Source organism: Streptomyces olindensis, assembly GCF_040645895.1.
Lineage (GTDB): Bacteria > Actinomycetota > Actinomycetes > Streptomycetales > Streptomycetaceae > Streptomyces > Streptomyces olindensis.
Map to the genome: position 1 here is coordinate 1 of NZ_JBEYZD010000019.1, position 113,519 is coordinate 113,519.

The 113,519-nt window shown below is 71.8% G+C and carries 105 protein-coding genes (1 of these 105 running past the window's edge); 49 read left to right on the forward strand and 56 right to left on the reverse strand.

What is annotated here, in order from left to right:
- Positions 1-194 precede the first annotated feature (194 nt).
- The 5 genes from ABZ948_RS14515 (at position 195) to ABZ948_RS14535 (ending at position 7,449) form a co-directional block, all read left to right on the forward strand.
- A complete protein-coding gene (locus ABZ948_RS14515; protein ID WP_359759402.1) occupies positions 195-2,759 on the forward strand; it encodes an MFS transporter in 2,565 nt (854 codons plus the stop codon).
- Positions 2,760-2,860: 101 nt separating this feature from the next.
- On the forward strand, positions 2,861-3,706 hold the full coding sequence (locus ABZ948_RS14520; protein ID WP_359759404.1) for a maleylpyruvate isomerase family mycothiol-dependent enzyme: 846 nt from the start codon (positions 2,861-2,863) through the stop codon (positions 3,704-3,706).
- Between the two features lie 167 nt (positions 3,707-3,873).
- Complete coding sequence (locus ABZ948_RS14525) at positions 3,874-4,812, forward strand: SMP-30/gluconolactonase/LRE family protein (protein ID WP_359759406.1); 939 nt, start codon at positions 3,874-3,876, stop codon at positions 4,810-4,812.
- 115 nt (positions 4,813-4,927) lie between these two features.
- The gene (locus tag ABZ948_RS14530) at positions 4,928-5,965 is read left to right on the forward strand and encodes a methyltransferase (RefSeq protein ID WP_359759408.1); all 1,038 of its coding nucleotides are present in this window, start codon (positions 4,928-4,930) and stop codon (positions 5,963-5,965) included.
- Between the two features lie 563 nt (positions 5,966-6,528).
- Complete coding sequence (locus tag ABZ948_RS14535) at positions 6,529-7,449, forward strand: ParB/RepB/Spo0J family partition protein (RefSeq protein WP_359759608.1); 921 nt, start codon at positions 6,529-6,531, stop codon at positions 7,447-7,449.
- Positions 7,450-7,654: 205 nt separating this feature from the next.
- Here the strand turns inward: ABZ948_RS14535 and ABZ948_RS14540 are convergent, their stop codons facing one another.
- The 3 genes from ABZ948_RS14540 to ABZ948_RS14550 form a co-directional block, all read right to left on the reverse strand.
- Positions 7,655-8,647: a phosphotransferase gene (locus ABZ948_RS14540; RefSeq protein ID WP_359759410.1), complete on the reverse strand. Its 993-nt coding sequence runs from the start codon at positions 8,645-8,647 to the stop codon at positions 7,655-7,657.
- Positions 8,648-8,656: 9 nt separating this feature from the next.
- Positions 8,657-9,961, reverse strand: a complete 1,305-nt coding sequence (locus ABZ948_RS14545) for an MFS transporter (RefSeq protein WP_359759411.1) — start codon at positions 9,959-9,961, stop codon at positions 8,657-8,659.
- A gap of 92 nt (positions 9,962-10,053) precedes the next feature.
- Positions 10,054-10,851: an inositol monophosphatase family protein gene (locus ABZ948_RS14550; protein WP_359759413.1), complete on the reverse strand. Its 798-nt coding sequence runs from the start codon at positions 10,849-10,851 to the stop codon at positions 10,054-10,056.
- Between the two features lie 126 nt (positions 10,852-10,977).
- On the opposite strand from ABZ948_RS14550, the gene ABZ948_RS14555 reads away from it, so the two are divergent.
- The 8 genes from ABZ948_RS14555 (at position 10,978) to ABZ948_RS14590 (ending at position 19,474) form a co-directional block, all read left to right on the forward strand.
- Entirely contained in the window at positions 10,978-12,108 is a 1,131-nt protein-coding gene (locus tag ABZ948_RS14555) for a Gfo/Idh/MocA family protein (RefSeq protein ID WP_359759415.1), read from the forward strand.
- Positions 12,109-12,134: 26 nt separating this feature from the next.
- Positions 12,135-13,460 (forward strand): aspartate aminotransferase family protein, encoded by a 1,326-nt coding sequence (locus ABZ948_RS14560; RefSeq protein ID WP_359759417.1) that lies wholly within the window; start codon positions 12,135-12,137, stop codon positions 13,458-13,460.
- A gap of 26 nt (positions 13,461-13,486) precedes the next feature.
- Complete coding sequence (locus tag ABZ948_RS14565) at positions 13,487-14,275, forward strand: sugar phosphate isomerase/epimerase family protein (RefSeq protein WP_359759419.1); 789 nt, start codon at positions 13,487-13,489, stop codon at positions 14,273-14,275.
- A gap of 40 nt (positions 14,276-14,315) precedes the next feature.
- Positions 14,316-15,527 (forward strand): ABC transporter substrate-binding protein, encoded by a 1,212-nt coding sequence (locus tag ABZ948_RS14570; protein ID WP_359759421.1) that lies wholly within the window; start codon positions 14,316-14,318, stop codon positions 15,525-15,527.
- Positions 15,528-15,558: 31 nt separating this feature from the next.
- Entirely contained in the window at positions 15,559-16,866 is a 1,308-nt protein-coding gene (locus ABZ948_RS14575; protein WP_359759422.1) for a DegT/DnrJ/EryC1/StrS family aminotransferase, read from the forward strand.
- A complete protein-coding gene (locus ABZ948_RS14580) occupies positions 16,863-17,771 on the forward strand; it encodes a radical SAM protein (protein WP_359759424.1) in 909 nt (302 codons plus the stop codon). The genes ABZ948_RS14575 and ABZ948_RS14580 overlap by 4 nt, the downstream gene beginning before the upstream one ends.
- Before the next feature lie 2 nt (positions 17,772-17,773).
- Positions 17,774-18,586, forward strand: a complete 813-nt coding sequence (locus ABZ948_RS14585; RefSeq protein ID WP_359759426.1) for a glycosyltransferase family 2 protein — start codon at positions 17,774-17,776, stop codon at positions 18,584-18,586.
- A gap of 72 nt (positions 18,587-18,658) precedes the next feature.
- Entirely contained in the window at positions 18,659-19,474 is an 816-nt protein-coding gene (locus ABZ948_RS14590; RefSeq protein WP_359759428.1) for a DNA-methyltransferase, read from the forward strand.
- A 59-nt stretch (positions 19,475-19,533) separates the two neighbouring features.
- Here the strand turns inward: ABZ948_RS14590 and ABZ948_RS14595 are convergent, their stop codons facing one another.
- Positions 19,534-20,592, reverse strand: coding sequence for a Gfo/Idh/MocA family protein (locus ABZ948_RS14595; RefSeq protein WP_359759430.1), 1,059 nt, complete (start codon positions 20,590-20,592; stop codon positions 19,534-19,536).
- A gap of 192 nt (positions 20,593-20,784) precedes the next feature.
- Between ABZ948_RS14595 and ABZ948_RS14600 the strand changes: the two genes are divergently transcribed.
- Positions 20,785-21,696 carry an NAD-dependent epimerase/dehydratase family protein gene (locus tag ABZ948_RS14600; protein WP_359759610.1) on the forward strand — a complete coding sequence of 304 codons (912 nt, stop codon included), beginning with the start codon at positions 20,785-20,787 and terminating at the stop codon, positions 21,694-21,696.
- A gap of 137 nt (positions 21,697-21,833) precedes the next feature.
- On the opposite strand, the gene ABZ948_RS14605 is transcribed toward ABZ948_RS14600, so the two are convergent.
- Together ABZ948_RS14605 and ABZ948_RS14610 are read right to left on the reverse strand one after the other, a co-directional pair.
- Positions 21,834-23,783, reverse strand: a complete 1,950-nt coding sequence (locus tag ABZ948_RS14605; protein ID WP_435857495.1) for a SulP family inorganic anion transporter — start codon at positions 23,781-23,783, stop codon at positions 21,834-21,836.
- 218 nt (positions 23,784-24,001) lie between these two features.
- The gene (locus ABZ948_RS14610) at positions 24,002-24,607 is read right to left on the reverse strand and encodes a carbonic anhydrase (protein ID WP_359759434.1); all 606 of its coding nucleotides are present in this window, start codon (positions 24,605-24,607) and stop codon (positions 24,002-24,004) included.
- A 216-nt stretch (positions 24,608-24,823) separates the two neighbouring features.
- Between ABZ948_RS14610 and ABZ948_RS14615 the strand changes: the two genes are divergently transcribed.
- The 6 genes from ABZ948_RS14615 (at position 24,824) to ABZ948_RS14640 (ending at position 31,001) form a co-directional block, all read left to right on the forward strand.
- Entirely contained in the window at positions 24,824-25,708 is an 885-nt protein-coding gene (locus ABZ948_RS14615; RefSeq protein ID WP_359759436.1) for a response regulator transcription factor, read from the forward strand.
- Positions 25,705-27,189, forward strand: a complete 1,485-nt coding sequence (locus ABZ948_RS14620; protein ID WP_359759438.1) for a sensor histidine kinase — start codon at positions 25,705-25,707, stop codon at positions 27,187-27,189. Before ABZ948_RS14615 ends, ABZ948_RS14620 begins: the two co-directional genes overlap by 4 nt.
- Positions 27,190-27,456: 267 nt before the next feature.
- Entirely contained in the window at positions 27,457-28,611 is a 1,155-nt protein-coding gene (locus ABZ948_RS14625; RefSeq protein WP_359759440.1) for an alkaline phosphatase PhoX, read from the forward strand.
- A 109-nt stretch (positions 28,612-28,720) separates the two neighbouring features.
- Complete coding sequence (locus ABZ948_RS14630; RefSeq protein WP_359759442.1) at positions 28,721-29,200, forward strand: excalibur calcium-binding domain-containing protein; 480 nt, start codon at positions 28,721-28,723, stop codon at positions 29,198-29,200.
- 92 nt (positions 29,201-29,292) lie between these two features.
- Positions 29,293-29,811: an NUDIX hydrolase gene (locus ABZ948_RS14635; protein WP_359759444.1), complete on the forward strand. Its 519-nt coding sequence runs from the start codon at positions 29,293-29,295 to the stop codon at positions 29,809-29,811.
- Positions 29,808-31,001, forward strand: coding sequence for a serine hydrolase domain-containing protein (locus ABZ948_RS14640; RefSeq protein ID WP_359759446.1), 1,194 nt, complete (start codon positions 29,808-29,810; stop codon positions 30,999-31,001). Before ABZ948_RS14635 ends, ABZ948_RS14640 begins: the two co-directional genes overlap by 4 nt.
- Positions 31,002-31,008: 7 nt before the next feature.
- On the opposite strand, the gene ABZ948_RS14645 is transcribed toward ABZ948_RS14640, so the two are convergent.
- On the reverse strand, positions 31,009-32,349 hold the full coding sequence (locus ABZ948_RS14645; RefSeq protein ID WP_359759447.1) for an erythromycin esterase family protein: 1,341 nt from the start codon (positions 32,347-32,349) through the stop codon (positions 31,009-31,011).
- A gap of 239 nt (positions 32,350-32,588) precedes the next feature.
- Between ABZ948_RS14645 and ABZ948_RS14650 the strand changes: the two genes are divergently transcribed.
- Both ABZ948_RS14650 and ABZ948_RS14655 read left to right on the forward strand, forming a co-directional pair.
- Entirely contained in the window at positions 32,589-33,839 is a 1,251-nt protein-coding gene (locus tag ABZ948_RS14650; RefSeq protein WP_359759449.1) for a helix-turn-helix domain-containing protein, read from the forward strand.
- Between the two features lie 397 nt (positions 33,840-34,236).
- On the forward strand, positions 34,237-34,731 hold the full coding sequence (locus tag ABZ948_RS14655) for a DUF6415 family natural product biosynthesis protein (protein ID WP_359759451.1): 495 nt from the start codon (positions 34,237-34,239) through the stop codon (positions 34,729-34,731).
- Positions 34,732-34,806: 75 nt separating this feature from the next.
- Here ABZ948_RS14655 and ABZ948_RS14660 read toward each other — a convergent pair whose 3' ends face one another.
- The 3 genes from ABZ948_RS14660 to ABZ948_RS14670 form a co-directional block, all read right to left on the reverse strand.
- A complete protein-coding gene (locus ABZ948_RS14660) occupies positions 34,807-35,175 on the reverse strand; it encodes a hypothetical protein (protein WP_359759453.1) in 369 nt (122 codons plus the stop codon).
- A 289-nt stretch (positions 35,176-35,464) separates the two neighbouring features.
- A complete protein-coding gene (gene ppdK, locus ABZ948_RS14665; protein ID WP_389620991.1) occupies positions 35,465-38,212 on the reverse strand; it encodes a pyruvate, phosphate dikinase in 2,748 nt (915 codons plus the stop codon).
- 418 nt (positions 38,213-38,630) lie between these two features.
- Positions 38,631-39,833 carry an ROK family protein gene (locus ABZ948_RS14670; protein WP_359759457.1) on the reverse strand — a complete coding sequence of 401 codons (1,203 nt, stop codon included), beginning with the start codon at positions 39,831-39,833 and terminating at the stop codon, positions 38,631-38,633.
- A 121-nt stretch (positions 39,834-39,954) separates the two neighbouring features.
- Here ABZ948_RS14670 and ABZ948_RS14675 point away from each other — a divergent pair, with 121 nt between their 5' ends.
- The 3 genes from ABZ948_RS14675 to ABZ948_RS14685 all read left to right on the forward strand — a co-directional run bounded on the left by ABZ948_RS14675 (position 39,955) and on the right by ABZ948_RS14685 (position 45,620).
- Positions 39,955-41,397, forward strand: a complete 1,443-nt coding sequence (locus ABZ948_RS14675; protein WP_359759459.1) for an MGH1-like glycoside hydrolase domain-containing protein — start codon at positions 39,955-39,957, stop codon at positions 41,395-41,397.
- A complete protein-coding gene (locus ABZ948_RS14680; RefSeq protein ID WP_359759460.1) occupies positions 41,394-43,331 on the forward strand; it encodes an amylo-alpha-1,6-glucosidase in 1,938 nt (645 codons plus the stop codon). Before ABZ948_RS14675 ends, ABZ948_RS14680 begins: the two co-directional genes overlap by 4 nt.
- A gap of 603 nt (positions 43,332-43,934) precedes the next feature.
- The gene (locus tag ABZ948_RS14685) at positions 43,935-45,620 is read left to right on the forward strand and encodes a sulfatase-like hydrolase/transferase (RefSeq protein ID WP_359759612.1); all 1,686 of its coding nucleotides are present in this window, start codon (positions 43,935-43,937) and stop codon (positions 45,618-45,620) included.
- Here ABZ948_RS14685 and dusB read toward each other — a convergent pair whose 3' ends face one another.
- Positions 45,621-46,754, reverse strand: coding sequence for a tRNA dihydrouridine synthase DusB (dusB, locus tag ABZ948_RS14690; protein WP_359759462.1), 1,134 nt, complete (start codon positions 46,752-46,754; stop codon positions 45,621-45,623). It lies immediately after the preceding gene.
- 78 nt (positions 46,755-46,832) lie between these two features.
- Here dusB and ABZ948_RS14695 point away from each other — a divergent pair, with 78 nt between their 5' ends.
- Positions 46,833-48,284: an MFS transporter gene (locus tag ABZ948_RS14695; protein ID WP_359759464.1), complete on the forward strand. Its 1,452-nt coding sequence runs from the start codon at positions 46,833-46,835 to the stop codon at positions 48,282-48,284.
- 167 nt (positions 48,285-48,451) lie between these two features.
- Positions 48,452-48,658 carry a hypothetical protein gene (locus tag ABZ948_RS14700; protein WP_359759466.1) on the forward strand — a complete coding sequence of 69 codons (207 nt, stop codon included), beginning with the start codon at positions 48,452-48,454 and terminating at the stop codon, positions 48,656-48,658.
- Positions 48,659-48,673: 15 nt separating this feature from the next.
- On the opposite strand, the gene ABZ948_RS14705 is transcribed toward ABZ948_RS14700, so the two are convergent.
- From ABZ948_RS14705 to ABZ948_RS14740, 8 genes are all read right to left on the reverse strand, one after another.
- Positions 48,674-49,540 carry a GNAT family N-acetyltransferase gene (locus ABZ948_RS14705; RefSeq protein WP_359759468.1) on the reverse strand — a complete coding sequence of 289 codons (867 nt, stop codon included), beginning with the start codon at positions 49,538-49,540 and terminating at the stop codon, positions 48,674-48,676.
- 128 nt (positions 49,541-49,668) lie between these two features.
- A complete protein-coding gene (locus ABZ948_RS14710; RefSeq protein ID WP_359759470.1) occupies positions 49,669-50,394 on the reverse strand; it encodes a dienelactone hydrolase family protein in 726 nt (241 codons plus the stop codon).
- Between the two features lie 222 nt (positions 50,395-50,616).
- Positions 50,617-51,204 (reverse strand): TetR/AcrR family transcriptional regulator, encoded by a 588-nt coding sequence (locus ABZ948_RS14715; protein WP_359759471.1) that lies wholly within the window; start codon positions 51,202-51,204, stop codon positions 50,617-50,619.
- 25 nt (positions 51,205-51,229) lie between these two features.
- Positions 51,230-52,234, reverse strand: coding sequence for an aldo/keto reductase (locus ABZ948_RS14720; RefSeq protein WP_359759473.1), 1,005 nt, complete (start codon positions 52,232-52,234; stop codon positions 51,230-51,232).
- Between the two features lie 89 nt (positions 52,235-52,323).
- Complete coding sequence (locus ABZ948_RS14725; RefSeq protein ID WP_359759474.1) at positions 52,324-52,941, reverse strand: LysE family translocator; 618 nt, start codon at positions 52,939-52,941, stop codon at positions 52,324-52,326.
- Positions 52,942-53,032: 91 nt separating this feature from the next.
- Complete coding sequence (locus tag ABZ948_RS14730; RefSeq protein WP_359759476.1) at positions 53,033-53,524, reverse strand: SUKH-3 domain-containing protein; 492 nt, start codon at positions 53,522-53,524, stop codon at positions 53,033-53,035.
- Positions 53,521-54,249: a DUF2625 family protein gene (locus tag ABZ948_RS14735; RefSeq protein ID WP_359759478.1), complete on the reverse strand. Its 729-nt coding sequence runs from the start codon at positions 54,247-54,249 to the stop codon at positions 53,521-53,523. The genes ABZ948_RS14730 and ABZ948_RS14735 overlap by 4 nt, the downstream gene beginning before the upstream one ends.
- A 73-nt stretch (positions 54,250-54,322) precedes the next feature.
- Positions 54,323-55,705, reverse strand: coding sequence for a glycine--tRNA ligase (locus ABZ948_RS14740; protein ID WP_359759480.1), 1,383 nt, complete (start codon positions 55,703-55,705; stop codon positions 54,323-54,325).
- A 239-nt stretch (positions 55,706-55,944) separates the two neighbouring features.
- Here ABZ948_RS14740 and ABZ948_RS14745 point away from each other — a divergent pair, with 239 nt between their 5' ends.
- Genes ABZ948_RS14745 through ABZ948_RS14760 form a run of 4 tightly spaced genes read left to right on the forward strand, consistent with a single transcriptional unit; the run spans position 55,945 to position 59,090 of the window.
- Entirely contained in the window at positions 55,945-56,925 is a 981-nt protein-coding gene (locus ABZ948_RS14745; protein ID WP_359759482.1) for a metal ABC transporter solute-binding protein, Zn/Mn family, read from the forward strand.
- Positions 56,926-56,945: 20 nt separating this feature from the next.
- Positions 56,946-57,713: a metal ABC transporter ATP-binding protein gene (locus tag ABZ948_RS14750; RefSeq protein WP_359759484.1), complete on the forward strand. Its 768-nt coding sequence runs from the start codon at positions 56,946-56,948 to the stop codon at positions 57,711-57,713.
- Positions 57,713-58,615 carry a metal ABC transporter permease gene (locus ABZ948_RS14755; protein ID WP_359759486.1) on the forward strand — a complete coding sequence of 301 codons (903 nt, stop codon included), beginning with the start codon at positions 57,713-57,715 and terminating at the stop codon, positions 58,613-58,615. The genes ABZ948_RS14750 and ABZ948_RS14755 overlap by 1 nt, the downstream gene beginning before the upstream one ends.
- A 58-nt stretch (positions 58,616-58,673) precedes the next feature.
- Positions 58,674-59,090, forward strand: coding sequence for a Fur family transcriptional regulator (locus ABZ948_RS14760; RefSeq protein WP_359759488.1), 417 nt, complete (start codon positions 58,674-58,676; stop codon positions 59,088-59,090).
- 34 nt (positions 59,091-59,124) lie between these two features.
- Here ABZ948_RS14760 and ABZ948_RS14765 read toward each other — a convergent pair whose 3' ends face one another.
- The 4 genes from ABZ948_RS14765 to ABZ948_RS14780 are packed head-to-tail and all read right to left on the reverse strand — an operon-like array spanning position 59,125 to position 61,200.
- The gene (locus ABZ948_RS14765; RefSeq protein WP_359759490.1) at positions 59,125-59,958 is read right to left on the reverse strand and encodes an isoprenyl transferase; all 834 of its coding nucleotides are present in this window, start codon (positions 59,956-59,958) and stop codon (positions 59,125-59,127) included.
- Positions 59,959-59,988: 30 nt separating this feature from the next.
- Positions 59,989-60,735 carry a DNA repair protein RecO gene (gene recO, locus ABZ948_RS14770; protein WP_020273157.1) on the reverse strand — a complete coding sequence of 249 codons (747 nt, stop codon included), beginning with the start codon at positions 60,733-60,735 and terminating at the stop codon, positions 59,989-59,991.
- Between the two features lie 46 nt (positions 60,736-60,781).
- On the reverse strand, positions 60,782-60,997 hold the full coding sequence (locus ABZ948_RS14775) for a hypothetical protein (protein WP_031111682.1): 216 nt from the start codon (positions 60,995-60,997) through the stop codon (positions 60,782-60,784).
- A complete protein-coding gene (locus ABZ948_RS14780) occupies positions 60,994-61,200 on the reverse strand; it encodes a hypothetical protein (RefSeq protein ID WP_359759492.1) in 207 nt (68 codons plus the stop codon). Before ABZ948_RS14780 ends, ABZ948_RS14775 begins: the two co-directional genes overlap by 4 nt.
- A gap of 260 nt (positions 61,201-61,460) precedes the next feature.
- Here ABZ948_RS14780 and ABZ948_RS14785 point away from each other — a divergent pair, with 260 nt between their 5' ends.
- The 3 genes from ABZ948_RS14785 to ABZ948_RS14795 all read left to right on the forward strand — a co-directional run bounded on the left by ABZ948_RS14785 (position 61,461) and on the right by ABZ948_RS14795 (position 63,799).
- Positions 61,461-61,916 (forward strand): GNAT family N-acetyltransferase, encoded by a 456-nt coding sequence (locus ABZ948_RS14785; protein ID WP_359759614.1) that lies wholly within the window; start codon positions 61,461-61,463, stop codon positions 61,914-61,916.
- A 15-nt stretch (positions 61,917-61,931) separates the two neighbouring features.
- A complete protein-coding gene (locus tag ABZ948_RS14790) occupies positions 61,932-62,225 on the forward strand; it encodes a cupin domain-containing protein (protein ID WP_359759494.1) in 294 nt (97 codons plus the stop codon).
- Between the two features lie 83 nt (positions 62,226-62,308).
- Positions 62,309-63,799, forward strand: coding sequence for an alpha/beta hydrolase (locus tag ABZ948_RS14795; protein ID WP_359759496.1), 1,491 nt, complete (start codon positions 62,309-62,311; stop codon positions 63,797-63,799).
- Positions 63,800-63,801: 2 nt separating this feature from the next.
- Here ABZ948_RS14795 and ABZ948_RS14800 read toward each other — a convergent pair whose 3' ends face one another.
- From ABZ948_RS14800 to ABZ948_RS14810, 3 genes are all read right to left on the reverse strand, one after another.
- On the reverse strand, positions 63,802-64,953 hold the full coding sequence (locus ABZ948_RS14800; protein WP_359759498.1) for a glycoside hydrolase family 113 protein: 1,152 nt from the start codon (positions 64,951-64,953) through the stop codon (positions 63,802-63,804).
- A gap of 96 nt (positions 64,954-65,049) precedes the next feature.
- A complete protein-coding gene (locus tag ABZ948_RS14805; protein WP_359759616.1) occupies positions 65,050-65,487 on the reverse strand; it encodes a protein-tyrosine phosphatase family protein in 438 nt (145 codons plus the stop codon).
- Positions 65,488-65,812: 325 nt separating this feature from the next.
- Positions 65,813-66,550 (reverse strand): FadR/GntR family transcriptional regulator, encoded by a 738-nt coding sequence (locus ABZ948_RS14810; RefSeq protein ID WP_359759499.1) that lies wholly within the window; start codon positions 66,548-66,550, stop codon positions 65,813-65,815.
- 248 nt (positions 66,551-66,798) lie between these two features.
- Between ABZ948_RS14810 and ABZ948_RS14815 the strand changes: the two genes are divergently transcribed.
- From ABZ948_RS14815 to ABZ948_RS14835, 5 genes are read left to right on the forward strand one after another with little or no spacing between them, the layout of a single operon-like run.
- Positions 66,799-68,430 carry an ABC transporter substrate-binding protein gene (locus ABZ948_RS14815; RefSeq protein WP_359759501.1) on the forward strand — a complete coding sequence of 544 codons (1,632 nt, stop codon included), beginning with the start codon at positions 66,799-66,801 and terminating at the stop codon, positions 68,428-68,430.
- Positions 68,431-68,434: 4 nt separating this feature from the next.
- Positions 68,435-69,397: an ABC transporter permease gene (locus tag ABZ948_RS14820; protein WP_359759503.1), complete on the forward strand. Its 963-nt coding sequence runs from the start codon at positions 68,435-68,437 to the stop codon at positions 69,395-69,397.
- Positions 69,397-71,379, forward strand: coding sequence for a dipeptide/oligopeptide/nickel ABC transporter permease/ATP-binding protein (locus ABZ948_RS14825; RefSeq protein ID WP_435857497.1), 1,983 nt, complete (start codon positions 69,397-69,399; stop codon positions 71,377-71,379). The genes ABZ948_RS14820 and ABZ948_RS14825 overlap by 1 nt, the downstream gene beginning before the upstream one ends.
- Positions 71,376-72,395 carry an oligopeptide/dipeptide ABC transporter ATP-binding protein gene (locus ABZ948_RS14830; protein ID WP_359759505.1) on the forward strand — a complete coding sequence of 340 codons (1,020 nt, stop codon included), beginning with the start codon at positions 71,376-71,378 and terminating at the stop codon, positions 72,393-72,395. The genes ABZ948_RS14825 and ABZ948_RS14830 overlap by 4 nt, the downstream gene beginning before the upstream one ends.
- Positions 72,392-73,324 (forward strand): dihydrodipicolinate synthase family protein, encoded by a 933-nt coding sequence (locus tag ABZ948_RS14835; protein WP_359759507.1) that lies wholly within the window; start codon positions 72,392-72,394, stop codon positions 73,322-73,324. Before ABZ948_RS14830 ends, ABZ948_RS14835 begins: the two co-directional genes overlap by 4 nt.
- On the opposite strand, the gene ABZ948_RS14840 is transcribed toward ABZ948_RS14835, so the two are convergent.
- From ABZ948_RS14840 to leuA, 6 genes are all read right to left on the reverse strand, one after another.
- Complete coding sequence (locus ABZ948_RS14840; RefSeq protein WP_359759509.1) at positions 73,321-74,508, reverse strand: sialidase family protein; 1,188 nt, start codon at positions 74,506-74,508, stop codon at positions 73,321-73,323. The genes ABZ948_RS14835 and ABZ948_RS14840 overlap by 4 nt on opposite strands.
- Positions 74,509-74,511: 3 nt before the next feature.
- Positions 74,512-75,174, reverse strand: coding sequence for a response regulator (locus ABZ948_RS14845; protein WP_359759511.1), 663 nt, complete (start codon positions 75,172-75,174; stop codon positions 74,512-74,514).
- Positions 75,171-76,412, reverse strand: a complete 1,242-nt coding sequence (locus ABZ948_RS14850) for a sensor histidine kinase (protein WP_359759513.1) — start codon at positions 76,410-76,412, stop codon at positions 75,171-75,173. Before ABZ948_RS14850 ends, ABZ948_RS14845 begins: the two co-directional genes overlap by 4 nt.
- Before the next feature lie 50 nt (positions 76,413-76,462).
- Positions 76,463-78,556 carry an MMPL family transporter gene (locus ABZ948_RS14855; RefSeq protein ID WP_359759514.1) on the reverse strand — a complete coding sequence of 698 codons (2,094 nt, stop codon included), beginning with the start codon at positions 78,554-78,556 and terminating at the stop codon, positions 76,463-76,465.
- 177 nt (positions 78,557-78,733) lie between these two features.
- On the reverse strand, positions 78,734-79,432 hold the full coding sequence (locus ABZ948_RS14860; protein ID WP_359759516.1) for a tellurite resistance TerB family protein: 699 nt from the start codon (positions 79,430-79,432) through the stop codon (positions 78,734-78,736).
- 186 nt (positions 79,433-79,618) lie between these two features.
- The gene (gene leuA, locus ABZ948_RS14865; protein WP_359759518.1) at positions 79,619-81,340 is read right to left on the reverse strand and encodes a 2-isopropylmalate synthase; all 1,722 of its coding nucleotides are present in this window, start codon (positions 81,338-81,340) and stop codon (positions 79,619-79,621) included.
- Positions 81,341-81,675: 335 nt separating this feature from the next.
- On the opposite strand from leuA, the gene ABZ948_RS14870 reads away from it, so the two are divergent.
- The 3 genes from ABZ948_RS14870 to ABZ948_RS14880 are packed head-to-tail and all read left to right on the forward strand — an operon-like array spanning position 81,676 to position 84,405.
- Complete coding sequence (locus ABZ948_RS14870; protein ID WP_359759520.1) at positions 81,676-82,737, forward strand: M4 family metallopeptidase; 1,062 nt, start codon at positions 81,676-81,678, stop codon at positions 82,735-82,737.
- A gap of 20 nt (positions 82,738-82,757) precedes the next feature.
- Entirely contained in the window at positions 82,758-83,024 is a 267-nt protein-coding gene (locus ABZ948_RS14875) for a protealysin inhibitor emfourin (RefSeq protein ID WP_359759522.1), read from the forward strand.
- Positions 83,025-83,082: 58 nt separating this feature from the next.
- Positions 83,083-84,405, forward strand: a complete 1,323-nt coding sequence (locus ABZ948_RS14880) for a GH1 family beta-glucosidase (protein ID WP_359759523.1) — start codon at positions 83,083-83,085, stop codon at positions 84,403-84,405.
- Here ABZ948_RS14880 and ABZ948_RS14885 read toward each other — a convergent pair.
- From ABZ948_RS14885 to ABZ948_RS14895, 3 genes are all read right to left on the reverse strand, one after another.
- On the reverse strand, positions 84,395-85,207 hold the full coding sequence (locus tag ABZ948_RS14885; protein ID WP_359759524.1) for an SAM-dependent methyltransferase: 813 nt from the start codon (positions 85,205-85,207) through the stop codon (positions 84,395-84,397). The two genes, ABZ948_RS14880 and ABZ948_RS14885, sit on opposite strands and share 11 nt — an antisense overlap.
- Before the next feature lie 101 nt (positions 85,208-85,308).
- Positions 85,309-85,560: a DUF397 domain-containing protein gene (locus ABZ948_RS14890; protein WP_359759526.1), complete on the reverse strand. Its 252-nt coding sequence runs from the start codon at positions 85,558-85,560 to the stop codon at positions 85,309-85,311.
- A complete protein-coding gene (locus ABZ948_RS14895) occupies positions 85,557-86,423 on the reverse strand; it encodes a Sco1979 family transcriptional regulator (RefSeq protein WP_359759527.1) in 867 nt (288 codons plus the stop codon). The genes ABZ948_RS14890 and ABZ948_RS14895 overlap by 4 nt, the downstream gene beginning before the upstream one ends.
- 260 nt (positions 86,424-86,683) lie before the next feature.
- On the opposite strand from ABZ948_RS14895, the gene ABZ948_RS14900 reads away from it, so the two are divergent.
- Positions 86,684-87,130, forward strand: a complete 447-nt coding sequence (locus ABZ948_RS14900; RefSeq protein WP_359759529.1) for an ATP-binding protein — start codon at positions 86,684-86,686, stop codon at positions 87,128-87,130.
- 16 nt (positions 87,131-87,146) lie between these two features.
- Here ABZ948_RS14900 and era read toward each other — a convergent pair whose 3' ends face one another.
- Positions 87,147-88,109 (reverse strand): GTPase Era, encoded by a 963-nt coding sequence (era, locus tag ABZ948_RS14905; protein ID WP_359759531.1) that lies wholly within the window; start codon positions 88,107-88,109, stop codon positions 87,147-87,149.
- A 160-nt stretch (positions 88,110-88,269) separates the two neighbouring features.
- Here era and ABZ948_RS14910 point away from each other — a divergent pair, with 160 nt between their 5' ends.
- Positions 88,270-89,580, forward strand: coding sequence for an ammonium transporter (locus ABZ948_RS14910; protein ID WP_359759533.1), 1,311 nt, complete (start codon positions 88,270-88,272; stop codon positions 89,578-89,580).
- Positions 89,577-89,915: a P-II family nitrogen regulator gene (locus ABZ948_RS14915; protein ID WP_053669183.1), complete on the forward strand. Its 339-nt coding sequence runs from the start codon at positions 89,577-89,579 to the stop codon at positions 89,913-89,915. The genes ABZ948_RS14910 and ABZ948_RS14915 overlap by 4 nt, the downstream gene beginning before the upstream one ends.
- 39 nt (positions 89,916-89,954) lie before the next feature.
- On the opposite strand, the gene ABZ948_RS14920 is transcribed toward ABZ948_RS14915, so the two are convergent.
- From ABZ948_RS14920 to ABZ948_RS14960, 9 genes are all read right to left on the reverse strand, one after another.
- Positions 89,955-90,431 carry a hypothetical protein gene (locus tag ABZ948_RS14920; RefSeq protein ID WP_359759535.1) on the reverse strand — a complete coding sequence of 159 codons (477 nt, stop codon included), beginning with the start codon at positions 90,429-90,431 and terminating at the stop codon, positions 89,955-89,957.
- A gap of 169 nt (positions 90,432-90,600) precedes the next feature.
- The gene (locus ABZ948_RS14925) at positions 90,601-90,954 is read right to left on the reverse strand and encodes a cytidine deaminase-like protein (RefSeq protein WP_359759537.1); all 354 of its coding nucleotides are present in this window, start codon (positions 90,952-90,954) and stop codon (positions 90,601-90,603) included.
- A 20-nt stretch (positions 90,955-90,974) separates the two neighbouring features.
- Positions 90,975-91,334: an MmcQ/YjbR family DNA-binding protein gene (locus tag ABZ948_RS14930; protein WP_359759539.1), complete on the reverse strand. Its 360-nt coding sequence runs from the start codon at positions 91,332-91,334 to the stop codon at positions 90,975-90,977.
- The gene (locus tag ABZ948_RS14935; protein WP_359759541.1) at positions 91,331-92,641 is read right to left on the reverse strand and encodes a hemolysin family protein; all 1,311 of its coding nucleotides are present in this window, start codon (positions 92,639-92,641) and stop codon (positions 91,331-91,333) included. The genes ABZ948_RS14930 and ABZ948_RS14935 overlap by 4 nt, the downstream gene beginning before the upstream one ends.
- A gap of 7 nt (positions 92,642-92,648) precedes the next feature.
- Positions 92,649-93,146: an rRNA maturation RNase YbeY gene (gene ybeY / locus ABZ948_RS14940; RefSeq protein WP_030239729.1), complete on the reverse strand. Its 498-nt coding sequence runs from the start codon at positions 93,144-93,146 to the stop codon at positions 92,649-92,651.
- 14 nt (positions 93,147-93,160) lie between these two features.
- Positions 93,161-94,228, reverse strand: coding sequence for a PhoH family protein (locus ABZ948_RS14945; RefSeq protein ID WP_359759543.1), 1,068 nt, complete (start codon positions 94,226-94,228; stop codon positions 93,161-93,163).
- Between the two features lie 170 nt (positions 94,229-94,398).
- Positions 94,399-95,535 carry a carbohydrate kinase family protein gene (locus ABZ948_RS14950; protein ID WP_359759545.1) on the reverse strand — a complete coding sequence of 379 codons (1,137 nt, stop codon included), beginning with the start codon at positions 95,533-95,535 and terminating at the stop codon, positions 94,399-94,401.
- 139 nt (positions 95,536-95,674) lie between these two features.
- On the reverse strand, positions 95,675-96,964 hold the full coding sequence (locus ABZ948_RS14955; RefSeq protein ID WP_359759546.1) for a glucarate dehydratase family protein: 1,290 nt from the start codon (positions 96,962-96,964) through the stop codon (positions 95,675-95,677).
- On the reverse strand, positions 96,961-97,908 hold the full coding sequence (locus tag ABZ948_RS14960; RefSeq protein ID WP_359759548.1) for a 5-dehydro-4-deoxyglucarate dehydratase: 948 nt from the start codon (positions 97,906-97,908) through the stop codon (positions 96,961-96,963). Before ABZ948_RS14960 ends, ABZ948_RS14955 begins: the two co-directional genes overlap by 4 nt.
- Before the next feature lie 95 nt (positions 97,909-98,003).
- Here ABZ948_RS14960 and ABZ948_RS14965 point away from each other — a divergent pair, with 95 nt between their 5' ends.
- Together ABZ948_RS14965 and ABZ948_RS14970 are read left to right on the forward strand one after the other, a co-directional pair.
- Positions 98,004-98,786, forward strand: coding sequence for an IclR family transcriptional regulator (locus tag ABZ948_RS14965; RefSeq protein WP_359759550.1), 783 nt, complete (start codon positions 98,004-98,006; stop codon positions 98,784-98,786).
- Between the two features lie 203 nt (positions 98,787-98,989).
- Entirely contained in the window at positions 98,990-100,303 is a 1,314-nt protein-coding gene (locus ABZ948_RS14970; protein WP_359759551.1) for an MFS transporter, read from the forward strand.
- Positions 100,304-100,310: 7 nt separating this feature from the next.
- Here ABZ948_RS14970 and ABZ948_RS14975 read toward each other — a convergent pair whose 3' ends face one another.
- From ABZ948_RS14975 to hrcA, 10 genes are all read right to left on the reverse strand, one after another.
- Complete coding sequence (locus ABZ948_RS14975) at positions 100,311-101,303, reverse strand: adenosine deaminase (RefSeq protein ID WP_359759553.1); 993 nt, start codon at positions 101,301-101,303, stop codon at positions 100,311-100,313.
- A gap of 20 nt (positions 101,304-101,323) precedes the next feature.
- A complete protein-coding gene (locus ABZ948_RS14980; RefSeq protein ID WP_359759555.1) occupies positions 101,324-102,229 on the reverse strand; it encodes a ribonuclease Z in 906 nt (301 codons plus the stop codon).
- A 5-nt stretch (positions 102,230-102,234) separates the two neighbouring features.
- Positions 102,235-102,588: a histidine triad nucleotide-binding protein gene (locus ABZ948_RS14985; RefSeq protein ID WP_359759557.1), complete on the reverse strand. Its 354-nt coding sequence runs from the start codon at positions 102,586-102,588 to the stop codon at positions 102,235-102,237.
- 123 nt (positions 102,589-102,711) lie between these two features.
- Positions 102,712-105,912, reverse strand: coding sequence for a S41 family peptidase (locus ABZ948_RS14990; RefSeq protein ID WP_359759559.1), 3,201 nt, complete (start codon positions 105,910-105,912; stop codon positions 102,712-102,714).
- A 72-nt stretch (positions 105,913-105,984) separates the two neighbouring features.
- Positions 105,985-106,539, reverse strand: coding sequence for a hypothetical protein (locus tag ABZ948_RS14995; protein WP_359759561.1), 555 nt, complete (start codon positions 106,537-106,539; stop codon positions 105,985-105,987).
- A 49-nt stretch (positions 106,540-106,588) separates the two neighbouring features.
- The gene (locus ABZ948_RS15000) at positions 106,589-106,981 is read right to left on the reverse strand and encodes a VOC family protein (RefSeq protein WP_359759563.1); all 393 of its coding nucleotides are present in this window, start codon (positions 106,979-106,981) and stop codon (positions 106,589-106,591) included.
- 15 nt (positions 106,982-106,996) lie between these two features.
- Entirely contained in the window at positions 106,997-107,737 is a 741-nt protein-coding gene (locus ABZ948_RS15005) for a 16S rRNA (uracil(1498)-N(3))-methyltransferase (protein ID WP_359759565.1), read from the reverse strand.
- A complete protein-coding gene (locus ABZ948_RS15010; RefSeq protein WP_359759567.1) occupies positions 107,734-108,807 on the reverse strand; it encodes a nitronate monooxygenase in 1,074 nt (357 codons plus the stop codon). The genes ABZ948_RS15005 and ABZ948_RS15010 overlap by 4 nt, the downstream gene beginning before the upstream one ends.
- A 100-nt stretch (positions 108,808-108,907) precedes the next feature.
- The gene (dnaJ, locus tag ABZ948_RS15015; RefSeq protein ID WP_359759568.1) at positions 108,908-110,044 is read right to left on the reverse strand and encodes a molecular chaperone DnaJ; all 1,137 of its coding nucleotides are present in this window, start codon (positions 110,042-110,044) and stop codon (positions 108,908-108,910) included.
- Entirely contained in the window at positions 110,044-111,060 is a 1,017-nt protein-coding gene (gene hrcA, locus ABZ948_RS15020; RefSeq protein WP_031111606.1) for a heat-inducible transcriptional repressor HrcA, read from the reverse strand. Before hrcA ends, dnaJ begins: the two co-directional genes overlap by 1 nt.
- A gap of 171 nt (positions 111,061-111,231) precedes the next feature.
- Between hrcA and ABZ948_RS15025 the strand changes: the two genes are divergently transcribed.
- Together ABZ948_RS15025 and ABZ948_RS15030 are read left to right on the forward strand one after the other, a co-directional pair.
- On the forward strand, positions 111,232-111,963 hold the full coding sequence (locus ABZ948_RS15025; protein ID WP_359759571.1) for an MBL fold metallo-hydrolase: 732 nt from the start codon (positions 111,232-111,234) through the stop codon (positions 111,961-111,963).
- A 31-nt stretch (positions 111,964-111,994) separates the two neighbouring features.
- Entirely contained in the window at positions 111,995-112,798 is an 804-nt protein-coding gene (locus ABZ948_RS15030; RefSeq protein WP_359759572.1) for a DUF3097 domain-containing protein, read from the forward strand.
- 138 nt (positions 112,799-112,936) lie between these two features.
- Here ABZ948_RS15030 and hemW read toward each other — a convergent pair whose 3' ends face one another.
- Positions 112,937-113,519, reverse strand: partial view of a radical SAM family heme chaperone HemW gene (gene hemW, locus ABZ948_RS15035; protein ID WP_359759574.1) — the 3' portion only. 650 nt of this gene lie beyond the right edge of the window; 583 of the gene's 1,233 nt are visible here — the last part of the coding sequence; its start codon lies beyond the right edge, outside the window; its stop codon occupies positions 112,937-112,939.

Genomic DNA, 113,519 nt, shown 5'->3' on the forward strand with positions numbered 1-113,519 from the left:
GCGCTGGTAGGCATGGCCCATGGCGACTGACGCGAGCGGCTCTTCGTCCGGCCTGCGGGTACTGGCCCCGCCGGCCATGGAGGCCGGGCGGGGCTCCCGCGCGTGGCCCGTTTCCGGCCGGGTAAAACGAATCTTTACGGTTGCTTGGGGCATTGAATTGCTAAGGGCAAGTAACCCCCTTCTACTGTGGCGGGATGACCGAAACCGCAGCCGTACCCGAGGAGGCGGCCCCGGCATCCCCGCCCGGCGGGCTGACCCACCGGCAGATCCTGACCATCCTCAGCGGTCTGCTGCTGGGCATGTTCCTGGCCGCCCTGGACCAGACGATCGTCAGCACCGCGATCCGCACGATCTCCGACGACCTGCACGGCCTGAGCCAGCAGGCGTGGGCGACCACGGCGTACCTGATCACCTCGACGATCACCACACCGCTGTACGGCAAGCTGTCGGACCTGCACGGCCGCAAGCCGTACTTCCTGACCGCCATCGGCATCTTCGTGGTGGGTTCGGCGGCCTGCTCGTTCGCCACGTCGATGACCGAACTGGCCTGGTTCCGGGCGTTCCAGGGGCTCGGCGCGGGCGGTCTGATGTCGCTGGTGCTCGCGATCATCGGCGACATCGTGTCGCCGCGGGAACGCGCCCGCTACCAGGGCTACCTGCTGGCCACCTTCGCCACCTCCAGCGTGCTCGGCCCGCTCATCGGCGGGTTCCTGTCCGGCCGGGACAGCATCCTGGGCATCACCGGCTGGCGCTGGGTGTTCCTGGTCAACGTGCCGGTCGGCCTGATCGCCCTGGCCGTGGTCGCCAAGGTGCTCAACGTGCCGCACACCCGGCTCGACCGGCGGATCGACGTCTGGGGCGCGGTGACCATCGCCCTCGGCGTGGTGCCGCTGCTGCTGGTGGCCGAGCAGGGCCGCGACTGGGGCTGGACGTCGACGAGGTCCGTGGCGTGCTACGCGGTCGCCGCGGTCGGCCTGCTGCTGTGGGTCCTGGTGGAGCGCCGGGTCGGCGATGACGCGCTGATCCCGGTCCGGCTGTTCCGCAACGGGATGTTCAGCCTGGTCAGCGTGGTGCTGCTGATCGTCGGCATGGGCATGTTCGGCGCGATGATGATGATCCCGCAGTACCTGCAGATCGTGAAGGGAGCCACCCCGACCACCTCGGGTCTGCAGATGCTGCCGCTGGTCATCGGCATGATGAGCGCCTCCATCGTCTCCGGCCAGGTCACCTCCAGGACCGGCAGGTACAAGTTCCTCCCGATCGTCGGCACCGCGCTGATGATCGTGGCCCTCGTGCTGTTCGCCGTACGGGTGGACTGGGACACCCCGCTGCGGCAGACGATGGTCTACATGCTCGTCCTGGGCCTGGGGCTCGGCTGCTGCATGCAGACGCTGGTCCTGGCGATGCAGAACACGGTGCCGCCGCAGGACATGGGCGTGGCGAGCGCCTCCTCCACGTTCTTCCGGCAGATGGGCGGCACGGCCGGCACGGCCGTGTTCACCACCCTGCTGTTCACCCACGTCCCCGGGAAGATCACGGACGCCTTCGCGTCGGTCGGCCACACTGCGTCCTTCCGGGCGGCCCTGCGGGACCCGGCGGTGCGCGCCGACCCGGCGAACCGGCCTGTGCTGGACATGGTGCAAGGGCACGGGCACGGCTCCTCCGGTGCCACACAGGTGCTCGGCGACTCGTCGTTCATCCAGAAGCTCGACCCTCGGCTCGCGGTGCCGTTCAAGATGGGCTTCGCCGACTCGATGCACGTGGTGTTCCTGACCGCGGCGGCGGTGATGGTGCTGGGCTTCCTGCTGGTCCTGTTCATCAAGGAGGTGCCGCTGCGCCAGGTGTCCGGGCTCCAGGCCCGCGCGGCGGAGGCAGGCCCGACGGGCGTGGAGGCAGGCCCGACGAGCGCGGTCCCGGCCGGGAAGGCCGCGACCGGGAAAGCCGCGGCCGCCGCGCCGGTGCCCGGGCCGGTCCGTCCCGAGGTGGAGACCGCGGCCGGCGGAATCCCGGTGCGCGGCTTCGTCCGGCGCGCCGAGGGCGACCCGGTCCCACGGGCCGCCGTGACACTGATCTCCCTCGCCGGACGGCAGTTGGGCCGCGCGGCCGCCCGGGCCGACGGCGCCTACGCGGTGACCGTGCCGGGCACGGGTTCGTACGTCCTGATCGCCTCCGCCGACGGCTTCCAGCCGCAGGCCTCGACGGTCGTCGTGCACGAGGACCCGGTGGCGTACGACATCCTGCTCAGCGGCACCAGCGGCCTGAGCGGTGCCGTACGGGCCGCCGGGACCTCGCTGCCCGTGAAGGACGCGATGGTGATCGTGACGGACGTGCGCGGTGATCTGCTGGCCACCCAGGCCACCGGCGAGCAGGGCGAGTTCTCCTTCGGGGAACTGGTGCCAGGGTCGGTGACCGTCGCGGTGAACGCCGCCGGCTTCCGCCCGCGCGCCGTGCCGGTCGAGATCGGCGGCAGCGGTCCCACCCGCGTCGAGGTCGACCTCGACTTCGGCGCCCACCTCCAGGGCGTCGTACGGGCCCCGCACGGACCTCTCGCGGACGCCCGGGTGACGCTGCTGGACGCGGCGGGCAACGTCGTCGGCACGGCCGTCACGGCGGCGGACGGCGCCTACGCCTTCACCGACCTGGACAGCGGCGAGTACACGGTCATCGCGACCGGCTACCCCCCGGTGGCCACGGCGCTGACGGTGAGCGGCCGCGGCGTCGACGGCCACGACGTGGAACTGGCCCACCCGGCCGAATAGGCGCCAGGGCCCGACCTGGGCGCCAGGGCCCCACCTTGGCGCCAGGGCCCGACCGCGGAAAGGGGAAGCCCCGGTGGGCCCGCTCCTGGCAGGCTGGTCCCATGGTCACGCAGCCGAACGACTGGTCCGGGCTCTCCTGGCTGGGTCCACCGATCGACGCCCGCGCGCTGTTCCGCCCCGAACTGGGCGCCCTGGTCGGGCTGTTGCGGGGGCTCGGGCCGGCGGAGTGGGCGCGGACGGCCGTGCCGGGGTGGACCGTCCACGACGTCACCGCGCACGTCCTCGGTGACTGCGCCGCCCGCCTCGGCCGCCGCGATCCGGGCCCCTTCGCACCCGGTGAGACCCTCGAGGCGTTCATCCACCGCGCCAACCAGGAGTGGGTCGAGCGCCACCGGGACACGGACCCGGCCGCGCTCGTCGACGCCCTGGAGGACGCCGGCACCGAACTCGCCGGCCGCTTCGCGCACGCGGACCCGGACGCGCCGTCGCTGGGCGTGTCCTGGGCCGGGGCGGACCCGGCGCCCATGTGGCTCGACTGCGCCCGGGAGTTCACCGAGTACTGGACGCACCGGCAGCAGATCCGGCACGCCGTCGGGCTCGACACCGATCCCGAGCCGCGGGCCCTGTCCGTCGTCCTGGACACGTTCATGCGGGCCCTTCCGCACACCCTGCGGGGCGTCGAGGCGCCGGGCGGCACGCGGGTGGAGGTGACGGTCACCGGCCCGGGAGGGGGAGTCTGGACCGTGACGGCCGTGACGGGCGGTTGGTCCCTGGGCGAGGGATCGCACGGGCGGCCGCCCACCACCGCCGTACGACTGGACGCGGAGACGGCGTGGCGGCTGTGCACCCGCGGCATCGAGCCGGCCACCGCCCTCGCCCGGGCCCGCGCCCGGGGCGACCACCGGCTCGCCGAGGCCGTGTGCCGGATCGTGTCCATCGTGTACTGACGGGGGCGGCCGCCGCCACGACCGGGCTGGGCCGCCGCCATGACCGGGTGGGCCGTCGCGCGCTGTCGAGTTCCTGTCGAATTCGCCGACGGGGCGCGGCACTTGGGGCACTTGGCGTTTCATCGGAACCGTCGAGTCACAGCCCCACCCACACGAAAGGCCCGATCATGACCCGGAACCACCCCCGGCCGTCCCGGCGCACCGTGCTCGGCGGGGCCGTCGCCGCGCTCGCGGTGGCCGCCGGCGCCGGCACCGCGCAGGCCGCCCCCGGCACCGCCTGGCCCACCGAGTTCCCGCTGCCCGACGGCTGGCTCCCCGAGGGCATCACCATAGGCAGCAGGCCGTACGCGTACATGGGCTCCCGCGCCAACGGGGCCGTCTACCGCACCGATCTGCGCACCGGCAGGGGCGAGGTCCTGCACGAGGGCGCCACCGGTCTCGCGTCCATCGGGCTGAAGCTGGACGACGACGGCCTGCTCTACGTGGCCGGCGGCGCCGGGGGAACGGCCCGGATCGTCGACTCGCGCAGCGGCGAACTGCTCACCACGTACCGCCTGACCCAGAACGCCGCGCCCTTCATCAACGACGTCGTGCTGCACCGGGACCGCGCCTGGTTCACCGACTCCCGCGACGCGGTCCTCCACGGCGTCCCGCGCGGCCGCGAGGGCGAGGTCCGCGCCCTCCCGCTCACCGGCGAGTGGGTGCAGGCTCCGGCCGGGACCAACAGCGCCAACGGCCTGGTCGCCACTCCCGACGGCCGCGGCCTGATCGTCGTCAACGCGGGGCAGCTGTACCGCGTCAGCCTCAGGACCGGCCACGCCACGAGGATCGCGCTGGAGGGCGCAGCCGACGTGACGAACGGCGACGGCCTGGTCCGCCTCGGCCGCACCCTGTACGTCGTCCAGAACCGCCTGAACAAGGTCACCGTCTGGGACCTCGACGCGAAGGCCACCACGGCCACGCTGAGCAGGACCATCACCGACCCCCGCTTCGACGTCCCCGCCACCGCCGCCCGCTTCGGCAACCGCCTCTACCTGGTCAACGCCCGCTTCACCAGCCCGCAGACGCCGCAGACGACGTTCAACGCGGTGGCCGTGTCCCTGTAGCCGGCGTGGCCCTCGACCAGGGTCTGACGAATCGAGGCCGGCCCATCCTCTCTCGTGCGCATGCGTCGTGGTCGCACACCCGACCGCATGGGCGTCAGGCCTGTTACAAAGAGGCATGCCTTCGTCTACGAGTGAATTCGAGGACGCGACGAAATCCGGCACCATGCTGCTGGGCGGCATGGCCGATGTGGTGGCCCCGTGGGCGGCACGGGTGGCGGCCACGTTGAGACTGGCGGACCTGCTGCGGGACGAGGCCAAACCCGTGGCCGTTCTGGCCGCCGAGGCGGGCGCCGACCAGGACGCGCTGGGCAGACTGCTTCGGTTCCTCGCCTGTCGGGGGGTGTTCGTCGAGCAGGCACCGGGCACGTTCGCGTTGAACGCCGCGGCCGAGCCGCTGCTCGACGATCACCCGATGGGCCTGCGGGTCTGGCTGGACCTGAACGGGCTCGCCGGGCGGTTCGACGCGGTGTACTCCACCGGTCTCCTGGAAGCGGTGCGGACCGGCGTGGACGGCTACACGAGCGTCTACGGGCGGTCGTTCTGGGAGGACCTCCACGTGCACGGCCGGGTCGAGGAGTTCGACCGGATGATGAGCAGTGACGCGGGGATCTGGATGTCCGAGGTCGCCGCGCAGTACGACTGGGCCCGGGTGGGCCGGGTGACCGACGTGGGAGGCGGAAACGGAGCCCTGCTCAAGGAGTTGCTGGGCGCCCACGCCGGACTGCGCGGGACGCTGGTCGACCTTCCCGGCTCCATGTCGGGCGGGCAGGCGACGCTGGCGAGCTTCCCGGACCGGGTGTCGTTCTCGCCGGGCAGCTTCTTCGACCCCCTGCCCGAGGGATCGGACGTGTACGTGCTCGCGCACGTGCTGCACGACTGGAACGACTCCGATGCCCGCAGGATCCTCGCCCGGTGCGCGGAGGCGGCCGGGCCACGGGGCCGGGTGATCGTCATCGACCGTACCGGGGCCGAGGAGGACGACCTGCTGGAGTTCACCGAGATGGACCTGAAGATGATGGTCCTCTTCGGGGCCAAGGAGCGTACCGCGGACGAGTTCGCCGCGCTGGGGAGGAGCGAAGGGCTCGGCCTCTGCTCAGTGAAGCCGCTCGAAGCCGGCCTGACGATGATGGAGTTCGCACCGCACGGTGCGTGAGAGCGTGCGGGCCGCACCGGTCACCCGGGTGCGGCCCGCATCCCATTGTTCTCCGCGTGCCGGAAACGCGTGTGGATGCCATGCCAGTTCTGTGAACACCTTGAGCGCACAACCACGGCAGGCACGCGTTCCACGCGCGCTCATTCGGCCACCCTCACGAGGCCGACCGGGAGGACGGTGTCCGGGCGTCCGGGCGAATGAGCGTGTCCGGCGGCGAGCTCCGCTCCGCGCCACACCACCGCGACCTGCACCTTTCGCACCGCGAACCGGGCCTTGGAGCAAGGCCCGGGAGCAGCGCACGGACTTGACCGAAACTTGGGGAAAGTTTCGCCTGTCGTTGACGTACGCCTGCCGTGGATCTGATGATTGTCACCAGCGGGCGGTAATTGACTCGTATCAAGTTCGGGATGTGAGGCAGCAAGAGAGGGCTCATGCTGGACATGGCGCACAGCGGTGTGACGGAACCACCGAAATGCAGGAGTGAATCAATTTCCGTAGCCATCGAGAAGTTACTCCTCTGCGATTCACCGAGATCGCACACCGTCGATTCCGACCACGTGAAGATGCTGGCCCAGCTGGAGGACAGCCTTCCGCCCATCACCGTGCACCGGGGGACGATGCGCGTGGTGGACGGTGTGCACCGTCTGGGGGCCGCCAAGCTGCGCGGCGCGACGGAAATCAACGTCGTGTTCTTCGAAGGAACGCTGGAGGAGGCGTTCGCGCACGCAGTCGAGAAGAACGTCCGGCACGGGCTGCCCCTCACCGTTCAGGAGCGGACCGACGCGGCGGCCCGGATCATGACCTCGCACCCCGACTGGTCCGACAGGCGGGTCGCCTGCACGACGGGGCTGTCCCGGAAGACCGTCGCGCAGATCCGGCGTACCGGTCTGGGGGACCACTCCGGGCAGACGGCCAGAACGGGCCGGGACGGACGCGTACGCCCGGTGAACAGCGCCGCCGGCCGCGAGCAGGCCGCGCAGGTGCTCCGCGAGAAACCGAGCGCGTCACTGCGGGAGGTCGCCAGGGTCGCGGGCATCTCGCCCAGCACGGTGCGCGACGTCCGTGACAGGATCGCGAACGGCGACGACCCGGTGCCTGTCCGCGGGCAGTCGCAGGACCGGTGTCATCCCGCCGCGGAGACCGCCGCTCCCGGCGCCGTCCGGACGGCCGCGCAGCAGCACCAGCGGATGGCCGTCCGCTCCCGTCGCTACGAGACCCTCCTCCACGGCCTCAGAAACGATCCCTCCGTACGTCTCACCGAGTCCGGCCGGCTCGTCCTGCGGCTCCTGGAGACACGGCTGATCCTGGTCGGTGAGCGGAACCGGCTGATCCAGGGCATCCCGCACCACTGCGTGCCCAATCTGTCCGTCGCCGTACGGCAGTGCGCGGAGGCGTGGAACGAATTCGCCGCTCAACTGGAGACGCACGAGCTGGCTGAGGAAGCTGCGGGCGGTGAGCAGGAACAGTCCCGCTGCGACGGGTGACAGTCCCGGTGTGCAACTGGCTCCTGGGCCCGGTCGAACACCGGCGTGACAGCTCCCCGCGATCTCGCCGGGCACGGTCGGCGCTCGGACACCCGGTCGCAGTCGCCGCGTGACGCGCGCCGGCCCCTCTGGCCGGGGCCGGCGCCTCAGCTGCCGCATTCTTGGCAGGCCCACTCCCAGGGAGCCGCCGGCGACGGAGACGCGGTCAACTCGTCGCGTCGCTGTGCAGATGGTCGAGGGTGTCGGCGAAACCCTGCCAGGCGGCTTCGGTGTCGGATGTGCGCCGGTGCTCCCCCCGGAACCACTCGACGAACTCCGCGACGTCCAGCAGGCTCCAACGCAGCCGGTAGAGCGCCAGCGCCTCCCGGTCGGGCGTATGTCCGGTCAGCTCCGTATAGCGGGCGAGGGCTGCCGGATCCCCCGACAGCAGTGAGAGGTCCCGTTCAGGTACCGCCAGCCCCACCGTGTCCCAGTCCACCAGCAGATAGCCGTGGCCACCGAGGATCAGGTTCCCCGGGTGCGGCTCGCCGTGCGTGACGACGAGCGGCGCCCCGCGGCCGCGTACCCGGGCGGCCAGTTCGGCGAACTCCGAGAGCCGCCGACGGACCGTCGCCTCATGAGCGGCCAGCAACTCCCGGGCCGGCTCGGAGAACGGTCCGCCCGTCCAGGTGCCGGACAGCTCGGTCAGAGCGGTGTGGACGCCGCGCAGCCCGGGCGGCTCCAGGTCGGTGTGCGGGGTGGTCTCCGGCGGGGTCCGGCTGTGGAGCTTCGCGAGCAGTTCCAGCACCTGGTCCTGCTCCTGGTCCGTCAGCTTTTGACCGAACTCGCCCGGGCGGCCGTCGGCATGGGGGAAGACGGCCAGTGCGTAGCGCGGGTCCAGTCGCACGAGAGAACTGCCGTCCGCTGTGGTCCGGGGCGCCACCACGAAGCCCAGACCGTCCTGCTCGCTCAGGTGCACCGCGGTGTCCATGGCGCGCCGCAAGCCGCGCAGCGCCGCCGCGGCGCCCTGTCCGCAGTGCTCCTTGTGCTCGAGATCGGAGACGGTGACGAACCACCGCTGTCCGTCGTCACCGGTGATGTGCCAGTGATAATCCCCGAAGCCGATCGGCGCGTATGACGAAGTGGCCGTGGAGATGCCGAAGTCGCGTAGTCCCTGAAATAGAATTTCCTGGTTCAGTTTCTCAGGAAGATCTTCCATGGGGGAACGCTAACAGCTCGTCCGGTCGTCCATGAATGGGTATTCGTCGAATTCCCGCATGCGCCGCAGCGGCGAACACAACAGCATGGGAGCGACCACCATCAGAGCGCCTGCCAGGATCCACAGGGCCTGGCGCACCCCCACGGAGGCGGCGAGCGCACCCCCGGCCGTCGCGCCGAGCGGGGCGGCGCCCCACACGGCGAAGCGGAACATCGCCGTCATCCGGCTGAGCAGACTCGGCGGGCACACCTGCTGGCGGTAGGTGACCTGCATGATGTTGAACACCGTGATGCCGATGCTGATCGCGATCTGCCCCAGGACGAACGCCGTGACCCGCCAGCCGTCGCCCGTGAGCGGGATCAGGAACATGAAGGGAGCCGCGGCCGGGACCGCGAGCACCGCGGTGCGGCCGGCACCCAGTACGGCGGTCAGACGGGGGGCCAGCCACGCGCCGATCAGGGCGCCCACGGCACCCGCGGCCAGCAGGAAGCCGACGAGCCCCGGGGCCACCCCGACGACGCTGTTCAGGAAGACGACGTCCAAGGACAGCGTGGCCGAGAGGATCAGGTTGTTCGCACTCGCCGAGAGTGCGAGCAGCCGCAGGACCGGATGCCGGAGCAGGATGATGATGCCCTGCCACGTCTGCCGGGCCAGCCCGTGAGAGGGCTCGGGCGGCTTGGTGTCGGGCACCGGGATACGCCACAGCAGCAGTGCCGAAAGCGCCGAGCCCAGCCCGTTGGCCGCCACCGCGAGGTGCGTACCGAGCCACTGCACACACACGCCGCCCAGCCCCGGACCGCCCAACTCCGCCGTGGCGCGGATCATTTGGAGGTTGCTGTTGCCCCGGAAGAGGCGGTCCTTGACCATCAGGTGCGGCAGGTAACTGTGGTCGGCGATGTCGCCGAACAACTGGGCGCAGCCGAGCAGCAGTGCCACGGCGTAGAGATGGGGCAGAGAGAGCGCGTCGATCGCCCAGGCGGCCGGCAGCGACATCAGGGCGGCGAACCGCAGCAGATCCGTGCCGATCATGACCCGGCGCGGCCGTAACCGCTCGACGACCGCTCCGGCGAGCAGGCCGAGCAGCAGGTAGGGCGCGAAGTAAAACGTCTGGATGAGGGCCATCTCCCAGGCCTGTGCGCTCAGGGACAGCGCGGCGGTGAGCGGGAGCACGACCAGGGTGGCGGCGGCGCCGGTCTCGTTGAGGACGTGCGAGCCGAGGAACAGCCGGTAGCCGTAGCGGTGTTGCCGGTCGGTGTGGTGGGCAGGCGGGTGGTTCGCGTACGGGCCGGCAGCGCGGCCCGGGCGTTCTGACATTGCGTCACCTTGGGTCGTCGTTGTCACACCAGGTCAGGGGGCCGGTGCGTCGGTGGGCCGGGCGAACCGGGCGGCGGAACGGGGGCGCGTGGTCACTCGGGGCCGAGGAGCGCGCGGAGTTCTCCCACCAGGGCCGGTGAGCAGGCGATGACCATCCGGTCGCTTGCGGGACCGCCGTCGGCGTCGCCGACCCAGGCACCCGCCTCGCTCGCGATCAGGGCTCCAGCGGCGCGGTCCCAGTGCCGGGTGTCGCCCTCGTAGTAGGCGCCGAGGCGGCCGGCCGCGACCCAGCACAGGTCCATCGCCGCTGATCCGCTGCTGCGGATGTCCCGGACGTGGGTGATGACGCGCGCGGCCAGGGCGGCCTGCTGCGTGCGCACCGCGGGGTCGCTGCTGAAGCCGGTGGACAGCAGGGCTTGTCGGAGTGTGGTGGGGGTGTCCACGCGCAGAGGCCGGCCGTCGAGGCGGGCGCCTTCACCGCGTACGGCACTGAAGGTCTCCCGGCGGGAGGGGTCGTGCACCACGCCCACGACGCCGGCACCTTCCAGTTCGGCGGCGATGGAGACGACGAACGCCGGATTGCGGCTGACGAAGTTGCCGGTGCCGTCAAGTGGATCGATCACCCACCGCAGGCCCGAGGTGCCCGGCCGCTCTCCGCCCTCCTCGCCGAGGATCCCGTCGTCAGGCCGGTGCGCCGTCAGCAGTTCGACGATGCGGTCCTCGCTCCTCCGGTCGTACGCGGTCACCAGGTCAGTGGGGGACGCTTTCGTCCTCGCCTGTACGGGCCCGTCCGCCGGTGCGCTCAGCAGGATTTCCCCCGCCTCCCGCGCCGCGAAGACGGCGAGTTCTATCAGCTCGCGTCGGTCAAAGGCGCTGTGCGAGGCGTTCATTGCACCCCCTTGTAGCGTCTGGATTTCCGTGTGAAGGTATCACCATCCCGTTTCCCGAGGCCCTGTCAGGGCATTCACCTTGCTTTCCGCAGTTCTCCCGATGACCCGACGTCCTAAGTTGGTGCCGTGTCAGAAACAGAACGCATACGCATAGGTGTGATCGGTTGTGGCACCGTTGCCCAGATCATGCACCTGCCCTATCTCCGAAGCCTTTCCGAGCAGTTCGAGATATCTGCGCTCAGCGACCTTTCACCCGGTCTGCTCGATCTGCTCGGTGACCAGTACGGCGTACCTCCGGCCCGCAGGTTCCTGGATTACCGGGGCTTGCTGGAGACGGATGTGGACGCCGTTCTGGTGCTCAGCGGCGGCAGCCACGCCCCGCAGGTCCTGGCCGCCGCAGAGGCGGGCAAGCACATTCTGGTGGAGAAGCCGCTGTGCTTCACCCTGCGCGAGGCGGACGAGATCGAGGCCGCCGTGAGCAGGTCCGGAGTGCGGCTGATGGTCGCCTACATGAAGCGTTTCGACCCCGGCTTCCGGCACGGGCAGCGGCTCGTCCGCGCGATGCGGGAGCCTCGGTACGTACAGATCAACACGCTCCACCCGAGCGAGGACCAGTACATCGACATTCACGGGGTGCACCGTTTCGGCGACATCCCGCATGCGGTCGCACAGCGGGTGGAACGGGCTCAGGAAGAGCTGCTCGACGAAGCCGTGGGCGGGATTTCCGACGCGTTGCGCTTCGTCTATCATGATGTGTTCCTGGGCAGCATGGTGCACGATATCAATGCGCTGCGGTCCCTCGTCGGAGAGCCGACGGAGGTGCTCTTCACGCACATCTGGCCGGCGGATTCGGAGTTTCCCTCCGTCACCACCGTCCTGCGGCACACCGGAAATCTCCGCACCGCCTACACCTGGACGTATCTGGCCGAGGTACGGGACTACTTCGAGGAAATCGCCGTGTTCTCCTCGGCCGAGCGGATACGTGTGCAGTTCCCGTCACCGTTCCTCAAACACTGGCCGACACCTGTCGTCGCGCAGCGCATGGAGAACGGCGCGCTGGTGGAGGAGCGGGTCGAGGTGTCGCACGCCGAGGCGTTCCGTGAGGAACTGCTGGCCTTCCACGAATGCGTCGTGAGCGGGGTCCGACCGCTCACCGACGTATCGGACGCTCGCACGGACATCGCGGTTCTCCAGCAGATCCTCGCTGCCTTCGATCCCCCCGGGCTCGGCGGAGAGACGAAGACGAGCCGGGGCTGAGCCATGCCCGCAGAAGGGGGTACACCGTGAGTCACAGCGTCACGCTCCCGTCCACGGAGCACATCATCGAGCTGGAGAAGCGGCACAGGCTTCCCGGCAGCCAGTCCATGACCGACCTCGCGGGCATCGTCGTCGAGCGCGCGGTCAACGCCGAGGTCTGGGACACGGACGGCAAGCGCTACATCGACTTCTTCACCGGAGTGGGCGTCAGTAACATCGGCCACTCCCATCCCCGGTTCCTGGAAGAGCTGAACGCGCAGCTGAGCAAGTGCGCGGTGGGGACGTTCTACACCGACGTCCGGTCCCAGTACTACGCTCTCCTCGCCTCTCAACTCCCCGAACAGCTCAGGGGCATCCACATGTTCTCGACCGGCAGTGAGGCGGTCGAGGCGGCGGTGAAGCTCGCCAGAGCCGCCACCGGCAAGCAGGAGATCCTCAGCTTCTGGGGCGGCTTCCACGGCAAGACCCAGGGTGCGCTGAGCCTGCACGGCGGCCCGCGCAAGCACCACTCCGGCCCCTTCCCGCCCGGATCGCACCAAGCGCCCTACGCCGACTGTCACCACTGCCCGCTCCAGTTGGAACACCCCGGATGCGGTCAACGGTGTGTCGACCTCGCCGAGCAGTCCCTTGCCAACACCTCCCTCGGGGACCTGGCGGCGATCATCGTGGAGCCGGTACAGGGGACGAACGGGAACATCGTCCCGCCGGAGGGGTATCTGCGCGCCCTGCGCCAATTGGCCGACCGGCACGACGCGTTGCTGATCCTCGACGAGGTCATCACCGGCTTCGGACGGACGGGTGCCCTGTTCGCCTTCGAGCACGACCCCGGCATCGCGCCCGACATCGTCGTACTCGGCAAGGCGATGGCCTCCGGCGTGCCCGCGAGCGCCGTCGTCAGCAGGCCGGGACTGGCCGAGGGCACCTCCTTCGCCGTACCGAGTGCCGCGGCGTCGACCTTCGGCGGCAACCCGCTGGCCAGCGCCGCCTCGCTGGCCACCTTGCGGGTCCTGCTGGACGAACGGTTACCCGAACGCTCCCGGGACCTGGGGAAGTCGGTGGCGGACCGCCTGGCCGCGTGGCGGGAGGAGTTCCCCTTCGTCGGCAACGCGGACAACGCCGGCCTGATGATCGGCGTCGAACTGGTGCACCCGGCGACCCGCCGCCCGCTCCCCAAGGACCTCACCCGGCGCCTCTTCCAGCAGCTCATGGCCCGGGGCGTCCTGGCGATGGCATACGACAGCAGGATTCGGCTCTACCCCCCGCTCAGCATCCCGACGCGCCACCTCGAAGAGGGCCTGGCCGCCTTCGAGGACGCCTTCCGGTCGATGGCCCCCGCCATCAGCCGTCTATGACCACGACGAACAAGGGGAGAGCGCCCATGGAACTGGGCTGTGTCGTACGGAGCGCCGAGGAGGCCGAGCACGCCGCCGGTCTCGCCTTCGATTACGGCGAGGTGAAGGGCGACATGCTCTGCGTCCCGCGGGACGAGCTGCCGGCCCTCACCGCTCGCCTGCGGCGCACCGAGCTGCCTTTCAAGGCCATGACCTCACCGCTGCCCCGGCGGTACGGGTGCCGGGTGGTGGGCCCGGACGCCGACCACGCGAGGGCGCTGGGGGTCTTCCGCGACATGTGCGACCGAGGCGCCGCGCTCGGCGTGGGCACCGTGGTGCTCGGCAGCGGACAGGCCAGGGACGTGCCTGAAGGCTTCCCGGCCGAGGAGGCCGGCCGGCAGTTCCGGGACTTTCTCGTCGCGGCGCGGGACGTGTGCGCCGAGCGCGCCATGACGGTCGCACTCGAGCATCTGAACAGCACGGAGACGAACCTCGTCAATTCATGCACCGAGGCCCGCGCCGTCGTGCAAGCGGTCGACGGCGCCGGCGTACGGATCACCGCCGACTGCTTCCACCTCGTCAGCGAAGGACTCCACGTCCGTACCGAGGTCGCCGCCGCGGGCAGTGCCATCGCGCACGCGCACACCTCCGCCGTGCCGCGTGGCAGCGGCGACTTCCGGGAGGAAACACAGCGGGAGTTCGTCACGGCGCTGCTGGCCGCTGGTCACGACGGCGGGCTGACCGTCGAAGACGAGTTCGCGGACTTCGGCCGGGAGGCGGCCGAGGCGGCGGGTCTCTTCCACCGCATTCTCGACAGCACGGCCGCACCGTCCTGACGGCGGAGAGCACACGCACCGACCCCGGGAGTTGAACCGCGTGGCACTGACCTTTCTCACCGACCACACCTCACCCCTCATGCGGGGGCTCGCCGACCGCGTCGTCGCCGACTGGAACGAGCGGTACTCCGACACCCCCGTCGGCCTGACGGTGCTCGACCACGAGGAACTGCGCGACGAGCTGCGCACCTGCCTCACCGGAGCCCCGTCCGCCGACGTCATGACCTGGTTCGCGGGCAACCGGATGGACTCCATGGTGGGCCAGGGCCTGATGCTCGACATCTCCGCCATGTGGAAGACCGAGGGGTTCGACCAGGTCTACCTGCCGCGGTTCCGCAACATGGCCGGAGGCATGGGCCCCTCGTACTTCCTGCCGACCTCGCACTACTGGTGGGCGGTCTACTACCGCCCCTCGGTGTTCGCCGCGGCGGGCATCACCGACCCCGTCACCACCTGGGACGATCTCACCGCTGCCTGCCGGAAGCTCACCGCAGCGGGAGTCACCCCCTTCGCGCTCGGCGCCCGCCACCGCTGTCCGGCCGCGGCCTGGTTCGACTACCTCAACATGCGGCTCAACGGGCCCGACGTGCACGAAGCCCTGATGACGCTGCGCATCCCGTACACGGACGACCGGATCCGCCGGGTGTTCGCCTTCTGGCGCGAACTGATCGAGCAGGGGTACTTCCTCGGCGACCCGGGCGGATACGACGAGGAGGAGGCGGTTGCCGCCGTCCTGCGCGGCGAGGCGGGCATGACGCTCACCGGCGCGTACGCCACCGATGAGTTCACTCCGCCGGGTGAGCCCGACATCGACTTCTTCCGCTTCCCGCTCATCGACCCGGACCTGCCCATCGGGGAGGACACTCCCGTCGACGGGTACTTCGTGCCCGCGAACTCCGCCTCCCCCGCCGAGGCCACGCGCTTCCTAGCCCACCTGGGCTCGCGGCAGGTGCAGCAGCTGACCATCGAACGGCTCTCCACCCTGCCCACCCGTACCGACGTGGACACCGAGCGGGGAGGGCGGCACGTGGCCAAGGGCATGGAAATCCTCCGGGGAGCCGACCACCTGAGCCAGTTCTACGACCTCGACACGCCCTGGGAACTCGCGAACGTCGGCATGTCGGCGTTCGTGTCCTTCGCCCAGGACCCCACACGCGGCGACGAACTTCTGTGCGAGCTGGAGTCCGCGCGTCAGCACCAGCTCGGCAAGACCCCGCTCACGGCATCGCGCTCGATGCCCGCGTCCCACTGACCAAGCCTGGCCCCACCCCCCAGGGAGAAACATGACGCCCGTACGACGCTCCCCGTTGGCGCTGCACGGCGGGACTCCGGTCCACGACGGCGGTTGGCCCGCCTGGCCGCAGGCGCCGGAAGCCACCCTCACCATGCTCAAGGAGGCTGCGACGTCCAGGCGGTGGGCGATCAGCGGCGCCTACACCGGTACGCCGAGCTTCGAGCGCCGTTTCGCCGACGCCTTCGCCTCCTACCACCAGGTGCCGCACGCGGTGCCCACCACCAACGGCTCCGCCGCGCTCACCATCGCCATGGAGGCGCTGGGGGTCGGGCCCGGCACCGAGGTGATCGTCCCCGGCCTGACCTGGGTGGCCTGCGCCTCTTCCGCAGCCGCGCTGGGCGCCACACCGGTCCTGGTGGACGTCGACCCCGAGACGCTCAGCATCAGCGCCGACGCCGCGAAGGCAGCGGTGACCGACCGGACCGTGGCCATCCTCGTCGTGCACGCCTACTGCTCCGGCGCGGACGTCGACGCGTTCCTCGAACTCTCCAGGAGCACCGGCATCCCCCTCATCGAGGACTGCTCCCAGGCGCACGGCGCCGAGTGGAAGGGCCGCAAGGTCGGCACGTACGGCACCATCGGCGTGTTCAGCCTCCAGCAGACCAAGGTCCTCACCAGCGGCGAGGGCGGCGTCGCGATCACCTCCGACGCCGACCTCTACGACCGGCTCCAGCAGTACCGGGCCAACGGCCGGCGCTGGGTCGCGCGGCCGGTCCTTCACCAGCTCGAACTGGAGGACGTCGGCACCTTCGAGGGACACAACCACGCGATGTCCGAGTTCCACGCCGCCGTGGCCCTCAGCCAGCTCGGCTACCTGGACACGCAGAACGAGGTGCGGAGCGGCAACGCGCGCATCCTGAACGGACTGCTGGAACGCATACCCGGTGTGTCGACCGTGCCGGCCCCGGCCGGGCTCACGCGCCGCACCTACTACGACTACGTCATCCGGCTGGATTCCGACCTCCTCGGCTCGGTTCCGGTGGACCGCGTGGTCGACGCGATGACCGCCGAACTGGGCATGTTCTTCGAGACCCTCGACGCACCGCTGAACGCGAACCCGCTCTACGGCCCGCTCAAGTCCCCCCGCACGCTCCGTTCAGCGGCTGCCCGGGACGACCTGGACCCCGCGCGGTTCCCGCTGCCGGCCGCCACCGCCGCCTTCCACACCTGCTTCGCCTTCCTTCACCAGGCCCTGCTCGGCTCCGAGGAGGACATGCAGGCGATCGCGACCGCAGTCGAGAAGGTGGTGCAGAACATCGACAGGCTCCACGACGGGCCGAAAGGAGCCGTGCGATGAACGTGCACGTGGCAGACGGAAAAGTGATCAATCCGGAAGGCATCGAAATCAACGCGAGCCTTCAGTGCAACATGCGCTGCAAGTCGTGCGCGCACCTCTCACCGCTTTTCCGCAGGGAGAACGCCGATCCCGCGGAGACACACGACATCCTCGCCGTCCTCGCCCGGAACTACCGCGCGTCCTACGCCAAGATCATGGGCGGCGAGCCGCTGCTGCACCCGGACATCGTCGGATTGATCGAGGCGGTGCGTGCGAGCGGCGTCTCGGACACCGTCCTCGTGGCGACCAACGGCACCCTCTTGGACCGAGCCTCCGAGGAGTTCTGGCGGGTCGTGGACTCCCTCGAAATCTCGGTCTACCCCAGCCGCCCCGTCACCTCCGAACAGATCGATCGCTACCAGGGCTTGGCCCGGGAACACGACGTGTCCCTGCTGATCAATCATTACGGGCACTTCCGTCAGATCTATTCGGAGACCGGCACCGACTCGCAGTCGCTGGTGCAGGACGTGTTCGACACCTGCAAACTCGCCCATTACTGGCGTTCGCACACGGTTTTCGACGGCTGGCTCTACCGCTGCCCGCAGAGCCTTTTCATGCCGCAGAAACTGGAGAACGGCGGCTGGGACCCCCACGAGGACGGCCTTGAGATCGCGGACGATCCCGGCTTCCTGGACCGGCTGCACCGGTTCCTCACCCGCACCGAGCCGTTGCGCGCCTGTGGGAACTGCCTGGGCAGCGTCGGCACGCTGCACCCGCACACCGAACTGCCCCGCGACGCGTGGCGGCCGCAGCAGAAGCCGGAGGAGCTGATCGATTACGAATTCCTCGAGCTGTGCAAGAGCGACATCGCCGCGGACGACGGTTGCGTCGACTCGTCCTCCTTCGTCTCCCGAGAGGCAGGCTGACCATGGGCGAACAGTCAGGCTCCGAAGAGAGCGTCACCGTCGTCACCCTGACCCGCTACCGACCCGTGGAGGTCCAGCGGGCGATGCGCAGCGTGCGGGCCCAGCGGGCCGGCGTGACTGTCCGCCACTTGGTGCTCATCGACGACAACCGGGAGATCCAGGTCGCTCTGGACGAGGTCGCCGCGGACTTCCCCCTGTGCGAGATCCGGTACGTACCCCGTGAACCGCACGAGACGTCGGGCCCCGGCCGTGCCTCCCGGCTGCGGAACATGGGTGTGCGTCATGCCTCCAGCACGTGGATCGCCTTCCTCGACGACGACAACGAGTGGGACCCCGACCACCTGCACAGCCTGCTCAGCTGCGTGCGGGAACACCGGACCCGCGCGGCCTTCAGCGATGTGCGCCTGCTGCGCACGGACGGCACGCCCTATCGCGAGCCCCGCTGGCCCTGGGCGAACAGTACCGCCGAGGCCGAGGCCACCTACCGGGAGCTCGCGGCCCGGGGGATCTGCGAGCCGGGTTCCAACGTCATCCGGCACCGGCCCGACGCCTTGGACGTCCCCGTGGACACCAGCGCCTGGCTGCTCCATCGCCAACTGCTGCTGGAGGTGCCGTTCGACGACCACTTCTCGGCCGCCGACGCCCAGCACCTCGTGAGCGAGGACGACAAGCTCTTCCACCGGCTGAACGAGCGTGGCGAGCCGATCACCGCCACCGGCCGGGCGACCCTCCACTACTACCTGGGCGGCTACTCCAACAGTGCCGAGACCGTCGCGCCCACGGAGCGGGACGCCATCTCCTGGGCGTCCGAATGACCGCCGCCCGGCGCCCGGGGAGGCCCGGGACCCCTGCCTTGCCGACGCCGCACCGGAAGGGACCACATCCTCGTGACTGAGCCGACCACGACCGAAGACCGCTGCCCGTTGGAAGCCGACCACGGGACCTTCCACTGGGGGGACAGCCTGGAACTGATGAAGGCCGTCCCCGACGCCGGTGTGGACGCCGTGGTCTGCTCACCGCCGTTCGAGGGCGGCGAGCTGATAGCCGACGAGGGCCGCACGGGCGACGCCTTCGTCGCATGGATCGAGCCCTTCTTCCGGCAGTTCCAGCGCGTCCTGCGTCCGTCCGGCTGCGTCGCGTTCGAGCTGGGCGGCATCTGGCTCTCGGACGCGCCCGGAAAGGCGGTGCAGCACGCGTCCGCGCTGCGGGCACTGGCCGCCTCGGGCTGGCGGCTCGTGCAGGACTACTACTACTACAACCCGCAGTTGCTCCAGCCGGAGCCCGGCGGCGCGCCCCGGGCCGCCGACTCGGTCACGCCCATCTGGGTCATGGCCAGGACGTACGACGTCCACTACGACGTCGAGGCGCTGCGGCGCGGCGACCGGAGCGCGGTCGTACGCGGCAACCTCCTGGAATTCGACACGTCCGGTACCTGGGACCAGGCGTACGAGAAGACGCTGGCCCGACTGGGGCTGGAGCCGTACGGGGATCGCTGGCCGACGGCCGTCCCCGAGCTGTTCGTCGAACTGCTGACCCGGCCCGGGGGGCTGGTCCTCGACCCGTTCGCCGGTACGGGAGCCACCTGTTTCGCAGCCGAGCGGCTGGGCAGGCGGTGGATCGGCATCGAGCGCGACCGGGGACTGGAGCAGCACGTGCGCGCGATGTTCTCCGGCGTTCGGAACGGCGCGCCGTCCCCGGCTTGAAACCGGCTGCGACCGGGGCGCGCTCATCGCCCGCCCCGGTCGCGGGAGCCGGCCCCGCCTCAGGCGGCGACCGCCGGTGGCACCGAAAGCAGTTCCTCGGGCACCTCGCAGTCGGTCCAGCGGCCCTCGTCGGCCGCCGAGGCGTAGGCCGCGTCGATCACGAACGACGTGGTGAGCGCTTCCCTGATCAGCTCTGTCTGACGCCCGCGTTCGGCGGTCATGGCCAGGAAGTCCCGCAGCATGCTGGGGAACCACTCCTTGTGCGTCGGGTCGTCGAACCCGGACTCGACCGTGGTCCGCAGCACGTCCCCGCCGGCGGTGGCGGTGAGTTCGTCCCCGTCGACCACGACGGAACCGGCGCTGCCGATGACGGAGTAGCCGGTGCTGCGGTGCCCGGCGGCCCACGACAGCGTCATGGCGATCTCCACGCCGTCGTCGCAGCGCATCCGCAGCAGGGCCGAATCCTCGGTGTCCCGGTAGGCGTCCCCTTCCCGCATGCGGCCGGTGAGGCAGGACACCGACCGGGGTGTGCAACCCGTCAGATTCATGGCGAGATAGATGCTGTGGGGACCGTGGTCGCGCAGGATGCCGCCCCGTGACGTCTCGAACTCGCGCCGCCAGTGCGTCCGCCACTCCGGGACGCCCTTGGCGTGTCCGGAGCGCAGGGTACGGAAGTTCGCGCCGAGCACCTTCCCGAACGCGGGGTTCTGGATGTGCTGCTTCAGCGAGGCCAGTACGGGCGCGAACTTGTAGACGTGGCACGGGTAGTAGACCCTGTCGGTCGCCCGTATCAGGTCCATCTGTTTCCGGTAGCCGCCGTCCTCGTCCGGCAGGAAGACCGGTTTCTCGCACAGCACGTGCAGACCGTTCGCGAGGCCCAGCTCGGAATACCCGGCGTGACTGCTGGGCGGAGTGCAGATGTCGATGAAGTCCAGGTTCTCGTTGGCGATGAGACTTTCGAAGTCGCTGTAGGCGGGCAGGCCGTACGTGTTCTCCACGTGGTCCCGGCGTTCTTTCGAAACGTCCAGAACGGCGGTGACGGTCAATTCATCGACCCGCGAGTATCCGGTCATGTGCCCCTTGGCGATGGTGCCGAATCCAATGATGGCGCCCTTCATTGCAGCCTCCTTCTGGAGTGAGGACGAGATTATTGGTACTGGGGCCTCCAGTCGGGTGTCAAACTTCCGACTGCACAGCGCAATTGGGACTGTGCGGAAAGCAAGGTCGCTCGCCGGTGAGAAATACGTTGACCGCACGTACCCTCTTCGAAGGGAACTCGTCGAAGAACGAGGGGATCGTGCATGGTGAACATGAATGGGAAAGCCCCTGCCTTATCTCGGACCGCCGGGACAGCCGCTGTCGTGGGCGCTTCCGGCTTCATCGGGAGCCATCTCTACCGTGGCCTCACATCCGCCGGCATACGCACTTTCGGTTTCACCCGGGACAATCCGTTCGCCCCCCTGGGCAGCGTGCACCGGGAACTGCTGAAAGCCGAGACGATCTATTACGTGGCGGGCAGCACCACCCCCGCGCTGACGGAGGAACGGCCGGATCTGGCCAAGGCGGACCTCTGGAATCTCCAGATGCTCCTGTGGAGTGTCAGAAAGACCGCCCACCGCCCCCTGGTCGTGCTCGCCAGCTCGGGCGGCACCGTGTACGCGCCCGATGCCCCGCAGCCGTTCCGCGAGGACGCGCCGACCCTGCCGGTCTCGGCGTACGGAGCCGCGAAACTCGACCAGGAGCGCGCGTTGACGGCGGTGGAATGGATCACCCCGGTGGTCCTCCGGTTCTCCAACCTCTACGGTCCCCGTCAGGTCCCGCGCCGGGGGTGCGGGGTGATCGCGCACTGGGTCAAGGCCGTCCGCGAGGGTGCGCCGCTCACCCTCTACGGCCACTCGAGCAGGGACTACCTGCACGTGGAGGACGCCGTCGAGGCGCTGCTCGCGGTCCATCGGCACGCCGCCCGGCTCCGTGCCGCCCGGGCGCCCACCACACTGAACATCGGGTCGGGCGTTCCGGTGGGACTGAACGAGCTCCATGAGTGCTTCGAACGCGCCGCCGGGCACAGCATTCCGGTGCAGCGCCGGCCTGCCAGGAGCTTCGACCGTACGGAGATCTGCCTGGACGTGACGGCGGCCGGGAAAACCCTCGACTGGGCCCCGCAGATCCCCCTGGAGACCGGACTCGCGCGCATGCTGGGCACCGCCGTGCGCCAGCGGTAACCGTCCGCGCGAGCGGCTCTGACATCTGGCTCCACGACCGACTTGGGCGCCTCACCCCTGCGCGCGGCACCAACGTGGTGGCGGGCACGCGCGCGTACGCGTGCCCGCGACCGCGGCGTTCCGGCAAGGGCCGGCCGTCATCCCACGAAAGGCGAGTGGGACGCCCGCTCCTCCGGGAGGGGCCGTGTGTCGAGGTAGAACCACTCGGCGTCGGCGGTGGGCCACGGCGCCGGTGCCGCCGCTTCCGCGGCCCCCACGCTCGCCGGTTCGGCCCTCGCCGCCGGTTCCGTCCACGCCGACGGTCCCGTCCACGTCGCCGACTCCGCCCACGCCGACGGTTCCCCCCTCGGCGCCGTTTCCGCCCACGCCGACGGTTCCGTCCTCGTCGCCGGCTGCGCCGCTTCCGCCGGTCCGTCCGGCATGGCGGCGGCCCGGCGCCTGGGCAGCGGCGCCGGTACCGGGCCTTCGTCGACGGGCCCGGCGCCGCCCGGCTTCGCCTCCCCCGGCATCAGCAGTTCCACCCGCCGCCCCAGTCCCCGCTGCTGCGCGGTGAACTCCTCGACCTGGCTGCGGCAGGCGTGGTCGAGGTGGGTCACGCCGGTCAGGTCGAGCCGGATCCTCGGCTTCCCGGACGCGGCGGCGGCCTCCAGCGCCTCGATCACCTTCGGCAGACGCAGGAACGTGGCGTTGCCGGCCATGACGACCTTGGCCGTGTCCTCCTCGATGTGCCGGCGGACGACGGTCTGGGACATGCGCAGCGCGGCCAGCACGATCCCCGCGGCGAGCCCGAACAGCACGCCCTCCAGGAGCGCGGTCGCCACGATGACCAGGGTGGTCATCGTCATCACCGCGAACTCGCCCTTGTCCTGCCGCCACATCTTCGGGAACTCCGCGGGGCCGAACAGCTTCCAGCCGCTGTGCACGAGGACACCCGCGAGCACCGAGATCGGGATCAGGGCGAGCACCTGCGGCAGCAGCAGCGCGAACGCGAGCAGCCACAGGCCGTGCAGGGTGCGCGAGAGCCGCGTCTTGGCACCGGCCTGGACGTTCGCCGAACTGCGGGCGACGACCGCCGTGATGGGGAGCGCTCCGAGGATGCCCGCGACGGTGTTCCCGGCGCCCTGGGCGATCAACTCGGTGTTGTAGCGGGTGCGCGGGCCGCTGTGCATACGGTCCACGGCGGCGGCCGTGAACAGGCTCTCGGCGGACGCGATGACCGTGAAGGTGAGGATGGCGGTGATGACCGCCCCGTCCGTGAGCCGGGCGAACTGCTCCGCGCCCGGCACCTGCACGGACGCCAGCAGGTTGCCCACCTGGAGCGTCTTGACGTTCACGCCGGGCAGCGCGGCGACGACCATGCCGATGCCGACGGCGACCAGCGCGGCGGGGATCTTCCCGGCCGGTCCCGGCACCTTCTTCCACACGAAGCTGAGCACGATCGTGACGACGCCGAGCAGGGTGGCGATCATCGCCTGCGGGTCGGTCAGGACGTCGGCCAGCAGCCCGGGGATCCCGGCCATGTTCTCGATCGGGGTGCCGGGGGCTTTGTCGTCGGCCATGGGGTAGGCCTGGCTGAACATCAGCGGCACTCCGATGCCGGCCAGCATGCCCTGCACGACGGCGACCGAGATGGCCTGGAACATCCGGCCGAGCCGCACCAGTCCCAGGACGATCTGGAGGAGGCCGGCGAACAGCACGATGACGCCGAGCATGGCCACGCCGACCTCGGCGACGGTCTCCGCGACCAGCGCGGCGAGTCCGGCGGCCGGTCCGCTGACCTGGAGCGTGCTGCCCCTGATCGCACCGACGACGAGGCCGCCGATCACCCCGGAGATGATCCCGAGTTCGGCCGGCACCCCGGAGGCGACGGCGACGCCGATGCACAGCGGCAGGGCGACGAGGAAGACGACGAGCGAGGCGGTGACGTCGGTCGCGAGATCGCCTCGCGCCCTGCCCTTGCCACCGGCGCCCTCTCCAGCGGCACCCTCTCCACCGGCGCCCTTCTCTTCAGCGCCCTTCCCACCGGCGCCGTTGGCCCCGGCGCCCTTGGCTCCACGGCTCACCTGGCGAACCAGTCCACCCAGCATCCCGCCGACTCCACTGGCCCCGGTTCCGATCCCACCACCCTCGGCGGAACCTGCCCCCCAACCACCCGTCGCACCTCCCTGGGCACCGCCCCCGGGCTCCCCCACCACCCCTCCCGGAGGCCCACTCGTCGACCAGTCGCCGACGCCCCCCGACAAACCGTCTGCCACCCGGCCCCCGGCCGTACCGCCCCGGCCCCGCCCTCGCGCATGCGCCCCGCTCACGCGGCGTGCACCCGGAAGTCGCCGTCGTCGCCCAGTTCGTAGACGAACCCCGTGTCCACCTCGTAGTACCAGCCGTGCAGCCGCAGCCGGCCCGAGTCGAGGCGCTGCCGGACCACCGGGTAACTGCGCAGCGCGGCCAGTTGGTTGACGACGTTGCTCTGGGACACCTCCGGCAGGGACGGGTCGTCCGGCGCGGTGTCGAGGACGGGGGTCAGCTCCGGCCGGGCGATGCGGAGCCAGGCGTCCACGCCGGGCAGTGCCGACAGGTCGTCGCCGGACTTCAGCGCGCCCATCGCACCGCAGTGTGAGTGACCGCACACCACGATGTCCTGAACCCCGAGCACCTCCAGTGCGTACTCGATGGTGGCCGCCTCTCCGGAGGCCCCGGGCCGTCCGTAGGGCGGCACGATATTGCCCGCGTTCCGTAGCTCGAATATTTCCCCGGGCCGTGCACCCGTGATGAGGGCGGGTATGACCCGGGAGTCCGAGCAGGTGATGAACAACGCCTCCGGATATTGCCCCTCGGCCAGTTTCCGATATTCGCCGCTGTCGAAATCGACGCGCGTCCTGAACGCACGGGCGCGGTCCAGCAGTGCCTTCAACTCTGCCTCCTGAGCTGGGGTTTCCTTCTGCGCTCACCACCGTAGACGGCCGACCTACAGAGGAAGGTTAAGCAAACTCCAGAGCCCGGCCAGGAATTGAACATTCTTTGTCCGGATACCCATACGATCGCTCATCTTGTAGCGTGTGAACTCCGCGGCAGCGAATGCGAATTCACGCTGCCCGGATTCATGCCGGCTCACGGAGAGACAGGACGTATGGGCATACGAGTACTGCTCATCGAGGACGACGAGACGATCGCCGAGCCGCTCACCGAAGGGCTCGGCCACTTCGGGCTGACGGTCGACCACGTCGCCACCGGCACGGACGGCCTGAGAGGCCCGTACAACGACGTCGTCCTGCTCGACCTGGGGCTGCCCGACATGGACGGCATCGACGTCTGCCGGGGCATCCGCCAGGTCTCGGACGTGCCGATCGTCATCCTCAGCGCGCGCGGCGAGGAGGCCGACCGCGTGCTGGGCCTGGAGCTGGGCGCCGACGACTACCTGGCGAAACCTTTCAGCGTGCGGGAGCTGGTGGCCCGGGTCCGTGCCGTGACCCGCCGGACGCAACGCACCCACCCGGCGTTCCCTGAACCGCCCGGCCCCCAGAGCACCCCCGACGCGCCGCCGCAGGAACCGGCGTACGAACCAGCGTACGAATCGGCGGCCCCGACACCCGGCGCCCGGACCCCGGCCCTGTCCTACGAGCCCCTGTCCTACGAACCCCCCACGGCCACCTCGTACGCCCCGTCCGCGTCCGCGTCCCCGTCCGCGTCCCCCACCCCCGACCCGGGCCCGCTCGTCGTGGACCGCCGTACCCGGCAGGTCTGGGTCGGCGACGCCCCCGTCCTGCTCACGCCCAAGGAGTTCGACCTGCTGGCGCTGCTCAGCGAGGACCCGGGGGCGGTCTACTCGCGCCAGCAGATCCTCGACCGGGTCTGGGACCCGCACTACGACGGCCCCACGAAGACGCTGGACGTCCATGTGGCCGCGCTGCGCCGCAAGCTGGGCCACCCGGCGTGGATCAGGACGCTGCGGGGCGTCGGTTTCCGGCTGGCGGTGCACACGGGGCCGGGCGCGGCGCAGGTGGCGTCTCCGTGACCCGCCGGCTGCTGCTCAGCTACCTCAGCCTCGCCGCGCTGGTGCTGCTCTGCCTGGAGATCCCGCTGGGCTTCGTGTACTCGCGCGGCGAGCGGGAGCGGGTGGTCAACGCGGCGAAGGACGAGGCCGAGTCGGTGTCGGCGTACGCCGCGCTGTCCCTCGCGGCGGGGCGGGCCGAGCGGGACCTGCCCGCGCGGGTGGCGCACTGCGCGCGGCGCATCGGCGGCAAGGTGGTGATCGTCGACGCCTCGGGCGCGGCGCTCGCCACGTCGCACCCCTTGGACGTCGGCATGACCGGCCGCCTGGCCGCCCGGCCCGGCATCGCGGCGGCGCTGCGCGGCACCTCGACGGTGGACGTCCGTACGTCCACCATCGGCGGGGTCGAGTACCTGTCGGTGGCCGCGCCGGTCGGCCAGGAGGCGCGGCCGGTGGGCGCGGTGTGGCTGACGGTGCCCACCCGGACCGTGCACGAGCGGGTGCACCACGTGTGGCTGCTGCTGGCGCTGGGCGGTGCGGCGGTGCTGACGGCGGTCGCCGTGCTCGGCTTCGCCTTCGCCCGCTGGGCGGGCCGCCCGATCCGCGAGCTGGAGCAGGCCACGCACGACCTGGCCGACGGCGGCCGGTTCGCGCCGGTGACCATCACGAAGGGCCCGCCGGAAGTACGCAGCCTGGCCGCCGCGTTCAACCACACCGCGGCCCGGCTCGCCCATCTGCTCGCCTCCCAGCGGGCGTTCGCGGGCGAGGCCTCGCACCAGCTGAAGACCCCGCTCGCGGCCCTGCGGCTGCGCCTGGAGAACCTGGAGCCGGACGTCGCCGCCCGTGCCCGGGGCAGTCTCACCGCGGCCGTCACGGAGACGGACCGGCTCGCCCGGATGGTCGAGCACCTGCTGGCGATGGCCCGGCTGGAGGAGCACGCGGCCATCCCCGCGACCGTCGACCTGGGCGCGGTCTGCGCGGAACGGCACCGCACCTGGCAGCCCCTGTTCGCACGGGAGGACGTCTCCCTCGTGCTCTTCGCGGGCAGTGTCGGCCCGGTGCTCGCGGTGCCGGGAGCCGTCGAGCAGATCATGGACAACCTCCTCTCCAACGCCCTGCGGGCGTCCCCGGCCGGCAGCACCGTCACGATCGAACTGCGACTGCAGGCCCCGTCCCGGAGGGCGTTGCGCGACAGCCGCCCCCGCTGGGTCGACCTGCACGTCACCGACGAGGGGCCCGGCATGACGGAGGAACAGCGGGCCCGCGCCTTCGACCGTTTCTGGCGCGCCCCGGGCGCGCCCAAGGGCGGCACGGGCCTCGGCCTCGCCCTGGTGCAGCGCCTCGCCCACGCCAGTGGCGGCGAGGCGACCCTGCACGCGGCGGCGACGGGCGGCCTCGACGTGGTGATCCGGCTGCCGTCGGCGCGTCCGCCGGGAGAGGTACCGGGGCCGGGCGGGGACCGCCCGAGGAGGCCCAGACGGGAGGCACCGGCGCTGCCCGCGTAGGCCGCCCGCCCACCGGCGCTGCCCCGCAGCCGCCCGCCCACCGGCGCTGCCCCCGCAGGCGCCCGCCCCGCCGGACGCCCACCGGCGCTGCCCGCGTCAGGCGCTCGCTCCCCGCCCGCCCACAGGCGGCTCACAGCATGCCGCCCCCCGGCCACTGTTTGTCCATGCCCCGTCAACCCCGCGCCCCTAGCGTCCTCTCCGCCTCCCCCCACGCACGACCCTGCCGTCGACCGGCGGCAGGGCGGTACGGCACCTCTTGGAGTGAGAGTGGAACGTCGTAGCCTCCTGCGTGCGGCCGTCCTCGGCGGCACATCGGCCGCTCTGGGCGGAACGCTGTGGCGCGGCGCCGCGTACGCGGCCCCGGCCCAGCCCGGCACCGGCCCCTACGGGCCGCTGGGCTCCCCGGACGCCAACGGCATCCGACTCCCGAGCGGCTTCACGAGCCGGGTGATCGCCCGGTCGGGCCAGCGGGTCGGGACCACGTCGTACACCTGGCACAACGCCCCGGACGGCGGCGCCTGTTACGCCGACGGCACGGGCTGGATCTACGTCTCGAACTCGGAGATCAACCCGGGCGGCGGGGCGAGCGCGGTGAAGTTCTCGTCGACGGGCGCGATCACCGGCGCGTACCGGATCCTGTCCAACACCCGCACGAACTGCGCGGGCGGCAAGACCCCGTGGAACACCTGGCTGTCCTGCGAGGAGGTCGACCGCGGCTACGTCTTTGAGACCGACCCCTGGGGCGCAAAGGCGTCCGTCCGCCACGACGCGATGGGCCGCTTCAAGCACGAGGCGGCGGCCGCCGACCCGGTCCGCCAGGTCGTCTACATGACGGAGGACGTCACGGACGGCTGCTTCTACCGCTTCCGGCCGACGACCTGGGGCGACCTCTCCTCCGGCACGCTGGAGGTCATGGTGGCGGGCAGCGGCACGAGCGGCCCGGTCGCCTGGGCCCGGGTCCCCGACCCCTCCGGCGCGACCGCCACCCGCAGCCAGGTCTCCGGAGCCAAGCGCTTCAACGGCGGCGAGGGCTGCTACTACGCGAACGACACGTGCTGGTTCACCACCAAGGGCGACAACCGCGTCTGGCAGTACAACGCCGCCGCCCAGACCATCGAACTCGCCTACGACGACTCCCTGGTGAGCGGCACGGCCCCCCTGACGGGCGTCGACAACGTCACCGGCTCCACCTCCGGCGACCTCTTCGTCGCCGAGGACGGCGGCAACATGGAGATCTGCGTGATCACCCCCGACGACGTCGTGGCCCCCTTCCTCCGCATCGACGGCCAGTCCGCCTCGGAGATCACCGGCCCCGCCTTCTCCCCCGACGGCACCCGCCTCTACTTCTCCAGCCAGCGAGGCACGACCGGCAGCTCCTCGGGCGGCATCACGTACGAGGTGAAGGGGCCGTTCCGGGCGTAACCACCGAGCCCGGCTTCACACGACCATCACAAAATGGTCACCCGGCCCTCAAGACGGGCCGTCCGGTCCTACGGTCATCCCCTCACGTACCACCTCTGGGGGGATGACCATGACCAATCCGTACACCGGCCCCTACCCCGGGCCGCCCGCGCCGCAGCCCTCGCGCCCGGCACCCCGCTGGGCCCGCAAGCGTTACGTGCTGCCCGCGCTCGCCCTGGCCCTGTTCCTCGGCGCCGGCATCGGTGCCGGTGGCGGCGAGACCACCACGGACGCGAAGCCCGCGGCCGCCGGGCCGCAGCCGACTGTCACCGTCACCGCGACGGCCACCGCCACCGCGACACCGCTCGCGAAGGAGCCGGAACCCGCACCCACGGTCACCGCGACGAAGACCGTCCGGGTCACCACCACGGTCACCGCCCGGCCGGCGGCGGGCGGAGGATCCGACGACGGTGGATCGGGCGGCGAGGACGTCTACTACGCGAACTGCAGTGCCGTCCGTGCCGCCGGCGCCGCACCCATCCACCGCGGCGAACCCGGGTACGCCTCCCACCTGGACCGGGACAACGACGGGGTCGCCTGCGACACATGAGCCGGACCCGCCGGTGACCATCGGCGGATCCGGCCGTTCCACCGGTTGGGCAGTTCGTCGCGAGCTGCCCGGCCGAGGGAAGGAACACCACCGTGGAGACGACCGTGCCCGCATCGAACGCGCCGCGCGTGCTGCCGCGTGCCGAGTGGGTCAAGACGCTGCCGCAGACCATCGTCGCGTCGTGCGTCCTGCTGCTCGACGCCGAGGACCGGATCCTGCTGCTGCGCTACGCCGAGAGCCAGCCCGGTGCCGGGCTCTGGGGACTGCCGGGCGGCATGCTCGACCACGGGGAGGACCCCGTCACCGCCGCGCACCGGGAGGTGTGCGAGGAGACCGGCATCGTGCTCGACCGCCCACCGCGGTTCATCGGCTACGACCACCGGGCCGACGTGATGGGCACGGGCCCGGTGATCGACTTCTACTTCCACGGCGGACGCCTCCCCGCGGACGTGTCCGTCCGTCGCAGCGAAGAGCACGACGACCACGGCCTGTTCGCCCTCGACGAGCTCGGGTCGACCGCGCTCATGCCCGTCCTGCCCGCCCTCACCGCCCTGCACGGCGCCGCCCTGGCCGGGACCGTCGTAAGCCTGAAGGAAGGACGGCCGCAGTGAACGCGCCGCGCCGCCTGGCGGTCGTCGTCGCCGCTGCCCTCGCGGTCTCCCTCGCCCCGAACACCCCGTCGGCCGGCTCCACCCCGGGCCCCCTCACACCGGAGCGGCTGCGCCACGAGGCCGCCGCCGTCCTGGACACCGCCCGGGCCGTCAGCCTGCACATCCGCGTCCGGGACGGGCGGCACGTCGCCGAAGCCGGGGCCGGCGAGGCCGTCGCGGGCACCGGCCGGCCCGTGCCGGACAACCCGCACGTCCGGGCCGCCAGCGTCACCAAGTCCCTCGTGGCCGCGACCGTGCTCCAGCTGGCCGCCGAGCGCCGCCTGTCCCTGAGTGACACGGTGGAGCACTGGCTCCCCGGCCGCGTCCGGGGCCACGGCAACGACGGCAGCCGCATCACCGTCCGGCACCTGCTCCAGCACACCAGCGGCCTCTACGACCCCGACTCCACCGAGCTGACCGGCAAAACCGCCCCGGACTTCGAGCGCAGGCGCTTCGAGCGCGTCGACCCCGAGCACCTGGTCGACATCGCGCTGCGGCACCCCCCGGACTTTCCCCCTGCCGACCCGGACGACCCGGAACCCCGCTGGAGCTACTCGAACACCGGCTACCACCTCCTGGGCGCCGTCATCGAGAAGGTCACGGGACGCCCCTGGGCCGAGGAGGTGCACGAGCGGATCGTCCGCCGGCTGGGCCTGCACGGCACCCGCGTCCCCGGCGACGACCCGTACCTGCCGGAGCCCCACGCGCACACCCACCACCGGTTCGCGGGGTCCGACGACTACACCGACACCACCATCCGCAACATGGCGTGGGCGGGCCCGGCCGGCTCGCTGGTCTCCACGCCCCACGACCTGGACCGGTTCTTCACGGCCCTGCTCACCGGCGGACTCCTCCCGCCCCGGGAACTGACCGCGATGCGCACCACCGTCCCCGTCAACGAGGAGCACCAGCAGTACACGCCCGGGATGCGGTACGGCCTCGGCCTGCAGGAACAGCCGCTGGCGTGCGGCGGGAGCCGCTGGGGCCATCACGGCGACCTCGAAGGCACCTTCGTCAGAACGGGCTTCACCGCCGACGGCGAGCGGTCCGTCGTCATCACGGTGAGCGGACGGAACACCGACGAGACGCGGCTCCTCCGCACCGAGAAGGCCCTCCAAGGGTTCATCGACCGGATGCTCTGCGGGCGGTGACAGCCGCTCAGGACAGCAGGTCCACGGCCCGCACCCGGTCCTGATGGATCAGGACGTCGTAGCAGCGGCCCAGCGCGATGTCGAACCAGTTCCGCTCCTCCGGGTAGGCGGTACCGACACTGCGCGTGGGCCGGGCCTCGGCCAGCCAGGTCCGGGCCGGGCCGGGGGCCGTGCGCAGGTCCAGGACCCAGCGGCCGTACCTCACCTGATCGAGGGTGTGCTCGTTGCTGCCGGGCCGCGGGGGGCCGACCGTGTGGGTGAGCATGTGCACCTCCTCCGGGTCGGTGGCCTTGAACGAGCCACGGCCGAAGGTGAGCCCGACGCTCACGTAGCCGTCGCCGATCCGGTCCCGCAGGAACGCCCCCTGCGTCCTCGGCAGGACACGCGGGTCCTCGGGTTCGTAGCCGATGTGGTTGTTGTGGCCCGCGAGCAGGATCCGGTGCCCGGTGTGCCGGTGCCACCAGACGATGTTGTCCGCCATGACGTCGTCCCGCCAGCGCATGGCCTCGGCGACCTGCCGCGGGTCGTCGAAGTCGAAGCCGTAGCCGGTGGCCGTCTGGTCGATCACCGTAGCGTGCCGGAGCACCTCGGCGAACTCCCGCCGCCCGGCCTCGCCGCGCGGCTCCAGCGTCTCCAGCAGCGCCAGGGCGCGGCCGGTCCGTGACGCCATGTCCTGCCGCTCGGCCAGCGGGCGGGCGAGGTAGGCCTTCTGGTACTCGCCGGAGGGGACGGCCGGCCGCAGCCCCCGGTACAGCGCGTCGAAGCGCGGCGACAGGTCCGGCCGGACCCGGGCGACGTACTCGGTCACCCGGTCGTACAGCTCCGGGCCGGTGTAGCCCCAGTCGTCCCCCATGAAGCGGACCGGGTCGTGCGGATGCCGGCGGTTGTGGTCCCGCATCCACTCCACCAGTTCGAGGTTCTCGGCGGTGGGGTTCAGCGCGTAGGTGTACTGGAAGTCCTCCCGCATGATGCGCTCCGGGTCGCCCTTGCCGTGGACGACGTACTCGTCGAGGCGCACCCCGGTGCTCCAGGCCGTCTCCAGGGCGAAGGTGCGGAAGCCCCGGTGCTCCACCAGGTACCGGAAGACCCGGTCCTTCATGGCGAGGAACTCGTGCGAGCCGTGCGTCGCCTCGCCCATCCCCACCACGACCGCGTCCCCGACGGCTCTGCCGACCGGCCGCAGATCCCTGACGTCCCCGCCGGGCTCGGCGGTACGCAACGGACTCGCGACCCGCTCCAGCCCCGGCACGACCGGGTCGCCCGTCGCCCGGGGGGCGGCGGCGGAAGGGACCGGGGCGAGGAGGATCAACACGAGGACGAGGAAGGTCCAGGGGCGCAGGCACGACATGTCCGCATACGTGCCCGAAGTCCTGCCTTTCCGAACCCGCCCGCACCTGAACGGGTCGCGAGATCCGACGGGGTGACTCCGTCCTCGGGCGCCGACCGCACGCGACGGATCAGAGGTTCTGTTCAGCCCACTCAGCGCACCGAGTAACGGCGAGGCGGCCGCCCGCAGGAACCTCACACGAGACCGGCCTCGCCCCCTACTCTGGCAGTGACGAAGCTGCCAGGAGGGGCAAGGCCGTGATGTCTGAAGACGCTACCCCGGACCCGTACGCCGATCCGCTGCGATTCGGTCAGCGAGTGCAGATTCTGCGTGAGCGCCGCGGCATGACACAGGCTCAACTCGCCGATCTCATCGACATCTCACCGCACACCCTGCGCAAAATCGAGAACGGGCAGCAGAAGGCGCCTGGACTCGACATGGTTCTGCGGATCGCACAGGCGTTGCGGGTCCGGGACCTCGCCGACCTCACGGGCAGGCCGGATGCTCACGTTGACCTTTTCGTCGGCCCAGGCCACCCTCGCTTGGCGGCGGTGAAAGCGGCCATCGACGACTTCGCCCTCACCCGGAGCACGGAGCCGCCGCGTGTTGCGCATCTGGAGGCCCGCCTGCACGCGGCCTGGAGGGAGCGGCATGCCTCGGAGAACCACCGTGAGGCGATCGGCAGGCTGTTGCCCGACCTGATCCGGGACGCTCAGACCCTCGTCAGGAATGCCGACAGTGCGGCAGAGCGACGTACGGCGCAGGCCCTCCTCGCCCAGGTCTACTCGCTGTCCCAGTTCTTCATCGCCTACCAGCCCGACAGTTCCCTGCTGTGGCGGGTTGCGGAGCGGGGCATGATCGCCGCTCAGGAGAGCGAGGACCCGCACGCCATCGGTGTCGCTTCGTGGCTGCTTGCCCAGGCGCACCGCGACTGCGGACCCCGGCACTTCGACGCCGCCGACGCCGTGAACCGCGAAGCCGTCGCCTTCCTCAAGCCCTTGCTGCCGGAAGGAAACGACGACATCCTCGCCATCGCCGGTGCGCTGGAGTTCGAGCTCGGCTACACCGCGGCCCGACGGCGTGAAACGGGCACCGCGTGGCGGCACTGGGACAGGGCGAAGGACGTGGCCTCGCGGCTGCCCGCGGACTACTTCCACCCGGTGACGTCGTTCTCCCGAGCCATCATGGGCGCGCACGCGGTGACGGTGGCGGTGGAACTGCACCAGGGAGGCGAGTCCGTACGGCAGGCTGCCCGGGCGGACCAGAGCGTCATCAAGTCCCGGCCCCGCCGCGCCCGGCACCGCATCGAGGAAGCCCGGGGCTACCAGCTGGACAACCAGCCGGACACTGCGTTGGCGTCACTGGAGAAGGCGTTCGCGGCCGCGCCGGAAACGATCCGGTACAACGGCTACGCGCGGGCGATCCTTCTTGAGGCAGTGGAATCGACACGAGCACCTCGCCGCCGTCGTGCCGCTGACCTGGCCGCAAAGATCGGCCTCCTCGCCGCCTGAGCGTAGCGACCGGATTACGGTCGGCGATCGAGTGGAGGCGCTTCTACGGTCTTGGCACAAGGGCCCCGGCGACCGCGCGAACAGTCCCGGGGCGTGGCCAACGCTGCTGAGGAGCGTCAACAGTGGTCTTCCTATCACGTGCACTCGAACGGGCGAGAGCTGTGCTGTCCGGACCGCGCACCCCCGGCCGGCACCGCCGTACCCCCGTGCCGCGCGCCGTGCTCCCCCCGGCCTCTTGTCGGCCATCGCCTGACGTCCGGGGCGCGCGGCTCATGGCCGTCCGGAGCTACCGCCGGGCACGGCAGGAGGACACGGGCGTCCTGGTCCGGCCCTACGTCGCGCGCCTGGGTGAGGGCGTGTACGCAGGTGCCCAGGCGGGGCCCGGGGGCGTCGGCCGGTGACAGCCACCCGCTCCGAGACCGACGTGCCCGTTCCGGGCGTGACCGCGATGCGTGCCCAGGCGAGCTGGTTCCTGGACCAGCGCACACTGCCGCGCCACCAGGCCACGCAGCTCATGGCGAGAGACCTCCGCGAGTTCCTGGAACACCTGGTCCCGCGGATCGAGCGGCTCGCCGCCGAGCGCTCCAGGGACGACGTGCCGGCGAACGTGGCGTTGGCCGGCGTCGCCGAGGCCAGGCGTCGTATGGACGAGCCGGAGGCCGCGGGCCTGTGCGGCGAGGTCGAACGGGTCAAGTCGCTGGCCCGGTCGGTCGTCTCCTTGTGCGACCACCACGACACGCTCACCGGGATCACCGTCTGCCTGCTCTGCGACCACGTCATCGGCGACGAAGCGTGGGCGCCGTTCCAGCGGGCGTGCCCCTCGGGAGCGGGTCTCGAGTCGGGTCGTGTCCATCAGCGCTGCGCACCCGCGGTGAGGCACACCCGGCGCTGACCGGCCGCCCGCCCTTGTGTCCCCGCACCCGTGGGGCCCTCGCTCGTGCCGTGTCGCTCTCGGCGAGACGGTGGGTCAGTGGGTGAGTTGATCGGAGTAGCTGAAGTCCCCCACGGTCCAGGCACTGACGTCCTCGATCGCGACGCGGTACATCCCGCCCGTCTCCGGGATCCCCATCGTGCCCTGCAGGATGCGGGCGACGTGGAAGTGCAGGTGCGTGGGCGGGCCGTCCTTCTTCGGAGGGCCGTCGAAAACGGCGGAGAACTCGCCCAGGCGGGCGGAGTCCGTCAGCACCTCCGACACCCTCTGCCGCCACACGGCTTCGGGAGCAAGGCGACCGGTGATGACAGCACCACCGGTCACCACGGTCAGGGACATCTGGGTGCTCTGCCCGGACTCCACACGGGCGGCGATGTCAACGATCAGCTCGTCAGGCTTCGGCATGGGAGCAAATCTTATGCACCGGGCCGTCCGGGCGGTGCCCCGGATCCGCCGCAGCGTCCCGGCAAGCGTGCGCGGTGGGCACGGCACGGCGAGCGGGACGGCACCTCCGCACAAGGTGCCGCCCCGCTCTCCTCCGTGCTCCGGAGCCGCCGCGATCGGTGAGGGTCGGGGACCGCCGACGGCTCCGGGTTCTGACCGGCCCGGGTGGGCCGTAGCGCTACCGGCCCGAGTGGGCCGCAGGGCCAGCGGTCGCCGCTGCCCTGGGACACGGCCCAGGAGGGCCGCAGGGCTAGCGGTGGTCGCTGCCCTGGGACGTGACCGCCGCCCGGCCCGCCTCCAGGCGGGCGACCGGGATGCGGAACGGGGAGCAGGAGACGTAGTCGAGTCCGACCTCGTGGAAGAAGTGGACCGACTCGGGGTCGCCGCCGTGCTCGCCGCAGACGCCGAGCTTGAGGTCGGGCCGGGTCTCGCGGCCGGCCTTGGCGGCCAGCTTCACCAGGGAGCCGACGCCGTCCTTGTCGATCGTCTCGAACGGGGAGACGCCGAAGATGCCCTTCTCCAGGTACGCCGTGAAGAACGAGGCCTCGACGTCGTCCCGGGAGAAGCCCCACACCGTCTGGGTGAGGTCGTTCGTGCCGAAGGAGAAGAACTGCGCGGCCTCGGCGATCTGACCGGCGGTCAGGGCGGCGCGCGGCAGCTCGATCATCGTGCCGATGGACAGCTTCAGCTGCGTCCCCGAGGCCTCCTCGACCTCGGCGATGACCTTGTCGGCCTCCTCGCGGACGATCTCCAGCTCCTGGACCGTGCCGACGAGCGGGATCATGATCTCGGCGCGCGGGTCGCCCTTGGCGGCCTTGCGCTCGGCCGCGGCCTCGGCGATGGCGCGGACCTGCATGGTGAACAGGCCGGGGATGACCAGGCCGAGACGGACGCCGCGCAGGCCGAGCATCGGGTTCTGCTCGTGCAGGCGGTGGACCGCCTGGAGCAGGCGGAGTTCGTTCTCGTGCGGCTCCTGGCGGGACTCCGCGAGGGCCACGCGGACCGAGAGTTCCGTGATGTCGGGCAGGAACTCGTGCAGCGGCGGGTCCAGGAGGCGGATGGTGACCGGCAGGCCGTCCATCGACTCGAAGAGCTGGACGAAGTCCTGCTTCTGCAGCGGGAGCAGTTCCTTGAGAGACTCCTCGCGCTCGGCCTGGGTGTCGGCCAGGATCAGCCGCTCCACCAGCTCGCGCCGGTCGCCGAGGAACATGTGCTCGGTGCGGCACAGGCCGATGCCCTGGGCTCCGAAACGGCGGGCGCGCAGCGCGTCCTCGGCGTTGTCGGCGTTGGCGCGCACCCGCAGGCGGCGCTTGCGGTCGGCGAAGGCCATCATGCGGTGCACGGCCTCGACCAGTTCGTCGGCGTCGTCGGCGCCGGGGTGCATCCGGCCCTCGAAGTACTCCACGACCGGGGACGGCACGACCGGTACCTCACCGAGGTAGACCTTGCCGGTGGAGCCGTCGATGGAGACGACGTCGCCCTCCTCGACGACGTGCCCGCCCGGCACGGTCATCCGGCGGCGCTTGGTGTCGACCTCCAGCTCCTCGGCGCCGCAGACACAGGTCTTGCCCATGCCGCGGGCGACCACGGCCGCGTGGGAGGTCTTGCCGCCGCGCGAGGTCAGGATGCCCTCGGCCGCGATCATGCCGTCGAGGTCGTCGGGGTTGGTCTCGCGGCGGATGAGGATGACCTTCTCGCCGGAGCGGGACCACTTGACGGCCGTGTAGGAGTCGAAGACGGCCTTGCCGACGGCCGCGCCCGGGGAGGCGGCGATGCCCCTGCCGACCTGCGAGACCTTCGCGTCCTCGTCGAAGCGCGGGAACATCAGCTGGGCGAGCTGGGCGCCGTTGACGCGGGTCAGCGCCTCGGCCTCGTCGATCAGGCCCTGGTCCACCAGCTGGGTCGCGATGCGGAAGGCCGCGCCCGCGGTGCGCTTGCCGACGCGGGTCTGGAGCATCCACAGCACACCGCGCTCGATGGTGAACTCGATGTCGCAGAGATCCTTGTAGTGGTTCTCCAGGGTCTCCATGATCTGCATGAGCTGGTCGTACGACTTCTTGTCGATCTGCTCCAGCTCGGCGAGCGGCACGGTGTTGCGGATGCCCGCGACGACGTCCTCGCCCTGCGCGTTCTGCAGGTAGTCGCCGTAGACGCCCTGGTGGCCGGAGGCGGGGTCGCGGGTGAAGGCGACGCCGGTGCCGGAGTCGGGGCCGAGGTTGCCGAAGACCATGGAGCAGACGTTGACGGCCGTGCCCAGGTCGTGCGGGATGCGCTCCTGGCGGCGGTAGAGCTTGGCCCGGTCGCCGTTCCAGGAGTCGAAGACCGCCTTGATGGCGAGGTCCATCTGCTCGCGCGGGTCCTGCGGGAAGTCCCGCCCGGCCTCGGCCTTGACGATCTTCTTGAACTTGGTGACGAGCTTCTTGAGGTCGGCGGCCTCCAGCTCGGTGTCCACCGTGACCTTCTTGGCGGCCTTGGCGGCCTCCAGCGCGTCCTCGAACAGCTCGCCGTCGACGCCCAGGACGGTCTTGCCGAACATCTGGATGAGGCGGCGGTAGGAGTCCCACGCGAACCGGTCGTCGCCCGCCTGCTTGGCCAGGCCCTGCACGGACTTGTCGGAGAGGCCGATGTTGAGGACGGTGTCCATCATGCCGGGCATGGAGAACTTGGCGCCCGAACGCACCGACACCAGCAGCGGGTTGTCGGCCTGGCCGAGCTTCTTGCCCATGCGGGCCTCCAGCGCGTCGAGGTGCGCACTCACCTCGTCACGCAGTGCCGCCGGCTCCTCGCCGCTGTCGAGGTAGGTCTTGCAGGCCTCGGTGGTGATGGTGAACCCGGGCGGGACCGGCAGGCCCAGGTTCGTCATCTCGGCGAGGTTCGCGCCCTTGCCACCGAGGAGGTCCTTGAGGTCCTTGTTGCCCTCGGTGAAGTCGTAAACGAACTTCACGCCCTCAACGCTCGCGGCCTGCTCGGCTACCGGGAGATCTTTGTTTTCCGACACGGGTCTCGACTCCTCGAGGACGCGGTGGCTGCCCTGACGGCGAGGAACATACCCAGATCAAAGGCGTCTGGGTACGTCCACTCGCGCGTCATGCGCCTGTAACCACTCGTCCGCCAGCGGATCGAAAGTCAAGGCTGGGCAAGCGATCACAGCCGCATGTTTTCACTTCTTGAACGCAAGAACCTCCCTGCGCCCTACTGGGCGCTCATGTGAGCGGAGTTTCCGCACATTTGATTTCGCTCGATGAACGATCAAAGGGTGGCACTCAGTGCCACCCTTTGGAGAAGTGCAGTCGCCCAAGATCCGCTCATCTGAGCGCAACCCTTATCAAGGGTGGCGAGAATCACGCTGCCACAGCCGACCGGATTTCACCATGCGGACGCGTCTCGGGACCGAAATCCGCCCGTCACACCACCTGTCACACCCCGAGCGCCCGCAGCCGCTCCTCGGCCCGCTCGGGCGCGTAGAGGTGCTCCACGACCATCGCCCCCGCCCCGACCAGCCCGGCACGCTCGCCCAGCCGCGAGGTGACGACGTCGAGGTGGGCCGTGGAGCGGGGCAGCGCCCGCTGGTAGAGCAGTTCGCGCACGCCCGTGACGAAGGGGGTTCCGGCCAGATCCCCGGCGATCATCAGCACGCCCGGGTTCAGCAGGGTCACGACCGTCGCCAGCACGTCCCCGACCCGGCGCCCGGCCTCCCGGGCGAGCCCGACGGCCTCGGGGTGCCCGGACGCGAGCAGGTCGCGGACGTCCGAGCCGGAGGCCGCGGGCACCCCGGCCTCCGCCAGCCGCCGGGCCACCGCGCCACCGCTCGCGACGGCGGCCAGACAGCCGTAGGAACCGCACCGGCACAGCGCCTGGGCGCCCTCCGGCACCCGGATGTGCCCGATGTCCCCGGCGCCGCCGTCGATGCCGCGGAAGACCGAGCCGTCGACCACGACTCCGGCGCCGATGCCGGTGGAGACCTTGACCAGCACGAAGGCGGAGCAGTCGGGGTGGCCGGTGCGCTGTTCGCCGTACGCCATCAGGTTGGCGTCGTTGTCCACGAGCACCGGCACCGGCTCGGCGCCCGTGTGCTCGGTGAGGGCCCGGGCCAGCCGGCTCCTTATGTCGTAGCCGTCCCAGCCGGGCATGATCGGCGGCTGGACGACGCGGCCGGTCTCGGTGTCGACCGGGCCGGGCACCGCGAGCCCGACCCCGCACACCGTCTCGGCGCTGTGCCCGGCCTTCTCCAGCAGTTCGGCGAACCAGCGGCCGAGTTCGCCGAGCACCACGTCCGGCCCGTCCTCGACGACGAGGGTGCCCGAGTGCTCGGCGAGGATCTCGCCGCTCAGCGACAGCACGGCCGCCCGGGCGTGCCGGGTGTCGAGGTCGGCGGCCAGGACCACCGCGTGCTCGTCGTCGAACTCCAGCGTGATGGAGGGGCGTCCGCCCAACGGGGAGTCCACCGGGCCGCCGGCGCCCTCGCGCAGCCAGCCCGCGCGGAAGAGCCGGTCGAGCCGCTGCCCGACGGTGGCCCGGGACAGCCCGGTCGCCTGCTGGAGCGCACCCCGGGTCGTGGCCCGGCGACTGCGCACCAGTTCGAGCAGATCGCCGGCGCTTGCCTGAACGCGTCCCGTCATGCGCACCCCCTTGTGTTTCCCAACCCTGCATTACATATTGGGTTTTGCGTGTTAAATAGACGTAACCCTACGGTAGCCCCTGCCGATCCCGGTCAGGAGTACGTCTTTGGGAGAGCCCCGAGTGGATCGCATCGCCCAGCTCACCACGCGTCCCGCCGGACGCGAGATCGCATACGATCCGGCCGCCGCGCCGTCTTCCCTGCAGGTCAGGGCTGCACAGGTCCTGGAGGACAACTGGACGGGCAAGTCCACGGTGCCCTCCCGCAGCCTGTATCCGCACCAATGGTCCTGGGACTCGGCGTTCATCGCGATCGGCCTGCGGCACGTCTCGCCGTTACGCGCCCAGACGGAGCTGGAGACGCTGCTGGCGGCGCAGTGGGCGGACGGGCGGATCCCGCACATCGTCTTCAACCCCTCCGTGCCTCTCGACGCGTACTTCCCGAGCCCCGACTTCTGGCGTTCCTCCACCGCGGGGTGCGCGGCGGGCGCCCCGCGCACCGTACAGACCTCCGGGATCGTGCAGCCACCGGTGCACGCCCTGGCCGCGTGGCTGGTGCACCTCGCCGACCCGGGCCTGTCGCGGGCGCGCGGCTTCCTCGCCCGGGCCTACCCCCGGCTGGCCGCCTGGCACCGCTATCTGCTGCGCCGGCGCGACCTGGGCGGGGGCGGGCTGGTCTCCGTCGTGCACCCCTGGGAACAGGGTATGGACAACAGCCCCTGCTGGGACCGCCCGTTGTCCCGGGTCACCCCCGCCCCGGCCCGCTCCTTCCGCCGCGCCGACCTCGATCACGGCGCGCCCGAGGACCGGCCGACGGATCTGGACTACGGGCGGTACGTGCGGCTGGCGGCGGACTACCGGGACGGCGGCTACGCCGACGAGCCGTACCGGGAAGCCTCCGGCGGGAGTCGGCAGGGCGACTTCGCCGTGGAGGACCCGGCGTTCAACGCCCTGCTCATCGCCTCCGAGTACGCCCTGGCCCGGATCGCCCACGAGCTGGGCGCGGCGGCCGCGGCCCGGCAGGCCCGGGCCGAGCGCCTCACGGCGGCCCTGGTGGAGCGGTTGTGGGAGCCGGCCGCGGGGATGTTCCTGTGCCGGGACGTGCGCGCCGGGGAGCTGATCCCCGAGCGCGGGGTCTCCGGGCTCATCCCGCTGCTGCTGCCGACCCTGCCGCGCGACCTCGCGGTCACCCTGGTCCGCACGGTGTGCGGCCCGCACTTCGGCCTCGGCGGCGCGACCCGCCTGGTCCCCAGCTACGACCTGCTGGGCGAGGCCTTCGACCCGCACCGCTACTGGCGCGGCCCGGCCTGGTTCAACACGAACTGGCTGCTGGAGCGCGGGCTGCGGCTGCACGGCGAGCGGGGCCGGGCCGACGCCCTGCGCAAGGGCATGCTGCACACCGCCGGCGCCTCCGACTTCGCGGAGTACGTCGACCCGTACACGGCACAGGCCTGCGGCGCCACCGGCTTCGGCTGGACCGCCGCGCTCACGCTCGACCTGCTGCACGACCGGCCCGCAGGGGACAGGAACGGCGTCACGGCGATCAAGGGAGGGGACCGGGGATGACGGACCGGCATCATCTGCTCGTGCACGGCGGGACGTTCGCCGCCGTCGGCGACCGCGGCGACATCAGCGGCTACCGGGGCGGCAGCGCCCCGGACGGCATGTTCGTACGGGACGCGCGGCACCTGAGCCGCTGGCAGCTCACCGTGGACGGCGCCGTGCCGGAGACGCTGACGCCGGTGGCCGACGGCGACACCGCGGCGTGCGTCCTCGTCCCGCGCGGCGGCCGCAACGAGCCGCCCGCCTACACGCTCTTCCGCGAACAGGCCGTGGGCGACGCCTCGTTCGTGGAGTCGCTGCGCGTCACCAGCAACCGACCGGTGCCGACGACGGTCCGCATCGCGGTCACCGCCGACGCCGACTTCACCGACCAGTTCGAGCTGCGCTCCGACCACCGCACGTACGCGAAGTCCGGTGCCGTCCGCTCCCGCCAGGTCCTCGACCACGGCGTGGAGTTCACCTACCGGCGCGGCGAGTGGCGGTCCGTCACGACCGTGACGGCCGAGCCGCAGCCGGACGCGGTGGAGGAGACCGGCACGGGCGCCCGCCGCCTGGTGTGGACCCTGGACCTCGCGCCGCACGGCACCGCCGAGCTGATCCTGCGCGTCATCGCCCGCCCGCACGGCGACAAGCGCGCCCTGCGCGTGCCCCGCTCCCCCGCCGCGCTCCAGGGTCAACTGCGGGCGCGGGAGGGCGAGTTCATGGAGGACGTGGCCTTCCCGAGCGGCTGGCCCGAGCTGGCCGCGGCCTGTGCCCGGGGCCTCGCCGACCTCGCCGCGCTCCAGGTCCCGGCGACCGGCCCGGACGGCGAGGAACTGCGCGTCCCGGCCGCCGGCGCCCCCTGGTTCCTGACGCTGCTGGGCCGGGACGCCCTGCTGACCTCGCTGTTCGCCCTGCCCTACCGGCCGCGGCTGGCCGCCGCCACCCTGCCCGCGCTGGCCGCGACCCAGGCCACGCAGGCCGGCGCCGACGAGATCGCCCAGCCCGGCAAGATCGTGCACGAGGTGCGGCACGGCGAACTGGCCCACTTCGGCCAGGTCCCCTACGGCCGCTATTACGGCTCGGTCGACGCCACGCCCCTCTTCCTCGTCCTGCTCGGCGCGTACACCGAGCAGACCGGCGACACCGCCCTGGCCCGCCGCCTGGAGCCGCACGCCCGTGCCGCGGTGGGCTGGATGCTCGACCACGGCGGTCTCACCTCCCGCGGCTACCTGGTCTACCGCGCCGACCAGGGCGGCCTCGCCAACCAGAACTGGAAGGACTCCCCCGGCGCCATCTGCTCCGCCGAGGGCACCCGCCCGAACGGGCCGGTGACGGCCGCGGGCGCCCAGGGCTACGCCTACGACGCGCTGCGCCGCACGGCGTGGCTGGCGCGCACGGTGTGGCAGGACGGGACGTACGCGGATCTGCTGGAGCAGGCGGCCGGTGACCTGCGCGACCGTTTCCAGCGGGACTTCTGGATGCCGGAGCACTCCTTCCCGGCGCTCGCGCTGGACGGCCGGGGCGACCGGGTCGACGCGCTCGCCTCCGACGCCGGGCACCTGCTGTGGTCGGGGCTGCTGGACAAGGAGTACGGCGAACTCGTCGGCCGCCGCCTGCTGGAGCCGGACTTCTTCTCCGGCTGGGGCGTGCGCACCCTGGCGGCCGGGCAGCCGGCGTTCCACCCGCTCTCCTACCACCGCGGCTCGGTCTGGCCGCACGACAACGCGCTGATCGCGCTGGGCCTGGCCCGGTACGGCCTGCACGACGAGGCCCGCGCGATCGCCCGCGGCCTGGTCGACGCGGCGGCCGCGACCGGCCACCGGCTGCCGGAGGTCCTCGCGGGCTACGGCCGCGACACCCACCCGGAGCCGGTGCCGTACCCGCACGCGTGCGTGCGGGAATCCCGGTCGGCGTCGGCCCCGCTGGCGCTGCTCACGGCGGTCGGCGGCGTCTGAGGGCCGGTTGGCCCGCCGTTTGCCGGGTGTTTGCCGAGCGCTGGCCCGCCGGGCTGAACACACCCGGTGGGCGCGCCGTACGGAATTGAGGCGGACCCGTACCCCCACGCGGGTCCGCCACCTCGCCGGGTTTCGTACGGGAAGGACCTCCGGGTGCCTGTCTTCACACGCCTCCGCCAGTCGCCACAGCAGGGCACCCCGGAGACCGGGCCCGAGACGGAACGGGAGGGGGCCGACGGGGAGAAGGCGGAGACGGCCGGGGAGACGGCGGAAGCCCGCGCAGAGGAGGCGGAGGCGGACGGGGAGACCGCGGAAGCCTGCGCGGAGAAGTCGCAGACGGCCGGGGAGACCGCGGAAGCCGACGCGGAGGAGTCGCAGGCCGACACGGTGACGGCGGGAGCCGAGGCGAAGAGGGCGCAGGCGGACGCGGAGACGGCGGAAGCCCGCGCGGAAAAGGCGGAGACGGCGCACGCCAACGCCGAGCAGGCGGAAGCCGACGCCGAGGAGCCAGAAGCCCGCGCGGAGGAAACTCAGGCCGGTCCGGAGGAGGCGGAAGCCGGCGCGGAGGAGGCGGGAGTCCGCGCCGAGGTCGGCGGTGGGGAGGTGCTGGCCTCCGCCACCGGGGCCCGGCTCCGTGGCTGGCGCGGGCGTCGCCCGCGCGCCGCCCGTGCCCTCCGTCTCGCCACCACCGCGCTCGCCGCCGTCCTGGTCCTCGGTGCCCTGCTCCTGCCCAACACGCTCCCCGCCCTCGAACCGGTCAGCTTCGCGCGCATCCCGGCGGAGGCGGTCATCGGCGCTGTCGTCGTGCTGGGGCTGCCGCGCCGGCCCCGGCTGGTGGCGGCCGTGCTCTACGGGCTCGGCCTCACGGCGCTGACCGCCGTGAACCTGCTCGACATGGGGTTCAACGAGTACCTCGGCCGGGGCTTCAACGCCGCGCTCGACTGGGACCTGCTGCCCGACGCGCAGGCGTACGTCGGGGACACGCTGGGCGGGGGCGTCGCGACCGCCGCCGCCGTCGGCGCGGTGCTGCTCGTCCTGCTCGTGGCGGCCGTCATGGTCGCGGCGACGGTCCGCCTCGCCGGTGTGCTGGCCCGCCACCGGACCCGGGCGACCAGGGGCGCCCTGATCGCCGGCACCGTCTGGATCACCTGCTCGGCCCTGGGCCTCACGCTCTTCGGCGGGCCGATCGCCTCCGAACGCGGCGCCGGGGCCCTCCGCGTGCACGCGCAGCGGACGGTGGAATCGCTGCGCGACGAGGCCGAGTTCGTCCGGCAGGCGAAGGCGGACACCTTCGGCAACACCCCGCCCGACCAACTCCTGCCCGACCTCCGGGGCAAGGACGTGATCTTCACGTTCATCGAGAGCTACGGCCGCAGCGCCGTCGAGGACCCGATCATCGCCCCCGGCGTCGACCGGACCCTCGACACGAGCACCGAGGCCCTGGCGAAGGCCGGCTTCCACGCCCGCAGCGGCTGGCTGACCTCGGCGACCTTCGGCGGCAGCAGCTGGCTCGGCCACTCCACGACCATGTCGGGCCTGTGGATCGACAACCAGCGGCGCTACCGCACGGTCACCGCGGGCGACCACCTCACCCTGACCAAGGCGTTCCGCAAGACCGGCGCCTGGGACACGGTGGGCGTCATGCCCGGCGTGCAGAAGGGCTGGCCGGAGGAGAAGTGGTACGGCCTCGACAAGCTCTACGACGCCTTCGACCTGGGCTACCGCGGCCCGAAGTTCAGCTGGTCGACCATGCCCGACCAGTACGCGCTGGAGGCGTTCCAGCGCCGGGTGCACGGGAAGAAGCGCGACAAGCCGCTGATGTCGTTCGTCATCCTGACCTCCAGCCACCAGCCCTGGGCGCCCATCCCGAAGATGGTGGGCTGGGACGAACTCGGCGACGGCACGGTCTTCGGCCCGATCCAGAAGGCCGGCAACAAGGCGGCGGACATCATCACCGATACCACCAGGTCCCGGCAGGAGTACGGCAGGTCCATCCAGTACTCGGTCACCAGCCTCACCCAGTGGCTCCGGCGCTACGGCACCGACGACACCGTCCTGGTCTTCCTCGGCGACCACCAGCCCATGGCACGGGTCAGCGGCATCCGCGCCTCCCGCGACGTGCCGGTGTCCCTCGTCGCCAAGGACCCGAAGGTCCTGGAGAAGATCGCCGACTGGAACTGGACGGAGGGCCTCAAGCCCGGCCGGGACGCGCCCGTGTGGAAGATGGACTCCTTCCGCGACCGCTTCCTGAAGGCGTACGGCTCCACACCGCACCCCTCCACGGGCTGATCAGCCGCCGGAGGTGTCGAGTTCGGCGTCCTCGCCGACGCCGGCGCAGTCGTAGGGGTCCTTCAGCCAGCCGTCCGGCAGCACCACCCGGTTGTTGCCGGACGTACGGCCCCGGGGCCCGTCGGCGCCGGTGGGCCAGGGCTGGTCGAGGTCCAGCTCGTCCAGGCCGGAGCGCAGTTCCTCCAGGGACGAGGTGATCGCGAGGCGCTTGCGCATCTCGGAGCCGACGGCGAAGCCCTTCAGGTACCAGGCGACGTGCTTGCGGAAGTCGATCACGCCGCGGGACTCGTCGCCGATCCACTCCCCGAGCAGCGTGGCGTGCCGGACCATGACGTCGGCGACTTCGCGGAGGGTGGGGCGGGCGATGTCCTCGGTGCGGCCCTCGAAGGCGGCGACCAGGTCGGCGAACAACCACGGCCGCCCGAGGCAGCCACGGCCCACGACCACGCCGTCGCAGCCGGTCTCGCGCACCATCCGCAGGGCGTCCTCGGCCGACCAGATGTCGCCGTTGCCGAGCACCGGGATCTCCGGGACGTGCTCCTTGAGCCGGGCGATGGCGTCCCAGTCGGCGGTGCCGCCGTAGTGCTGGGCGGCGGTGCGGCCGTGCAGCGCGATGGCGGTGACGCCCTCCTCGACGGCGATCCGGCCGGCGTCGAGGAAGGTGATGTGGTCGTCGTCGATGCCCTTGCGCATCTTCATCGTGACCGGCAGGTCACCGGCACCGCTGACGGCCTCGCGCAGGATCGCCCGCAGCAGGTTCCTCTTGTACGGCAGCGCCGAGCCGCCGCCCTTGCGGGTGACCTTCGGGACCGGGCAGCCGAAGTTCAGGTCGATGTGGTCGGCGAGGTCCTCCTCCGCGATCATGCGGACGGCCTTGCCGACGGTGACCGGGTCCACGCCGTAGAGCTGGATCGACCGGGGGCGCTCACTCGCGTCGAAGTGGATGAGCTGCATGGTCTTCTCGTTGCGCTCGACCAGCGCCCTGGTCGTGATCATCTCGCTGACGAACAGCCCCTTGCCGCCGCTGAACTCCCGGCACAGGGTGCGGAAGGGCGCGTTGGTGATCCCGGCCATGGGGGCCAGGACGACGGGCGGCTGGACGGTGTGCGGACCGATCTGCAGGGGCGTGGACATGCCTCCATTGTGCCGTGCAATGAAAAGGCAAAATTCATTAGTTAGCCACACTATCGAAATCGGGCTACGATGGAACGCATGCCCGAGCTCAGTCACCGCCGCCGCATGCTGGTGCTCGCGATCTGCTGCATGAGCCTGCTGATCGTCAGCCTGGACAACACGGTCCTGAACGTGGCGCTGCCGTCCATGCAGCAGGACCTGCACGCCAGTACGTCGGGCCTGCAGTGGACGATCGACGCGTACACGCTGGTCCTGGCCTCGCTGCTGATGCTCGCGGGCTCCACGGCCGACCGGATCGGACGCAAGCGGGTCTTCATGGCGGGCCTGGTCGTCTTCACCGTCGGCTCGGTGCTGTGCTCCCTCGCCCCGAACTTGGAGGCGCTGGTCGTCTTCCGGATGGTGCAGGCGGTGGGCGGCTCGATGCTGAACCCGGTCGCCATGTCGATCATCACCAACACGTTCACGGACCCGCGCGAGCGCGCCCGGGCGATCGGCGCGTGGGGCGCGGTCGTCGGCATCTCCATGGCCGCCGGACCGCTGGTCGGAGGCCTCCTGGTGGAGTCGGTCGGCTGGCGCTCGATCTTCTGGATCAACCTGCCGGTGGGGCTGGCGGCCCTGCTGCTCACCCTGCGTTTCGTCCCCGAGTCCCGTGCGCCCCGGGCCCGCCGCCCGGACCCGGTCGGGCAGGTGCTGGTGATCGCGCTGTTCGGCTCGCTGACGTACGCGATCATCGAGGCGCCGAGCACGGCCTTCGCGTCCCTGGCCCCGCTGGTGGTCCTGGCCCTGGCGGCCCTCACCGCCCTGCTCTGGTACGAACCGCGCCGCGCGGAGCCGCTGATCGACCTCCGCTTCTTCCGCTCGGCGCCGTTCAGCGGGGCGACGGCCATCGCGATCAGCGCGTTCGCGGCGCTCGGCGGCTTCCTGTTCCTGTCGACGCTGTACCTGCAGAACGTGCGCGGGCTGACCGCCCTGGAGGCGGGTCTGTGGATGCTGCCGATGGCCGTGCCGACGTTCGTGTGCGCGCCGCTGTCGGGCCGCCTGGTCGGCAGCCGGGGTCCGCGTCTGCCCCTGCTGATCGCGGGCTGCGCGATGACGGCGAGCGGCGTCCTCTTCGCCGCGTTCGAGGCCGAGACCTCGAACACCACCCTCTTCGCCGGGTACGTCCTCTTCGGCATCGGCTTCGGTTTCGTCAATGCGCCGATCACCAACACGGCGGTCTCCGGAATGCCCCGCGCCCAGGCGGGCGTCGCCGCGGCGGTCGCCTCCACGAGCCGCCAGCTCGGCCAGACGCTGGGCGTCGCGGTGGTGGGCGCGGTGCTCGCCGCCGGCGTGGGCGCGGCCTCGTACCGCGAGATGTTCGTGTCGGCCGCCCGGCCGGGCTGGTGGATCCTCGCGGCGTGCGGGTTCGCGGTGCTGGCGCTGGGAGCCGTGACGAGCGGGCGCTGGGCTCGGGGGACTGCCGAACGGACAGCGGAGCGGCTGGAGTCGGCGGAGGTGCGGGATGCGGTGGGAGCCGCGGAGCGTGCCTAGCCGCGGGTGAGTGGTGGCCGGCCGCGCCACGCGGCGGAGCCGCATATCAGATACGGCCCCGCGCCCCTTGAGGGCGTGACCCGCTGTGGGCCAGGGTGGGCCTGTCCGGCACACTCCATTGCTGCGAGCGGACCGGATCCGCCGGATTCCTGGACGCGGGAGGCGTCATGGCGCAGAGCGACACCAGCAAGGTCAGCCGCTGGGACCAGCACGGCCGGGAGCATGTGGTGCGGGTGCAGCGCACGGGTGTGCAGCGCACGATCAGGTGCGACACCTGCGGCTGGCGCAGAGGCGCCCAGTTCCTGCCCTGGCTGAAGGCGGAGGAGCACTTGGCGGAGGCCCATCAGGCGACGGTGGATCCGACGGCAGCATGACGGGCAGGACCGGCCCTAGTAGAGGATCGAGGGCAGGTAGGCCCCGTCGGGCTCGTTGTACAGGCCGACGGTCATCAGGCTCATCAGCTGGACGACCTTGAGGCCGTGCGACAGGCACCACCTGAGCAGTGCGCTGTCGCCGGTGGGCACGAGGATGCCGGGGCCGCCGAACTGCGGGGCGGCCGCGATGAGGGCCTGGAGGTCCGGGGTGGTCTCGCCGACGGCGTGGGCGAAGAAGGCCAGGTCGGTGGCGTAGCCGGTGACGCGTCCCGCGCGCTCGACGACCCGGGCGGTGCCCTGTTTGAGGGCGTCGGCGACCTCGCCGCCCCGGTCGACGCCGTGGACCTGCCGGCACAGGTCGTTGCAGGCGCCGAGGTCCGCGTCCGTGGCCTCCCGCACCGCGTACCCGGGCATCGCCTCCGTCAGCGGCGGTCCCTGCACGCAGGCCAGCGTGGCCCGGTGGACGAAGCCCAGGCTCGCGTACAGCGAGAACGACCTGTTGTGGTAGCCGCTCTGCAGGAGCCGGATGCCGGGTGCCCCGCGCTCGGCGGTGCGGTCCATGACGTCCCGCATCAGGCGGCGGCCCACGCCCGCGTTCTGCACGGCGGGGTCGACGGTGATGGGCCCGACCCCGGCGACGGCCGAGCGTTCGTCGAGGAAGTTGCTGCCCACGATCCGCCCGTCGAGCTCGGCGACGACACTGTAGAACCCGGGGTGGGTCAGGGCGCCCTCCATCAGTGCGACACCCACTTCGGGGCTCGGGAAGTCGGGTGGGAACGCGTGCTCCTCGGCGACGCCGGCGAAGGCCTCGTAGCAGATCCTGCCGCACTCCGCGGCATCGTCGACGGTCCCCGGGCGCAGTATGAGATCCACGATCGCCATCCCCTTCTTCGCGCGTCCCGCGCGGCGACCCACCCCTCACTTCCATCCTGTGCCCCGGCCGTCCCGGGCGCACCCGGTGGGCGGTTGGGCGGCGGCATGGCCTGCACCGCCCGCCGGGCCGCCCGGCCTCAGTTCAGGTGTCGGTCCAGGAACCGGCAGCCGTCCTCCAGCTCGAACCACGGGGTGCCGGTGTGCCCTCCCACGTTGGCGTGCAGCGTCTTCTCCTTGCTGCCGAAGGCGTCGAACAGGTCCAGGGCCCGCTGCCGGGGGTTCCCCTCGTCGTCCCACTGCAGCAGGAACAGCAGCGGAACGGTGACCTGCCGGGCCTCCTCGCGCTGGGCACGGGGCACGTATCCCCCGGCGAAGAAGCTCGCGGCCGCGATGCGCGGCTCGACCACCGCCAGCCGGATGCCGAGGGCGGTCCACCCCCCGGAGTACCCGACCGGGCCGCCGCCGATCTCGGGCCGCCCGTGAAGGGCGTCCAGTGTGGTCCGCCATTCCGGGACGGCGTTCTCGACCAGCGGGCCGATGAGGGACTCGAAGATCTCGTCGACCGGCTCGCCCGCCCGCATCGCCCGCCGGAGTTCGGCACGGGTCTCCTCGTCGGCGGCGGAACGGGGACGGTCACCGCACCCGGCGGCGTCGATGGTGGCCACGACGTAGCCGCGCGCCGCGGTGTACCGGGCCCGGGCCACCAGCCGGGGGTCCGCCTTGGGCAGGCCGTTGTTGTGGGCCATCAGCACCAGCGGGGCCGGTGCGGGTCCGGGGGTCCACAGGGTGCCGGGGATCTCGCCGAGGGTGAACGCGCGCTCGAGGACACCGTCGTCGAGGCGCTGTTCGGAAGTGAATCGCATGGTCGTGCCTTTCGGGAGTGCGCGAGACGGCGCTCCCGGACGACCTATCGCCCGACCGTGACCCCGGAGGGGAGCACCCATGTCGATACTGCGTTCACGGGTATCACCTCCTCGTTCTCTCGCACGGCCTGGCGGGACATTAGTAGGGGACGTGGGTGCATTGCCAACGGGTTTTCGCGGAAGCTCCGTTGCCGGACGCCGCCGCATGCCGTAGGGCGCGCGCTAAGCCCGCAGCCCCCGCACCAGCAGGTCGACGACCGCCTCGAAGTCGGCCTCGACGCCTTCCTCCCGCCACTCCCGCGCGTAGCCCGGGTCGTGGAAGCGGGCCGTCGCCTGGAAGACCGCGCGGGCCGTGGCCTCCGGGTCCGTCGCGGTGAAGGAGCCGCTCTCCATGCCCTCCCGGATCACACGGGCCAGCTGGGCGGTCAGGTCGGCGATGTGCTCGCTCACCGCTGTGCCGTTCTCGCCGGTGAGGACCGTGTACGTGGCGAACAGCTCCGGATCGTCGCCGGCCTTGCGGCGCTTCGCGGCGAACAGCGCGGCGAGCCAGTCCCGCAGCCGGGCCTCCGGGTCGCGGTCCGCGGCGGCGATCCCGGACAGTTCGCCGGAGGTGCGGTCCAGCCAGCGCTTGGTGACCGCCTCGCGCAGCGCCGCCTTCGTCCGGAAGTGGCGGTAGACGCTGCCGTGGCTGACGCCGAGCGCGCGGGCCACGTCGACCACGGTGGCCTTGGCCGGGCCGTGGCGGCGCAGCACCTCCTCGGTGGCTTCGAGGATGCGCTCGGCGGTGAGGATCTCGCTGGTCGGTGCCATGCCCAGACCGTACCCGGAGGCCGGTTCACCTCTCGACGTGCGCCAGCTGCGCCGCCGGGTAGCGGGCGCCGGCGGCGGCACCGGCCGGTACGGCCTCCTCGATCGCGGCCAGGTCGGCGGCGTCCAGCGTCACGTCCAGGGCGCCCAGGGCCTCGGTGAGCCGGTCGCGGCGGCGGGCGCCGACCAGCGGCACGATGTCCTCACCGCGGCTGAGCACCCAGGCGATGGCGATCTGCGCGACGCTGACGCCCTTCTGCTCGGCGATCTTCCGCAGCGCCTCGACGAGGTTCAGGTTGTGCCGGAGGTTGTCGCCCTGGAAGCGCGGGGACATCGCCCGGAAGTCGCCCGGGGGGAGCTGCCGGTCGGCGGTGAAGTGCCCGGAGATCAGGCCGCGGGAGAGGACTCCGTACGCCGTGATGCCGATGCCCAGTTCGCGCGTGGTCGGCAGGATCTCGTCCTCGATGCCGCGCGAGAGGAGGGAGTACTCGATCTGGAGGTCGGCGATGGGCGCCGTGGCCGCCGCCCGCCGGATCGTCTCGGCGCCGACCTCGCTGAGGCCGATGTGCCGTACGTGTCCCTTCTCGACCAGTTCCGCGATGGCGCCGACCGTCTCCTCGATCGGCACGTCCGCATCGAGGCGGGCGATGCGGTAGACGTCGATGTGGTCGACGCCGAGCCGCTGGAGGGAGTAGGCGGCGAAGTTCTTCACGGCGGCGGGCCGGCCGTCGTAGCCGGACCAGTCGCCGTCCGGGCCGCGCAGGGCGCCGAACTTCACGCTGACCAGGGCCTGTTCGCGCCGGGCGGCGGGGGCGGCGCGGAGGGCCTCGCCGATCAGCATCTCGTTGTGGCCCATGCCGTAGAAGTCGCCGGTGTCGAGCAGGGTGACGCCCGCTTCGAGCGCCGCGTGGATCGTCGCGATGGATTCGGTCCGGTCCGCCCCGCCGTACAGCGCGGACATGCCCATGCAGCCGAGGCCGAGGGCGGAGACCTGGGGGCCGGTGGTTCCGAGGGTTCGGGTTCGCATCGTCATGCCCTCCACTGTCGCATGACAGGTGACAGATTTCAATATCTGTCATTCCCTTATTGTCAGCGAGTGTGGTCAGCGCCGGTCAGCGCCGGTCAGCGGGCCGTGAACGCCAGCTTCGCCCCCAGGGCCACGAACGACCCGGCGAAACCCCGCCGCAGCCACGCCATCACCCGCGGCCGGCCCACCACATGGCTGCGCACGGAGGCGGCCAGCACCCCGTAGACGGCGAACACGACGAAGGTCGCCAGCATGAACACCCCGCCCAGGCCCAGCATCCGCAGCAGCGCGTGCGGTTCCCCGGAGCTCACGAACTGGGGCAGGAACGCGAAGAAGAAGATCGTCAGTTTCGGGTTGAGGAGGTTGATCAGCACACCCCGGACGATCACCGTCCGGGCCGGCACCGGCGCGGACGGGGCCCGCTCCTCCACCACGAGCGCCTCCTTGTCCCGGACCGTCGCCCAGGCCATGTAGAGGAGGTACGCGACCCCGGCGTACTTCAGCACCTGGAAGGCGGTCGCACTGGCGTGCAGCAGGGCGGCCACACCGGTGACCGTGGCCAGCAGATGCGGCACGATCCCGAGCGTGCAGCCGACGGCCGCGACGAGACTCGCGCGGCGCCCCCGGGACAGCGCGGCGGCAAGGGTGTAGACGACGCCGGTACCCGGCGTGGCGACGACGACCAGGGTCGTCAGCAGGAAGGCGATGCTCATACCGTCACCCTGGTGCCGCCCCGCTCCGGGTTACAGGACCAATCGGCGAGCGCGCTGGGGGACCACCCGACGCGGCGGCGCCGGGAACCGCTCAGACGAACCAGCCCTCCGCGTCCGGAGCGTCGACGCCCCCGAGGAAACGGGAGAACGCGTCGTGTTCGTCCGCCCCCAGGAAATACCCACCGGTGTGGTGGAGCTGAAACCATCGGCCGGTCTCGTCCACCAGGACGATGCCGCGCTCGGATTCCTCGTATCCGACGGGAAACAGGCCCACTCCGAGCCCGGCCGCCAACTCTTCGATGAGAGCCGCGTCTCCTTCGTAGCCGAGCGTGGGCTTCATCAGCCATGTCTCCGCGGCCTTTGGATGAGCAAGGCGCAGCAGGCCATAGGCACGGACGACACGGGTGGCCGCAGGGGACGGAGGCAAGGTGACGCCCTGCCTCTCGGCGTCCCGCACCCGTACCTCGACGAGTTCCGCCGCGCGTTCCCCGAGATCACGGTCCGGCGTCCAGCCGTTCGAGGTCAGCCAGGCGGTCACTCCCGGCGCCGGTTGCGGGGTAGGAGGTCTGGTCGGCCGGTTCATGCGGCTCCGAGGAAACCCGGGTCCGCGCCGTCGCATTGCCGGCACCAGTCGCGGTTGAGGCCCAGGAGTTCCGCCATCGGCACCGCGCGACGGCCGGTGGCCGACAGATCCCGGCGGGCTTCGGCCGACCACAGCGGCGGGAAGAACGACAGTCCCTGCCGGCCGTTCAGTACGGAGACTTCACGGCGCCAGCCGTCCCACCGCAGGCCCGCGTAGAAATCCCGGAGCCCGCCGGAGAGGATCCAGGACAGCCAGGCCGAGTGTCCTGCCCCCATGGCCTCCCAGCCAAGGGCATCGGGGGCGAAGTAGACGACCTCCCCCGGAGCGCCGGGCCGACCGGCCTCACCGGGGTCGCCCCCGTTCAGCGCGAAGACCCCGCCCAGCACGTCGTGCGCGACCACGAGACCCGCACCCGGCCGCCACGCGGGATCGAACGCCGAGGGCATCGCGTTGATCTCGGCCAGGCCGGGCGGGCCATCGAGCCGGGCGCTCCCCGGGCTCCCGAAGATCCGCAGCCAGCCGTCGTCCACGAGCAGGCCGCCGCAGTTCAGCACGATGCCCCCCAGATGAGACCGGGCGGAGACCTGCAGTTGCAGCAAGGTCGCGCGGCCCGCCCCGGGATCGCCGCGCAGCACCTCGACCGGGACGTCGCTGCCGGACAGCTCCTGGAGGAGGTGCGGCCAGGCCGGATCGTCGACGTTGATCAGCTCGTCGGCCTCGCGCATCTCCGCATCGTCGCATACGACGGTGCCGGGCCCCTCTCCGAGGAACCCGGCACCGTGACAGTCGCGAGAGCGATCAGCAGCCGATCAGGCGGGCCGCCAGGTAACCCTCGATCTGGTCGAGGGAGACCCGCTCCTGCTTCATCGAGTCACGCTCGCGGACGGTGACCGCGTTGTCCTCCAGCGTGTCGAAGTCCACGGTCACGCAGAACGGCGTGCCGATCTCGTCCTGGCGGCGGTAGCGGCGGCCGATGGCGCCGGCGTCGTCGAACTCGATGTTCCAGTTCTGCCGGAGCGCCTGAGCGAGGCCCTTGGCCTTCGGGGACAGCTCCGGGTTGCGGGACAGCGGCAGCACCGCGACCTTCACCGGCGCGAGGCGCTGGTCGAGGCGCAGCACCGTGCGCTTCTCCATCTTGCCCTTGGCGTTGGGCGCCTCGTCCTCGACGTAGGCGTCCAGCAGGAACGCCAGCATCGCGCGGCCGACACCGGCCGCGGGCTCGATGACGTAGGGGGTCCAGCGCTCGCCGGCCTCCTGGTCGAAGTAGGTGAGGTCCTGGCCGGAGGCCTTGGAGTGGGCGCCGAGGTCGTAGTCGGTGCGGTTGGCCACGCCCTCCAGCTCGCCCCACTCACTGCCGCCGAACTGGAAGCGGTACTCGATGTCGGCGGTGCGCTTGGAGTAGTGGGAGAGCTTCTCCTTCGGGTGCTCGTACCACCGCATGTTCTCCTCACGGAGACCCAGGCCGGTGTACCAGTTCCAGCGCTGCTCCATCCAGTACTCCTGCCACTTCTCGTCCTCGCCCGGCTTGACGAAGAACTCCATCTCCATCTGCTCGAACTCGCGGGTGCGGAAGATGAAGTTGCCGGGCGTGATCTCGTTGCGGAAGGACTTGCCCATCTGGGCGATGCCGAACGGCGGCTTGCGGCGCGAGGTGGTCTGCACCTGGGAGAAGTTGGTGAAGATGCCCTGCGCGGTCTCGGGGCGCAGGTAGGCGACGGAGCCGGAGTCCTGCGTGGGGCCGAGGTGCGTGGACAGCAGGCCCGAGAACTGCTTGGGCTCGGTGAACTGGCCCTTGTTGCCGCAGTTGGGGCAGTTGATGTCGGCGAGGCCGTTCTCCGGGGCGCGGCCCTTCTTCTCCTCGTACGCCTCCTCCAGGTGGTCCGCGCGGAACCGCTTGTGGCAGGAGGTGCACTCGGTCAGCGGGTCCGTGAAGGTGGCGACGTGACCGGAGGCGACCCAGACCTCGGGGGCCAGGATCACGGACGAGTCGATGCCCACGACGTCCTCGCGCGACGTCACCATGTAGCGCCACCACTGGCGCTTGAGGTTCTCCTTGAGCTCGACACCCAGGGGGCCGTAGTCCCAAGCGGCGCGCTGGCCGCCGTAGATCTCACTACAGGGGAATACGAAGCCACGGCGCTTGCTCAGGCTGACGATGGTGTCGATCTTGTCGGCGGCCACGGTGCTCTCTTCATTACGACGACGAATACTGATGGGTGCGGCGCGGAAGCGCCTCGATGAGGGGTGGTGGTCGGGAGACGGGCGGGCGAAGCGAGTTGCTTCCAGCGAATGACTCAGGTTACCGGCGGGGGCGCCCCCTCAATCAAATCGCTCCCCCACCGGTGGCCGCCAGGCCCCTCCCGGCCCCTGTTCAGGACGTTTGTTGACAACGGTTTCCATATTTGTTGAAAATGAGTGTCATGAACGTACGACGACGCCTCATACCCGCCGCCCTGGCCTCCGCTCTCGGCCTGGGCGCCCTGACCGCCTGCTCCAGCGACAGCGCGGCGACGGGCAACACGGACAAGTTCGACGTCGTCGCGTCGTTCTATCCGATGGCCTTCCTCGCCGAGCAGATCGGCGGGGACCACGTGAACGTCACCAGCCTGACCGAGCCCGGCCAGGAACCGCACGACCTGGAGATCAGCACCAAGCAGCGGGCGCAGCTGGAAGAGGCCGACGCGGCGCTCTTCCTCAAGGGCCTCCAGCCCGCCGTCGACGAGGCCGTCGGGCAGACCGGCATCAAGACGAAGATCGACGCGGCCACGCTCACCACCCTCGAGGACCACGGCACCGGCGGCCACAGCCACGAGGGTGAGGAGGGCCACTCCGAGGAAGGCCACGCCGAGGAGGAGGGCCACTCCGAAGAGGAGGAGCACGCCCGCGACCCGCACGTCTGGCTCGACCCGGTGAAGTACGCCGAGATCGCCCAGGGCGTCGGCAAGGCCTTCGAGAAGGCCGACCCGGACCACGCGGCCGACTACAAGAAGAACACCGAGGCCCTGGTCGGGAAGCTGAACGGCCTCAACGGCGAGTTCGAGAACGGCCTGAAGGACACGAAGACCAAGGTCTTCTTCACCAACCACGCCGCCTTCGGCTACCTCGCCGAGCGCTACGGCCTCACCCAGGAGGCCATCTCCGGCCTCGACCCCGAGAGCGAGCCCAGCGGCGCCCGGGTCAGGGAGCTCCAGCAGGAGGCCAAGGCCGACGGCGTCACCACCGTCTTCTACGAGACACTGGTCTCCGACAAGACCGCCAAGACCCTCGCCAAGGACGCGGGCCTGAAGACCGACGTCCTCGACCCGCTCGAGGGCATCACCGACAAGTCCCGCGGCGACGACTACTTCCAGGTCATGCGAGCCAACCTCAAGGCCCTGCAGTCGGCCCTGGGAACCAAGTGACCCACCCTTCGGAGGACGGCATGAACGAGCCCGTCGTATCCCTGCGCGGCGTCCGCGCCGACCTGGGCTCGCGCCCCGTCCTGCGCGGCATCGACCTCACCGTGCGCCGCGGTGAGGTCGTCGCGCTGCTCGGCGCGAACGGCTCCGGCAAGTCGACGGCCGTGCGCAGCGTCATCGGCCAGGTGCAGACCGGCGCCGGCGAGATCGAGCTGTTCGGCACGGACCGCGGGCGGTTCCGCGACTGGCACCGCGTGGGCTACGTGCCGCAGCGCACCACGGCCGCGGCCGGCGTGCCCGCGACGGTGACCGAGGTGGTGCTCTCCGGCCGTCTGTCCCGGGCCCGCTTCGGCATGCTGCGCAAGGCGGACCACGCGGCCGTGCGCAAGGCCCTGGAGCTGGTCGGCATGGCGGACCGGGCCAAGGACCCGGTCGACGCCCTCTCCGGCGGCCAGCACCAGCGCGTCCTGATCGCCCGCGCGCTCGTCTCCGAGCCCGAGCTGCTGATCATGGACGAGCCGATGGCCGGCGTCGACCTCGCCAGCCAGGAGGTGCTCGCGCACACCCTCCAGGAGCAGGTCTCGCAGGGCACGACGGTCCTGCTCGTGCTGCACGAACTGGGCCCCCTGGAGCCCCTCATCGACCGGGCCGTCGTCCTGCGCGACGGCTGCGTCGTCCACGACGGGCCGCCCCCGAAGGCCGTCGGGCAGCACGCCCTGCCCGGCCACGACCACGTACACCCGCACGCACCGGCGGGCGCCGAACCGATCCGCACGGGACTGCTGAGCTGATGGACTTCCTCGACTACGCCTTCATGCAGCGGGCGCTGCTCGCCGCCGTCCTGGTCGGCATCACCGCTCCGGCCGTCGGCATCTACCTCGTGCAGCGCCGCCAGGCCCTGATGGGCGACGGCATCGGCCACGTGGCGATGACCGGCGTCGGCCTCGGCTTCCTGCTGACCTGGTCCCCGGTGTGGATGGCGACCCTGGTCTCCGTCCTCGGCGCGGTCCTCATGGAGCTGATCCGCTGGTACGGAAAGACCCGCGGCGACATCGCCCTCGCGATGCTGTTCTACGGCGGCATGGCCGGCGGTGTGATGTTCATCAACCTCGCGCCGACGGGCTCCAACGCCAACCTCACCTCGTACCTGTTCGGCTCGCTGTCGACGGTGTCCGAGTCGGACGTCACGGCCATCTGCGTCCTGGCCGCCTTCGTCGTGCTGGTCACGCTCGGCCTGCGCCGGCAGCTGTTCGCGGTCAGCCAGGACGAGGAGTTCGCGCGGGTGACGGGCCTGCCGGTGCGCGCCCTGAACCTGCTGACGGCGATCACCGCGGCCGTCACGGTCACGGTGGCGATGCGCGTGGTGGGCCTGTTGCTGGTCAGCGCGCTGATGGTGGTGCCCGTCGCGGCCGCCCAGCAGATCGGCCGCAGCTTCGCCGCGACGTTCGCGATCGCCGTCGCCATCGGGGTGAGCGTGACGATCGGCGGCACGGTCACGTCGTACTACCAGGACGTCCCGCCGGGCGCGACGATCGTGCTGCTGACGATCGGCGCGTTCGTCGTGCTGGCGGCGCTCGCCGCCCCGTTGGCCCGCCGCCGCGCCCGGGCCCGGTCCGCCGCGCACGCCGGCGCGGACCCGGCGGAGTGTGCGATTCCGGCCACCCGGGAGGCGACCGACGAGGTCGGCGTCTGACCGCCCCCACCCCGGGCTGGCACAATGGCCCGGGCAAGGCAGACGTGAGGAGGCAACGGTGACGACCGCTGGACCGTCCGTGAAGGGCCGCGCCACCAAGCAGCGGGCCGCCGTGGCGGCGGCCCTGCAGGAGGTCGACGAGTTCCGCAGCGCGCAGGAACTGCACGACATGCTCAAGCACAAGGGCGACTCGGTCGGGCTCACCACGGTCTACCGCACCCTGCAGTCCCTCGCCGACGCCGGCGAGGTCGACGTCCTGCGCACCGCCGACGGCGAGTCCGTCTACCGCCGCTGCTCCACCGACGACCATCACCACCACCTCGTGTGCCGCAGCTGTGGCAAGGCCGTCGAGGTGGAGGGCCCGGCCGTGGAGAAGTGGGCCGAGGCCATCGCCGCCGAGCACGGCTACGTCAACGTGGCCCACACGGTGGAGATCTTCGGCACCTGCGCGGATTGCGCGGCGAAGACGGCATGACCCGTTCGGGGGCGCACAGCGCCCCCGAAGGCTTCTACTGCTGCTTGCCCTCCATGGCCAGCAGCTCCTCGTTCGGGATGGCCCCGCCGAAGCGCCGGTCCCGGGAGGCGAACTCCAGGCACGCCCGCCACAGGTCGCGGCGGTCGAAGTCCGGCCACAGCACGTCCTGGAAGACCATCTCGGCGTAGGCGCTCTGCCAGAGGAGGTAGTTCGAGGTGCGCTGCTCGCCGCTCGGGCGCAGGAACAGGTCCACGTCCGGCATGTCCGGGTAGTACATGTACTTGGCGAAGGTCTTCTCGTTGACCTTGGACGGGTCGAGCTTTCCGCTGCGCACGTCCTCCGCGAGTGCCTTCGCCGCGTCCGCGATCTCGGCCCGGCCGCCGTAGTTCATGCAGAAGTACAGGGTCAGCCGGTCGTTGCCCTTGGTCTGCTCCTGGGCGATCTGCAGCTCCTTGGCGACGGACCGCCACAGCTTCGGCATCCGCCCCACCCAGCGCACCCGCACGCCCAGCTCGTCGAGCTGGTCCCGGGTCTTGCGGATGAAGTCCCGGTTGAAGTTCATCAGGAAGCGCACCTCTTCCGGCGACCGCTTCCAGTTCTCGGTGGAGAAGGCGTACAGGGAGATGGCGCCCACGCCCATCTCGATGGCGCCCTGCAGCACGTCCAGCACGCGCTCGGCGCCGACCTTGTGCCCCTCGGTGCGCGGCAGCCCGCGGTCCTTGGCCCAGCGGCCGTTGCCGTCCATGACGATCGCCACATGCTGCGGTACGAGCTCCCCGGGGAGCTTCGGCGGCCGCGCGCCGGACGGGTGCGGCTCCGGCGTCCTGTACTCCCGGCGCTGCCGCCCCAGGATCCCGCGTACGGCCATGTGTTTCTCGTCTCCTCGTGCTTGCTTGTCTTACTTCTCGACGTAGCGCAGCGAGCGCAGCCCGCGCTCCATGTGCCAGTGCAGATAGGCGGACACCAGCCCGCTGCCCTCCCGGACGTAGCGCGCCTCGCACGCGTCCGCGGTCTCCCAGTCTCCCGTAAGCAGTGCGCCGAGGAGTTCCAGGGCCTGGGGCGAGGGTACGACGCTGCCGGGCACCCGGCAGTCCACGCAGACGGAACCGCCCGAGGCGACCGAGAAGAACCGGTTGGGCCCGGGCATCCCGCACTTCGCGCAGTCGGTGAAGCTCGGGGCGTATCCGTTGACGGCGAGGGACCGCAGCAGGAACGCGTCCAGCACGAGGTGCGGCGCGTGCTCCCCCCGGGCGAGGGTCCGCAGCCCGCCCACGAGCAGCAGGTACTGCTGCACGGCCGGCTCCCCCTCGTGGTCGGTGAACCGCTCGGCGGTCTCCAGCATGGCGGTGCCGGCGGTGTACCGGGCGTAGTCACTCACGATCCCGCCGCCGTACGGCGCGATGGTCTCGCTCTGCGTGCACAGCGGCAGGCCGCGGCCGACGAGCTCGCTGCCCTTCGCGAAGAACTGCACGTCGACGTGGGAGAAGGGTTCGAGGCGCGCACCGAACTTCGACTTCGTCCGGCGCACGCCCCGGGCCACCGCCCGTACCCGGCCGTGACCGCGCGTGAGCAGCGTGATGATCCGGTCCGCCTCACCCAGCTTCTGGGTGCGCAGCACGATGCCGTCGTCGCGGAACAGACTCATGCGGCCATTCTCGCCTACGCGGAGGCCCCCCGGACCGCGAGGCGGGTCAAGGGACCTCCCCCCGACTGCGCGCGTTGGCGTACGCGGTCGCCGCGCGCAGCCGCTCGGCCGGGGTGGCGTGCCGGACGGCGCCGGGGTCGGCGTCCCACTCCTTGCCGCCCCCGTACGGCCTCAGCTGTACATAGGGCCCCTCATGCCCCATGACGATGCCGAGGCGTCCGCTGCGGGTGTCCACGACGTACGCGCCGACCGGGGGCTTCATCGCAGCACCGCCGCGAGCCGCCGGGCGGTCTCCACCGTGACCCGGCCCAATTCCACGAGCGGGCAGGGTGCTTCCCGCGCAAGACTCACCGGGTCGAGCCCGAGTGACGGCAGGATAATTCCGGCCTTGGCGAGTTCTGCCCGCAATTCTTTCACCGCATCCTCCGCTTCTTCGACGCAGAGCGCCGAGTGTCGTGCCTCCACCGTGCTCCCCTTCCTTTTGGAATTTCACTCTTCGCATCCCTGTGGTGACGCTCCGCGTCTACACTCGGGAAGGGTCTGTGCCCCTACAACTGCGGCGCAGCACAAAGAGGTTCGGCAATGGCCAACGGTTCCTGGGAGTTCGGCCTGCGGTTTTTCCCGAGTCGTGGTGCGGTAAGGCGATGGACCACAATCGGGCCGTGGATGTGCGTACAGCGGTGAAGAAGGCACGGCCGAACCGGCACCCGGAACCGGAATGGTCCCTGCGCCCGGCGGAACCGGCCGACGTCGAGCCGATAGCGGAACTGCGGGCGGTGGTGATGCGCCCCGACTTGGAGCGGCTGGGCCGTTTCGACGAGCACCGGGTCAGGCAGCGCTTGCGCGACGGCTTCGCCCCGCGGCACACGTCGGTCATCCTGGCCGGCGGCGCCTTCGCGGGCAGCGTCGCCCTGCGCCCCGCCGCGGACTGCCACTGGCTGGAGCACTTCTACCTCGCCCCGGACCTGCACGGCCGGGGCCTGGGCTCGGCCGTCCTGCGCACCCTGCTGAGCGGGACGGACGCCTCCGGCACCCTCGTCCGCCTGAACGTCCTGCGGGGCAGCCCGGCCCAACGCCTGTACGCCCGCCACGGCTTCACGGTCGAGACCCAGGACCCGGTCGACGTCTTCATGCTGAGGCACCCGGCGGACACCCCCTGGGCCGCCGGCCCGTTGCCCTGATCCGCCCAGCGGCCGATGACCGGGGTGCAGGCCGAGTCCTTCTACGTGCTGTCCGGCGAGCTCGAGCTCTACGACGGCGAGCGCTGGGTCACCGGGCGGCAGGGTGACTTCCTGTACGTGCCGGCCGGCGGGCTGCACGCGTTCCGGAACGCCGGCGACGACCCGGTCTCCATGCTGATGCTGTTCTCGCCGGGCGCCCCGCGCGAGGAGTACGAGGAGTACTTCGAGCGGATCGCCGAGTTCGCGCAGCGCGGCGGCGAGGAACTCCGCCGGTTCCAGGTGCGGCACGACAGCTACTTCATCGAGTAGGCGTCCAGTAGGGGGTAAACCCCCTGAAACATCAGGCAGTTGCCCGGATGTGGCGCGGGGCCGGGAGCCGTCAGGCTCGGGGCATGAAGCAGATCACGCGCAATGCCTCACTGCTCGCGGCCTCCGCCGTCCTGCTCGGGCTCGCCGTCCCGCTGACCGCGTCCGCGGACGAGCCACCGGCCGCCGGGCACGCCCCGCTCGTGTGGACCGACTGCTCGGGCAGCGGCCTCGACCCCAGACAGCGGTGCGCCACCGTCGACGTCCCCCTGGACTACTCCGACCCCGACGGCCGGACGATCGAGATCGCCGTCTCGCGCATCCCCGCCGAGAAGCCCTCGGCGCGCCGGGGCGCCCTGTTACTCATCCCGGGCGGCCCCGGCGGCGACAGCCTCCGCAACCCGTCCGGCAAGGGGCAGAAGCTGCCCCAGCAGGTGCGGGACGCCTACGACCTCGTCGGGTTCGCGCCGCGCGGCATGGCGCCCTCCACCGCCGTCGACTGCAAGCTCGACCCCGCCGACCTCGGCACGACCAAGCTCCTGCCCTGGCCGGACACGGACGGCTCCGTCGCCGGGAACATGGCCACGGCACGGCGTACGGCCGAGGCCTGCGCCCGCAACGGCGGGGAGCTGATCCGGCACATCAGCACCGCCAACGAGGCCCGCGACCTCGACCGCGTCCGGGCCGCCCTCGGCGAGCGGAAGATCTCCGCCTGGGGCGTCTCGTACGGCACGTACGTCGGCGCCGTCTACAGCCAGTTGTTCCCCCACCGCACCGACCGCATCGTGCTGGACAGCAACAACGACCCCGACCCCACCCGCGTCACCCGCGGCTGGCTCGCCGCCTTCGAGACCGGCGTCGAGGACAACTTCCCCGAGTTCGCTCGGTGGGCGTCGAGGCCCGGCAACCCCGACCGGGTGGCCCGCACGCCCGCCGAGGTCCGCTCCGGCTTCCTGAGCCTGGCCGCCCGCCTCGACCGCGAGCCCCTCCCCTGGCCCGGCGCGAACCCGCCGCGGCTCGACGGCAACGCGCTGCGCCAGACCATGCTGACCAACCTCTACGACCCCGACGACTACCCGGTCCTGGCGAAGGCGATCCTGGCCGCGCGCGAGGGCACCGTGCCGCCCGTGCCCGAGTCCCCGCCCGAGTCGGTGCTGCAGAACACCGCCGCGGTGGGCGTCGGCACGATCTGCAACGACGTCGACTGGCCCGACTCCGCCGCCGCGTACCAGAGGGACGTCGACGAGAGCCGGGCGACGCACCCGCTGACCGCGGGCATGCCGCGCGGGCCGATGGTGTGCGCCGCTTGGCCGTTCACGCCCCGGGAGCCGGCCGTCCGGGTCACCGACCGCGGGCCGTCCAACATCCTGCTCGTGCAGAACGAGCGGGATGTCGCCACCCCGCTCAGCGGTGCGCTGAAGCTCCGCCGGGCTCTCGGCGACCGGGCCGTCATGGTCACCGTGAACTCCACCGGCCACGACGCCTACCTCGCCAACGGCAACGCCTGCGGCGACCGGACCGTCTCCCGCTTCCTGGCCACCGGGAAGCGGCCCGGATCCGACCTGTACTGCGCGTGACGTCAGCGGTGGCCCGCCGCCCCGTACCGGCGGGCCACCGCGTGGAACGCCTCCTTCGGCTCCCAGTGCCAGCCGGAGGCGGGGTCGTCCGGGCGGTCCTCGACGGCCTTCGTGATGGCGTACGTCGCCATGTCGAGGTCGAGCCGGGGCTCGTCCGGGCGGTGCGGGGCGTCCGCGCTGACGAACTCGAAGACCATCGCCGCGTACAGGCCCATCGACGCGAAGACGTCCAGCAGGTCGCCCACGTACGCGGCCTGGACGCGCTCGCTGCGGACGAGGCCGCCCTTGATCTCCGGCGGCTCCTTGTCGTGGTCGACGACGTCCCAGCCCATGCCGCCGGCCTCGGGAGCGCCGACGTAGGCACACGTGCCGAACTCGGTGATGGCGAGCGGCTTGCCCGGGCGCAGGTACCGCTTCAGCTCGCGGACGTGGTCGGAGCGTTTCTCGAAGTGGGAGTAGTAGTCGATGCCGACGATGTCGAAGAGGCTCCAGTCCGGGTCGTCGATGGACTGGGCGGCGGCGTAGCCGAGGTTCCCCCGGAAGACGGAGCGGCCGGTCCGTGCGGCCTTCGCCGTGAAGTCGGCGAGGCGGCGCATCGTCCGCGGCCAGTCGACCGTGCCGTTCTGCAGGTTCCTGATGCGCTCCAGGACCGTCTCGCCCGGCAGGATGCCGGGGACGAACAGCCAGAACTCGCAGCCGACGCTGAGGTCGACGCTCGCGCCCTGCCGCCGCAGCCGCTCCGCGAACCGGCCGGTCTCGGCGAGGTGCTCCAGGATGTCCCGCTGCGGTGCGTCCCCGAGGGTCGGCTGCAGCCAGACGTGCAGCCCGCGTTCGGCCGCTTCGGCGGCGGTGGCGGTGAGCCGCTCGACACCGTCCCCCGTGACGTCGATGGTGTCGGCGTGCAGGTCGTCACGGATGGCCCGCACATCGGCCCGCATCCGGCGGGCGCTCCACGCGGTCCCCGGTGTCTCCCCCTCGCCGACGGTGTAGACGACGCCCCGCCTGCGCAGCCCCCTGCCGCCGGGCCGGGCTTGTGCCGCCCGGGCCCCTCCCGCCGTTCCCACCGCCCCCGCGACCCCCGCCGCGGCCGCCCCGGCCAGGAACCGCGCCCGGCTGATCCCGTGCTCCTGCCTGCTCCCCTTGGTCTCTTCCATGCCTGCCACTGTCGCGGGGCGGACGCCCGGTGCGCTGTCGGCCGTCGGTCTACGGCGGCGCGACCAAGGTATGAGGTGGCGTGCCGAAGGAGGGGCTCAGCCCTCGGCGAACCGGCGGACGTACCGCCGCTGCCAGGGCGTTTCCACCGCGTGCCGGTCGTAGTGCCGGCGGACGTACGCCACCGCCTCCTCGCCGGGGACGCCGTCCAGGACCGCGAGGCAGGCCAGGGCCGTGCCCGTGCGGCCCCGTCCGCCCCCGCAGGCGATCTCCACGCGCTCCCCGGCGGCCCGCTCCCACGCCGCCAGCAGAGTCGTACGGGCGGCCGGCCGGTCCGCCGGGAGCCGGAAGTCGGGCCAGCGGATCCAGCCGGACTCCCAGGGCACCTCGGGCGGCCGCCCGCCGAGCAGGTAGACGCCGTAGGACGGGATGGGGGCGGCCGGGTCGAGAGGGTGGCGCAGGCCCCGGCCGCGGATCAGCCGGCCGGAGGGCAGCCGCAGGACGCCGGCGTCGCTCTCGCTCCACAGGTCACCCATGTCGGCATCCTCGCTCTCGTCGACCGCCCGGAAGCCCATTCCAGCGCGTCCTCCCGGACCGGGCGACCGGGTTCACCGACAGCCGAAGCGGAACCGGACTCCGCGCACCGCCCACCGCGTACCGCTCACCGCGCACCGTTCTCCGCGCACCGCCCGCGCATACCGTTCTCCGCGCACCGCACACCGCACACCGCGCACCGCGCACCGCGCGTCGCCCCAGCTCACCGCGCACCGCCCGCCGCGCGCCGCCCACTGCCCCTTGCTCTCCGGCTTCCGGCCCCCGCTCAGCACCCACCGCGCACCGCTCTCCGGCCTCCGCCTCCGCTCACCGCGTCCCGCGCGGCTGCTGGGTCGCCCGGGCCTCGATGCCGCGGAAGTGGACCGCCATGGCCCGCTGTGCCGCCTCCGCGTCGCGGGCGCGGAGCGCCGTGACGATGTCGCGGTGGCGGCGGGCGGTGGTCTCGGGGGACGGGTCGTCGGGCCGGCCGCGGGCGCCGGAGACGCGGCGGAAGACCGTCCAGAAGGCGGCGAGGAGCTGGGGGACGAGGTCGTTGCCGAGGGGGGCGTAGAGGACCTCGTGGAACTCGCGGTCGAGGTCGGAGAAGGAGCGGCCCGGGCCCGCGGTGTCCGCGCGGCCGGTCCCGGCGGCGGACTCCATCCGGGCCACCACGTCCTCCAGCTTGTCCAGTTCCGCCTCGGTGACCGTCGCGGCCACCCGGCGGACCAACCCCACCTCCAGTACCTCGCGGACCTGGAGGATCTCGGCGAGGGCGGCGGTGTCGTCGTCGTGCCGGGCCAGGGTGCGGAAGGTCAGGCCGTCGACGAACGGGGTGAGGGAGGCCCGGCCGACGTAGGTGCCGTAGCCGTGTCTGATCTCGACGATGTCGAGGGCCTGGAGGGCCTTGAGGGCCTCGCGGACGGAGTTGCGGCTGACGCCGAGGGCCTCCATCAGTTCGGCCTCGGTGGGCAGCGCCGCGCCGGCGGTGAGTCTGCGGTCGAGGATGAGCTGCACGACCTGGCGCTGTATCCGGCTGGTCCTGGGCTCCTCGGACATGCGCCGCATCGTACGCGCCCCGGACGTCCCACGTCCCACCTCTGGCGGTACCCGGTATCGACCGTCCCTGATAAGCCGTCAACTCACCTCGCGCACAGCGCCATTGGTCCGACCTCTGGCAGATACGCCATTCGTGTGCGATCCCTTGACCGCCCCCACGACCCCTCCTATGGTCGCGCTGACCGCAGGACGTAGGACGTCGTATCTCCTCAGCTCGCCCCCTCGTTTCCTTTCCAGACCTCTCGCTGGAGGACCCCGTGCGCGACGTGACCCACGACGTGCCGGCGCTGCACCGCCGGTCGTTCCTGAAGTACACCGGCGCGCTGGGCGCGGCCGCCGCCGTCTCCGCGTCGCTGTCGGCCTGTTCGTCCGGGCCCGAGTCCACGAACGACACCGGGGACGGCGGCAGCGGGGCGAACCGGACGCTCACGGCGGTGATCGGCTACGGCAACGACGGCAGCTGGGACCCCACCCAGACGGCGTCGGCGTTCTGCATGGCCGCCAACAACCACATCTACGAGGGGCTGCTGGACACGGACCCGATCTCCCGGGAGCCGTACGCGGCCCTGGCGACCGAGGTGCCCAAGGACCCGGACGCCACGTCCTGGACGTTCACGCTGCGGGACGGTGCCACGTTCCACGACGGCAAGCCCGTGACCGCCGACGACGTGGTCTTCGTCTTCGACCGGATCCTCGACCCGGACACCCAGACCCTCGCCAAGGGCTTCTTCGCGAGCTGGCTGAAGGAGGTCCGGAAGATCGACGCGCGGAACGTCGAGCTGGTGCTCAAGTTCCCGTTCCCGGACGGGCTCTCCCGGCTGACGCTCGCCAAGATCATGCCGAAGCACGTGTTCTCCCGGCCGGGCGCCTGGGACGAGGCCATCAAGGGCAAGGCGATCGGCTCGGGCCCGTACCGGCAGACCGCGCACCACCCGAAGTCGAACACCACCTTCGAGGCGTTCGCCGGCTACAACGGCCCGCGCAGGCCCGCCTTCGCGAAGATGAACTGGCTGACCATCGTGGACGCGGCGCCCCGCGTCGCGAAGATCTCCGGGTCGAGCGCGGGCGCGCAGATCGCGGACAACATCCCCTACGCCAACATCGGCCAGCTGGAGGGCAGCGGGCTGACGGTCGCCGGCGGGGCCGGGATGAACAACCTGTTCCTGATGTTCAACACGCAGCACAAGCCGTTCGACGACGTGCGCGTGCGCCAGGCCCTGCACTACGCCATCGACACCGAGAAGATGGTGGAGGTGGCGCTCAAGGGCCACGGCAAGCCGTCGAGTTCCTTCCTCGACGAGAGCAACCCGTCCTACCGCCGGGCGAAGACCGTCTACGACCACGACCCCGACAAGGCGAAGGCGCTGCTGAAGGAGGCCGGGGTCAAGGGGCTGAGCATCGACATCCTGGCGGTGAACGTGAGCTGGATCGTCGACTGCCTGCCCACCATCAAGGCGTCCTGGGACGCGATCGGCGTGAAGACGACCCTGTCCCCCCAGGAGACCACGGCCGTCTTCACGAAGATGGACCAGAAGCAGGACTACCAGGTCGTGGCCGCCGCCTCGAACCCCAACCAGTTCGGCCTCGACGCCGACCTGATCATGCACTACAACTACGGGCCCGAGAACCTGTGGATGCAGTACACGCGGTGGGCCTCCGACCCGGTCGCCAGGCAGCTCTTCAAGGACATGGACCGGGCCACCCGGGAACCGGACGCCGAGAAGAAGAGGGCGATGGTCCAGGACTACATCGACGTCGTCGCCGAACAGGCCGTGCTCTACCCGGTCGTCCACAACGAGCTGATGACGGCCTGGGACCCGAAGCGGCTCAGCGGCATAAGGGCCCAGCCGTACCCGGGCATCAACCTCCTCCAGGCCAAGTGGGCCTAGCGGGATGACGGCCGTCCTGCGGATCCTGCTCCGCCGTGTCGCCCTGCTCGTGCCGCTGATGCTCGGCATCGTGCTGTTCGTGTTCCTGGTGATGCGGTTCTCGGACGTCGACCCGGCGTCCGCGTTCTTCCAGGGCGCCAACCCGACCCCGCGGCAACTGCACGACTTCCGCGAGGAACACGGCCTGCTCGACCCGCTGCCGGTGCGCTACGCCGCCTTCGTCGCCGACCTGCTGCACGGCGACATGGGCACCAGCGCCCTGACCCGGGCACCGGTGATCGACCAGGTCACCACCGCGCTGCCGCTCACCCTCCAGCTGACCTTCCTGGGCCTCGGCATCGCGGTCGTGCTGTCCCTCGTGGGCGGGGTGACGGCGGCGATCTACCGGGACCGGCTGCCCGACCAGATCATCCGGGTCGTGTCGCTGACCGGGGTCGCCGCGCCCGGCTTCTGGCTGGCCCTGCTGATGATCCAGTACCTGGCGGTCGACCTGGGCTGGTTCCCGACCGGCGGCTACATCAACCCGGCCGACTCCTTCACCGGCTGGCTGAAGACGATGACGCTCCCCGCCCTCGCCCTGTCCCTCCCGGTGGCGGCGCAGCTGACCCGGATCGTGCGGACGGCCGTGGTGGAGGAGCTGGACAAGGACTACGTACGCACGGCGATCGGGAGCGGGCTGCCGCCCCGGGTGGTCGTGGGACGCAACGTGCTGCGGAACGCCCTGATCAACCCGCTCACCGTGCTCGGGCTGCGCGTCGGCTACCTGCTGGGCGGCGCGGTCGTCATCGAGACGATCTTCTCGCTGCCGGGCATGGGCAAGCTGATGATCGACGCCGTGAAGAACGGCGATCCGGCCGTCGTCCAGGGCGTCGTACTGACCACGGCGGCCGGGTTCGTGGTCGTCAACCTCGTCATCGACGTCCTGTACCTGCTGGTCAACCCGCGACTGAGGGATGCGACCACGTGATGACCCGCATGATGACCCGCAAGGGCCTCTCCGAGACGCTGTCCCGGCCCGGTGTGCGGCTGCGCGGCTGGCGCCGGCTGCCGCTGCTGTCGAAGGTCGCCGTCTGCTTCCTGGCGGTCGTCGTCCTGATGGCGCTGCTCGCGCCGCTCCTCGCCCCGCACGACCCGCTCGACCAGCAGCCGCCGGTCGACGGCACCGGGCATCTGTCCGCCGGGCACTGGATGGGCCAGGACAGCCTCGGCCGGGACATCCTGAGCCGGCTGATGTACGGGGCGCGCTGGTCGCTCGCGATCGGGCTCGGCGCGACCGGACTCGCCCTGGTGGCCGGCGCGCTGCTCGGGGCGATCGCCGCGACCTCCCGCAAGGCCGTGGACGAGACGCTGATGCGCTGCCTGGACGTGGTGATGGCGTTCCCGGGCATCGCGCTGGCCGCGGTGCTGGTGGCCGTGTTCGGCGGTGGGATCACGGTGCTGATCTGCGCGATCGCGTTCCTGTTCACGCCGCCGGTGGCGCGGGTCGTCCGGGCCAACGTCCTCGACCAGTACGGCGAGGACTACGTGACGGCGGAACGGGTCATCGGCGCCCGCACCCCGCACATCGTGCTGAAGCACGTCGCGATCAACTGCGCCGCGCCCGTGCTGGTGTTCTGCACGGTCCAGGTCGCCGAGGCGATCGTCTTCGAGGCGTCGCTGTCCTTCATCGGGGCGGGGGTGCGGCCGCCCGACCCGTCCTGGGGCAGTGTCATCGCCGACGGCAAGAACATGGTGCTGACCGGCGGCTGGTGGGCGACCGTGTTCCCCGGGCTGCTGATGCTGGTCACCGTGCTGTCGCTGAACATCCTGTCCGAGGGCGTGTCCGACGCGTGGGCGGCCCCCTCGGCCCGCGAGGTGGACGCACCCGAGGGCGACCGGCTGCAGGAGCCGGAGCCCGGCGGCGGGGAGGTCGTGCGGCTGCCCGGCCTGACGGAGGCGGCCCGGCGGCTGCGGTCCAGGGCCCGGCACGTGCCCCGGGACGGGCAGCCGGTGCTGGCGGTGGAGAACCTCGCCATCGGCTTCGACCGGCGGCACGGCGGCGTGGACATCGTGGACGGCATCAGCTTCGAGGTGCACCCCGGCGAGGTGCTCGGGCTGGTCGGCGAGTCCGGCTGCGGCAAGTCCCTGACCGCGCTGGCGATCATGGGGCTCCAGCCGAAGGAGGCACGCGTCCGCGGCCAGGTCCGCTTCCACCAGCGGGACCTGCTCGCCGAGCCGATGCGCGTCCGCCGCAGGCTCCTCGGCCACGAGATGGCGATGATCTACCAGGACGCCCTGTCGTCGCTGAACCCGGCGATGACGATCCGCGCCCAGCTCAAGCAGGTCGTACGGCGGGGCGGGCGGCGCAGTCCCGCCGAGCTGCTCACCCTGGTCGGTCTCGATCCCGAGCGGACCCTGCGCAGTTACCCGCACGAGCTGTCCGGCGGGCAGCGCCAGCGCGTCCTGATCGCCATGGCCCTGTCCCGCGACCCGAAGCTGATCGTCGCCGACGAGCCGACGACCGCCCTCGACGTCACCGTGCAGGCGCAGGTCATGGAGCTGCTGCTGCGGCTGCACGAGGAGCTGGGCTTCGCCCTGATCCTCGTCTCGCACGACCTGGCGCTGGTCGCGGACGTCACCGACCGGGTGGTGGTGATGTACGGCGGGCAGATCGTGGAGACGGGCGTGACCGCCGATCTGGTGGAGGCCCCCGCCCACCACTACACGCGTGGCCTGCTCGGCAGTGTGCTGTCACTGGAGTCGGGGCAGGAGCGCATGACGCAGATCAAGGGCGTCGTGCCGTCCCCGGCCGACTTCCCGGCGGGCTGCCGGTTCGCCGACCGGTGCCCCCGGGCGAGCGGGGTCTGCCGGACGACGGCCCCGGTGCCGGCCGGTACACCGGCGCACACGGCGGCCTGCCATCACCCGGCCACAGAGCTGGCGACGACGGAGACCGAGGCCGTGTCATGAGCACCCTGGTGGAGCTGTCCGACGCCCACGTCGTCCACAAGGCCCGCAGCGGCGGCCTGTTCACCCGGGACCGGGTGTACGCCCTGACCGGCGCCGACCTGGCCATCGCGCCCGGCGAGACCGTCGGCGTGGTCGGCGAGTCGGGCTGCGGCAAGTCGACGCTGGCGAAGGTGCTGGTGGGGGTGGAGCGGCCGACCCGGGGGACGGTGTCCTTCCGGGGCCGGGACCTGTGGGCGATGCCGGCCGGCGAGCGCCGGAAGGCCGTCGGCAGCAGCACCGGCATGATCTTCCAGGACCCGTCGACGGCCCTGAACCGCCGCCTGACCGTCCGGCAGATCCTGCGGGACCCGCTGGACGTGCACGACCGGGGCACTCGCCCGCAACGCGAGGAGAGGGTCCGGGAGTTGATGTCCCTGGTCGGCCTCCCCCGGGCCCTCGCCGATGCCCTGCCGGGCCAGTTGTCCGGCGGGCAGCGGCAGCGCGTCGCGATCGCCCGGGCCCTGGCGCTGGAACCGGACCTGGTCGTGGCCGACGAGCCGACGAGCGCCCTGGACGTGTCGGTGCGGGCCCAGATCCTCAACCTGCTGCTGGATCTGAAGGAACGCCTCGGTCTGGCCCTGGTGTTCGTCTCGCACGACATCCAGACGGTACGGCGGATGAGCGACCGGGTGATCACGATGTACCTGGGCCGGATCGTGGAGGAGTGCCCGGCCGCCCTGGTCACCGACCGGGCCCGGCACCCGTACACCCGCGCCCTGTTCTCCGCCACGCCCGGACTGCTCGACCCGATCGACCCGATCCCGCTGACCGGTCCGGTCCCGTCGGCGACGCGCCCGCCGAGCGGCTGCCCGTTCCGCACCCGCTGCTGGAAGGCCGACGGGACCTGCGCGGAGGAGATGCCGGGCTTCTCCGCCGCGTCGGCCCCCGCACACCGCTTCCGCTGCCACCATCCTGTCCAGGAGGACGAGTCGACCCGCGACCTCGTCCACCGACACGACGCGATGGAGGCTCCATGACTCTCACCCCGCTGACCGGTGTCATCCCGCCCGTCTGCACGCCCCTGACACCGGACCGCGAGGTGGACGTCCCCTCGCTGCTGAGGCTGGTCGACCATCTGGTGGCCGGCGGGGTGCACGGGCTGTTCGTCCTCGGCTCGACCTCGGAGGCGGCCTACCTGACGGACGCACAGCGCAGGCTGGTGGTCGAGTCGGTCACGGGGCACGTGGGCGGGCGGCTGCCGGTGCTGGCCGGGGCGATCGACATGACCACGCCCCGGGTCCTGGACCACGTGGCGGCGGTGACCTCGGCGGGCGCGGACGCGGTCGTCGTCACCGCCCCCTTCTACGCCCGCACCCACCCGGCGGAGATCGCCCGCCACTACCGGGCGGTCGCCGCCGCGAGCCCCGTCCCCGTCATCGCCTACGACCTCCCCGTCGCCGTCCACACCAAGCTGCCCGCCGACGTGGTGCTGGAGCTGGCCGCCGACGGCGTCCTGGCCGGGCTCAAGGACTCCAGCGGCGACCTGGCCGCCTTCCGCCGGGTCGTCACCGGGGCCCGGGACCACCAGGGCATCACCGGCTTCAGCGTGCTGACCGGCTCCGAGCTGATCGTCGACGCGGCCCTGGCGATCGGCGCGGACGGCACGGTGCCCGGCCTCGGCAACGTCGACCCGCACGGCTACGTCCGCCTGGACCGCCTGTGCCGTGACGGGGACTGGGAGGGGGCCCGCGCCGAACAGGAACGCCTGTGCGCCCTGTTCGGCATGGTGACCGTCGGCGACCCGGCCCGCATGGGCCCGAACTCCTCGGCGATCGGCGCCTTCAAGGCCGCGCTGCACCTGCGGGGCGTGATCGACTGCCCGGTCACGGCCGAGCCGCAGGTGCCGCTGTCGCCGGACGAGGTGGAGCGGGTCGGGAAACACCTGGCCGCGGCCGGGCTGCTCTAGAACGCGTCCACCGGGAGGCGACGGAACTCGATCGTCTCGTAGGTGCCCCGGACGCCCGTCTCGTAGAGGATCCCCACCGTCTTCCGGCCGAGCGGCACGAGGTCGGAGTAGGCGGCGGGCTGTTCGGAGAGTGTCAGCGCCTTGGTGAAGGTGGCGCCGCCGTCCGTGCTGCGCCAGACGGCCATCGCCCGGCGTGCGGTGGGTACGGACGGGCCGGAGAACAGCAACGGGGCGCGGCGGCCGCGGAGTTGCAGCACGCTGCCCTGGACGACGGGGACGTCGTTCAGGGTGGGCTGGACGGTGTACGGGCGGTCCAGGGACTCCCCGCCGTCGCCGGAGTGGCTGTCGAGGCGGTTGCCGGTGCTCGTGCCGTGCTGGTCCCGGGCGTTGAAGTAGACGCGGCCGTCGGGGAGTTGGGCGGCGGTGGACTCGTTGGCGTTGGCCGCGCCGTCGTAGGAGTCGTCGACGAAGCCGGGCCGCCAGGTCCTGCCCCCGTCGTCGCTGAGGAGGGCGTGGGCGCCGTAGTGGCGGGGCTCCTGGCCGGTGTCCGGGGAGCCGGGCGGCGGGGACGCCGAGTGGTTGGCGGGGACGACCAGGCGGCCGGCGTGGGGGCCCCGGGTGAGGGCGATCGCGTGGCCGGGGCCGGTCGCGTACCAGCGCCAGGTCGGGTGCTTGACCTGCGCGGTGATCTCGCGGGGCGGGGTGAAGTGCCGGCCGTCGTCCCGGCCGCGCTGCACGAACACGCGGCGGCTCTGCTCGGGCGTGACCTCGCCGCGCATGATCTGGGCCTCCGTCACCTTCCCGCTGTTGTAGGAGGTGAGGAGCACGACGGCGCCGGTGCGCGGGTCGACGACGGGTGCCGGGTTGCCCCGGGTGTCCCCGTCCCCGGCCGCGACGACCGTGAGCGGGCCCCAGGTGCAGCCGCCGTCCGGGGAGCGTCTGAGGACGACATCGATGTCTCCGGTGTCGCCGGCGCCGCCGCGTCTGCCCTCGGCGAAGGCGAGGACGGTGCCCCGGGGCGTGGTGACGGTGGCGGGGATGCGGTAGGTGTCGTAGCCGCCCTCGCCCGAGACGTACGGGACGGAGGACGTGCAGCCGGGCGTGGCCGAGACGGTGGCGGCGCCCGCGGTGAGGGGGGTGAGGAGGACCGTGGTGACCAGGAGGGTGCGGCTGAGGAGTCTCATCCCTCAGAGGCTCCCCGGCGTCACCATCCCCGACTCGTAGGCGACGATGACCAACTGCGCCCGGTCCCGCGCCGACAGCTTGCCCATGATGCGGCTGACGTGGGTCTTCGCAGTCAGCGGGCTCAGGCCCAACGCCTCGGCTATCTCCGTGTTGTTGAGGCCGCGGGCGACCAGCCCGAGCACCTCCCGCTCACGGTCGGACAGGCACTCCGGTCCACCGCTCGCCGGGGCCACGGGGCTGCGCAGGAACCGCTCGATCAGCCGTGCCGTGGGCCCGGGCGACAGCAGGGACTCACCGGCCGCGACCGTGCGGATGGCGTCGAGGAGTTCGGCCGGCCTGGTGTCCTTGACCAGGAAACCGGAGGCACCGGCGCGCAGGGCCTCCACGATGTTCTCGTCGGTGTCGTACGTGGTGAGGACCAGGACCCGCACGCCCGCGAGGTCCTCGTCGGCCGCGATGAGCCGGGTCGCCTCGATGCCGTCCAGGTCGGGCATGCGGATGTCCATCACCACCAGGTCGGCGCGTGTGGCCCGGGCCAGTTCCACGGCCTGCCGGCCGGTGGCGGCCTGGCCGACGACCTCCATGTCCCGGGCCGACTCCACGAGCATCGCGAACGCCTCGCGGACCAGGGTCTGGTCGTCCGCGAGCAGCACCCGTACGGTCATCCGGCCTTCTCCCCCGTCGTGGTCAGCGGCAGGACCGCCGTCACCTCGAACCCGCCCCCGGCGCGCGGTCCGGCGTCGAGTGTGCCACCCACGCTGCGGGCCCGCTCGCGCATTCCCACGAGCCCGAAGCCCGGGGTGCCGCCCGGGGCCGGGCCCGTGCCGCCGTCGCTGACCGTCAGGTGCAGGGCGCCCTGCCGCTCGTCCAGTTCGACGCGGACGGCCGGTTCGGGCCCGGCGTGCCGTACGGCGTTCGTCAGCGCCTCCTGCACGATGCGGTAGGCGGCGGCGCCGACGGCGGGCGGTGCCCGGCGTATCCGCACGGTCTGCTCGACCCGGGCACCGGCGAGCCGCGCGGCCTCCACCAGGTCGGGCAGGCCGTCGAGGCCGGGCAGCGGGCCGCGGGCGTCCGGGGAGCCGTGTTCGCGCAGCACCTCCAGCGTCGTACGGAGTTCGCCGCGGGCGCTGCGGCAGGTCTCCGCGATGTCGTCGAGGGCCTTCGCGACCGTCTCCCGGTCCAGCCGCTCGGGGTCGGCGGACAGCACGTGGGCGGCGACGGAGGTCTGCACGCCGATGAGGGTGATGCTGTGCGCGAGCAGGTCGTGCAGGTCCCGGGCGATCCGCAGCCGCTCCTCGGCGACCCGCCGCCGGGCCTCCTCCTCCCGGGTGCGCTCGGCCCGTTCGGCGCGCTCCACTATCGAGGCGACGTACTGGCGGTAGAAGCGCACGTCGACGCCGCAGAACAGCACGGCGACGACCCAGCCGGACGCCTTCAGCAGTCCCAGCGCCTCCTGCGCGCTGATGGTGAACAGCACGCCCACCGCCATGGTGATGACACCGATGCCGACCAGGACGGTGCGCAGCGGCCGGCCGGTGACGGCGACGGTGTAGAGGGCGACGTAGGCGGCCTGGGTGGCCGCGGTGTGCGGGTAGTCGAGGAAGTGGTAGGGGAACACGCAGGTGATCACGGCGACCAGGACGAGCACCGGACGGCGGCGGCGCCACACCAGCGGCACGTGGGAGACGAGCAGCAGGGCCCAGCCGAGCGCGTCGGGCCTGCGGCCGTCGTCGACCATCAGCGCGAGGACGGCGGAGAAGCCGGCGACGAGGAAGGCGAGGACCGCGTCGTTGCGGAGGGCGTGCGGGGCGGTGAGCGGATCGCGGTTGATCGCGGCCATGATCCGCTCCGCGGGTCGCGACCATGCCGCCGTCGTGGTGGTGGGTGCCTGCACAGGGGTCATCCTCGGCGAGGAAGGCGTCCCTCCGGGAGGGGAGGGACGCCGTCGGTCGGTCAGGGGGCGTCCGCGGCCACGGGTTCGCGCTCCTGCGGCGGGGCCGCCCGCTCCGGCGCGCGGGAGAGCCTGCCCGGCCACCACATCCGCCGCTTGAGCAGCACACTCGCCGTGGTCACCAGGTACGTGCGCACCAGGAAGGTGTCCAGCAGGACCCCCACCGCGATGACGAACCCGAGTTCCACCAGCCCCACCATCGGCAGCGTCGTCAGCACCGCGAACGTCGCCGCGAGCACCACACCCGCGGAGGCGATGACCCCGCCGGTCGTCCGCAGGGCGGTGAGCGCGGCGGCCTCCGGCTCGGCGCCCCGCACGGACTCCTCCCGCATCCGGTGCATCAGGAAGATGCCGTAGTCGACGCCGAGGGCGACCAGGAACACGAAGGACAGCAGCCCGAGCCCGGGATCCGTCCCGGCGAAGCCGAAGACCGGCTCGAAGACCAGCCCTCCGATGCCGAGGGCCGCGCCCCACACCGCGACCACCGCCACCAGCAGCAGCAACGGCGCGACCAGGCTCCGCAACAGCCCGACCAGGATGACGAACACCGCGGCGAGCACCAGCGGCACGATCACCTTCCGGTCGCGAGACTCGCTCGCGGCGAGATCGATCTGCTGGGCACTGGGCCCGCCGACATACGCGCCCTGGGGATCCAGCCCGGCCCGCAGCGCCTCGATGGTGCGGGTCTCGGCCGGTGTCTCCGGCGGCGCGGTGGCGAAGACGGCGATCTCGGTCCAGCCCGCCCCGCTGCGCCCGGGCACCGCCTCGGCGACACCGTCGGTCGCCCGCGCCCGGCCCAGCACCTCGTCCGCGCGGTCGTCGGGCGCCATGACCGTCACGGGCCGGCTGCTGCGCTCGGGATACTCCCGGGCCAGCGTCTGCATGGCGGTGATCGACTCGGGCCGCTCCGTGAAGGAGTCCTCCTGCTTGATGCTGCCGGACAGGTTGAGCGTGCCGAGGGCGAGGGCGCCGAGCAGCGCGGCCCCGCCGACGAGGACGGTCGCGGGCCGGCGCGTCGCCGAGGTGCCCATCGCGGCGAACAGCGACCGCCGGGCCTTGGGCTCGCTGCCGAACGCCGGGATCAGCGGCCAGAACACCCGCCGCCCCAACAGGACGAGGACCGCCGGCAGCAGGGTCGTCATGGCGACCAGCGCGGCGAGCACTCCGACCATGCCGACCGGGCCCATGCCGCTGCTGCTGTTGAGGTCGGCGGCGAGCAGGCACAGCAGTCCGGCCGCGACGGTCCCCGAGGAGGCCAGGATGGCCGGCCCGCAGCCGCGCAGCGCGGTGCGCATGGCGTCGTACGGCCGCTCGTGGCGGCGCAGTTCCTCGCGGTAGCGGGCGATGAGCAGCAGCGCGTAGTCGGTGCCCGCGCCGAGGACGAGCACGGTCATCACGCCGCCGCTCTGCCCGGTGACGGTGACGTCGAACAGTTCGTGCAGTCCGTACCCGGCGGCCATCGCCGTGGCGGCGGCGACGCCCGCGACGGCGAGCGGGACGAGCCACAGGAAGGGGCTGCGGTAGATGAGGACGAGCAGCACGGTGACGACGCCGAGGGTGGCGAGCAGCAGCGTGGCGTCGAGCGTCCCGAACACCTTGTTCATGTCGGTGTTGAGCGCCCCGGGCCCGCCGACCTCGACGCTCATCCCGCCGCCGCCCTCGGCGATGTCCCGCACCCCGTCGACGAAGGCGTCCCGGGCCTCCTCGTCCTGGCCCGGCTGGGTGCTGGTGACGGGGTACATCAGGGTGGAGCCGTCCTCGGACGGGACGCCCCGCGGCTCTCCCGTCAGGTCGTAGGCACCGCTCACCTCGGTGATCTGCTGCTCGGCGGTGCGCCGGTCGGTGTCGGTGAGTCCGCTGGCCCGGTGGTAGACGAGCACCAGGTCGGTCGACTCGCCTCCCGGCAACTCGTCCTGGATCCGCGCCACCTGCGTGGAGTCGGCGCTGTCGGGCAGGTAGTCGACCGCGCGGTTCTGCTGGATGTCGGCGAACTTCCCGGCGAGCGGCCCGAGCAGCACGAGCGCGGCGAGCCACAGCCCGACCACCGCCCAGGGCACGGCCCGCCGTCGCCGTGCGGATGTCCTTGCGTCCCCCATCTGCCGAGCTCCCTCCGGTCCGGTTGTCTGGAACGGACTCCAGACTCCCGGCGCGCGAGGGCCGGTTCGTCGGGCGGGAGGGCGAGTTGGCGGCTACTGCCGGGGGCGGTTCGCGGCGCGCTTTACTCCCGGGGGAGTATGCGGGCCGCCGCTCCACGACGCGTACGGGCCGCCGCCCTACGACGGTGTCCGGGCCGCCGCCGCGAGCACGCGTGTCACGTCGTCGGAGCAGATCGTGAGCGCCGCCCCCACGGTCGCGAGGACGTCCCGCTCGGCCGGCGTGTACGGCCCGTCCGCGAGGGCGATGCGCGCGCCCTGCAGCAGGATCGATTCGCGGCCGACGCCGGCGAGGTGCGGGGCGAGCGGATCCAGCGCCTCGTGGAGCTCTATGGCCAGCCCGGCACCGCACGGTTCGCCGGTGATGCGGCCGGTGTCCGCCTCCAGCGCCTCGACGAGGGCGGCCAGCTGCTCCTCCGTGCAGTCGTCGAAGCCGGCCGCGCGCACGGCGAGCACGGCGGACTCCAGCGCCGTACGGGATCCGGCGCCGCCCGCGGCCAGTACCGCGAGCGCGACGGTGTGCACGGCGTCGCGGAGCATCGCGGAGAACCGGGTGGTGGTCGGGTGGTCGAGGACGTCCGTGCCGAAGTGGCGGCGGCACGCGGCGCACTCCACGACCGGGCCGGTCTCGCCGCGCGGCAGCACGGGCACGCCGAGCAGGGTGAAGCGGCGTTGTCCGGTCAGCCGCTGGTAGTTCCGGTCGCCGCCGCAGCCGGGGCAGAAGAACTCCCCGTCGCCGGCGGCCGTCCACGCGGTACGGGTGCCCAGGATGCGCGAAAGCCTGGCGGCACGGCCGTTTGGTCCCCGTCCTGGCAGCACGTCGCACCTCCGTCACGCCGCACGGCAGCGTCGCCGCGCTTGCGTGATGTTAGCCACATCTGTGAGGAGGAGTCAGCACCCCGGAGGAGACCTTTCCGTGACCCTCACAGGGATTGGCCGGTATGTGACGGGGCTCCGCCCGCCGGACATCGGCGGACGGAGCCCTCAAATCGCCTCCAGGGCTGGTCAGCGCGTCGCGCGGTTGACGGCCGAGACGACGGCCTTCAGCGAGGCGCGCGTCGTGTTCGCGTCGATTCCGATCCCCCACAGGACCTTGTCGTCGATCGCGCATTCGATGTAGGAGGCGGCCTGCGCGGAGGCGCCCTCGCTCATCGTGTGCTCCTGGTAGTCCAGCAGGCGTACGTCGATGCCGATGGACTGCAGCGCGTCGAAGAAGGCGGAGATCGGGCCGTTGCCGGAACCGGTGAGGACGGTGTCCTGGCCGTCGACCGTGGCCTCCACCTTCAGCGTGTCCACACCGTCGGTGTCGGTCGTCGACTGGTTGTTCTTGACCTGGATCCGGCCCCAGGGGTTGTCGGGGTTCGGCAGGTACTCGTCCTGGAAGACGGCCCAGATGTCCTTCGGCGTGACCTCGCCGCCCTCGGCGTCCGTCTTCGCCTGGATCAGCTTGGAGAACTCGATCTGCATCCGGCGGGGCAGGTCCAGCTTGTGGTCGTTCTTCAGGACGTAGGCGATACCGCCCTTGCCGGACTGCGAGTTGACCCGGATGACCGCCTCGTAGGAGCGGCCGACGTCCTTGGGGTCGATGGGCAGGTAGGGCACGGCCCACTCGATGTCGTCGACGGTCTTGCCCTGCGCCTCGGCGTCGGCCTCCATGGCGTCGAAGCCCTTCTTGATGGCGTCCTGGTGGGAGCCGGAGAAGGACGTGTAGACCAGGTCGCCCACGTACGGGTGGCGCGGGTGGACCTCCATCTGGTTGCAGTACTCCCACGTGCGACGGATCTCGTCGATGTCGGAGAAGTCGATCTGCGGGTCGACGCCCTGGGAGAAGAGGTTCATGCCCAGGGTGACCAGGTCGACGTTGCCGGTGCGCTCGCCCTGGCCGAACAGGCAGCCCTCGACGCGGTCGGCGCCGGCCATCAGCGCCAGCTCGGCGGCGGCGACGGCGGTGCCGCGGTCGTTGTGCGGGTGGATCGACAGGCAGACGTGCTCGCGGCGGGAGAGGTTGCGGCCCATCCACTCGAAGCGGTCGGCGTGGGTGGAGGGCGTGGAGCGCTCGACGGTGGCGGGCAGGTTGAGGATGATCTCGCGGCCCGGGCCGGGCTGCCAGACGTCCATGACCGCCTCGCAGACCTCCAGCGCGAAGTCCAGCTCGGTGTCGGTGAAGATCTCGGGGCTGTACTGGTAACCGAACTCGGTCTCGGGGCCCAGCAGCTTCTCGGCGTACTCCATGACCAGGCGCGTGCCGTCGACGGCGATCTGCTTGATGTCGTCCTTGGAGCCGCGGAAGACGACCCGGCGGAAGACCGGCGCGGTGGCGTTGTACAGGTGGACCGTCGCCCGCTTGGCGCCCTTCAGGGACTCCACCGTGCGCTCGATCAGGTCCTCGCGGGCCTGGGTCAGGACGGAGATGGTGACGTCGTCGGGGATGGCCCCCGGCTCCTCGATGATCGACCGTACGAAGTCGAAGTCCGTCTGGCCGGAGGCCGGGAAGCCGACCTCGATCTCCTTGTAGCCCATCTTGACCAGCAGGTCGAACATCGCGCGCTTGCGGGCGGGCGACATGGGGTCGATCAGGGCCTGGTTGCCGTCGCGCAGGTCGGTGGAGAGCCAGCGGGGGGCGGTGGTGATGCGCTGCTCCGGCCAGGTGCGGTCCGGGATGTCGACCTGCTCGTAGCGGCCGTACTTGTGGATCGGCATGGAACTGGGCTGCTGGCGGTTCGCCATGATGCTTAGGGCTCCTCAGAGGGTGTCCGGAAGGACGGCCGACGACGCAGCACCAAGCTCCGCGGGGAGGGAGTCGGCCTCGACTACAGGCCCTCGCCGCGGCAGCTAAGGAGAAGCAGCCCGAAACGCATGATGCGCAGCATGCTAGCCGAGCCTCTTCCCTGCGCGTGGGGTCGTATCAGTATGCGGGACCCGACACCCAAACGGGACAAAAAGTGCGCTATACCACTTCGCCATAGCACTCACCACGGAGCGTGAAGTCCGTTGTCCCGGTATTTCACCAATCATGGTGGCGACTAGTGACAGTTTCGTCACGCAGTGCAAGGGTGCCGGGCATGACGACTCACGGGGGCTTCGAGCCCGTCTTCTGCACCATCGTTCCGCCTCATGTCCTCGACAAGCTCGCCCAGGCCGACGACCCGGTGCTCGCCGGCCCGGCCCGCCGCACCCTGCAGCGCGACGCCTACGAGCGCACCCAGCGCCGCCTCACCACGGTCATCGGCGCGACGGCCGTCGCCTCGGTCGCCGACGGCAAACCGCAGCGCACCGTCCACGACGCCCGGCACGGCACCGACCTGCCCGGCCACAAGGTCCGCGGCGAGGGCGACGCCCCCGGCAAGGACGCCACCGTCAACCGCGCCTACGCGGGCCTCGGCGCCACCTTCGAGCTGTTCCTGAAGGCGTACGGGCGCGACTCGATCGACGGGAACGGCCTGCCGCTGGACGCGACCGTGCACTACGACCGCGACTACAACAACGCCTTCTGGAACGGCGAGCAGATGGTCTTCGGCGACGGGGACGGCGAGATCTTCCTCGACTTCACCATCCCGATCGACGTCATCGGCCACGAACTCGCCCACGGCGTCACGCAGTACACGGCCAACCTCACCTACTTCGGGCAGTCCGGCGCGCTCAACGAGTCCCTGTCGGACGTCTTCGGCGCGCTGATCAAGCAGTACACGCTGGGCCAGACCGCCGCCGAGGCCGACTGGCTGATCGGCGCCGGGCTGCTCGCCCCGCGGGTGACGGGCGTGGCGCTGCGCTCCATGAAGGAGCCGGGCACGGCGTACGACGACGACGTGCTCGGCAAGGACCCGCAGCCGGCGACGATGGACGACTTCGTGCGGACCAGCCGCGACAACGGCGGTGTTCACATCAACTCCGGCATCCCGAACCACGCCTTCCACCTCGCGGCCACGGCCCTCGGCGGCCACGCCTGGGAGCGGGCCGGACAGGTCTGGTACGACGTGCTGACCGGCGGCGAGCTGAGGCAGGACGCGATGTTCGTCGACTTCGCCACGCTCACCGTCAAGGCCGCCCGGGAGCGCTTCGGCGACGGGGAGGAGCTCGACGCCGTGTCGAAGGCCTGGGAACAGGTCGGGGTGCGGACCCTGTAGTTCCGTACTAGACAGGTGCCATGCGGATTCAGGTGAGGCGCACGGGCGGGTTCGCGGGCATCGAGCGGCACGCCGAGGTGGACACCTCGGGCCGGTCCGATGCCCCCGAGTGGCACGCCCTGGCCGAGCGGGCCGTCGCCGCCGGCCGGAACACGCCGCCGGTGGGGGTCCCGGACGGCTTCAGCTACCAGATCACCGTGGACGGGAGGACGGTGTACGCGGCCGACCCGCGGCTGACGGACGAGCAGCGCAGGCTGATCTCGCGTGTCCTGAAGGAGGGGGCGTAACGGCCGGTTCCCGTCCGGCCGTTGACTTCCGTTACCCCCGGTACGGATGATCCAGCGCATGGCGACTGACGCAGGCAACCCGATCCCCCGCTTCCCGGCCGGTTTCCTCTGGGGCGTGTCGACCTCGGCGCACCAGATCGAGGGCGCGGCGGACGAGCGCGAGCCGTCCGTGTGGGACGCCTTCACGGCCGAGCCGGGGCGGATCAAGGACGGCTCGACGGCGGCGGTGGCCTGCGACCACTACCACCGCCACCGCGAGGACGTGGCGCTCCTGGCCGGCCTGGGCGTGAACGCGTACCGCTTCTCGGTCTCCTGGCCGAGGGTGCGCTCCGGCAAGGGCCTGGACTTCTACGACCGGCTGGTGGACGACCTGTGCGCGGCGGGCGTCCGCCCGGTGCCGACCCTGTTCCACTGGGACCTGCCGGTCGGCCTGGACTGGCTGGACCGGGACACGGCGGCGCGCTTCGCCGAGTACGTCACACAGGTCGCCGACCGCCTGGGCGACCGCGTGACCAAGTGGATCACCCTCAACGAACCCGCCGAGCACACCCTGCTGGGCCACGCCCTGGGCGTGCACGCGCCGGGCCGTAAACTGCTGTTCGACGCGCTGCCGGTCGCCCACCACCAGCTGCTCGCCCACGGCCTGGCCGTTCGGGCCCTGCGTGCCTCGGGCGCCGCGGACATCGGCATCGCCAACTCGCACGGGCCGACCTGGGCGGCGTCCACCGAGGCGGCGGACGTGGAGGCGGCCGACTTCTACGACGTGCTGCTGAACCGCCTGTTCGCCGACCCGCTGCTGCTGGGCCGGTACCCGGACGGCATCGGCGAGCTGATGCCCGGGGACGTCGAGGCCGACCTGAAGGTGATCGCCGAGCCGCTCGACTGGTACGGCGTCAACTACTACGCCCCGACCCGGGTGGGCGCCCCGCAGGGCGCGGAGATCGAGTTCGGCGGGGTCACGATGCCCGCCGAACTGCCCTTCTCGGTGCGTGAGATCGAGGGCCATCCGGTCACCGACTTCGGCTGGCCGGTCGCGCCGGAGGGCCTCACGGAACTCCTCACCGCCTTCCACGACCGGTACGGCGACCGCCTCCCGCCCGTCGTCATCACCGAGAACGGCTGCTCCTACCCGGGCGTCGACGACCGGGAGCGCATCGCCTACCTCGACGGGCACATCCGGGCCCTGCACCGGGCGCTGGCGGCGGGCGTCGACGTGCGCGGCTACTTCGTGTGGTCCCTGCTCGACAACTTCGAGTGGGCGGAGGGCTACGCACGCCGCTTCGGCCTGGTCCACGTCGACTTCGAGACCCAGGAGCGGACCCCGAAGGCCTCCTACCGCTGGTACCGGGAGCTGCTGAGGGCGCAGGGCCCTACGGCTTGATGCCGACCCCGGTCCACAGGCTGACCTCGGCGTCCGTCGGGGCCTCGCCCTCGGTGGCGTCGGGCCGCCAGCGGTGGCCGACGGCGATGCCCGGGTCGAGCAGCTCCAGACCGTCGAAGAAGCGGGCGACGTCCTGCCGGGAGCGGAACTGCACCGGCGTCCCGGCCGTGGTGTAGATGTCGGTGACCTTCTGCCAGGTGACGGCGTCGAAGTCGGGCGTGCAGTGGCTCAGCGCCAGGGCGCTGCCCGAGGGCAGGGCGTCCAGCAGGCGGCGCACGATGCCGTAGGGGTCCTGGGCGTCGGTGACGAAGTGCATCAGGGCGTTGAGGGACAGCGCCACCGGCCGGCCGAGGTCCAGGACCTCGGCCAGCTCGGGCGCGCTCAGCAGCGACCCGGGGTCGTTGACGTCCGCCTCTATGTACGTCGTGCGGCCCTCCGCCGAGCTGCGCATCAGGCGCTCGGCGTACTTGAGGACGAGCGGGTCGTTGTCGGCGTAGACGACCCGGGCGTCGGGGACCACGGACTGGGCGACCTGGTGGAGGTTGGGCTCGGTGGGGATGCCGGTGCCGATGTCCAGCCACTGCCGGATGCCGTGCTCCCGGGCCAGGACCCGGGTGGCGCGGTGCATGAAGGCCCGGTTCTCGCGGGCGCACACGAAGATGGCGGGGTAGGCCTCGGCGACCCGCTCGGCCGCCTGCTTGTCGACGTCGAAGTGGTCCTTGCCGCCGAGGTAGTAGTCGTACATGCGGGCGGAGTGCGGCCTGCTGGTGTCGATGTCCCGCGCGGCCTGCGAGTGGGTCATGGGGGGTGCCTCTCGGTGGGGGGTGGTGGTGCGCCGGCGGTGCCGGGCGGGGGCGGCCCGGTCGGTTCCGTCGGTGGTCACGTGCGTGCGGCGAATCCGGTTCAGCGGGCCGTCAGATGGTCGGCGAGGCCCTGCTTGACCCCCGCGACGAACGCGGTGATCTCCTCGGGCGTGTAGATCAGGGCGGGGCCGGCCGGGTCCGCCGACTGGCGCACCGCCACGCGGCCGTCGGCGAGCTGCTTGGTCTCCACGCACTGGCCCCCGTTGGGGCCGCTCCACGGACGTTCCCAGCCCTGTTCCCCGAGGTCCGACGCGGGCATCCCGTTGTAGACGGTGCCCTCGGCGATGGTCATGAGTACTCCTTCCGCATGCGGTTCAACAGCGCTCTGCTGTCCGCGGACGAGGTCTTCAGCGACAGCCGGTTGTGCGCCTCCAGATGGGCCACGACGTCGGCGCGCTGGTCCAGGTAGACGGAGGCGGAGAGGATCTCGCTGTAGACGATGTCGGGCAGCTCCCGCTCCTCGAACCGGAAGTAGGTGAAGGGCGCGCACGCCCCGACGTGGGCGCCGGCGGAGAACGGCACGATGTCGACGCTGACGTGTGCCAGCTCGGACACCTCCAGCAGCCGGTCGATCTGCTCCCGCATCACCTCGGGGCCGCCCACCACGCGGTGCAGCACGGCCTCCTCCATCACCACCCACAGCGTGGGCGCGTCCGGTCTGGTGAGCAGGCTCTGGCGGCGCAGCCGCAGCTCCACGCGCCGGTCGAGGTCGTCCTCGCTGTCGTTGGGGAAGCCGCCGCGCAGCACGGCGCGCGCGTAACCGGGGGTCTGGAGGAGGCCGGTGACGTACTGCGGCTCGTAGGTGCGCAGGGTTCTTGCGCCGGTCTCCAGGCTGACGTAGGCGGTGAACCAGGACGGCATCACGTCCCGGTAGGGATGCCACCAGCCGGGCTCGTTGGCCCGCTCGGCCAGGGCGACGAACTCGTCGATCTCCTGTCGGCCCGCGCCGTAGGTCTCCAGCAGCTTCTCGACGTAGAGGATCTTCAGGCCGACCTCGGCCTTCTCCAGTCGGCGGATGGTCAGCGGTGTGACGCGCAGGGCCTTGGCCGCGTCGTCCAGGGACAGGCCCGCGGCCTGGCGGGCCTCCTGGAGCCGGCGCCCGAGGATCATGCGGAGGACGGTGGGGGCGCCGGTGCCTGATCGCGCGTCGTTCACGCACTGCCTCCCTGAGGGGTCGTCACCGGCATGGGGGTGAGAAGGAGTTGATCGTGCCACCGGGCACCGAGGCGGGGCCGGCGCGGGGCGATACCGTCCTTCTGAAATTATCAGGGAGATGGTTGCAGCGTGAACTGCACTGCGCGCATAGTTGCTTCTGTGACCAGGAGCCGGAACTGCGAACTCCCCCCTGCCGGTTGGTCCGTTGTCCGCTCGCCCCTTCCATGACTGCGCCCATCCCCCACGGAAGGCGAACCGCCGTGTCCCCCCACACGACTTCCCATCCCCGGTTCCTGGACGCGGTGCGCCCGGGCCGCACCCACTGGCTGGAGCTGCCGCCGCACCGGGCCAGTGTCAGAGCCGCCCGTCATGCCACGCGTGCGCGGCTGGCCGCGTGGCAGGTGCCCGACGAGGTGTGCGCGAACGCCGAGCTGCTCGTGTCCGAGCTGGTGACCAACGCCGTGCTGCACACGCTCAGCGAGCGGATCCTGTGCGGTGTGCGGCTGCAGCCGGAGGAGTGCTTCCGGCTGGAGGTCCACGACGGCGACCTCACGGGCCGCGGCATCCCCGAACGCTGCCCCGACCTGGACGACGAGGGCGGCCGCGGCCTGCTCCTGGTCCGGGAGATAGCCGACAGCTGGGGCATCACCCGCTCGCCCCTCACCGGCGGAAACGCCGTGTGGGCGAGCCTGGCGACGGCGTTATAGCGCGCCCGGGAAGGCCTCAGAACCCCAGCTTGCGCAACTGCCTCGGATCCCGCTGCCAGTCCTTGGCGACCTTGACGTGCAGATCCAGGAAGACCGGCGTTCCCAGCAGTGCCTCGATCTGTTTGCGGGACTTGATGCCGACCTCCTTCAGGCGCTTGCCCTTGGGGCCGATGATGATGCCCTTCTGGCTGGGGCGCTCGATGTAGACGAAGGCGTGGATGTCGAGGAGGGGCTTGCCGGCGGGGCGGCCCTCGCGCGGGAGCATCTCCTCGACCACGACCGCGATGGAGTGCGGCAGCTCGTCGCGGACGCCCTCCAGCGCGGCCTCGCGGATCAGCTCCGCGATCATGACCTGCTCGGGCTCGTCGGTGAGCTCGCCGTCGGGGTAGAGCGCCGGGCCCTCCGGCAGCAGCGGGACGATCAGGTCGGCCAGCAGCCCCACCTGCTTGTCGCCGACCGCCGACACCGGGACGATCTCCGCCCACTCGAAGCCGAGCTCCTTGCCCAGCTGGTCGATGGCGATGAGCTGCTCGGCGAGCGTCTTGCCGTCCACCAGGTCGGTCTTCGTCACGATCGCGATCTTCGGCGTCTTCTTGATGGACGCCAGTTCCTTCGCGATGAAGCGGTCGCCGGGGCCGAGCTTCTCGTTCGCCGGCAGGCAGAAGCCGATCACGTCCACCTCGGCCCACGTCGTGCGCACGACGTCGTTGAGCCGCTCGCCCAGCAGCGTGCGCGGCTTGTGCAGCCCCGGGGTGTCGACCAGGATCAGCTGCGCGTCCGGGCGGTGCACGATGCCCCGCACGGTGTGCCGCGTCGTCTGCGGCTGGTTCGCCGTGATCGCCACCTTCTGGCCGACCAGAGCGTTCGTGAGGGTGGACTTGCCCGCGTTGGGGCGGCCCACGAAGCAGGCGAAGCCGGCCCTGTGGACGACTCCGGCAGGCTCTTCGGATGACTGGGTACGGACGCTCATGCCGCCCATTCTCCCTGATCCACGAAGCCGCCCCGCACCGGACGTGCGCGGTGAGCTTCCCGAAACCCTCACGCAACGAAACGTCACGGAAACACACCCGTACGCAACCGGAAACGCACGCCGGTGACCCTCTGACGAGCCCCCGGAGCCCCCACCCGTTGGAGACACCGTGCCCCTGGCCGCCGCAAGCGCCGACACCGGCGACACCGCCTGGCTGCTCGCCGCCACCGCCCTCGTCCTGCTGATGACCCCGGGCCTGGCCCTGTTCTACGGCGGCATGGTCCGCACGAAGAGCGTGCTCAACATGCTGATGATGAGCTTCGTGTCGATCGCCCTGGTGACGGTGGTGTGGCTGGCGGCCGGCTACTCGCTCGCCTTCGGCGAGGACGCCGCCGGAGGGCTCATCGGCGGCCTCGACCACGTGGGCCTGAGCGGCCTCGGGCCGGACAGCGTCCACGGCACGGTCCCGGCCCTCCTCTTCGCCACCTTCCAGCTCACCTTCGCGATCATCACGGCCGCCCTGGTCAGCGGCGCGGTCGCCGACCGGGCGAAGTTCGGGGCATGGCTGGTGTTCGTGCCCGTGTGGGCGCTGCTCGTATACGTTCCGGTCGCGCACTGGGTGTGGGGCCCGGGTGGCTGGATCCTGGAGCGGCTCGGCGCGCTCGACTTCGCCGGCGGACTGCCCGTGGAGATCGTCTCCGGCGCCTCGGGGCTCGCGCTGTGCCTGGTCCTGGGCCCGCGCCTGGGCTTCAGGAAGGACGCCATGCGCCCGCACAACCTGCCCATGGTGATGCTCGGCGCCGGCCTGCTCTGGTTCGGCTGGTTCGGCTTCAACGCCGGCTCCGCCCTCGGCGCGAACGGCCTCGCGGCCGCCGCGTTCCTCAACACCCTCGCCGCGGGCTGCACCGGCCTGCTCGGCTGGCTCTTCGTCGAGCAGAAGCGCGACGGCCACCCCACGACCCTGGGCGCCGCGTCCGGCGCGGTCGCGGGCCTGGTCGCCATCACCCCGTCCTGCGGGTCCGTCTCCCTGCTCGGCGCGCTGGTCATCGGCCTCGCCGCCGGCACGGTCTGCTCGTACGCCGTGGGCTGGAAGTTCAAGCTGAACTACGACGACTCCCTGGACGTCGTCGGCGTCCACCTGGTCGGCGGTGTCATCGGCACGCTCCTCATCGGCGTCTTCGCCGTGGAGTCGATGACCGGCGGCCCCGAGGGCCTCCTCCACGGCGGCGGCCTCGCCCAGCTCGGCAAGCAGCTGGTGGCCGTGGTCGTCGTCGCGGCGTACGCGTTCGGGGTGACGTACGGCATCGGCAGGCTGATCGACGTCACGATGGGGCTGCGCGCGAGCGAGGAGCAGGAGCGGACCGGCCTGGACCTTACGGTGCACGCCGAGACGGCCTACGATCACGGGGTCCTGGGCCACGGCGCCCCGGTCTCCTCCTCCGTCGTCTCCCCCGCCCAGAAGGTCACCCCCCAGGCATGAAGCTCATCACCGCGATCGTCAAGCCGTACCGGCTCGACGAGGTCAAGAACGCCCTTCAGGAACTCGGCGTGCACGGTCTGACCGTCTCCGAGGCCAGCGGCTACGGCCGGCAGCGCGGCCACACCGAGGTGTACCGCGGCGCCGAGTACCAGGTCGACCTGGTGCCGAAGGTGCGGATCGAGGTCGTCGTCGAGGACGCGGACGCCGAGGCCGTCATCGACGCGGTCGTGAAGGCGGCGCACACCGGCAAGATCGGCGACGGCAAGGTCTGGGCGCTGCCCGTGGACACGGTGGTGCGGGTGCGGACGGGCGAGCGCGGCCCCGACGCGCTCTGAACACCGGGGCCGCGTCGCTCTCGTGGCCGAGTCGGATTCTCAGTCGAACACGAACGGGCCCGGTGACTGCGGCCCGGTCGCCGTGCAGGTGATGGTGATGCCGAAGACGGTCATCTTCAGCGAGCCGCCGTAGGCCTCCAGGCTGTCGCCGGAGGCCACGGTGCCGTTGAGGGGGCCGACCTCGACCGGGGCGCCGGCGGCCATCGCCGGGTTCTTCTTGCCGGTGAAGGTGACGCTGCCGCCGCCGGCCTTCACCAGGGTGAGCGTGGACGAGATCGAGTCCGCGCCGAGCGCGATCGGCGCGGTGATCGCGGAGGACTTGACGGTGACGGTGGCGGCGGTGCCGTCCTGGGTGGCCGTGAGCGTGGCGGCGCCGCTGCCGAAGGTGCCGCAGTCGGCGCTGATCGTCGCCGTCTGGGGGGTGACGGCGAGGGCTGCGGGGGCGAAGGCCAGCCCGGTGGCCGCGAGGGCCCCGGCCGCCAGTGCCGCACCTGCTCCTATGCGCTTGCCTCTCATGGAATTCGGTTCCCTTTCGGTGTGGGGGGACCGCTCGGCACGTGGATGCGGACACACTGCCGAGAGCCGAACCTGACGGTCCGTCGGAACTGACGATTCCATTGATGCGCGAGGGGCGGGCGGCGGCAAGGTTGAAATCTGGCCTACTTACCGCCGGTTACACCGAACTTCAGCCGGCGGTCTCCGTGGCACGCACCGTCCCGTCCGGCCCGGCCACCAGTACCGGCGTCCCGGCCCCGCCGAGGTCCCGCACCGCCGCCCGGTCCTCCGCGGTCACGGTCTCCGCCTCGGTCACCACCGCCGCCGCCTCCAGCGAGGCCGCTCCAGAGGCCACCGCCATCGCCACCGCCGTCTGCAGGGCGCTGAGCTTCAGGGACGCGAGGGCCACGGTCCCCGCCACGTACGTACGCCCGGTCTCGTCGCGCACGGCAGCCCCCTCGGGCACGCCGTTGCGGGCCCGGGCGGAACGGGCCAGGGTGACGATCTTGCGGTCCTCGGGGTCAAGCGCGCTGGTGTCGGTCATGAGCCGAGCATACGGAAGCGTCAGGGGCGGTCGAGGCGCAGGCGGTCCGCTCGGGGCAGGCCCGCCACGACCAGGTCGTAGGAGTCCTCGACGAGCTCGCGGACCAGCCGGTCCGGGAGGTCGCCGTCGGCCGTGACCGTGTTCCAGTGGCGCTTGTTCATGTGCCAGCCGGGGACGATCAGGCCGGGGTGCTCCCCGCGGAGCCGGATCGCGTCCTCCGGGTCGCACTTGAGGTTGACCGTCAGGGGCCGCGCGTCGAGGTGCGACAGGGCGAAGAGCTTGCCCCGGACCTTGAAGACCGAGATCTCCGGGCTGAAGGGGAAGTCCTCCACGGCCGCGTTGAAGGACAGGCAGAGGGCGCGCAGCTCCTGGGGCGTCATTCCGGCTTCTCCTTCTCGTCCCGGGAAGGGTCCGCCGGGTCCACCGGCTCCGCCAGCACCGTGACGATCTTGTTGCGGCGCCCGGCCGCGGCCTCCGCGGTCAGGCGCAGCTCCCGGCCGTCGGGGAGGGCGACCACGGACGACGCCCCGGCGATGGGGACCCGGCCCAGCGCCTTCGCGAGCAGGCCGCCGACCGTCTCGACGTCCTCGTCGTCGAACGCGTCCAGGCCGTACAGCTCGCCCAGGTCGCCGATGTCGAGGCGGGCGGTGACCCGGAAGCGGTCCTCGCCGAGGTCCTCCACCGGGGGCAGTTCGCGGTCGTACTCGTCGGTGATCTCGCCGACGATCTCCTCGAGGATGTCCTCGATGGTGACGATGCCGGCCGTGCCGCCGTACTCGTCGATGACGACGGCGACGTGGTTGCGCTCCTTCTGCATCTCGCGCAGCAGGTCGCCGGCGTTCTTGGTGTCGGGCACGAAGAACGCCGGGCGCATCGCCGTGGACACCTGCTCGGACTCGGCGTCGCGGCTGATGTGCGTCTTGCGGACCAGGTCCTTCAGGTACACGATCCCGACGATGTCGTCCTCGCTCTCGCCGGTGACCGGTATGCGGGAGAAGCCGGAGCGCAGGGCGAGGGTGAGGGCCTGGCGGATGGTCTTGAAGCGTTCGATGACCACCAGGTCCGTGCGCGGGACCATGACCTCCCGCACGAGGGTGTCGCCCAGTTCGAAGACGGAGTGCACCATGCGGCGCTCGTCGTCCTCGATGAGGGACTCCTTCTCGGCGAGGTCGACCAGCGCCCGCAGCTCCGCCTCGGAGGCGAAGGGGCCGCGCCGGAAGCCCTTGCCGGGGGTGAGCGCGTTGCCGATGAGGATCAGCAGCGACGGGACGGGGCCCATGATCCGGGCCAGCGGCACCAGCACGTACGCCGAGACCGTCGCCGTGTTCAGCGGGTGCTGGCGGCCGATGGTGCGCGGGGAGACGCCCACGGCGACGTACGACACGAGGACCATGACCGCGATGGCGACCAGGAGGGCCTCGGTCGTGCCGTCGAACTCCTGCAGACAGCCGTACGTGATCAGCGCGGCGGCGGCCATCTCGCAGGCGACGCGGACCAGCAGCGCCACGTTCAGATAGCGGGTCGGGTCGGCGGCGACCTGGGAGAGCTTGGCGCTGCCCCGGCGGCCGGAGCGCACGGCCTCCTCGGCGCGGAAGCTGGAGACGCGCGCGAGGCCCGCCTCCGCGCAGGCGGCGAGCCAGGCGACCACGACCAGGGCGATCGCGCCGAGGGCGAGCTGCGGACTCATGGGCGGCTTACGAGACGGTCGGCGCCGGGGACGGGCCGGTCAGGCCCCGCTCCGCGCGCCAGCCGTCCACGATGGCCGCCTGGAGGCCGAACATCTCCGCCTTCTCGTCCGGTTCCTCGTGGTCGTAGCCCAGCAGGTGCAGCACGCCGTGGACAGTGAGGAGCTGGAGTTCCTCGTCCATGGAGTGCTGCGTCTCCGCTTCCTTGCCCTGCTTCTCGGCGACCTCGGGGCACAGCACGATGTCGCCGAGCAGCCCCTGCGGCGGCTCGTCGTCGTCCTTGGACGGCGGACGCAGCTCGTCCATGGGGAAGGACATGACATCCGTGGGGCCCGGCAGGTCCATCCACTGGATGTGGAGCTGCTCCATGGCGTCGGCGTCCACGACGATCACCGAGAGCTCGGAGAGCGGGTGGATGCGCATCCGCGCGAGTGCGTAGCGGGCGATGTCGAGGATCGCCTGCTCGTCGACCTCGGTGCCGGACTCGTTGTTGACGTCGATCGACATGGTGCTGTGTGTGTCTACTTCCCCTTGTGCCCGGACTTGCCGCGGCTCTTGTGCGCGCCGTTCTGGGTGCCGTGCGTGGTGTCGTACTTCTCGTACGCGTCGACGATACGGCCCACCAGCTTGTGCCGTACGACGTCGTGGGACGAGAGCCGGGAGAAGTGGACGTCCTCGACGCCGTCCAGGATGTCCTGCACCTGGCGCAGACCGGACTTCGTCCCGTCCGGGAGGTCGACCTGCGTCACGTCACCCGTGATCACGATCTTCGAGTCGAAGCCGAGGCGGGTGAGGAACATCTTCATCTGCTCGGGGCTCGTGTTCTGGGCCTCGTCCAGGATGATGAAGGCGTCGTTGAGGGTGCGGCCGCGCATGTAGGCGAGCGGCGCGACCTCGATCGTGCCCGCCGCCATCAGCCGGGGGATGGAGTCCGGGTCGAGCATGTCGTGCAGCGCGTCGTAGAGCGGGCGCAGGTAGGGGTCGATCTTCTCGTAGAGCGTGCCCGGCAGGAAGCCGAGCCGCTCGCCGGCCTCGACCGCCGGGCGGGTCAGGATGATGCGGTTGACCTGCTTGGACTGCAGGGCCTGCACCGCCTTGGCCATCGCCAGGTACGTCTTGCCGGTGCCCGCCGGGCCGATGCCGAAGACGATCGTGTGCTTGTCGATCGCGTCCACGTAGCGCTTCTGGTTGAGCGTCTTGGGGCGGATCGTGCGGCCTCGCGAGGACAGGATGTTCTGCGTGAGCACCTCGGCCGGGGTCTCCTGGCCGTCGCTCTCCCCGTTCTCGCTCGCCTTCAGCATGGCGATCGAGCGTTCCACTGCGTCCTCCGTCATCGGCTGCCCGGTGCGGAGCACCAGCATCATCTCGTCGAACACGCGCGAAATGAGGGCGACGTCCTTCGGGTCGCCGACCGCGCTGATCTCGTTGCCCCGGACGTGGATGTCGGCCGCCGGGAAGGCCTTCTCGATCACGCGCAGGAGGGAGTCGCCGGACCCCAGGACGGTCACCATGGGGTGCTGGGCGGGGACGGTGAACTGCGCTCTCGCCTGCTCCTGCGCGGGGGTGTGAGCTGTGGGTGTCTGAGTCATGGGCCGGCGCTTAAGGCCTGCGGTTCCTCCTCGTCACGGCCGCGTAGCTGAGGGCGGCCTCGCGATTCCCAGGGTACGACGGGGGAGTGACAACGCCGTAGGGGTTTTGGGGGTGGGGTTGGAAACGGAGGTGACAGCCTCCGTTCACCGCCCCCTGGTCGGCCACGAGGTCATGCCGAGCGCCGGAAGCCGATCGTAGGTACAGCACGCCGCAGCGGCCAGGGCCTGACCAACTCCTCCGGCACCAGCCCCGCGAGGAACCCGTACCTCTCCAGCGCCGCCGCCGACTGCCCCTCGACCGACTGCACCCGCCGCCACCACGCCGCGATCTCCGACCACCCCGGCGCCGACAGCGACCCGCCGAACTCCTGCACCGACAGCGCCGCCGTCAGCCCGGCGAAGGCCAGCCGGTCCGCCAGCGGCCAGTCCGCGAGCGTCCCGGTGACGAACCCGGCGACGAACACGTCCCCGGCGCCCGTCGGGTCGAGCGCCTCGACCTCGATGGCCGGCACCTCCGCCGTCTCCCCCGTGCGCCGGTCCACCGCGTACGCCCCGTCCGCCCCGAGGGTGACGACCGCGAGCGGCACGTACTCGGTCAGGGCGTGCGCGGCGGCCCGGGGGCAGTCCGCGCGCGTGTACCGCATGGCCTCCTCGGCGTTCGGCAGGAACGCCTCGCAGTGCCGCAGGTCGGGCAGTGCCGCCAGGTCCCAGGCGCCGGTGTCGTCCCAGCCGACGTCGCCGAAGACGCGGGTGCCCTTGCTCGCGGCCTGGGCGATCCAGGGCGCGCTGACGCCGGGCGCGAGGGAGGCGACGGCGGCGCGGGCGCGGGGCGGGCACTCGGGGGCCGGCTCCTCGGGGGGCGGTTCGTGGCCGTGCGAGACCATCGTGCGCTCCCCCTCGTACGCCATGGAGACGGTCACCGGGGAGTGCCAGCCGGGCACCGTGCGCGACGGGGAGAGGTCGATGCCCTCGCCGTGCTCCAGGGCGTCCCAGCAGTAGTCGCCGTAGTGGTCGTCGCCGAAGGCCGCCGCGAGGGACGTCCTCAGGCCGAGGCGGGCCAGCGCGGTGGCCATGTTGGCGACGCCGCCGGGGCTCGACCCCATCCCGCGGGCCCAGGACTCCGTCCCGCGGACCGGGGCGGAGTCGAGGCCGGTGAAGATGATGTCGAGGAAGACGGTGCCGGTGAGGTAGACGTCCCAGGGCGGGTCGTCCGGCGCGCGCAGCGGGGCGAGGGGATCGACCTGGGTCTGGCGGTGCGATCCCTTTCCGGCCGGGCCCTTTCCGGCCGGGGCGGTGGACGCGATCACGATGCGCTCCCTGACGTGGTGCGGACCAGGCCAGTGTGCACCACATCACCGACAACGTGACGCCGATCACGCCGGACCCACCCGCCCCGTCAGCTCACTCCGGGCTCCGCGCGCCCCCCGCCTCCGAAAGGCGCAGGTCCTACCAGCGCGGCACCGGGGGCGTCACCCACTCGGGGTCGGCGATCCGCATGGCCGCCGCGTCGTCGCGGTCGCGCAGCGCGCCGTCGTCGTCCAGCCACCGCCGGTGCAGTGCGGCCAGCCGCTCGCGGTCGAGCTCGACGCCGAGCCCGGGGGCGTCGGACACCGCCACCCTGCCGCCCTCGAAGGTGAGGCGTTCGGTGAGGACGTCCTCCGACTGCCAGGGGTAGTGGGAGTCGCAGGCATGGTGGAGGTCCGGGACGGTGGCCGCCACGTGGGTCATCGCGGCGAGGGAGATGCCCAGGTGGGTGTTGGAGTGCATGGACACGCCGACGCCGAAGGTGCGGCAGACGGCGGCGAGCTGCTGGGTGTTGCGCAGTCCGCCCCAGTAGTGGTGGTCGGAGAGCACGACCTGCACGGCGTCCCGGGTGAACGCCTCCTTGATCTCGGCGAAGGTCGTCACGCACATGTTGGTGGCGAGCGGCACGCCGGTCTTCGCGGCGACCTCGGCCATGCCGGCGGTGCCGAGGGTGGGGTCCTCCAGGTACTCGAGGACGTCCCCGAGTTCCTCGGCCACGCGCAGGGAGGTCCCGACCGACCAGGCGCCGTTGGGGTCCAGCCGCAGCGGGTGCCCCGGGAAGGCCTCGGCGAGGGCCCGTACGGCGGCGATCTCCTCGTCGGGCGGGAAGACACCGCCCTTGAGCTTGAAGGAGGTGAAGCCGTACCGCTCGGTGAACCGCCGGGCCTGCTCCACCACTCCGGCCGGATCGACGGCGGCACCCCAGTCGTCCCGCTCGGCCGGCACGCCCTCGGGGTGGTCGGCCCACTTGTAGAACAGGTAGGCGCTGTACTCGACGGCGTCGCGCACCTTGCCGCCGAGCAGCGCGTGCACGGGCAGTCCGAGCGCCTTGCCGAGGGCGTCGAGGCAGGCGACCTCGAAGCCGGAGACGACGGAAAGACGCAGCTTGTCGGCGGTCTGGACGCCCCGCAGCCCGCCGACGTCGACGGCGTTCTCGACCCGGGAGGCGTCCACGGCCACCTCGTCCGCGACCGTGAACAGCCCGTTCAGATCGCCGGCCTGGCGTCCCTTCAGCCGCTCGGCGAAGGGCCGGGCCAGCTCCAGGTACTTGGTGTCGCCGTAGGTCTCCCCCACGCCGGTGATGCCGTCCGCCGTGACGACCTCGACGATCAGCCGGGGCGTGTACGGCTGGTGCACGCCCTGCGTGTTCAGCAGCGGCGGGTCGGCGACCAGGATCGGCGTCAGCCGGACGTCCGTGATGGTGAGGTTCACAGTGCGGCTCCCACGAGGTCGAGTCCGGCGGCGAGGACCGTGCGCAGGGCGGCCAGGTCGGTGGGCGAGGGGTCGGTGAGCGGGGCGCGGACGGGGCCCACGGCGTGCCCGCGCAGCCGGGCCGCCGCCTTCACCAGCGACACGGCGTACCCGGGGACGCGGTCGCGCAGTTCGACGAGCGGAACGTAGAAGCCGCGCAGCAGCTTGTCGACGGTGCCGTGGTCGCCGTCGCGCAGGGCGGCGAAGAAGGCACCGGCGATCTCGGGGGCGAAGGCGTGCACGGCGGAGGAGTAGGCGGGGACGCCGACGGTGGCGTAGGCGCGGGCCTGGATCTCGGCGGTGGCGGCGCCGTTGAAGAACAGGAAGTCCTCGGGCGCGGCGAGCGTGAGGCGTTGCAGCCGGTCGAGGTCGCTGTGGCCGTCCTTGAGGCCGATGACGTTCGGCAGGGCGGCGACGCGCCGGAGCGACTCGGCGGTGAAGGCGACCTGGCCCCGCTGGTAGGCGATCAGGGGCAGTGACGTCCGGGCGGCGATCTGTTCCAGCTGGGCGACCAGGCCGTCCTGCGGGGCCGCGACGAGGTAGTGCGGGAGGACCAGGAGCGCGTCGGCTCCGGCGTCCTCGGCGATGCGCGCGAAGCGGACGGCCTGCGCCCAGCCGTAGCCGATACCGGCGACGACGGGGACGCGGCCGGCCGCCTCCTCGACGGTGAGGGTGACGACCTGCCGGTACTCGTCCTCGTCGAGCGAGAAGAACTCGCCGGTGCCGCAGGCGGGGAAGACCGCGCCGGGCGCGGCGGCGAGCCGGTCCGCGACGTAGGCGCGGAAGCCGTCCGGGTCGAGGGTGCCGTCGTCGCGGAAGCTGGTCAGCGGGAACGACAGCACGCCGCCCGCCATACCGTCCCGCAGCCGGTGCGCGACCGCTACCGGTCCAGCGCTCACGAGCATCTCCTTATGTAGACGCCATCTATGTATGAGAATGAAGGTTAGATATACGAACAGGGGGCGTCAACCGCGCGCGGCGGCCCGATTACCATCGGCGCATGTCAGACACAGGGGGCGTCCGCGAGGTGAAGTCCGCGGCGCGCACGGTCGAGCTGCTGGAACTCCTCGCGGCGCGCGGCGACCGCCCGGCCCGGCTCCAGGAGCTGGCCGGTGAACTCGGCGTGCCGCGCAGCTCGATGTACGCGCTGCTGCAGACCCTGATCTCGCGCGGCTGGGTCCGCACCGACGTCACCGGCTCCCTGTACGGCATCGGCATCCACGCCCTGCTCACCGGCACGAGCTACCTCGACTCCGACCCCCGGGTCCGGGTCGTGCGGCCGTATCTCGACGAGGCCTCCGAGGCGCTGGGCGAGACGATCCACCTGGGCCGGCTGGACGGCCGGGACGTGGCCTACCTGGCCACGCGGGAGTCGCACGAGTACCTCAGGACGATCAGCCGGGTGGGGCGACGGCTGCCCGCGCACGTCGGCGCCCTGGGCAAGGCGCTGCTGGCGGAACGCCCCGACGAGGAGCTGCCCGAGGGGCCGTACGAGGCGCTGACCCCGAACTCGCACACGAGCCGGGAGTCCCTCGCGGCCGACCTCGGGCGGATCCGGGCCCGCGGCTGGTCCGAGGACCGCGAGGAGGGCGTGCCCGGCATCGTCGGCTTCGGCTTCGCGCTGCGCTACGACACCCCGGCGCAGGACGCGATCAGCTGCTCGGTGCCGGTCGCCCGGCTCACCCCGGAGCACGAGGAGCGGATCGTCGCCGTGATGCGGGAGGTCCGGGCGAAGATCGAGGCGACGGTGCCCGCGGGGGCCGGATCGGTGCACTGGCGCTAGCGGGAGACGCGGCGTCACCTCGCAAAAGGCGCTCGTTTACCCGGGCTTCACCGCCCCAAACGCAACGTGCTCCACATCACACCCCCCGGGCTCACGTGTGCGACTGCTTGCTTGATACAAATTGCCCGCGCGTTCCTGTCCGTCGACGGTCGTCGCCCAATCCCCCTTTTCTGCCGCTCCTTTCGCATGCCCTGGGAACGCCCGTGTTCGCCCCCCGCACCACCCCCTGGCCCCTCGTCGCCCTTTTCACGGCCGGGTACCTCGCTCCGTATCTGCTGCCGACCACCGTCGGCCGGCTCGACTCGGACCTTCCGCTCTCCGCCACGCAGGCCGGTGCCGTCGGCAGCGCGCTGCTGCTGAGTTCGGCCGCCGCCGGTTTCGCCCTCGCCTCGCGGGTCGAACGGGCCGGGGCCCGCGCCCTCGCCCGGCTCGGTCTCCTCCTGGCCGTCCTCGGCTACGGCGGTGCCGCCCTCACCACGTCCGTCCCCGCCGTCGTCGCCGGTGCGATGGTCGGCGGCTTCGGATCCGGCACGGCCACCACCGTCGCCGCCACTCTCATCGCCGCTCAGCGGGATCCGCACCGGGCCTCCACCGCCGGGCTGCTCAGCGTCTCCGCCCTCGCGGGCGCCGTGTACCTGACCGTGCCGCACCTCGGCCCGGGGCACGGCCTGCCCCTGGCCGCGATCGCCCTCACGGCCCTGGCCGTGTGGCCGCTGACCGGCCGCCTCCCGGCCGGTGCGCCCGCCGCTCGCACTCGGCAGGACAAGACCCGGCTGCCGCACGCCCGTTCGGGGCTGGTGCTGGCCGCCGCCATGATGTGCTGGTCGCTCGCGCAGAACTCCCTGTGGGGCGTCAGCGGACGGATCGGGCTCACGCAGGCCCACCTCAGCGAGGCCACCGTCGGTGCCGTCTTCGCCGTGGCGCTGGGCGCCGGGCTGGCCGGGGTCCTGGCGGCGGGCGCGCTCGGGGCGCGGATGGGACGCGCGGTGCCGATCGGCGCGGGCACGGTCCTCATCGCCGGCTGCATCGTGCTGAGTGCCTCCGCGACCGGCCTGACGAGCTTCGCGGCCGGCGAGATCGCCTGGAACACGCTGTACCCGGTGGTGCTGTCGTACCTGATCGGGCTCGCCGCCTCGCTCGACCCGCGCGGGCGCTGGGCGGTGCTGGTCGGCTCGGCGTCCTCGCTGGGCACGGCCGCCGGGCCGCTGACCGGCAGCGTGCTCTCGGCGCAGGCCGGGTTCCCGGTGATGGGCGCGGTCCTCGGCGCCGGGCTGCTGGTGATCGCCCTGCCGATGACCGCCGTCGCCCTGCACACCGGCGGACGTCCGCTGCTGCCCGGCGCGGTCCGCCGCCGCGGCGGCACCCCGGCCGCCCTGGTCGCCGCCACCACGGGCACCCCCACCGGCGCGGTCCCCGAGATCGGCGCACCCGAGCAGCCGGTGGTGGAGATCCCCGTGGAGACCCCGGCCGTCCCCGCCCAGCGCGCTTACGGCAAGGCGGGGTCGGAGGTCCTCTGAGGGCCCGCTAGGAGAAGGTGTACGCCTCGACCTCGGCGAGGTACCGCGCCCGCAGCTCCTCGTCGTCCTCCAGGAACGAGGCGAGGAAGGAGTTGCGGGCGAGTTCCCGCAGCCGCTCCTCGCCCAGGGCCAGCGTGGCGCGGACGGCGTCGAAGTTGTCGCCGGCGTAGCCGCCGAAGTAGGCCGGGTCGTCGGAGTTGACCGTGCACATCAGCCCGGCGTCCAGCATGGCGGGCAGCGGGTGGTCGGCGAGGGTGTCGACGGTCCGCAGCCGGACGTTGGACAGCGGGCACAGGGTCAGCGGCACCCGGTCCCGCACCAGCCGCTCCACCAGCGCCGGGTCCTCCACGCAGCGCAGGCCGTGGTCGACCCGCTCGACGCCGAGCACGTCCAGCGCCTCGGTGATGTACTCCGGCGGGCCCTCCTCGCCCGCGTGCGCGACCCGGCGCAGGCCGAGCGCGGCGGCGGCCTCGTAGACCTCGCGGAACTTGGCCGGCGGGTGCCCGACCTCGGCCGAGTCGAGTCCGACGCCGGTGATCCGGTCCAGGTACGGCTTGGCCGCGTCCAGCGTGGCCAGGGCCGACTCGGCGGACTCGTCGCGCAGGAAGCACAGGATGAGCCGGGTCGACACCCCGTGGTTCGCCTCGCTGCTCCCCAGCGCGCGCCACAGTCCCTCGACGACCGTGCCGATCTCCAGACCGCGGCTGGTGTGGGCCTGCGGGTCGAAGAAGATCTCGGCGTGCCGCACGCCCTGCGCGGCGGCCCGGGCCAGGTACTCGTTCGCCAGGTCCTCGAAGTCCCGCTCGGTGCGCAGGACGGCCATGAGCTCGTAGTACAGGTTCAGGAACGACTGGAGGTCCTCGAAGCGGTAGGCCTCGCGCAGCTCGTCCGTGTCGGCGTACGGCAGGGTGAGGCCGTTGCGCGTGGCGAGCTCGAAGGCCAGCTCCGGCTCCAGGGTGCCTTCGATATGAAGGTGCAGTTCGGCTTTGGGGAGGGGCATCAATTCATCGTACGGCTGTATCACCGACGCTTCGGAACCGGGACCCGCAGTAGATCGTGCGCCACGGTCAGCTCGCCGTCGTACCCGGCGGCCCGCGCCTGCCGCTCGAACTCGTCGGGGTCGGTGTAACGCTGGCTGAAGTGCGTGAGCACGAGGTGCCGCACCCCGCCGTCCCGGGCCACCCGCGCGGCTTGAGCGGCCGTCAGGTGTCCGTGCTCCACGGCGAGTTCCTCGTCCTCGTCGAGGAACGTCGACTCGATGACGAGCAGGTCGCAGCCCTCGGCCAGCGCGTACACGCCGTCGCACAGCCGGGTGTCCATGACGAACGCGAACCGCTGCCCGCGCCGCGTCTCGCTGACGTCCTCCAGGGTGACCCCGCCGAGCGAGCCCTCACGCTGGATCCGGCCGACGTCCGGGCCCTTGATGCCGTGCGCGGCGAGCCGGTCGGGCAGCATGCGGCGGCCGTCGGGCTCCACGAGGCGGTAGCCGTACGACTCGACCGGGTGGGACAGCTTCCGCGCCTCCAGCGTGTAGCCGCCGGTGCGGGCGAGGGGCCCTTCGGAGGCGACCGGGGCCTGGGTGATCTCGACGGTCTCGCGGTAGGCGGTGGCGTACCGGAGCCGGTCGAAGAAGCGCTGCCCGGAACGCGGGTAGTGGGCGGTGATCTCGTGCGGGACCTTGTCGAGGTTGATGCGCTGGATCACGCCGGCGAGGCCGAGGGAGTGGTCGCCGTGGAAGTGCGTGACGCAGATCCGGTTCAGGTCGTGCGCGGCGACCCCGGCGCGCAGCATCTGGCGCTGCGTGCCCTCGCCGGGGTCGAACAGGATGCCCTCGCCGTCCCAGCGCAGCAGGTAGCCGTTGTGGTTGCGGTGCCGGGTGGGGACCTGGCTGGCGGTGCCGAGGACGACGAGTTCGCGTACGGACAAGGCGGTTATCCCGGAGGCCATTCGAGGCCGCGGCCGCCGAGCACGTGGCCGTGCACGTGCCAGACGGTCTGGCCGGCGCCGCCGCCGGTGTTGAACACGAGGCGGTAGCTGTCGAGCTTCTCCTCGTCAGCGACGGCCTGGGCCTCGCGCAGCACGTCCGCGGTGAGGGCGGGGTCGGCGGCGGCGAGGGCACCGGCGTTCTCGTAGTGGGCCTTGGGGATCACGAGGACGTGGGTGGGTGCCTGGGGGTTGATGTCGCGGAACGCGACGGTCGTCTCCGTCTGGCGGACGATCGTCGCCGGGATGGTGCCTGCGACGATCTTGCAGAACAGGCAGTCGTCCTGGGGTTCCCCTGCCATTTTCCCTCCGGGGGTTGGCCGTATTCGGTCCGACTCGGGCATCGTATCGTCGTCGGGTGCGGGTGCGTTGGGGCTGGTCGCGCCCACGCGGCGGAGCCGCTTGTCGACACAGCCCCGCGCCCCCTAGGTGGGCAGGCCCGGAGGCGTTTTCGCCGGTGCTGTCTCCAGGCTCTCGAGCGCCATGCGGATCGCCTCGTCCAGTTGCGGGTCCCTGCCCGCCGCGTAGTCCTGCGGGCGCTGGACGACCTCCACGTCGGGGTCCACCCCGTGGTTCTCGACGTCCCACCCGTAGCCCTCCAGCCAGAACGCGTACTTCGGCTGGGTGACCAGGGTGCCGTCGACCAGGCGGTAGCGGCTGTCGATGCCGATGACGCCGCCCCAGGTGCGGGTGCCGACGACCGGGCCGATGCCGAGGGCCTTGATCGCGGCGTTGACGATGTCGCCGTCGGAGCCGGAGAACTCGTTGGCGACGGCGACGACCGGGCCGCGGGGCGCGTCGCGCGGGTAGCTCTCGGCGCGCATGCCGCGGGGCAGGTCCCAGCCGACGACCCGGCGGGCCAGCTTCTCCACGACGAGCTGGGAGGTGTGGCCGCCGCGGTTCTCGCGGACGTCGACGACCAGGCCCTCGCGGGCGACCTCGACGCGCAGGTCGCGGTGGATCTGGGCCCAGCCGGGCGCCTGCATGTCGGGGACGTGCAGATAGCCGAGGCGGCCGCCGGACTTCTCGTGGACGTAGGCGCGGCGGTCGGCGACCCAGGCGTGGTAGCGCAGCGGCTCCTCATCGGCGAGCGGGACGACGACGGCGTGCCGCGGGTCGCCGCCGCCGGACGGGGAGATGGTCAGCTCCACCGGCTTGCCCGCCGTGCCGATGAGCAGCGGGCCGGGGCCGGCCACCGGGTCGACGGGCTGCCCGGCGATCGCGACGATGGCGTCCCCGGGGCGCACCGCGACGCCGGGTGCGGCCAGCGGGCTGCGGGCGTCCGGGTCGGAGGTCTCGGAGGGCAGGATGCGGTCGACGCGCCAGCTGCCGTCCTCGTGGCGGGAGATGTCGGCGCCGAGGAGGCCCTGGCGGGGGCCGCCGCCGTGACCGCCGCGCGGGGTGACGTAGGCGTGGGACGTGCCGAGTTCGCCCTGGACCTCCCACAGCAGGTCGACGAGGTCGTCGTGGGTGGCGCACCGGTCCACGACCGGACGGTAGCGGTCGAGGACGCCGTCCCAGTCGACGCCGCTCATGTCCGGCCGCCAGAAGTGGTCCCGCATGATGCGGCCGTTCTCGTCGAACATCTGCCGCCACTCGGCCGCCGGGTCGACGAACTGGCGTACCCGGCCGAGGTCGACGGTGATGTTGGTGTCGCTGTCGTCGTCGTTCGAGGCGCGCCGGTCGCTGGGGACGACCTTCAGCCGTCCGTCGGTCCACAGCAGCACCCGCTTGCCGTCGCCGCTGACCTCGAAGTGGTCGGCGTCGACGGCGAGGTGCTCGACGCGCTGCTGGGCGAGGTCGTAGCGCTCCAGCTCGGACTTGGGCTCGGGGTCGTCCGGGGTGGCCCGGGACGCGCCGAGCACGCCGGCGACCGGGTGGCGCAGCCAGAGCACGCCGTCCTTGGCGGCCCGCAGGTTGGAGTAGCGGGCGGCCTCGACCGGGAAGGGCACGATGCGGTCGGCGAGGCCTTCGAGGTCGATGCGGGTGGTGGGGGTGCCCTCGCTGTCGGGGGTCTCCTCCCGGTCGGGCGTCTCGAAGGACCGGCCGTGCCGCTGCGGCCCGAACGGGGACGGGGTGGTCGCCGCGAGGGTGATGAGGTGCGGCCGGGCCCCTTCGACGAAGGCCAGGTCGAAGACGTGCTCGTCGTAGACCGGGTCGAAGGAGCGGGTCGACAGGAACGCGAGGTGCTTGCCGTCGGCCGTGAACGCGGGCGCGTAGTCCTGGAAGCGCAGCGGGGTCGCCTCGGTGACCGACAGGTCGGTGGTGTTGGCGAGCTTCAGCTGGCACAGGGGCCGCGGCCCGGGGTGGGACCAGGCGAGCCAGGTCGAGTCGGGTGAGAAGACGAGCCCCGAGACGTCGCCGTCCTCGCTGCGGTCGACCTCCCGCGCCTCGCCCGTCTCCCGCTCGACGAGCAGCAGACGGCCGTCGTGGGAGGCCACGGCGGCGCGGCTGCCGTCGGGCGACATGGCGAGGTCCAGTACCCGGCCGAGCTGCCCGGCGGCGAGCCGGCGCGGCGTCGCCCCGGGGGCGAGGCCGGTGGCGGGCGCGAACTCCAGGGCGTCGTCGCCCTCGGCGTCCGTCACCCACACCACCCACTCCTCGCCGTCCGCGCGGAAGGCGCGCGGCAGCCGGGCTCGGACGCCGGGCGTCGCGGCCAGCGCGCGGGCCGGGCCGGAGCGGTGGGTGACCCAGTGGACGGAGCCGCGTACGGAGACGGCGCTGCCGCGCGCGGTGTGGTCCGGGGACGCCGACCCGAACCAGCGGGCGGCGTTCACCGGGAACGGCTGGAGGTCGACGCGCTGCCCGCCGAGCCGTACGTCGAGCCGGCGCGGCTCGGCTCCGTCCAGGTCGTCCAGCAGCCAGAGTTCACCGGCGCTGGAGTAGACGACACGGGTGCCGTCGGTCGCGGCGTGCCGGGCGTAGAAACCGTCGAGGGGCGTGTGGCGGCGCAGGTCGCTGCCGTCGGCGAGGGAGGAGTAGAGGGCGCCGGTGCCCTCGTGGTCGGAGAGGAACGCGATCCGGTCCCCCACCCACAGCGGGTACTCGATGTTGCCGTCGAGGTCCTCGTGGAGCCGGACGAACTCGCCGTCGTCCTCCGGGTCGATCCACAGCTTGCCCGCCGTACCGCCCCGGTACCGCTTCCACCAGGCCGCCTCGCGTCCCATCGGCGCGGACAGCAGCACGGTGTGCGGGCCGTGGGCGATGTCGCCGACGGGGCCGTACGGCAGGGTGGTGGCCGGGCCGCCGTCGAGGGGGACGGCACGCGCCCAGGTGCGGCGCAGGCTCGCCTGTCCCTGGGTGCTGATCGCCAGGACCCGGCCGTCCGGGGTCCAGCCGCGCACCTGGGTCTTCCAACTGCCCCAGTAGGTCAGGCGCTTGGCGGGTCCTCCGTCGACCGGGGCGATGTGCACCTCGGGGGCGCCGTCCCGGGTGGAGGTCCAGGCGACGGTGGTGCCGTCCGGGGAGATGCGGGGCTGGGTCACCGGCACGTTGTCGGCGCTGACCCGCCAGGCCCGGCCGCCGTCGAGCGGGGCGAGCCACACGTCGTCCTCGGCGGTGAAGGCGACCAGGTCGCCGTGCACGTGCGGGAACCGGAGATACGCAGGCGATGCGGACTGTGTCACCCGATCACCCTATGCAGGGACGGCACGCCGCGGACAGGATTCGGATCACTTGCCGTTCGCCCCTCGCGTACGTCACTTGCCCTCGACGGGCCGGCAGTCGGGGTACCGGTCGCACCAGATGGTCTGCGTGACGGTGACCGTGACGGTGGGCCCGGGCCGCCCCTGGGTGGGGCCTCCCACGGGCGGCGGGCTGGTGGCGTCGCAGTCGCCGAGCCCGTCCACCTCGAACCAGACCTTGCCGTCGACCTTGGCGGTGATGTTGCCGCGCACGCAGGCACCTTCGACGGCGTGGGTGACTTTGCCGTCGACGGTGATGTCCTTGCCGTCCTTGGTCTCGCCCTGGCAGTCGACGGTGGCGACGGTCTTCTCACTGGCCGAGGGCGACGGTGTCGCCTTCTTGCCGTTCTCGCCGTAGGAGGCGGTGCAACTGAGCCAGCGCACGCCCGCCTTCTGCCGGTCGAGTTCCTTGGTCACGGCCTCGTCGGTGGTGTACGCGACGGCCGCGGAGCTGATGCCGCTGCCCGGCTCGCACGCGACGGCACCGCCCACGGCGATGGTCCCGAACACCGCCGCGACAGCCACCCGCCGGCCGCGCGGCCCCCGCCAGAACTTCCGGTACGCCCCCATGAAGGGGAGCCTGCCACTGACGGGGGCGGCGCGGTAGGGCGCAAAGGCGTCAACCGCGCAGCAGCAGCCACTCCTGAAGCTCCACCAGGTTGCCCTCGGGGTCCTTGAGGTGAGCGACCCGCATGCGGTCGGTCATGGGCGCCGGGCCGTGCAGGACCGTGGCGCCGCGCAGGGTGATCTCCTCGCAGTACGCGTCCAGCGCGTCCACCCGCAGCACCACGAGGGACCGGTGGCCGGTCGCCGCGTCCCCCACCTCGTCGAGCACCTCGGCCATCATCGACCGGTCCTGCAGCGCGATCCCCGCGGAACCGACCGCGGGGCTGAACTTCTCGTACGGCCCCTCGGCCGCCCCCGACTGGGGCTTGAGGCCGAGGACGTCGCCGTAGAAGCGGTAACACGCGGCGAAGTCGGTGACGAGCAGACGTACTTGGGCGAGTTCCACGGTTCCTCCAGGGGGTCAGGACCAGCGGCCGGTACGAGCCAGGAGCACGGCCGCGGCCGCGGTCCCGGCGGTCGATGTGCGCAGCACACTGCGCCCGAGGCGGTACGCCCCGGCCCCCGCCTCCTCGAACAGCGCCAACTCCTCCGGCGCCACGCCCCCTTCGGGCCCCACGACCAGCACGATCTCACCGGACGACGGGAGTTCGGCCGTCGCCAGCGGCGCGTCCCCGCTCTCGTGCAGCACCGCGGCGAACTCCGCGCCCGCCAGCAGCGCCGCGACCTGCTTGGTCGTAGCGGCCTCCGCGACGTCGGGGAACCGCACCCGGCGCGACTGCTTGCCGGCCTCCCGGGCCGTGGCCCGCCACTTGCCCAGCGCCTTGGCCCCGCGGTCGCCCTTCCACTGCGTGATGCAGCGCGCCGCCGCCCAGGGCACGATCGCGTCGACGCCGACCTCGGTCATCGTCTCGACGGCCAGCTCCCCCCGGTCGCCCTTGGGCAGCGCCTGCACGACGGTCAGCCGCGGCTGCTCCGGCGGCTCCTCGCTCACCGAGTCCAGCTGGACGATCAGCCGGTCCTTGCCCTCGGTGTCGAGCACCACGCAGTCCGCCCAGCGTCCGGCCCCGTCCGTGAGGACGACGTCCTCGCCGGGGCGCAGCCGTTTGACGGAGACGGCGTGCCGCCCTTCCGGCCCGTCGAGGACGTACCGGCCGCCGCGGCCCGCGTCGAAGTGGTCGACCACGAACACCGGCGCGGTCATCGGACGCCTCCGCCCGACAACGCTGTCCTGGCGGCGGCGAGTTCAGCGGCCAGCACCTCCACCAGCTGCCCGGCGGGCAGCTCCCGCGCCATCCGGTGCCCCTGTCCGGCCCACAGCGCCATGCCCTGCGCGTCACCGGCCTTGGCGGCGGCCTTGCGCAGCGGCGAGGTGAGGTGGTGGATCTCGGGGTAGGCGGCGGGCGCGTACGGGCCGTGCTCGCGCAGGAACCGGTTGACTAGGCCGCGCGCGGGCCGTCCGGAGAAGGCCCGGGTCAACTCCGTGCGGACGAACAGGGGGTTGGTCAGCGCCTGCTTGTGCAGGGCGTTGGCGCCCGACTCGGGTGTGGCGAGGAAGGCCGTGCCGAGCTGGGCCGCGGCGGCGCCCGCGGCGAGCACCGCGGCGATCTGGCCGCCGCGCATGATGCCGCCGGCGGCGACGATCGGGATGTTGACGGCCTCCCTGATCTGGGCGACCAGCGACAGCAGGCCGATGCCGGAACCGTCCGTCTCGGGGACGTCCCGGTGGGTGCCCTGGTGGCCGCCGGCCTCGATGCCCTGCGCGATGACCGCGTCCGCGCCCGCCCGCTCGACGGCCCGGGCCTCGTCGGGGGTGGTGGCGGTGACCAGGACGAAGGTGCCGACGCGGTGCAGGGCGTCGACGACCTCGCGGCTCGGCGCGCCGAAGTGGAACGACACGACGGGCACGGGGTTGTCGCGGAGCACCGCGAGCTTGGTCTCGTAGCCGTCGTCGCGGCCGCTGTCGGGGTCGCCGAGTTCGGCCTCGTACCAGGTGGCCTCGCCGGCCAGCTGGTGGGCGTAGACGTCGACGGCGGCCGGGTCGGCGTACTCCGGCTGCGGCATGAAGAGGTTGACGCCGAAGGGCCTGCCGGTGAGGCTCCTCAGCTGCTTGATCTCCTCGTACATCCCGTCGGCGGTCTTGTAGCCGGCGGCGAGGAACCCGAGCCCGCCCGCCTCGCACACGGCGGCGGCGAGCTGCGGCACGGAGACGCCGCCCGCCATGGGGGCCTGCACGATCGGGAAGGGGAAGAGATCGGTCAGAGCGGAGGACATGACCGCATGTTGTCACGTCCTCCGAACAACTCCGAAACCGGCCTGCCGTGTGGCATAGACCAGAGGAACGCGCCCTCCACCACCACCCGGCAAGTTCCCGTCAGCGCCCGTTGAAAGCGTCCTTCAGCCGCGAGAATAGCCCTTGCTGCCCAGGCTGGAACTGCCCCTGGGGGCGCTCCTCGCCGCGCAGTTTCGCCAGCTCGCGCAGGAGGCGTTCCTGTTCGGGGTCGAGCTTGGTCGGGGTCTGGACCTCGACGTGGACGATGAGGTCGCCGCGCCCGCCGCCGCGCAGGTGGGTGACACCGCGGCCGTGCAGCGGGATCGACTGGCCGGACTGGGTGCCCGGGCGGATGTCGACCTCCTCCATGCCGTCCAGCGTCTCCAGCGGCACCTTCGTGCCGAGGGACGCCGCCGTCATGGGGATCGTCACCGTGCAGTGCAGGTCGTCGCCGCGCCGCTGGAACATGGGGTGCGGCAGCTCGTGGATCTCGACGTAGAGGTCACCGGCCGGACCGCCGCCGGGCCCGACCTCGCCCTCGCCGGCCAGCTGGATCCGCGTGCCGTTGTCGACACCGGCCGGGATCTTGACCGTGAGCGTGCGGCGGGAGCGGACCCGCCCGTCGCCCGCGCACTCCGGGCACGGAGTCGGGACCACCGTGCCGAAGCCCTGGCACTGCGGGCACGGCCGGGACGTCATGACCTGGCCGAGGAAGGACCGGGTGACCTGCGACACCTCACCGCGGCCGCGGCACATGTCGCACGTCTGCGCGGACGTGCCGGGGGCCGCGCCCTCGCCGTTGCAGGTGTTGCAGACGACCGCCGTGTCGACCTGGATGTCCTTCGTCGTGCCGAAGGCCGCCTCGTCGAGCTCCACCTCGATACGGATCATCGCGTCCTGGCCGCGGCGGGTGCGCGAGCGCGGACCGCGCTGCGACGCCGTGCCGAAGAACGCGTCCATGATGTCGGAGAAGTTCCCGAAGCCACCGGCTCCGAAGCCGCCCGCGCCGCCGCCCTGGGCCTGCGAGAGCGGGTCGCCGCCGAGGTCGTAGACCTGCTTCTTCTGCGGGTCCGACAGCACCTCGTAAGCGGCGTTGATCTCCTTGAACCGCTCCTGGGTCTTCGGATCGGGGTTGACGTCCGGGTGCAGCTCGCGCGCGAGCCGCCGGAAGGCCTTCTTGATCTCTTCCTGCGACGCGTCGCGGCGCACGCCGAGTACGGCGTAGTAGTCCGTGGCCACTACGACTCCGCCAGGATCTGTCCGACGTACCGTGCCACTGCGCGTACCGCTCCCATCGTTCCCGGGTAGTCCATGCGGGTCGGTCCGACCACGCCGAGCTTGGCGACTGCCTCGCCGCCCGAACCGTAGCCGACCGACACGACGGACGTGGAGTTGAGTCCTTCGTGGGCGTTCTCGTGACCGATACGGACGGTCACGCCCGGATCCTTCGCCTCGCCGAGCAGCTTGAGGAGCACGACCTGCTCCTCCAGCGCCTCCAGCACGGGCCGGATCGTGAGGGGGAAGTCATGACCGAAGCGGGTCAGATTGGCGGTGCCGCCGATCATCAGCCGCTCCTCGTTCTCCTCGACGAGCGTCTCCAGGAGTGTGGAGAGCACCGTGGAGACCGTACCCCGGTCCTCGTGCTCGAACGCCTCCGGGAGATCCTCCACCAGACTCGGCACATCCGCGAAACGGCGGTTCGCCACCCGGCTGTTGAGGCGCGCGCGCAGATCCGCGAGCGAGGCCTCGCCGAAGGGCGCCGGGCAGTCGACCACCCGCTGCTCGACCCGCCCGGTGTCCGTGATCAGCACGAGCATCACGCGCGCGGGCGCCAGGGAGAGCAGCTCCACGTGCCGCACGGTGGACCGGGTCAGCGACGGGTACTGCACGACGGCGACCTGGCGCGTGAGCTGCGCGAGCAGCCGTACCGTGCGCGCCACGACGTCGTCGAGGTCGACGGCGCCCTCCAGGAAGTTCTGGATCGCGCGCCGCTCGGGCGCGGTCATGGGCTTGACGCCGGCGAGCTTGTCCACGAACAGGCGGTAGCCCTTGTCGGTGGGGATGCGCCCGGCACTGGTGTGCGGCTGGGCGATGTATCCCTCGTCCTCCAGGGCCGCCATGTCGTTGCGGACGGTCGCCGGGGAGACGCCGAGGTTGTGCCGCTCGGTGAGGGCCTTGGAGCCGACCGGCTCCTCGGTGCCGACGTAGTCCTGGACGATGGCGCGCAGCACCTGAAGCCTGCGTTCACTGAGCATCGCGCACACCTCCAGAAGTCGTCCGCCCGTTGCCTGCCGTTCGCGGCCTGGCACTCTGCGCGTGCGAGTGCCAGCATTCCCCGGCCCAGTGTACGGCGGTGGGGTACACCCCCGGCAAGGCTGGTCGCACGGCGTCGTGCCCCGGGCCGGGGTCACGGCTAGCGTCGCCGTATGACGGTGACTTGGGAAGAGCTCGGCTGGGAGCGCGTGGCCTCCGGGGTGGGGCGGTGCCGGCTGCCGGTGTGGGACTGCACGGCGGGGCTGGTCGCCGGCGAGGACGCGGTCCTGGTGATCGACGCCGGGTCGAGCCCGGCCGAGGGCGCGCGGTTGCGCGAGCAGGCGCAGTCGCTCACCGGGCACCGTGTGACACATCTCGCGCTGACCCATCCCCACTTCGACCACGTCTTCGGGGCCTCGGCGTTCACGGGGGCGGAGGTCTTCGGCGCGGTGGGCGTGGACGCGGTGCTCTCGCGCCTGCGGGACCGCGAGGAGCTGCGCGCGGACGCGGTGCGCAACGGGCTGGCGGAGACGGTCGCCCAGGAGTCGGCGGACCTGCTGGTTCCGCCCCGCCACCTGGTGTCCGGCGAGTGGACCCTGGACCTGGGCGGCGGCTGCCAGGTGCTGCTGGCGAACGTGGGGCCGGGGCACACCGCGCACGACCTGGCGGTGCTGGTGCCGGGTGATCCGGAGGTGGTGTTCTGCGGCGACCTGGTCGAGGAGTCGGGCGAGCCCCAGGCGGGCCCGGACGCGGTGCCGTCGCACTGGCCGGCCGCGCTGGACCGGCTGCTCGCGCTGGGCGGCGAGGACGCGCTGTACGTGCCCGGTCACGGAGCGGTGGTGGACGCGGCGTTCGTCCGGGCCCAGCGGGACGCGCTGGCGACCCGTTTCGGCGTGTCTCCGTGACCACCCGCCCGGTTCTCCTATCGTCATCCGAATGCGCCAGTACTCTCCGGACCTGACCCCGCCGTGGAAGAAGCCCCAGCCGGTCCCCGAGGTCCCGGCGGAACCGGGCCTGGTGGTGGAGGAGCCCGGCAGCGGCTTCTGCGGGGCGGTCATCCGCTGCGAGGCGGGCACGGTGACGCTGGAGGACCGCTTCGGCAAGCACCGCGTGTTCCCGCTGGAGCCGCGCGGCTTCCTCCTGGAGGGCAAGGTGGTGACGCTGGTCCGCCCCTCCTCGGGCGCCCCGGCACGCCCCACCCGCACGGCCTCCGGTTCGGTGGCGGTCCCCGGCGCACGCGCGCGCGTGGCCCGCGCCGGCCGCATCTACGTCGAGGGCCGGCACGACGCCGAGCTCGTCGAGAAGGTGTGGGGCGACGACCTGCGCATCGAGGGCGTGGTGGTGGAGTACCTGGAGGGCGTGGACGACCTCCCGTCGATCGTCTCCGACTTCGCCCCCGGGCCGGACGCACGGCTGGGCGTCCTGGTGGACCACCTCGTACCCGGCTCGAAGGAGTGGCGCATCGCCCAGTCGGTGACGAGCGACCACGCGCTGGTGGTGGGCCACCCGTACATCGACATCTGGGAGGCGGTGAAACCGTCGTCCCTCGGCATCGACGCCTGGCCCCGGGTCCCGCGCGGCCAGGACTGGAAGACGGGCGTGTGCCGGGCCCTGGGCTGGCCGGAGAACACGGGCGCGGCCTGGCAGCGGATCCTGTCGGGGGTCCACTCGTACAAGGACCTGGAGCCGGAGCTGCTGGGCCGGGTGGAAGAACTGATCGACTTCGTGACGGCGCCTTAGCTGCGCTTGGCTGCGGCCCGCGTCCCCGCTTGGCTGCGGGCAATCGTGCCGCTAAGGACGGCACCCGTCCCAAAGAAGCGGCACCCCGCTCCGCCGGGCTGCGGACCCACCCGGCCCCAGCACCGACGCCGCAGCACCTCAGTCCACCAGATCGCGCACCACACCGTCAGCCAGCAACCTGCCCCGCAGCGTCAGCACAGCCCGCCCCTCCGCATACGGCCCGGCATCCAGAAGCCCGTCCGACAGCGCCCTGCGCGAGGCGGCCAACCCCTCCTCCCGCAACAGCGACAACGGCACCCCCTCCCTCAGCCGCAGCTCCAGCAGGATCCGCTCGACCCGCCGGTCCTCCTCCGAGAGCACCTCACGCCCGGCCCCGGGCGACCGACCGGCCGCCAGCGCCGCCGCATACGCCCCGGGATGCTTCACGTTCCACCACCGCACCCCGCCCACATGGCTGTGCGCACCGGGCCCGGCCCCCCACCAGTCGGCCCCCCGCCAGTACAGCTCGTTGTGCAGACACCGCCCGGCCTGCGAGGTCGCCCAGTTCGACACCTCGTACCACTCGAAGCCCGCGCCCGAGAGCACCTCGTCGGCGATCAGGTACCGGTCGGCGTGGACGTCGTCGTCGGTCATCGGCACCTCGCCCCGGCGGATCCGCCGCGCCAGCTGCGTGCCCTCCTCGACGATCAGGGCGTACGCGCTGACGTGGTCCGGCCCGGCC

Coding starts and splice junctions, on each gene's coding strand:
- ABZ948_RS14830 (WP_359759505.1), top strand. CDS start 71,376: ATGAGCACCCTGGTGGAGCTGTCCGACGCCCACGTCGTCCACAAGGCC.
- era (WP_359759531.1), bottom strand. CDS start 88,109: ATGGGCGGCATGAGCGTCCGTACCCAGTCATCCGAAGAGCCTGCCGGA.
- ABZ948_RS14765 (WP_359759490.1), bottom strand. CDS start 59,958: ATGGCCGTACGCGGGATCCTGGGGCGGCAGCGCCGGGAGTACAGGACG.
- ABZ948_RS14670 (WP_359759457.1), bottom strand. CDS start 39,833: ATGACGGGACGCGTTCAGGCAAGCGCCGGCGATCTGCTCGAACTGGTG.
- ABZ948_RS14775 (WP_031111682.1), bottom strand. CDS start 60,997: ATGAAGCCCCCGGTCGGCGCGTACGTCGTGGACACCCGCAGCGGACGC.
- ABZ948_RS14585 (WP_359759426.1), top strand. CDS start 17,774: ATGGGCGAACAGTCAGGCTCCGAAGAGAGCGTCACCGTCGTCACCCTG.
- ABZ948_RS14695 (WP_359759464.1), top strand. CDS start 46,833: ATGCCCGAGCTCAGTCACCGCCGCCGCATGCTGGTGCTCGCGATCTGC.
- ABZ948_RS14835 (WP_359759507.1), top strand. CDS start 72,392: ATGACTCTCACCCCGCTGACCGGTGTCATCCCGCCCGTCTGCACGCCC.
- ABZ948_RS14535 (WP_359759608.1), top strand. CDS start 6,529: ATGCTGGCCCAGCTGGAGGACAGCCTTCCGCCCATCACCGTGCACCGG.
- recO (WP_020273157.1), bottom strand. CDS start 60,735: ATGAGTCTGTTCCGCGACGACGGCATCGTGCTGCGCACCCAGAAGCTG.
- ABZ948_RS14650 (WP_359759449.1), top strand. CDS start 32,589: ATGTCTGAAGACGCTACCCCGGACCCGTACGCCGATCCGCTGCGATTC.
- ABZ948_RS15030 (WP_359759572.1), top strand. CDS start 111,995: ATGCGCCAGTACTCTCCGGACCTGACCCCGCCGTGGAAGAAGCCCCAG.
- ABZ948_RS14840 (WP_359759509.1), bottom strand. CDS start 74,508: ATGAGACTCCTCAGCCGCACCCTCCTGGTCACCACGGTCCTCCTCACC.
- ABZ948_RS14750 (WP_359759484.1), top strand. CDS start 56,946: ATGAACGAGCCCGTCGTATCCCTGCGCGGCGTCCGCGCCGACCTGGGC.
- ABZ948_RS14985 (WP_359759557.1), bottom strand. CDS start 102,588: ATGGCAGGGGAACCCCAGGACGACTGCCTGTTCTGCAAGATCGTCGCA.
- ABZ948_RS14715 (WP_359759471.1), bottom strand. CDS start 51,204: ATGGCACCGACCAGCGAGATCCTCACCGCCGAGCGCATCCTCGAAGCC.
- ABZ948_RS14565 (WP_359759419.1), top strand. CDS start 13,487: ATGGAACTGGGCTGTGTCGTACGGAGCGCCGAGGAGGCCGAGCACGCC.
- ABZ948_RS14945 (WP_359759543.1), bottom strand. CDS start 94,228: ATGACTCAGACACCCACAGCTCACACCCCCGCGCAGGAGCAGGCGAGA.
- ABZ948_RS14825 (WP_435857497.1), top strand. CDS start 69,397: ATGACCCGCATGATGACCCGCAAGGGCCTCTCCGAGACGCTGTCCCGG.
- ABZ948_RS14935 (WP_359759541.1), bottom strand. CDS start 92,641: ATGAGTCCGCAGCTCGCCCTCGGCGCGATCGCCCTGGTCGTGGTCGCC.
- ABZ948_RS14525 (WP_359759406.1), top strand. CDS start 3,874: ATGACCCGGAACCACCCCCGGCCGTCCCGGCGCACCGTGCTCGGCGGG.
- ABZ948_RS14595 (WP_359759430.1), bottom strand. CDS start 20,592: ATGAAGGGCGCCATCATTGGATTCGGCACCATCGCCAAGGGGCACATG.
- ABZ948_RS14890 (WP_359759526.1), bottom strand. CDS start 85,560: ATGACCATCGCCGAGGGCACCGTCTACAACGGGATGCCCGCGTCGGAC.
- ABZ948_RS14745 (WP_359759482.1), top strand. CDS start 55,945: ATGAACGTACGACGACGCCTCATACCCGCCGCCCTGGCCTCCGCTCTC.
- ABZ948_RS14735 (WP_359759478.1), bottom strand. CDS start 54,249: ATGCGCGAGGCCGACGAGCTGATCAACGTCGACGATCCGGCCTGGCCG.
- ABZ948_RS14805 (WP_359759616.1), bottom strand. CDS start 65,487: ATGGGTGACCTGTGGAGCGAGAGCGACGCCGGCGTCCTGCGGCTGCCC.
- ABZ948_RS14880 (WP_359759523.1), top strand. CDS start 83,083: ATGGCGACTGACGCAGGCAACCCGATCCCCCGCTTCCCGGCCGGTTTC.
- ABZ948_RS14960 (WP_359759548.1), bottom strand. CDS start 97,908: ATGCTCGTGAGCGCTGGACCGGTAGCGGTCGCGCACCGGCTGCGGGAC.
- ABZ948_RS14755 (WP_359759486.1), top strand. CDS start 57,713: ATGGACTTCCTCGACTACGCCTTCATGCAGCGGGCGCTGCTCGCCGCC.
- ABZ948_RS15010 (WP_359759567.1), bottom strand. CDS start 108,807: ATGTCCTCCGCTCTGACCGATCTCTTCCCCTTCCCGATCGTGCAGGCC.
- ABZ948_RS14925 (WP_359759537.1), bottom strand. CDS start 90,954: ATGACCGACACCAGCGCGCTTGACCCCGAGGACCGCAAGATCGTCACC.
- ABZ948_RS14700 (WP_359759466.1), top strand. CDS start 48,452: ATGGCGCAGAGCGACACCAGCAAGGTCAGCCGCTGGGACCAGCACGGC.
- ABZ948_RS14965 (WP_359759550.1), top strand. CDS start 98,004: ATGTCAGACACAGGGGGCGTCCGCGAGGTGAAGTCCGCGGCGCGCACG.
- leuA (WP_359759518.1), bottom strand. CDS start 81,340: ATGGCGAACCGCCAGCAGCCCAGTTCCATGCCGATCCACAAGTACGGC.
- hrcA (WP_031111606.1), bottom strand. CDS start 111,060: ATGCTCAGTGAACGCAGGCTTCAGGTGCTGCGCGCCATCGTCCAGGAC.
- dusB (WP_359759462.1), bottom strand. CDS start 46,754: ATGTCCACGCCCCTGCAGATCGGTCCGCACACCGTCCAGCCGCCCGTC.
- ABZ948_RS14725 (WP_359759474.1), bottom strand. CDS start 52,941: ATGAGCATCGCCTTCCTGCTGACGACCCTGGTCGTCGTCGCCACGCCG.
- ABZ948_RS14720 (WP_359759473.1), bottom strand. CDS start 52,234: ATGACGATGCGAACCCGAACCCTCGGAACCACCGGCCCCCAGGTCTCC.
- ABZ948_RS14580 (WP_359759424.1), top strand. CDS start 16,863: ATGAACGTGCACGTGGCAGACGGAAAAGTGATCAATCCGGAAGGCATC.
- ABZ948_RS14995 (WP_359759561.1), bottom strand. CDS start 106,539: ATGGGGGCGTACCGGAAGTTCTGGCGGGGGCCGCGCGGCCGGCGGGTG.
- ABZ948_RS14820 (WP_359759503.1), top strand. CDS start 68,435: ATGACGGCCGTCCTGCGGATCCTGCTCCGCCGTGTCGCCCTGCTCGTG.
- ABZ948_RS14930 (WP_359759539.1), bottom strand. CDS start 91,334: ATGACGCCCCAGGAGCTGCGCGCCCTCTGCCTGTCCTTCAACGCGGCC.
- ABZ948_RS14850 (WP_359759513.1), bottom strand. CDS start 76,412: ATGACCCCTGTGCAGGCACCCACCACCACGACGGCGGCATGGTCGCGA.
- ABZ948_RS14855 (WP_359759514.1), bottom strand. CDS start 78,556: ATGGGGGACGCAAGGACATCCGCACGGCGACGGCGGGCCGTGCCCTGG.
- ABZ948_RS14645 (WP_359759447.1), bottom strand. CDS start 32,349: ATGTCGTGCCTGCGCCCCTGGACCTTCCTCGTCCTCGTGTTGATCCTC.
- ABZ948_RS14795 (WP_359759496.1), top strand. CDS start 62,309: ATGAAGCAGATCACGCGCAATGCCTCACTGCTCGCGGCCTCCGCCGTC.
- ABZ948_RS14530 (WP_359759408.1), top strand. CDS start 4,928: ATGCCTTCGTCTACGAGTGAATTCGAGGACGCGACGAAATCCGGCACC.
- ABZ948_RS14660 (WP_359759453.1), bottom strand. CDS start 35,175: ATGCCGAAGCCTGACGAGCTGATCGTTGACATCGCCGCCCGTGTGGAG.
- ABZ948_RS14550 (WP_359759413.1), bottom strand. CDS start 10,851: ATGAACGCCTCGCACAGCGCCTTTGACCGACGCGAGCTGATAGAACTC.
- ABZ948_RS15025 (WP_359759571.1), top strand. CDS start 111,232: ATGACGGTGACTTGGGAAGAGCTCGGCTGGGAGCGCGTGGCCTCCGGG.
- ABZ948_RS14630 (WP_359759442.1), top strand. CDS start 28,721: ATGACCAATCCGTACACCGGCCCCTACCCCGGGCCGCCCGCGCCGCAG.
- ABZ948_RS14600 (WP_359759610.1), top strand. CDS start 20,785: ATGAATGGGAAAGCCCCTGCCTTATCTCGGACCGCCGGGACAGCCGCT.
- ABZ948_RS14845 (WP_359759511.1), bottom strand. CDS start 75,174: ATGACCGTACGGGTGCTGCTCGCGGACGACCAGACCCTGGTCCGCGAG.
- ABZ948_RS14810 (WP_359759499.1), bottom strand. CDS start 66,550: ATGCGGCGCATGTCCGAGGAGCCCAGGACCAGCCGGATACAGCGCCAG.
- ABZ948_RS14790 (WP_359759494.1), top strand. CDS start 61,932: ATGACCGGGGTGCAGGCCGAGTCCTTCTACGTGCTGTCCGGCGAGCTC.
- ABZ948_RS14875 (WP_359759522.1), top strand. CDS start 82,758: ATGCGGATTCAGGTGAGGCGCACGGGCGGGTTCGCGGGCATCGAGCGG.
- ABZ948_RS14515 (WP_359759402.1), top strand. CDS start 195: ATGACCGAAACCGCAGCCGTACCCGAGGAGGCGGCCCCGGCATCCCCG.
- ABZ948_RS14885 (WP_359759524.1), bottom strand. CDS start 85,207: ATGACCCACTCGCAGGCCGCGCGGGACATCGACACCAGCAGGCCGCAC.
- ybeY (WP_030239729.1), bottom strand. CDS start 93,146: ATGTCGATCGACGTCAACAACGAGTCCGGCACCGAGGTCGACGAGCAG.
- ABZ948_RS14605 (WP_435857495.1), bottom strand. CDS start 23,783: ATGCTGGGTGGACTGGTTCGCCAGGTGAGCCGTGGAGCCAAGGGCGCC.
- ABZ948_RS14710 (WP_359759470.1), bottom strand. CDS start 50,394: ATGCGATTCACTTCCGAACAGCGCCTCGACGACGGTGTCCTCGAGCGC.
- ABZ948_RS15005 (WP_359759565.1), bottom strand. CDS start 107,737: ATGACCGCGCCGGTGTTCGTGGTCGACCACTTCGACGCGGGCCGCGGC.
- ABZ948_RS14800 (WP_359759498.1), bottom strand. CDS start 64,953: ATGGAAGAGACCAAGGGGAGCAGGCAGGAGCACGGGATCAGCCGGGCG.
- ABZ948_RS14520 (WP_359759404.1), top strand. CDS start 2,861: ATGGTCACGCAGCCGAACGACTGGTCCGGGCTCTCCTGGCTGGGTCCA.
- ABZ948_RS14575 (WP_359759422.1), top strand. CDS start 15,559: ATGACGCCCGTACGACGCTCCCCGTTGGCGCTGCACGGCGGGACTCCG.
- ABZ948_RS14615 (WP_359759436.1), top strand. CDS start 24,824: ATGGGCATACGAGTACTGCTCATCGAGGACGACGAGACGATCGCCGAG.
- ABZ948_RS14705 (WP_359759468.1), bottom strand. CDS start 49,540: ATGGCGATCGTGGATCTCATACTGCGCCCGGGGACCGTCGACGATGCC.
- ABZ948_RS14545 (WP_359759411.1), bottom strand. CDS start 9,961: ATGTCAGAACGCCCGGGCCGCGCTGCCGGCCCGTACGCGAACCACCCG.
- ABZ948_RS14915 (WP_053669183.1), top strand. CDS start 89,577: ATGAAGCTCATCACCGCGATCGTCAAGCCGTACCGGCTCGACGAGGTC.
- ABZ948_RS14975 (WP_359759553.1), bottom strand. CDS start 101,303: ATGCCCCTCCCCAAAGCCGAACTGCACCTTCATATCGAAGGCACCCTG.
- ABZ948_RS14680 (WP_359759460.1), top strand. CDS start 41,394: ATGACGGACCGGCATCATCTGCTCGTGCACGGCGGGACGTTCGCCGCC.
- ABZ948_RS14870 (WP_359759520.1), top strand. CDS start 81,676: ATGACGACTCACGGGGGCTTCGAGCCCGTCTTCTGCACCATCGTTCCG.
- ABZ948_RS14730 (WP_359759476.1), bottom strand. CDS start 53,524: ATGAACCGGCCGACCAGACCTCCTACCCCGCAACCGGCGCCGGGAGTG.
- ABZ948_RS14920 (WP_359759535.1), bottom strand. CDS start 90,431: ATGAGAGGCAAGCGCATAGGAGCAGGTGCGGCACTGGCGGCCGGGGCC.
- ABZ948_RS14540 (WP_359759410.1), bottom strand. CDS start 8,647: ATGGAAGATCTTCCTGAGAAACTGAACCAGGAAATTCTATTTCAGGGA.